101 protein-coding genes and 1 pseudogene (1 of these 102 cut by a window edge) are annotated in these 115,343 nt (G+C 51.4%); 63 read left to right on the top strand and 39 right to left on the bottom strand.

The annotated features are described in order from the left end of the window. Positions 1-44: 44 nt before the first annotated feature. A complete protein-coding gene (locus ACJJIB_RS01690; protein ID WP_444883303.1) occupies positions 45-341 on the top strand; it encodes a hypothetical protein in 297 nt (98 codons plus the stop codon). A gap of 102 nt (positions 342-443) precedes the next feature. Here ACJJIB_RS01690 and ACJJIB_RS01685 read toward each other — a convergent pair whose 3' ends face one another. Continuing rightward, a complete protein-coding gene (locus ACJJIB_RS01685; protein ID WP_444887651.1) occupies positions 444-1,331 on the bottom strand; it encodes a metal ABC transporter substrate-binding protein in 888 nt (295 codons plus the stop codon). A gap of 144 nt (positions 1,332-1,475) precedes the next feature. Here ACJJIB_RS01685 and znuC point away from each other — a divergent pair, with 144 nt between their 5' ends. The 3 genes from znuC (at position 1,476) to ACJJIB_RS01670 (ending at position 5,936) form a co-directional block, all read left to right on the top strand. Then, positions 1,476-2,261 carry a zinc ABC transporter ATP-binding protein ZnuC gene (znuC, locus tag ACJJIB_RS01680; RefSeq protein WP_444885940.1) on the top strand — a complete coding sequence of 262 codons (786 nt, stop codon included), beginning with the start codon at positions 1,476-1,478 and terminating at the stop codon, positions 2,259-2,261. Continuing rightward, entirely contained in the window at positions 2,262-3,071 is an 810-nt protein-coding gene (znuB, locus tag ACJJIB_RS01675) for a zinc ABC transporter permease subunit ZnuB (protein ID WP_444887650.1), read from the top strand. Between the two features lie 231 nt (positions 3,072-3,302). Beyond that, positions 3,303-5,936, top strand: a complete 2,634-nt coding sequence (locus ACJJIB_RS01670) for a TonB-dependent receptor (RefSeq protein WP_444887649.1) — start codon at positions 3,303-3,305, stop codon at positions 5,934-5,936. A 409-nt stretch (positions 5,937-6,345) separates the two neighbouring features. Here the strand turns inward: ACJJIB_RS01670 and ACJJIB_RS01665 are convergent, their stop codons facing one another. From ACJJIB_RS01665 to ACJJIB_RS01630, 8 genes are all read right to left on the bottom strand, one after another. Further along, a complete protein-coding gene (locus ACJJIB_RS01665) occupies positions 6,346-6,555 on the bottom strand; it encodes a hypothetical protein (protein ID WP_444887648.1) in 210 nt (69 codons plus the stop codon). Between the two features lie 98 nt (positions 6,556-6,653). Next, positions 6,654-7,850, bottom strand: coding sequence for a dipeptidase (locus ACJJIB_RS01660; RefSeq protein ID WP_444887647.1), 1,197 nt, complete (start codon positions 7,848-7,850; stop codon positions 6,654-6,656). 110 nt (positions 7,851-7,960) lie between these two features. Beyond that, positions 7,961-8,740, bottom strand: coding sequence for a CPBP family intramembrane glutamic endopeptidase (locus ACJJIB_RS01655; RefSeq protein ID WP_444887646.1), 780 nt, complete (start codon positions 8,738-8,740; stop codon positions 7,961-7,963). 67 nt (positions 8,741-8,807) lie between these two features. Further along, a complete protein-coding gene (locus ACJJIB_RS01650; protein WP_444887645.1) occupies positions 8,808-9,491 on the bottom strand; it encodes an SCO family protein in 684 nt (227 codons plus the stop codon). A gap of 3 nt (positions 9,492-9,494) precedes the next feature. Continuing rightward, complete coding sequence (gene cyoE, locus ACJJIB_RS01645) at positions 9,495-10,388, bottom strand: heme o synthase (RefSeq protein ID WP_252084009.1); 894 nt, start codon at positions 10,386-10,388, stop codon at positions 9,495-9,497. Between the two features lie 43 nt (positions 10,389-10,431). Then, the gene (locus ACJJIB_RS01640) at positions 10,432-11,538 is read right to left on the bottom strand and encodes a COX15/CtaA family protein (protein ID WP_444887644.1); all 1,107 of its coding nucleotides are present in this window, start codon (positions 11,536-11,538) and stop codon (positions 10,432-10,434) included. 11 nt (positions 11,539-11,549) lie between these two features. Further along, a complete protein-coding gene (locus tag ACJJIB_RS01635; protein ID WP_444887643.1) occupies positions 11,550-12,191 on the bottom strand; it encodes a redox-active disulfide-containing membrane protein in 642 nt (213 codons plus the stop codon). Between the two features lie 10 nt (positions 12,192-12,201). After that, the gene (locus ACJJIB_RS01630; protein ID WP_444887642.1) at positions 12,202-12,936 is read right to left on the bottom strand and encodes an SURF1 family protein; all 735 of its coding nucleotides are present in this window, start codon (positions 12,934-12,936) and stop codon (positions 12,202-12,204) included. Between the two features lie 33 nt (positions 12,937-12,969). On the opposite strand from ACJJIB_RS01630, the gene ACJJIB_RS01625 reads away from it, so the two are divergent. Then, the gene (locus ACJJIB_RS01625) at positions 12,970-13,194 is read left to right on the top strand and encodes a DUF2909 domain-containing protein (RefSeq protein WP_252086046.1); all 225 of its coding nucleotides are present in this window, start codon (positions 12,970-12,972) and stop codon (positions 13,192-13,194) included. A 53-nt stretch (positions 13,195-13,247) separates the two neighbouring features. On the opposite strand, the gene ACJJIB_RS01620 is transcribed toward ACJJIB_RS01625, so the two are convergent. From ACJJIB_RS01620 to coxB, 4 genes are read right to left on the bottom strand one after another with little or no spacing between them, the layout of a single operon-like run. Continuing rightward, entirely contained in the window at positions 13,248-14,138 is an 891-nt protein-coding gene (locus tag ACJJIB_RS01620) for a cytochrome c oxidase subunit 3 (protein WP_252084005.1), read from the bottom strand. Between the two features lie 5 nt (positions 14,139-14,143). Then, positions 14,144-14,713: a cytochrome c oxidase assembly protein gene (locus ACJJIB_RS01615; RefSeq protein WP_444883291.1), complete on the bottom strand. Its 570-nt coding sequence runs from the start codon at positions 14,711-14,713 to the stop codon at positions 14,144-14,146. 18 nt (positions 14,714-14,731) lie between these two features. Next, the gene (gene ctaD, locus ACJJIB_RS01610) at positions 14,732-16,282 is read right to left on the bottom strand and encodes a cytochrome c oxidase subunit I (RefSeq protein ID WP_252084003.1); all 1,551 of its coding nucleotides are present in this window, start codon (positions 16,280-16,282) and stop codon (positions 14,732-14,734) included. 18 nt (positions 16,283-16,300) lie between these two features. Continuing rightward, positions 16,301-17,446, bottom strand: a complete 1,146-nt coding sequence (gene coxB, locus ACJJIB_RS01605; protein ID WP_252084002.1) for a cytochrome c oxidase subunit II — start codon at positions 17,444-17,446, stop codon at positions 16,301-16,303. 739 nt (positions 17,447-18,185) lie between these two features. Between coxB and ACJJIB_RS01600 the strand changes: the two genes are divergently transcribed. Next, on the top strand, positions 18,186-19,526 hold the full coding sequence (locus ACJJIB_RS01600) for an MATE family efflux transporter (protein WP_444887641.1): 1,341 nt from the start codon (positions 18,186-18,188) through the stop codon (positions 19,524-19,526). A 281-nt stretch (positions 19,527-19,807) separates the two neighbouring features. On the opposite strand, the gene ACJJIB_RS01595 is transcribed toward ACJJIB_RS01600, so the two are convergent. Genes ACJJIB_RS01595 through ACJJIB_RS01585 form a run of 3 tightly spaced genes read right to left on the bottom strand, consistent with a single transcriptional unit; the run spans position 19,808 to position 22,997 of the window. Continuing rightward, on the bottom strand, positions 19,808-20,638 hold the full coding sequence (locus ACJJIB_RS01595) for a hypothetical protein (protein WP_444887640.1): 831 nt from the start codon (positions 20,636-20,638) through the stop codon (positions 19,808-19,810). Beyond that, on the bottom strand, positions 20,638-20,913 hold the full coding sequence (locus ACJJIB_RS01590) for a YheV family putative zinc ribbon protein (RefSeq protein ID WP_444883286.1): 276 nt from the start codon (positions 20,911-20,913) through the stop codon (positions 20,638-20,640). Before ACJJIB_RS01590 ends, ACJJIB_RS01595 begins: the two co-directional genes overlap by 1 nt. A gap of 35 nt (positions 20,914-20,948) precedes the next feature. Further along, entirely contained in the window at positions 20,949-22,997 is a 2,049-nt protein-coding gene (locus ACJJIB_RS01585; protein ID WP_444887639.1) for a M3 family metallopeptidase, read from the bottom strand. Positions 22,998-23,062: 65 nt separating this feature from the next. Between ACJJIB_RS01585 and ACJJIB_RS01580 the strand changes: the two genes are divergently transcribed. The 3 genes from ACJJIB_RS01580 to ACJJIB_RS01570 all read left to right on the top strand — a co-directional run bounded on the left by ACJJIB_RS01580 (position 23,063) and on the right by ACJJIB_RS01570 (position 25,162). Then, positions 23,063-23,617 carry a gamma carbonic anhydrase family protein gene (locus ACJJIB_RS01580; protein ID WP_444887638.1) on the top strand — a complete coding sequence of 185 codons (555 nt, stop codon included), beginning with the start codon at positions 23,063-23,065 and terminating at the stop codon, positions 23,615-23,617. A gap of 25 nt (positions 23,618-23,642) precedes the next feature. Next, positions 23,643-24,557, top strand: coding sequence for a LysR family transcriptional regulator (locus ACJJIB_RS01575; RefSeq protein ID WP_444887637.1), 915 nt, complete (start codon positions 23,643-23,645; stop codon positions 24,555-24,557). Positions 24,558-24,643: 86 nt separating this feature from the next. Then, positions 24,644-25,162 (top strand): hypothetical protein, encoded by a 519-nt coding sequence (locus tag ACJJIB_RS01570; RefSeq protein WP_252083995.1) that lies wholly within the window; start codon positions 24,644-24,646, stop codon positions 25,160-25,162. A 53-nt stretch (positions 25,163-25,215) separates the two neighbouring features. Here the strand turns inward: ACJJIB_RS01570 and ACJJIB_RS01565 are convergent, their stop codons facing one another. The 8 genes from ACJJIB_RS01565 to ACJJIB_RS01530 all read right to left on the bottom strand — a co-directional run bounded on the left by ACJJIB_RS01565 (position 25,216) and on the right by ACJJIB_RS01530 (position 32,577). Continuing rightward, positions 25,216-25,626: a hypothetical protein gene (locus ACJJIB_RS01565; RefSeq protein WP_252083994.1), complete on the bottom strand. Its 411-nt coding sequence runs from the start codon at positions 25,624-25,626 to the stop codon at positions 25,216-25,218. Positions 25,627-25,664: 38 nt separating this feature from the next. Beyond that, a complete protein-coding gene (gene aroE, locus ACJJIB_RS01560; RefSeq protein ID WP_444887636.1) occupies positions 25,665-26,486 on the bottom strand; it encodes a shikimate dehydrogenase in 822 nt (273 codons plus the stop codon). Beyond that, on the bottom strand, positions 26,483-26,935 hold the full coding sequence (locus ACJJIB_RS01555; protein ID WP_252083992.1) for a DUF6841 family protein: 453 nt from the start codon (positions 26,933-26,935) through the stop codon (positions 26,483-26,485). Before ACJJIB_RS01555 ends, aroE begins: the two co-directional genes overlap by 4 nt. A gap of 29 nt (positions 26,936-26,964) precedes the next feature. Beyond that, a complete protein-coding gene (hemF, locus tag ACJJIB_RS01550) occupies positions 26,965-27,870 on the bottom strand; it encodes an oxygen-dependent coproporphyrinogen oxidase (protein WP_444883280.1) in 906 nt (301 codons plus the stop codon). 28 nt (positions 27,871-27,898) lie between these two features. Then, positions 27,899-28,465, bottom strand: a complete 567-nt coding sequence (gene tsaC, locus ACJJIB_RS01545; RefSeq protein WP_444883279.1) for an L-threonylcarbamoyladenylate synthase type 1 TsaC — start codon at positions 28,463-28,465, stop codon at positions 27,899-27,901. A 277-nt stretch (positions 28,466-28,742) separates the two neighbouring features. Further along, on the bottom strand, positions 28,743-30,176 hold the full coding sequence (locus ACJJIB_RS01540) for a catalase (RefSeq protein WP_444887635.1): 1,434 nt from the start codon (positions 30,174-30,176) through the stop codon (positions 28,743-28,745). An 89-nt stretch (positions 30,177-30,265) separates the two neighbouring features. Further along, positions 30,266-31,411 carry a DNA-processing protein DprA gene (gene dprA, locus ACJJIB_RS01535; protein ID WP_444887634.1) on the bottom strand — a complete coding sequence of 382 codons (1,146 nt, stop codon included), beginning with the start codon at positions 31,409-31,411 and terminating at the stop codon, positions 30,266-30,268. A gap of 95 nt (positions 31,412-31,506) precedes the next feature. Then, the gene (locus tag ACJJIB_RS01530) at positions 31,507-32,577 is read right to left on the bottom strand and encodes a LysM peptidoglycan-binding domain-containing protein (RefSeq protein ID WP_444887633.1); all 1,071 of its coding nucleotides are present in this window, start codon (positions 32,575-32,577) and stop codon (positions 31,507-31,509) included. A 183-nt stretch (positions 32,578-32,760) separates the two neighbouring features. Here ACJJIB_RS01530 and def point away from each other — a divergent pair, with 183 nt between their 5' ends. From def to ACJJIB_RS01485, 9 genes are all read left to right on the top strand, one after another. Continuing rightward, positions 32,761-33,267 carry a peptide deformylase gene (def, locus tag ACJJIB_RS01525; protein ID WP_444887632.1) on the top strand — a complete coding sequence of 169 codons (507 nt, stop codon included), beginning with the start codon at positions 32,761-32,763 and terminating at the stop codon, positions 33,265-33,267. A gap of 64 nt (positions 33,268-33,331) precedes the next feature. Further along, the gene (gene fmt, locus ACJJIB_RS01520) at positions 33,332-34,285 is read left to right on the top strand and encodes a methionyl-tRNA formyltransferase (RefSeq protein WP_444887631.1); all 954 of its coding nucleotides are present in this window, start codon (positions 33,332-33,334) and stop codon (positions 34,283-34,285) included. Continuing rightward, complete coding sequence (gene rsmB / locus ACJJIB_RS01515; RefSeq protein ID WP_444887630.1) at positions 34,282-35,589, top strand: 16S rRNA (cytosine(967)-C(5))-methyltransferase RsmB; 1,308 nt, start codon at positions 34,282-34,284, stop codon at positions 35,587-35,589. Before fmt ends, rsmB begins: the two co-directional genes overlap by 4 nt. Positions 35,590-35,619: 30 nt before the next feature. Beyond that, the gene (trkA, locus tag ACJJIB_RS01510) at positions 35,620-37,005 is read left to right on the top strand and encodes a Trk system potassium transporter TrkA (RefSeq protein WP_252083983.1); all 1,386 of its coding nucleotides are present in this window, start codon (positions 35,620-35,622) and stop codon (positions 37,003-37,005) included. 89 nt (positions 37,006-37,094) lie between these two features. After that, positions 37,095-38,546, top strand: a complete 1,452-nt coding sequence (locus ACJJIB_RS01505) for a TrkH family potassium uptake protein (RefSeq protein ID WP_252083982.1) — start codon at positions 37,095-37,097, stop codon at positions 38,544-38,546. Positions 38,547-38,643: 97 nt separating this feature from the next. Continuing rightward, a complete protein-coding gene (locus ACJJIB_RS01500) occupies positions 38,644-39,678 on the top strand; it encodes an efflux RND transporter periplasmic adaptor subunit (RefSeq protein WP_444887629.1) in 1,035 nt (344 codons plus the stop codon). Positions 39,679-39,725: 47 nt separating this feature from the next. After that, entirely contained in the window at positions 39,726-40,421 is a 696-nt protein-coding gene (locus ACJJIB_RS01495; RefSeq protein ID WP_252083980.1) for an ABC transporter ATP-binding protein, read from the top strand. Further along, on the top strand, positions 40,418-41,578 hold the full coding sequence (locus ACJJIB_RS01490) for an ABC transporter permease (protein ID WP_444887628.1): 1,161 nt from the start codon (positions 40,418-40,420) through the stop codon (positions 41,576-41,578). Before ACJJIB_RS01495 ends, ACJJIB_RS01490 begins: the two co-directional genes overlap by 4 nt. Before the next feature lie 67 nt (positions 41,579-41,645). Next, positions 41,646-42,833 carry an ABC transporter permease gene (locus ACJJIB_RS01485; protein WP_444887627.1) on the top strand — a complete coding sequence of 396 codons (1,188 nt, stop codon included), beginning with the start codon at positions 41,646-41,648 and terminating at the stop codon, positions 42,831-42,833. Between the two features lie 42 nt (positions 42,834-42,875). On the opposite strand, the gene ACJJIB_RS01480 is transcribed toward ACJJIB_RS01485, so the two are convergent. Then, positions 42,876-43,763: a lysophospholipid acyltransferase family protein gene (locus ACJJIB_RS01480; protein WP_252083977.1), complete on the bottom strand. Its 888-nt coding sequence runs from the start codon at positions 43,761-43,763 to the stop codon at positions 42,876-42,878. Positions 43,764-43,920: 157 nt separating this feature from the next. Here ACJJIB_RS01480 and glyQ point away from each other — a divergent pair, with 157 nt between their 5' ends. The 4 genes from glyQ (at position 43,921) to ACJJIB_RS01460 (ending at position 50,898) form a co-directional block, all read left to right on the top strand. Continuing rightward, positions 43,921-44,877, top strand: a complete 957-nt coding sequence (gene glyQ / locus ACJJIB_RS01475; protein WP_444883267.1) for a glycine--tRNA ligase subunit alpha — start codon at positions 43,921-43,923, stop codon at positions 44,875-44,877. Continuing rightward, positions 44,877-46,958, top strand: coding sequence for a glycine--tRNA ligase subunit beta (gene glyS / locus ACJJIB_RS01470; RefSeq protein ID WP_444887626.1), 2,082 nt, complete (start codon positions 44,877-44,879; stop codon positions 46,956-46,958). The genes glyQ and glyS overlap by 1 nt, the downstream gene beginning before the upstream one ends. A 54-nt stretch (positions 46,959-47,012) precedes the next feature. After that, entirely contained in the window at positions 47,013-47,564 is a 552-nt protein-coding gene (gene gmhB / locus ACJJIB_RS01465) for a D-glycero-beta-D-manno-heptose 1,7-bisphosphate 7-phosphatase (protein ID WP_252083974.1), read from the top strand. Positions 47,565-47,916: 352 nt separating this feature from the next. Beyond that, positions 47,917-50,898 carry a S8 family serine peptidase gene (locus tag ACJJIB_RS01460; protein ID WP_444887625.1) on the top strand — a complete coding sequence of 994 codons (2,982 nt, stop codon included), beginning with the start codon at positions 47,917-47,919 and terminating at the stop codon, positions 50,896-50,898. Positions 50,899-50,974: 76 nt separating this feature from the next. Here the strand turns inward: ACJJIB_RS01460 and ACJJIB_RS01455 are convergent, their stop codons facing one another. Next, a complete protein-coding gene (locus ACJJIB_RS01455; protein ID WP_444883264.1) occupies positions 50,975-52,249 on the bottom strand; it encodes a serine hydrolase domain-containing protein in 1,275 nt (424 codons plus the stop codon). Between the two features lie 329 nt (positions 52,250-52,578). After that, positions 52,579-53,565, bottom strand: coding sequence for a GlxA family transcriptional regulator (locus ACJJIB_RS01450; protein ID WP_444883263.1), 987 nt, complete (start codon positions 53,563-53,565; stop codon positions 52,579-52,581). 378 nt (positions 53,566-53,943) lie between these two features. Here ACJJIB_RS01450 and ACJJIB_RS01445 point away from each other — a divergent pair, with 378 nt between their 5' ends. Continuing rightward, positions 53,944-55,131 (top strand): class I SAM-dependent rRNA methyltransferase, encoded by a 1,188-nt coding sequence (locus ACJJIB_RS01445; protein WP_444887624.1) that lies wholly within the window; start codon positions 53,944-53,946, stop codon positions 55,129-55,131. A gap of 79 nt (positions 55,132-55,210) precedes the next feature. Here ACJJIB_RS01445 and ACJJIB_RS01440 read toward each other — a convergent pair whose 3' ends face one another. Next, positions 55,211-57,391 carry a TonB-dependent receptor family protein gene (locus ACJJIB_RS01440; protein WP_444887623.1) on the bottom strand — a complete coding sequence of 727 codons (2,181 nt, stop codon included), beginning with the start codon at positions 57,389-57,391 and terminating at the stop codon, positions 55,211-55,213. Positions 57,392-57,620: 229 nt separating this feature from the next. Between ACJJIB_RS01440 and ACJJIB_RS01435 the strand changes: the two genes are divergently transcribed. Both ACJJIB_RS01435 and ACJJIB_RS01430 read left to right on the top strand, forming a co-directional pair. Continuing rightward, on the top strand, positions 57,621-58,064 hold the full coding sequence (locus ACJJIB_RS01435) for a GNAT family N-acetyltransferase (RefSeq protein WP_444883260.1): 444 nt from the start codon (positions 57,621-57,623) through the stop codon (positions 58,062-58,064). Positions 58,065-58,201: 137 nt separating this feature from the next. Beyond that, complete coding sequence (locus ACJJIB_RS01430; protein ID WP_444883259.1) at positions 58,202-58,882, top strand: phosphoadenosine phosphosulfate reductase domain-containing protein; 681 nt, start codon at positions 58,202-58,204, stop codon at positions 58,880-58,882. A gap of 241 nt (positions 58,883-59,123) precedes the next feature. Here ACJJIB_RS01430 and ACJJIB_RS01425 read toward each other — a convergent pair whose 3' ends face one another. Next, the gene (locus ACJJIB_RS01425) at positions 59,124-59,630 is read right to left on the bottom strand and encodes an SRPBCC family protein (protein WP_444883258.1); all 507 of its coding nucleotides are present in this window, start codon (positions 59,628-59,630) and stop codon (positions 59,124-59,126) included. A 96-nt stretch (positions 59,631-59,726) separates the two neighbouring features. On the opposite strand from ACJJIB_RS01425, the gene ACJJIB_RS01420 reads away from it, so the two are divergent. Next, positions 59,727-60,623, top strand: a complete 897-nt coding sequence (locus ACJJIB_RS01420; protein WP_444887622.1) for a LysR family transcriptional regulator — start codon at positions 59,727-59,729, stop codon at positions 60,621-60,623. 82 nt (positions 60,624-60,705) lie between these two features. Here ACJJIB_RS01420 and gyrB read toward each other — a convergent pair whose 3' ends face one another. From gyrB to dnaA, 4 genes are all read right to left on the bottom strand, one after another. Further along, entirely contained in the window at positions 60,706-63,126 is a 2,421-nt protein-coding gene (gyrB, locus tag ACJJIB_RS01415; RefSeq protein ID WP_444887621.1) for a DNA topoisomerase (ATP-hydrolyzing) subunit B, read from the bottom strand. 21 nt (positions 63,127-63,147) lie between these two features. Further along, positions 63,148-64,251, bottom strand: a complete 1,104-nt coding sequence (gene recF, locus ACJJIB_RS01410) for a DNA replication/repair protein RecF (RefSeq protein ID WP_444887620.1) — start codon at positions 64,249-64,251, stop codon at positions 63,148-63,150. A 125-nt stretch (positions 64,252-64,376) separates the two neighbouring features. Next, on the bottom strand, positions 64,377-65,483 hold the full coding sequence (dnaN, locus tag ACJJIB_RS01405) for a DNA polymerase III subunit beta (protein WP_252083962.1): 1,107 nt from the start codon (positions 65,481-65,483) through the stop codon (positions 64,377-64,379). Between the two features lie 32 nt (positions 65,484-65,515). Then, on the bottom strand, positions 65,516-67,222 hold the full coding sequence (gene dnaA / locus ACJJIB_RS01400) for a chromosomal replication initiator protein DnaA (protein ID WP_444887619.1): 1,707 nt from the start codon (positions 67,220-67,222) through the stop codon (positions 65,516-65,518). Between the two features lie 507 nt (positions 67,223-67,729). On the opposite strand from dnaA, the gene rpmH reads away from it, so the two are divergent. The 23 genes and pseudogenes from rpmH to ACJJIB_RS01285 all read left to right on the top strand — a co-directional run bounded on the left by rpmH (position 67,730) and on the right by ACJJIB_RS01285 (position 90,516). After that, on the top strand, positions 67,730-67,864 hold the full coding sequence (rpmH, locus tag ACJJIB_RS01395) for a 50S ribosomal protein L34 (protein WP_020413885.1): 135 nt from the start codon (positions 67,730-67,732) through the stop codon (positions 67,862-67,864). A gap of 27 nt (positions 67,865-67,891) precedes the next feature. Further along, positions 67,892-68,278, top strand: a complete 387-nt coding sequence (rnpA, locus tag ACJJIB_RS01390) for a ribonuclease P protein component (protein WP_020413886.1) — start codon at positions 67,892-67,894, stop codon at positions 68,276-68,278. Then, entirely contained in the window at positions 68,275-68,508 is a 234-nt protein-coding gene (gene yidD / locus ACJJIB_RS01385; protein WP_083922742.1) for a membrane protein insertion efficiency factor YidD, read from the top strand. The genes rnpA and yidD overlap by 4 nt, the downstream gene beginning before the upstream one ends. 8 nt (positions 68,509-68,516) lie before the next feature. Further along, a complete protein-coding gene (gene yidC / locus ACJJIB_RS01380; RefSeq protein ID WP_444883253.1) occupies positions 68,517-70,184 on the top strand; it encodes a membrane protein insertase YidC in 1,668 nt (555 codons plus the stop codon). 75 nt (positions 70,185-70,259) lie between these two features. Beyond that, positions 70,260-71,636: a tRNA uridine-5-carboxymethylaminomethyl(34) synthesis GTPase MnmE gene (gene mnmE, locus ACJJIB_RS01375; protein ID WP_444887618.1), complete on the top strand. Its 1,377-nt coding sequence runs from the start codon at positions 70,260-70,262 to the stop codon at positions 71,634-71,636. A gap of 892 nt (positions 71,637-72,528) precedes the next feature. Further along, on the top strand, positions 72,529-74,418 hold the full coding sequence (gene mnmG / locus ACJJIB_RS01370) for a tRNA uridine-5-carboxymethylaminomethyl(34) synthesis enzyme MnmG (protein WP_444887617.1): 1,890 nt from the start codon (positions 72,529-72,531) through the stop codon (positions 74,416-74,418). Positions 74,419-74,503: 85 nt separating this feature from the next. After that, positions 74,504-75,133, top strand: a complete 630-nt coding sequence (gene rsmG / locus ACJJIB_RS01365; protein WP_444887616.1) for a 16S rRNA (guanine(527)-N(7))-methyltransferase RsmG — start codon at positions 74,504-74,506, stop codon at positions 75,131-75,133. Positions 75,134-75,259: 126 nt separating this feature from the next. After that, positions 75,260-76,069, top strand: coding sequence for a ParA family protein (locus ACJJIB_RS01360; RefSeq protein WP_444887615.1), 810 nt, complete (start codon positions 75,260-75,262; stop codon positions 76,067-76,069). A 12-nt stretch (positions 76,070-76,081) separates the two neighbouring features. Further along, the gene (locus ACJJIB_RS01355; protein WP_444887614.1) at positions 76,082-76,984 is read left to right on the top strand and encodes a ParB/RepB/Spo0J family partition protein; all 903 of its coding nucleotides are present in this window, start codon (positions 76,082-76,084) and stop codon (positions 76,982-76,984) included. 201 nt (positions 76,985-77,185) lie between these two features. Continuing rightward, complete coding sequence (locus tag ACJJIB_RS01350; protein WP_252083953.1) at positions 77,186-77,548, top strand: ATP synthase subunit I; 363 nt, start codon at positions 77,186-77,188, stop codon at positions 77,546-77,548. A gap of 50 nt (positions 77,549-77,598) precedes the next feature. Further along, positions 77,599-78,525 carry a F0F1 ATP synthase subunit A gene (gene atpB, locus ACJJIB_RS01345; RefSeq protein ID WP_252083952.1) on the top strand — a complete coding sequence of 309 codons (927 nt, stop codon included), beginning with the start codon at positions 77,599-77,601 and terminating at the stop codon, positions 78,523-78,525. A 59-nt stretch (positions 78,526-78,584) separates the two neighbouring features. Then, positions 78,585-78,830, top strand: a complete 246-nt coding sequence (atpE, locus tag ACJJIB_RS01340; protein ID WP_020413895.1) for a F0F1 ATP synthase subunit C — start codon at positions 78,585-78,587, stop codon at positions 78,828-78,830. A gap of 52 nt (positions 78,831-78,882) precedes the next feature. Beyond that, positions 78,883-79,353, top strand: coding sequence for a F0F1 ATP synthase subunit B (locus ACJJIB_RS01335; RefSeq protein WP_252083951.1), 471 nt, complete (start codon positions 78,883-78,885; stop codon positions 79,351-79,353). Positions 79,354-79,365: 12 nt separating this feature from the next. Further along, positions 79,366-79,902 carry a F0F1 ATP synthase subunit delta gene (locus ACJJIB_RS01330; protein WP_252083950.1) on the top strand — a complete coding sequence of 179 codons (537 nt, stop codon included), beginning with the start codon at positions 79,366-79,368 and terminating at the stop codon, positions 79,900-79,902. 49 nt (positions 79,903-79,951) lie between these two features. Further along, on the top strand, positions 79,952-81,496 hold the full coding sequence (gene atpA / locus ACJJIB_RS01325) for a F0F1 ATP synthase subunit alpha (protein WP_152455988.1): 1,545 nt from the start codon (positions 79,952-79,954) through the stop codon (positions 81,494-81,496). Between the two features lie 77 nt (positions 81,497-81,573). Continuing rightward, positions 81,574-82,434, top strand: a complete 861-nt coding sequence (gene atpG / locus ACJJIB_RS01320) for a F0F1 ATP synthase subunit gamma (RefSeq protein ID WP_252083949.1) — start codon at positions 81,574-81,576, stop codon at positions 82,432-82,434. A 59-nt stretch (positions 82,435-82,493) separates the two neighbouring features. Next, the gene (atpD, locus tag ACJJIB_RS01315) at positions 82,494-83,897 is read left to right on the top strand and encodes a F0F1 ATP synthase subunit beta (protein WP_252083948.1); all 1,404 of its coding nucleotides are present in this window, start codon (positions 82,494-82,496) and stop codon (positions 83,895-83,897) included. An 18-nt stretch (positions 83,898-83,915) separates the two neighbouring features. After that, a complete protein-coding gene (locus ACJJIB_RS01310; protein WP_020413901.1) occupies positions 83,916-84,335 on the top strand; it encodes a F0F1 ATP synthase subunit epsilon in 420 nt (139 codons plus the stop codon). 167 nt (positions 84,336-84,502) lie between these two features. Then, positions 84,503-86,632, top strand: coding sequence for an NHL repeat-containing protein (locus ACJJIB_RS01305; protein ID WP_444883246.1), 2,130 nt, complete (start codon positions 84,503-84,505; stop codon positions 86,630-86,632). A gap of 597 nt (positions 86,633-87,229) precedes the next feature. Beyond that, the gene (locus ACJJIB_RS01300; RefSeq protein WP_444887613.1) at positions 87,230-88,219 is read left to right on the top strand and encodes a hypothetical protein; all 990 of its coding nucleotides are present in this window, start codon (positions 87,230-87,232) and stop codon (positions 88,217-88,219) included. A 20-nt stretch (positions 88,220-88,239) separates the two neighbouring features. Further along, the gene (locus ACJJIB_RS01295; RefSeq protein ID WP_444887612.1) at positions 88,240-88,674 is read left to right on the top strand and encodes a VOC family protein; all 435 of its coding nucleotides are present in this window, start codon (positions 88,240-88,242) and stop codon (positions 88,672-88,674) included. 151 nt (positions 88,675-88,825) lie between these two features. Further along, the gene (locus ACJJIB_RS01290; protein ID WP_444883243.1) at positions 88,826-89,458 is read left to right on the top strand and encodes a glutathione S-transferase family protein; all 633 of its coding nucleotides are present in this window, start codon (positions 88,826-88,828) and stop codon (positions 89,456-89,458) included. Positions 89,459-89,872: 414 nt separating this feature from the next. After that, positions 89,873-90,516: pseudogene (locus ACJJIB_RS01285) on the top strand (formate/nitrite transporter family protein). 119 nt (positions 90,517-90,635) lie between these two features. Here the strand turns inward: ACJJIB_RS01285 and ACJJIB_RS01280 are convergent. Next, positions 90,636-93,977 (bottom strand): amidohydrolase family protein, encoded by a 3,342-nt coding sequence (locus ACJJIB_RS01280; protein ID WP_444887611.1) that lies wholly within the window; start codon positions 93,975-93,977, stop codon positions 90,636-90,638. Between the two features lie 214 nt (positions 93,978-94,191). On the opposite strand from ACJJIB_RS01280, the gene glmU reads away from it, so the two are divergent. From glmU to ACJJIB_RS01235, 9 genes are all read left to right on the top strand, one after another. Beyond that, positions 94,192-95,553, top strand: a complete 1,362-nt coding sequence (glmU, locus tag ACJJIB_RS01275; RefSeq protein WP_444888889.1) for a bifunctional UDP-N-acetylglucosamine diphosphorylase/glucosamine-1-phosphate N-acetyltransferase GlmU — start codon at positions 94,192-94,194, stop codon at positions 95,551-95,553. Positions 95,554-95,679: 126 nt separating this feature from the next. Beyond that, on the top strand, positions 95,680-96,771 hold the full coding sequence (gene pdhA, locus ACJJIB_RS01270) for a pyruvate dehydrogenase (acetyl-transferring) E1 component subunit alpha (RefSeq protein ID WP_444883241.1): 1,092 nt from the start codon (positions 95,680-95,682) through the stop codon (positions 96,769-96,771). After that, positions 96,771-97,766, top strand: a complete 996-nt coding sequence (locus ACJJIB_RS01265) for an alpha-ketoacid dehydrogenase subunit beta (RefSeq protein ID WP_444883240.1) — start codon at positions 96,771-96,773, stop codon at positions 97,764-97,766. Before pdhA ends, ACJJIB_RS01265 begins: the two co-directional genes overlap by 1 nt. Continuing rightward, positions 97,763-99,049, top strand: a complete 1,287-nt coding sequence (locus tag ACJJIB_RS01260) for a dihydrolipoamide acetyltransferase family protein (protein ID WP_444887610.1) — start codon at positions 97,763-97,765, stop codon at positions 99,047-99,049. Before ACJJIB_RS01265 ends, ACJJIB_RS01260 begins: the two co-directional genes overlap by 4 nt. 114 nt (positions 99,050-99,163) lie before the next feature. Next, the gene (locus ACJJIB_RS01255) at positions 99,164-99,940 is read left to right on the top strand and encodes a DeoR/GlpR family DNA-binding transcription regulator (protein WP_444883238.1); all 777 of its coding nucleotides are present in this window, start codon (positions 99,164-99,166) and stop codon (positions 99,938-99,940) included. 43 nt (positions 99,941-99,983) lie between these two features. After that, positions 99,984-101,813 (top strand): glutamine--fructose-6-phosphate transaminase (isomerizing), encoded by a 1,830-nt coding sequence (gene glmS / locus ACJJIB_RS01250; protein WP_444887609.1) that lies wholly within the window; start codon positions 99,984-99,986, stop codon positions 101,811-101,813. Between the two features lie 23 nt (positions 101,814-101,836). After that, positions 101,837-102,685 carry an alpha/beta fold hydrolase gene (locus ACJJIB_RS01245; RefSeq protein ID WP_444887608.1) on the top strand — a complete coding sequence of 283 codons (849 nt, stop codon included), beginning with the start codon at positions 101,837-101,839 and terminating at the stop codon, positions 102,683-102,685. A gap of 556 nt (positions 102,686-103,241) precedes the next feature. Then, the gene (locus ACJJIB_RS01240) at positions 103,242-104,861 is read left to right on the top strand and encodes a Na+/H+ antiporter (protein ID WP_444887607.1); all 1,620 of its coding nucleotides are present in this window, start codon (positions 103,242-103,244) and stop codon (positions 104,859-104,861) included. A gap of 41 nt (positions 104,862-104,902) precedes the next feature. Further along, a complete protein-coding gene (locus ACJJIB_RS01235; protein ID WP_444887606.1) occupies positions 104,903-105,265 on the top strand; it encodes a cupin domain-containing protein in 363 nt (120 codons plus the stop codon). A 117-nt stretch (positions 105,266-105,382) separates the two neighbouring features. On the opposite strand, the gene ACJJIB_RS01230 is transcribed toward ACJJIB_RS01235, so the two are convergent. Together ACJJIB_RS01230 and ACJJIB_RS01225 are read right to left on the bottom strand one after the other, a co-directional pair. Continuing rightward, a complete protein-coding gene (locus ACJJIB_RS01230) occupies positions 105,383-107,239 on the bottom strand; it encodes a monovalent cation:proton antiporter-2 (CPA2) family protein (protein ID WP_252083933.1) in 1,857 nt (618 codons plus the stop codon). Positions 107,240-107,252: 13 nt separating this feature from the next. Further along, a complete protein-coding gene (locus ACJJIB_RS01225; protein WP_252083932.1) occupies positions 107,253-108,560 on the bottom strand; it encodes a cation:proton antiporter in 1,308 nt (435 codons plus the stop codon). Between the two features lie 442 nt (positions 108,561-109,002). Between ACJJIB_RS01225 and ACJJIB_RS01220 the strand changes: the two genes are divergently transcribed. After that, positions 109,003-109,401: a DoxX family protein gene (locus ACJJIB_RS01220; RefSeq protein WP_252083931.1), complete on the top strand. Its 399-nt coding sequence runs from the start codon at positions 109,003-109,005 to the stop codon at positions 109,399-109,401. A 65-nt stretch (positions 109,402-109,466) separates the two neighbouring features. After that, positions 109,467-110,066: a glutathione transferase GstA gene (gstA, locus tag ACJJIB_RS01215; RefSeq protein WP_444883233.1), complete on the top strand. Its 600-nt coding sequence runs from the start codon at positions 109,467-109,469 to the stop codon at positions 110,064-110,066. Between the two features lie 112 nt (positions 110,067-110,178). Here the strand turns inward: gstA and ACJJIB_RS01210 are convergent, their stop codons facing one another. Beyond that, on the bottom strand, positions 110,179-111,168 hold the full coding sequence (locus ACJJIB_RS01210; RefSeq protein WP_444887605.1) for a GlxA family transcriptional regulator: 990 nt from the start codon (positions 111,166-111,168) through the stop codon (positions 110,179-110,181). A 143-nt stretch (positions 111,169-111,311) separates the two neighbouring features. On the opposite strand from ACJJIB_RS01210, the gene ACJJIB_RS01205 reads away from it, so the two are divergent. Then, complete coding sequence (locus ACJJIB_RS01205) at positions 111,312-111,725, top strand: rhodanese-like domain-containing protein (protein WP_444887604.1); 414 nt, start codon at positions 111,312-111,314, stop codon at positions 111,723-111,725. 90 nt (positions 111,726-111,815) lie between these two features. Then, positions 111,816-112,265 carry a GNAT family N-acetyltransferase gene (locus ACJJIB_RS01200; protein ID WP_444887603.1) on the top strand — a complete coding sequence of 150 codons (450 nt, stop codon included), beginning with the start codon at positions 111,816-111,818 and terminating at the stop codon, positions 112,263-112,265. A gap of 57 nt (positions 112,266-112,322) precedes the next feature. Here the strand turns inward: ACJJIB_RS01200 and ACJJIB_RS01195 are convergent, their stop codons facing one another. Both ACJJIB_RS01195 and hexR read right to left on the bottom strand, forming a co-directional pair. Then, complete coding sequence (locus ACJJIB_RS01195; protein ID WP_252083926.1) at positions 112,323-113,582, bottom strand: multidrug effflux MFS transporter; 1,260 nt, start codon at positions 113,580-113,582, stop codon at positions 112,323-112,325. A gap of 119 nt (positions 113,583-113,701) precedes the next feature. Continuing rightward, entirely contained in the window at positions 113,702-114,556 is an 855-nt protein-coding gene (hexR, locus tag ACJJIB_RS01190; RefSeq protein WP_108735063.1) for a transcriptional regulator HexR, read from the bottom strand. Positions 114,557-114,695: 139 nt separating this feature from the next. Between hexR and uvrD the strand changes: the two genes are divergently transcribed. Next, on the top strand, positions 114,696-115,343 hold the 5' end (the start) of the coding sequence (gene uvrD / locus ACJJIB_RS01185; RefSeq protein WP_444887602.1) for a DNA helicase II. 1,557 nt of this gene lie beyond the right edge of the window; 648 of the gene's 2,205 nt are visible here — the first part of the coding sequence; the start codon lies at positions 114,696-114,698; its stop codon lies off the right edge, out of view.

Raw genomic sequence — 115,343 nt, 5'->3', positions numbered from 1 at the left:
TCCGCAAAAAAGTTACCCACAGATGTACAGGAAGGATTCTTATTATGAGAGGAGTGATGTACGCCGCACTGCTATTTGCCGCCTCATTTCTAGCAACGCCAGTAGCCGCGGTATCTGCCTGCCAAACGGAAAAGTCCCAGCAAACGGTCTCCGCTACAGCAGATTATCCACAGATACCAAGTCACGAACTGATGCTGGAAGAAGCCACCAAGGAACAGAGTGAAGCGTTATTTCAACGCCAGATGCGTCAACTGGAAAAGATGCAGCGCAAGGCCGAGAGAGATTCAGCGCGCGCAGAAAAACTTCTGCAATTCAAAAATAAATCCGGTAATGCCGGTTAAGCGGCTCTAATAAGGTATGGTTACAAGGTATGGCCCGCGTCTCTACTGTCGGGCCATCTTTTTTTTCCCAAGTCGACATCACATTGCCTGGGGCCCAGTCTACTACTCTGCTTCATCTACACCGCTGTCGGGTATCTCACTAAGACAGCTGCGCGCTTGTACCAACAGTGACTCGATCAAGTCGCGATAGCTAGCATCGGGCCCCAGCTGTTCGCCGAGGGGGTCCAGAGCGACATATTCCAGCCCCAAATGCTCTGCCACTTGCCGGTCCCTAGTATTTTCTGGGACTTCTCCAAACAGGCAACCTCGCCCCATCCCACTGAGGCCTAACATGGCGCGTGCACCGCGACCGCCACCGCTGCCATTGCTTAGAGCACGGGTATTCACCCCAGCGGAGCCAAAGAAATGTCCATAAGCATCATGGGTCACCACTATAGGTACATCGCGGTAGGCCCATAGGGCCCGGTCCAGCACTTTCTGAAGGCTGGCCATAGATTGGGAAAAGTCACGGGCGCGACTGCGATACAGCTCAGCCTGTTGCGGCTGCAATTGTGCCAGGCGCTCAGCGATCAGGGCCCCAGCCAATGCCGCATTGCGCGGGCGCAGCCACAGGTGGGGATCGGCTGCATTGGCCCCCTGATACTCATATTCAGTTGCGCCCAATAATTGCAATTGCCTTTCCTCGGGTAGCGAATTCACCTGCCCGGCCAACAGCCCCTCCATCTGCGGCCCCAGCCAAATCATCAATAAGGCGCGCTCCAGACGTGCCCGCTCCGCAACACTGGGGGCGTAATGGTGGGGATCGACCCCCTGGATTAATATTTTCACCGGCAGGTTATCACCGGCAATTTCCTGTGCGATCAGTGCCAGCGGGCGCACACTCACCACCAGCTCTGTGCGCTCAATGGGCTGAGATTTACCACAGGCCAGCAGGCTGAGGCAGAACAACATCAGGGCAGAAAAGGAGAAAACACGCGAAGAGGGAGACATCGGAGACATTTGGCGAAGAAAAACTGCGATATAATCACAACCGGCTTCACGCCGCCAGCCCAACTGGCAACAGGCTCTCTTTTTGAGTCCTCGCTTGAAAGCCACAAACATACAGTTTTTCACACCCGCCCCGGAGATTTTGTCCTGAACCCTTCCCCGCCGCTAATTACCGCCGATCGCGTCGCGCTACAACTCGCCGGCCGGCAATTACTCCGGGACATCTCCGTGGAGTTGACTCGGGGGGAGATTGTCACCCTGATCGGCCCCAATGGCGCCGGCAAGACCACCCTGCTGCGACTACTACTGGGGCTGACCAAACCCACATCTGGCACCGTCTGGCGCCAACCGGGCCTGCGAATCGGTTATATGCCCCAGCGTTTACACATAGACAACTCGATGCCCATGTCCGTGCAGCGTTTCCTACAAATAGGCCAACCGGGAATAAAGACCACTCAAGCGCAGGCCGCACTGGATAGGGTGGGTGCCGGGCAACTGTTACAAGCCAGCCTAGCAAACCTCTCTGGCGGGGAGATGCAGAGAGTACTACTCGCTCGCGCCGCCTCCCGCAAACCGCAATTACTGGTGCTGGATGAGCCCACCCAGGGCGTCGATGTTGGCGGGCAGAGTGAGTTATATCAATTGATAGCCACCCTTCGCGATGAGCTGGGCTGCGGGGTGTTGCTGGTGTCGCACGATTTACACCTGGTGATGGCCGCCACCGACAGGGTGCTGTGTCTCAATCAACACATCTGCTGTCACGGACACCCGGAACAGGTGAGCAAAGATCCCGCCTACCTGGCGCTCTTTGGCGATACCGTGGCTCCCTATACCCACCAGCATAACCATCAGCACAAACTGAGTGGCGATATTGCCGGAGAGTGCAACCACTCTGGTACAAAGTCGAACGGCAAAAATAGAGAGCAACAATAAGTGGTCGAATTCGGCGAATTACTGCACAGCCAATTTCTCTGGTACGCCCTGGGTGCCGGTCTGTTAGTCGCATTAGTTAGCGGCCCACTGGGCTGTTTTGCCGTCTGGCGGCGCATGGCTTACTTCGGTGACACACTGGCACACTCAGCCTTGCTCGGTGTCACCCTCGGCTTTGTACTACACATCATGCCCACCCTCGCCGTTGGCGCAACCTGCTGTTTGCTGGCAATTCTACTGGTGTACCTGCAGCGCAGGCAGAAGTTAGCCGTGGATACTCTATTGGGGATTCTCTCCCACTCGATGCTCGCTCTCGGAATCGTGACTGTCAGCCTGTTCGAGATTAAGGTGGACCTACTCTCCCTGTTACTCGGCGACTTACTCGCCGTAGGCAGCCAAGATCTGGTGCTGATGTCTGTTACTGCCGTGGGCATCCTCGCTCTGCTTTACTGTCTATGGGAAAAATTATTAGCCTTCACTCTGCACGAGGAGCTGGCCTCGGTGGAAGGTGTACCGGTAGAGAGAATACGTATGGCGCTAATGCTGATGCTAGCCCTGCTAATTGCCATTGCCATGAAAGTGGTTGGTGTGTTGCTGATCACCGCCTTGCTGATTATTCCCGCTGCTGCAGCACGCAGGCTCTCCCGCACTCCAGAGCAAATGGCGCTGCTGGCATCCCTGATCGGCTGCCTCGCCGTAGTGCTCGGCTTGCTCGCCTCTATTTTATGGGACACGCCAGCCGGGCCCTCTATTGTCTTGGCAGCGGCTGTGTTTTTTCTCTGTAGCCAACTACGTCCGCTTCAAAATTACTAGCGTTCCTTTTGACAGTCTTTAAGCTCTGCCACAGCTTCTAATACACTGCCTTTAGCAGCTTTGGCGTTTATCTCATCCGAAAAAAGCGACCCACTTCACCCATTTATCCACAGGGTCTTTGCCCAGCTCTGAGCTAATTGTTTCAGTTTTCCGCCATTGCTAGTGTTGCTCGACGACCAGCCAATTTGGGCCAGTCATGGACTATGACAATAAAAAAGTTGAGCAATAAACATGGAAAAATTCACTCTCCGTCGCAATGTGTTGGCCTCTGCCATTTTGGCCGCGGCCGCTTCAACAACTCCACAGGCTCTCTTCGCTGCCGAGGAAGGTGCTATTGAAGAGATCACCGTTGTCGGCTCCCGCATCAGCCGCAACTCTGAATTTGAAAATGCTACCCCGATCCAGGTAATGGACCGCGAAAGCATCGAGAGATCCGGTTATACCAATCTGCAGCAGTTGTTTGAGAAAAATCCCGCCGCCGGTAACGGCACCTTCTCCACCCGCGGCAACAACCAGGATTCCACCGCCAACGGCGCAGCTGCGGTGAGTTTGCGCGGTATGGGTGCCGATGCCACGCTGGTATTGGTTAATGGCCGCCGTGTTGCTATCAGTTCCTTTGCCGAGGGGGTAACCACCAACTTCGTGGATATCAACAGTGTTCCGTTGGCCGCTGTTGAACGTGTGGAGGTTTTGAAGGATGGTGCCTCCGCAATTTACGGCTCTGATGCGGTAGCCGGTGTGGTCAACCTGGTACTGCGCAAAGATTTCGAAGGCACTGAAGTTTCTATGGATTACGGCAGTGCGGATGGCTATGACGAGCAGTCTTTCTCGGCTGTTTGGGGCATCAATGGGGAAAACTCCAATTTCACTGTTATTTTTGATCATCATAAAAATAGCCGCCTAGCAAGCACCGAACGTAGCGGTTTAGGTACCGCCAACCAGTCCGGTAATGGAGGCCTGGACCTTCGTTCAGCTCGCGGTTTTCCGGGAAGTTTCATCCTTCCTGGCGCCACTAAAACAGTAGAAGATCCTAACTGTCCAGAAGATCGCATAAAAGAAACCCGTAATGGCAATGTATGTGCTTACGATTACGGCCCCTGGACCCTACTTACTCCCGAAGCGGAACGTACCGGGTTAATTATGCTTGGTCATAAGCAGTTAAATGAGGAGATAGAGTTTTTCAGCGAGATCGCTGTGCAACATAATACTTCTGTAGCCCAGGGTGCCCCAACACCCCTAGATGCTGATGCAGGGCTCTATGTACTGGCCGACCACCCCAACAACCCCTTTGGCGAAGATGTCGATATCGCCTTTTACCGCACTGTAGATGCTGGGGCACGTCAATGGGATATAGAAACCGATAACCTACGTGGTGTTTTCGGCTTGCGAGGTTCTATCGCCGATTGGGATTGGGAGACATCCATTCAGCGCTCACGGAGCGAATCAGAACAAACCGGGAGTAAATCCCAAGGCTGGGTACGCACCGACCTACTGCAAGAACAGATTAATGCCGGCAATTACAACCCCTTTGGCGGCGTACAAAATCCGGACTCTGTGATTGATGCCATCACCACCAATCTGGTTCGTAAAGGTAAGTCTGATCTGACAAGCTACAATTTCTCAATCAATGGCGATTTATTTGATACCTCCAATGGCACCATTGCTATGGCTGCTGGCTTGGAATATCGTGAGGAAAAGGCCTCCGATATCCCCGACGATCAATTCCAACGTGGCCTCATTTTTGGTACTGAGTCTGTATCAGCCAGCGCCAGCCGTGATATTTCCTCGGCTTATGTCGAAGTAGCCATCCCCCTTCCCGCTAGGTTCGACCTCACACTGGCAGCCCGCTACGATGATTACAGCGACTTTGGCAGCACCACTAATCCCATGGCCAAGCTATTGTGGACTGCCACTGAGCAATTATCCTTACGCGCCTCTTGGGGTACCGGTTTTCGTGCGCCATCTCTTGCGCAGATAGGTCTTGGTGACTCACAAGAATCAAAATTTTTGACAGACTATTATGGCTGTGAAGCCAATGGTATACCTAGTGAGGATTGCACTAAGCTCGATTACACAATTATCTACTCTCAAAACCCGGACTTAGAGGCAGAGGAATCAGAGTCCTTCAACATAGGTGCCGTTTACGAGCCTATTGAGAATCTGCGTCTTTCCCTGGACTACTGGAATATCACCCAGGAAGGAAAGATCGATGACATTCCATATACCGGCATCTATAGTCTTCATTGTAACGATCAAGACAGCACCGTCTGCCGACGCAATGAACCACTTGCAGGCCAATCTTTAGGACAGCTGCAATCCCTGCTTAGTAGCTACACCAATATTGGCGAACAAGACGTATCTGGTGTCGACCTTAGCGCTGTATACAGTGGGTTGGAACTAGCCGGTGGAGAGTTAAACCTACGTTTGGACTACTCCTATTTAACTGAGTTTGAGCGTGTGGAGCTCAACTTAAACGGTGATGCACTTATGACCCATGATTTAGCAGGGAAATACGAGTACCCACAGCACCGTTGGAATGCCACAGCTGATTGGAACTTTGATACCTTCGGTATAAGTGCCTTGCTCAGCTATATCGGTGAATTTGAGGATACCCCAAATATCTATGGAAACCTTGATTATGGTGATAATGCTTATCGCACAGTGGATTCATTCCTCACTTTAGGTATACAGGCTCGATATACCGGCTTTGAAAATATGGTTTTAAGTCTCGGCGCCGACAATGTCTTCGACGAAGAGCCGCCTTTCGCAATTGGTAATCAAGATGGCGATCTTTATGGCTATGTACAATCTCAGCACGACCCTCGCGGTCGTTTTATTTACGGAAAAATGACATACACCTTCTAAAATATTTATTACTTGTTAAAAAGGGAAGCCATCGGCTTCCCTTTTTATCTTATAGATTTTCCGAAATTATTTAATAGATTTATTCTTCTTCGATCGATCTCCAACTGGCTCATAACCCGCCTTATGGAATTCATAGATAGTCAGCCCTACCCCTATTAATAGACAGATAGATACGCCAATTCCTATTATCAAAATTAATGTATCAGACATAGCTTTTATCTTCTTGCCAGAAGGGCTGATACTTTAAAGTAGATGCCAAAACTTAAAATACTGGGCACCCATAAGGCAGTAAAAATACCCTGTTCCTTATAGCCGTTAAACCATAAGTACCCAGACAAAAAAAATGAGATCAGAACAGCTAATAAAATAAAGAAATCAGATGCCTTCAACATTGATTTAACCGCCAAATTTAATCATAGTCCCAAAACCCTACCGCAGCTAATAACAATCCTGATATTTTAATCATCGCGGGAATACCTATCCCTTGGACCCCAAAATATTGAATCATTGATGGAACAATATTTAGCACACCTGCCAATCCCCAAAGAAAAAATGGCATAGCAATTAAAAGACCAAACCAACCAAGAAAAAGCCGCGCTTTCCTCAGCCGATGAAACATACAAATTAATGTCTTCAAAAGACCTGTGTTCAGGTTCGACAGTAAAACTTATAAAATTGCTAAAAGCATAGCTCACCAACTTGAGGCCAATGTCTAAATCAGTGCCTTTGTGAAGTCGCATACTCTTCATTACTTTGCCAGACTCTCAGTAGATTACCCCCGAGGATCTTTTTGATGTCTTCTTCACTATAACCTCGTTCAAGTAAACCAAAGACAAGGTTTGGATATTCTGAAACGTCTTTCAGCCCAACAGGTAAACTGTCACCAACACCATCAAAATCTGAGCCTATTCCGATATGGTCAACACCAACTAAATCGCGAATATGATCAAAGTGATCAAGTACATCACTTAAATCGGCATAGACAAACATATCCTGATGTAACGTTTCCGTATATTTTTCAACTTCCGGACTATGTATATCTAAGTTATTTTCTTTAATATATTTTTCAGTCAGCCGACTAATTGAGTTATAGGAATCTCTAGATTTAGCACTAATAAATGTTGAGCCAAAATTGACCATAATCAACCCTCCCTGCTTTGCAAGCGCAGTTATCATTGCATCACTCATATTGCGCTCAAAACCTGGGGTGAAATGTCTCGCTGAGGAATGTGAGGCGATTACAGGAACTGATGAAATTTCCATTACCTGCCAAAAGGCCTCATCAGAAATATGGGACACATCAATCATAATACCTAGTGCATTCATCCCTCTCACTAGATCCTTACCAAACTCACTCAATCCTTTCCACGGCCTTGACTCATCATAGGAAGAATCCGAGATATGATTACTCTTAGAGTGGGTTAGGGTAATATAGCGAACTCCGCGGTTATAAAAATGCCTTAAATTATCTAAGCTTCCGTCGACACCTGCACCATTTTCCATGCCCAGAGGCAGTGAAATTTTACCCTGCTCAACTTGAGCTTTTAATTCTTTTAAAGATTTAGGAATCGCAAATTTTTCGGGATGCATTTCTACCAATGTCTCGACATTAGTAATCAGCTGGTCTGCATAATCCTTAGCAGTTCCATCAATTTCCTTTTCGGCAGGAATGTAGATCGACATAAAAGGAGCGTTTAAACCACCTTTGATGGCCCTATGATAATCAAAGTCTCCACCTTCTACGCTGGAACCAACATCAACATTTTCTTTCGACAACCTATATGGAACATCTATATGACCATCCACTAACATATTTTCCAGTACAAGTTTTTTCGCAAGTGAATGGTGATTTTCAACATTCCACTCATCACAAGCCGACAAGAATATCAAAATAAAAGCCAAGCATTTTTTCATAAGAATCTCCCAATCAAATTGTAAACGTGAATAAGATCTGCGATAAAAACGTGAATATTATCAGTACGCTTCAACGTATATCTTGGTTAGATTATTATCACTTTTCAGTTTTAAGCCGGAAGAGGATAAGGGAGTAATAACATATGAAATACATTGACCGCCCAGTGAGCCATCACACAAAGCCAAAAATTTCTACGTAAATACCAGAGAATTGCATAACAAAAAGAGGCTAAACCAAGTAGAATAATTGCTAAAGTATCTGCAGACCACCCAACATGAAGCATGGTAAAAATAACTGTGACTATTGGAACAGAAAGCCATCGCCACTCAGCAAGGGATTCTTCTAATCCTCTTTGTAACACCCAGCGAAAAAAGCCTTCTTCACTAATACATACGACTAAAAGATTGATAACTGCTGCTATTAATATTGTATTAGATATTTTTACCGAAGGACCATACAAAACCAACCCAATAGCGATGGGAATAGCAATAGTAATTATTAAAAAAAATAAATCGATAGGTCGTACGGTTTGTTTTTGACGAAGCATAAAAGCGAGCAAGCCAATAGCAACTAATGCTTTACCACTATTGAAACTTGCATATATCAAATTCCCTGCACTATCTGAGTAGGGAGTTAAAATTTGAATTCGCTCACTACCAGGAATGATATTAAAGCCGGCCAACAGCATAAGGGCAATACAAACAAAATATAAAGCCGCACGACTCCATCCTCGGCATATTTCAAGTGAAGTTAAAGCGATCCAGGTAAGAGGTGCAAGAAAGCCAGCCCAGCCAAAAGGAATAATACATAAGGATAATATAAGTGGTGCACTCCAAGGAACTTTAGAAACATCCGTTGTGTGAACCTTGTCAAGGCTTTTCAACTGCACTTTACTTCCTTACATATAAGCATACACAGGTCAAAGAATAATTTATGAGAATACACCAATATGTAAATTAACCATTAAAAGTGGCACGAATTGAACGGTAGGTTAATTTCATTTTTGCCGGATCCAGTGGAGCTCTAAAGAAAGCATGGTAATGTCCAAGGGGATTTATTAATACAACTTGAGAACCATGATCCATCGTATAATCATTATTTTCTAGAATAACTTTATTAAAAGGAACATTAAGTTGACTAGCAAAACGCTTTATTTCTATGAAATTACCAGTAACACCGCGAAAATCATTATTAAAATATCGAACATAATCATGTAAAATTAGTGGTTTATCTCTGGCAGGATCAACCGAAACTAAAATAACATCGGTATCTGCACGAATATCTTCATCAAGGATTTTATAGAAACTATTGAGACTCGACAGAGTTGTAGGGCAAACATCGGGACAATGGGTAAATCCAAAGAATATGAAAGTCCATTGGCCTTTCATATTTTTTGTTTCAAATGCACTGCCTGTATCAGCGATTAAATGAAAATTATCTAAAATTCTTGCTCGCTGTAATTTCACGGCACCATTTATGCGAAGCTCAGAATCACTTAATATCCTTGGTTGACTTAACTTATGAACAAAGCCAACCAAAACTGCCACAATAAACATCAGTAAAACGGTAATCGTTATACGAACACCACGCTTTTGGCGTTGCATGAATTTAGGCTCAGCCATCTTATGAATATTAGTCATTTTTTACACCGATATTAAATAGTGGTCCAACAACATAATGCAAAATAAAGCCATCAGATAAATAATAGAATACTTAAAGGTTTCAATTCCCGCATTGGGGTCTCGACCCCGTAGCATTACCAAACTCCAATATATAAACCCAAGACCTAGCACCACCGCCCCAAGAAGATATAACCAACCTAACATTGCAGTCGCAAAAGGAAGTAAGCTAACTGCAAATAAAATAAATGTATAAAGTAAAATATGCAGATTTGTGTATGGCACACCGTGAGTAACTGGAAGCATAGGAACTTTTGCTCTGGCGTAATCCTCTTTCCTATGTACTGCTAATGCCCAAAAGTGCGGAGGTGTCCAAGCAAATATGATCAGTACCAGTAACAGGGCATGTGGATGAATTTCATTAGTTACCGCTGTCCAGCCGAGTAGTGGCGGTGCTGCACCAGCGAGTCCACCAATAACAATATTCTGAGGTGTGGCATGCTTTAAAAACATAGTGTAAATAACAGCGTAACCAATCAGAGATATCAGTGTTAACCAAGCGGTTAAGACATTCACAAATACCATTAACACTGCCATACCAAGAATACCCAGCAACAGAGAAAATAGTATGGCCTTGCGTGGCTCAACTCTTCCTCTTGCGACTGGGCGATTGCTAGTACGCGCCATTTTTGTATCAATGTAACGATCAACCAGATGATTAATCGCTGCAGCACTACCAGCACAAAGGGCAATACCTAAATTACCCAATATTAAAATTTCTAACGGAACCATTCCTGGAACAGCTAACAACATACCAATCAGAGATGTAAGAATCATCAGCATGACTACTCTGGGTTTAGTCAGTTCATAATAATCACGCCAGTTAGTGAAGCTCAATTTAGCAGTTTGTATAGCCATAATATTCTTCTTCTCTAATTCTTCCTTGATAAGACATAGATCATTACAACTCGGCAGCCAATTCTGAATCTTTTATAATTCTATTTTTTTTAGAATTATTTTCTTGTACTTCAATAGAGCCAGCTGAGTAAATACGATAACAGAAAGTTAAAATACCTAATAATAGAAATGCGGCACCGGCATTATGAGCAACAGCAATTGATAGTGGTAAAAACATAATTACATTTGCGACACCCAAACTTACCTGCATCCCTATCAAAGCAATCAATATAAGGGCCCAACGATACTCACCAGCTTTCCAGGAAAAAAATGAAAGGCTAAGGACTAGTCCGGTCACGATTAAAGCGCCGATACGATGAATAAAGTGAATAGCCGTACGTGCATCACTTTCCAAAGCACCACCTAAATAATTTGGCCCAATTTGTTGGAGGATATTAAACCCTTCCTTAAAATCAGCTTTAGGAAGCCACTCTCCATGACACGTGGGGAAGTCTGGACAGGCAAGTGCAGCATAATTTGAACTCGTCCAGCCTCCCAAGGCTATCTGAACAACTACTGCTATAGCAGTCAAAACGACAAGTGGTAATAAATTATGAAGTTTACGGTAATTTTTAAATTGATCTGATAATTTGTCATATCTCATTCTTTCCACGAGTAACCACAGCATAGATAATGTTGCCATTCCGCCTAGTAAGTGCGCAGTGACAATCTGAGGCCATAACTTCAAGGTGACAGTCCACATACCGAAGGCCGCTTGCAAAGTAATCAGGGCCATCAAAAAATGTATCTGTTTAAAAGTACGTTGTTTAGGTTTACGCCAGGATATGTAAACAAGCGAAGCGACTAATAAAAGCAGGATGCCTGCAAAGTATCTATGCACCATTTCAGGCCAAGTTTTGCTAGTATCTACAGGCGTATCTGGAAATGCATAGTTAGCCGCTTGAATTTCATGATTTTTATCTGGCCAAGTAAGATGGCCGTAACAACCAGGCCAATCGGGGCAGCCCAACCCAGCATCAACAAGCCTAGTAAATGCTCCTAAAGTAACAACAATTATGGCTAAGACACATCCAGCCAATGTTAACTTCAAACGCCAACCAAATTGCTCTTTTATAGGTTGCTTTATTTTCTTTTTTTCTGACGATTCCATGTCACTCTCCATTATTTTTCATAGGAGTACTTCAACAGGCGTTTGATATCTTTCAATAGTTGATTACCACTATGTTGGTTGTCATAGATCATCATTGCGAATCCTTCCTGATCTATTAATATTGCTTTAACATCATCAATTTTTTTATGGTCGGTCAGTTCATGTAGCGTATTTACGCTATTGTCATTCAATCTGAAAATCTTTAGACGAGGATGTTCTAACTGTAGTTTTTCTTTTTTTTCTTCAGTCATGGAATGATGAGTTGCAAGAAGCCTCTCAACTCGGCTGGCTTTCTCACCCAATCGGATATGCACTTGGCGACTGGTATATAATAGTTTTTCACAGTCCTCACCACAGTCTGAAGGACTTATAATGAGATATCTCCACTTTTGGTGTTCCCCCCCAATTAACTGTGTCTCCTCTTCAAGTGAAGATATTTTTAAATCATTAAAATTAATCGGTGGTTGAAGTAACTCACCTTGATTAGTTGTTCTATCAGGTATTCCCACTCCCGTATAAAACACTATATAAGCTGCAACAATCGGTAGAAATACCGATGCTGCAATAGAAAATATCTGTATTTTTTTTGAAGAAGAATTTGTTTTTATTTCTCCATTTTCTTGCAGAGTGGAGGACCCTTCTCTTCCTTCCATTATCATACCCCTAATTATTTATTTTATTTACTTTTATAAAATTGGTAGCAGTAAAAAACCAAAGAAAAAATAAAGCTGTAGCCATAGCAAACCATTGAATCGCATAAGCGATATGTCGATCCACGCTGCTATTTACTAATTGCCAATCCGTTATGAGTGCTGATTCTGAGTCAGCACTTAACCTAACGATCCAGTTGTTATTACTGAGCGTCATATTCTGAACAATTTCTTTATTAACAATCTGTATTCTACGATTTATTATTTTTTCTTTAGCCTCTATAGATTTTAAGTTTTCAACCGGGTATAAAAACCCATTGATTTTTATCTTATTTTTAGGGTAATTAACTTCAGGCATTACATCCCGGCTAGCTGAAAATGGAATCCAGCCTCGATTTATTAGCCATCTCTGTTCACCAGATATAAAGACTTGAAGAACCTCATACCCTACCTTTCCAGTGCGAGTTCGATTATCCAATAAGAAATATTCATCAGAATAATTTCCATCTAATTTTACAGGCAGGAATCTTTTTAAATTCGTAACTAAATGTAGATTTTCTGGTTGGGATGACAATCTTGAATTGATTTCTAAATCTATGATTCTCTTATCATCAGCTCTACCGAGCTGCCAAAATCCCAACAACACAAAAACTGGAATAAACCCAAAAGAAAACAGGGTGATCGACCAGTTACGAATCAATGATACACTGGTATTATCTGAAGAAACTGATGGTATCTCTACTGTCATGTGCTACTACATAAAATAATGGAAAATAATTATATGTGGCTCAAAATCGTTATAGTCGTTCTTTTTCTCGCGATACTGGTGAGCCTATCCAGTGCTTTATTTTTTCTACTGCGAGATATGGGTGCTCCCCAGTCTAAACGTACTCTTTATGCTTTAGGTATACGGATTTCTCTTGCCGCACTTCTTTTATTAGCCATCTGGTATGGCTTCGAAAGCGGCATTTTGGCTAATACTGCCCCCTGGACAGATAAATATTAGTTTATATCGCCTCAAGTTAATTCAACCTGAGGCGAATCCTATGTACTTATAAATTATGCACCTAGCACATATACAAAAATAAATAAGCCAACCCAGACAACATCTACAAAATGCCAGTACCAGCTTGCTGCTTCAAAGCCAAAATGATCATTAGGTTTGAAATGATGTGCGATTACAGAACGTAACAACATTATGAGCAGCATTATCGTTCCCAGAGTTACATGAGCTCCATGGAAACCCGTCAACATGAAAAAAGTTGTGCCATAAATGCCTGACTCTAAAGTGAGTCCAAGATGTTGATAGGCTTCATAGTATTCTTGCGCCTGAAGATATAAAAATATGAAACCTAGTAGAACAGTTCCTCCCAACCACAGATTAAATTTCCCACGCTCACCTTTTTTAAGAAACACATGAGCGAAATGTACGGTAACGCTGGAAGATAAAAGAATTATTGTATTCCAAAGAGGTAAATGCCATGGATCAATAACATCTTTAGGTCCTATAAATTGTGCTGTATCGCCATGAGCTGCTGCATCCGGAGTCACATAGAGAGGCCAAGTATTCTCAAACCCCTCCCACAACATGTTGGATATTCCATTATCGCCTTCTCCAGCTAGCCAAGGAACAGAGAAGTTTCTTATGTAGTATAGGGCCCCAAAAAATGCAGCAAAAAACATAACCTCAGAGAAAATAAACCATCCCATTCCCCAGACATAAGATCTCTTTAACTGTTCACTGTTCAGACCAGCCATATTTTCTCTGATTACCGCTGCAAACCAGAACCATAAGACTGCTGCCAAAGCCAGCGCACCGGTAAAGAAAATATAGGAGCTACCACCATTGATCCAATTCGCAGCACCAAAGGCAATTAAAAACAAACCTATAGTGGCAAATATCGGCAGCTTGGATTGTTCTGGAACATAATAACTGCTTTCACTAGCCATGAATTTTATCCCTCTCGCTCGGGCTCGTTATTTTTTTCGATATTTTTAGAAATTCTTTCCGTAACATCGAACAGCGTGTAGGAAAGGGTTATGGTATTTACACTGTTAGGAATCTCGGGATCAACGATAAATCGCAATGGTAACTCTGCCTGTTCACCCGCTTTTAAAATTTGCTGATTGAAGCAAAAACATTCAGTTTTATGAAAGTATTCCGCGGCTTTAAAAGGAACCAAGCTGGGAATGGCCTGACCGATCATATCCCTTCCAGTAGGATTAAAAGCGATAAAAACGGTATCCATAACCTCACCTGGATGGACTTCCACCGACATTACACTGGGAGAAAACTTCCAAGGCATATTGTCGTTATTACTCGCAATAAACTGAACGGTGATAGACCTGCTGGTATCGATAGCAGCAGGGACCGCTTCGTAACGCCCGCCAGTTTTACCATTCAAACCAGTAATCTCGCAAAAAGCATCATAAAGTGGTGGCATCACGAATATGGCGAACACCAGCATGCTGGCGGCAAGCGCCAGCAATTTCGCAGAAACTTTCGTATTTTCGCTAAATTTCATCGGCACAAGAACCAGAAATTAACGAATAACCGGAGGGGTACTAAAGGTGTGATAGGGAGCCGGTGATGGCACCGTCCATTCCAACCCCTCCGGGTTATCCCATACTTTATCAGTGGCTTTTTTACCACCCATGACTGTACGTACCACATTAAAGAGGAATACCACCTGAGCCGCACCGAAAAGAAATGCCCCCATACTGGCCATCTGATTAAAGTCAGCGAATTGTAGTGCGTAGTCTGGAATTCTTCTGGGCATACCCGCCAGACCGACAAAATGCATCGGGAAAAAGGTTAAATTCAATCCGATGAAAGCTAACCAGAAATGCACTTTCCCCATAGTTTCGTTGTACATATTCCCTGTCCACTTGGGCAACCAGTAATAAACCCCTGCCGTAATGGAAAAGATAGCCCCAGGAACCAGTACGTAATGGAAATGGGCAACTACAAAGTAGGTATCATGATACTGGAAATCCGCTGGAGCAATGGCCAACATCAATCCTGAGAATCCGCCAATGGCAAACAGAATAATAAAAGCTATAGCGAACAACATGGGGGTTTCAAATGTCATGGAGCCTCTAAACATGGTAGAAACCCAATTAAAAATTTTCACACCCGTGGGTACTGAAATCAGCATAGTGGCATACATAAAGAACAGCTCGCCAGCTATAGGCATACCCACTGTAAACATATGGTGAGCCCACACAATCATGCTGAGGAATGCAATTGCAGCTGTGGCATAAACCATGGAACTATATCCAAATAGTGGTTTACGCGTAAAAGTGGGAATGATTGCCGAAATAATACCGAACGCAGGCAAGATCATGATGTATACCTCTGGGTGCCCAAAGAACCAGAAAACATGCTGGAATAGAACTGGGTCACCACCACCTGCAGCACTGAAGAAACTGGTACCAAAGTGGATATCCATCAGCATCATCGTCACTACACCAGCTAGTACTGGCATCACTGCGATTAGAAGATAAGCAGTGATCAACCAGGTCCAGACGAAAAGTGGCATTTTCATTAAAGTCATGCCTGGAGCACGCATATTCAGAATGGTCGCTATGATATTAATGGCTCCCATAATGGAAGATGCACCCAGAATATGAATGGAAAATATAAAAAACGTGACGCTCGGTGGTGCATATTCTGTCGACAAGGGGGCATAGAATGTCCAACCAAAATTAGGTGCTCCCCCCTCCATAAAGAGGGTCGATGCCAACATTGCAAAACCAAAAGGTAAAATCCAAAAGCTCCAATTATTCATCCGTGGTAATGCCATATCCGGAGCGCCGATCATCATCGGTACCATCCAATTTGCTAGCCCGACAAATGCCGGCATTACCGCCCCAAAGACCATGATTAATCCATGCATGGTCGTCATTTGATTAAAAAATTCTGGCTGTACGATTTGTAGTCCAGGCTCGAAAAGCTCAGCACGTATAATGAGTGCCATACAGCCACCCAGGAAAAACATTGCAAAACTGAACCAAAGATACAAAGTACCAATATCTTTGTGGTTTGTGGTGTATAGCCAGCGTTTCAAGCCAGTTTGAGGTCCGTGTGCCATGTTAAAATCCCCTAGCGCTTACTGCTTATTCTTAAAATTAAGGATATCAACGGGCTGAACCGTATCGCCCATTTCATTACCAAAAGCATTGCGTTGATAGGTTATCACTGCGGCTATATCCACCTCAGATAACTGTTCTCCAAATGCTTGCATGGCGGGGTTTACCTGTGATCCATCAATGACTATGTCGAGATGGGTATTCAGGGGACCTGTCGCAATTTTTGATCCGGCAATCGCTGGAAATACGCCGGGAACCCCTTTTCCATTTGGCTGATGACAGGCTGCACACATGCTGTTGTAGACTTTTTCCCCTTGTGCAAAGAGCTCATCAAAAGTAAAAGTTTTTCCCGTAAGCTCGCGCATTTTTACTGCAGAGGCTACTCGCCCATCCAGCCAAGCGTTGTACTCTTCTTGGGGAACAGCTTTTACAACAATCGGCATAAATCCATGATCTTTGCCACAGAGTTCTGCACATTGCCCGCGATAAATTCCAGGCTCTTCAATACGTGTCCAGGATTCATTAATGAAACCTGGAATAGCATCTTTTTTTACAGCTAAGTCAGGTACCCACCAAGCATGAATCACATCATTGGCAGTAATTAAGAATCGAATTTTTTTCTTAATAGGAACAACTAAGGGTTCATCAACTTCCAATAGATAGTTTGGGCTTTTTGGCTGTTCGTTATTAATTTGGCTGCGTGGAGTTGAGAGATTTGAGAAAAAAGTAACATCCGAACCAATGTAGTCGTATTTCCACTTCCACTGATACCCCGTAATCATGATATCTAGATCCGCTTTATCGGTATCATAGATCTCATAGAGGGTTTTGGTCGCAGGAATAGCCATGAGAATCAGAATGACAGTGGGAATTATTGTCCACACCAGCTCCACAGCTGTACTTTCATGAAACTGTGCAGCCTTGTATCCCTTACTCTTACGATGACGCCACATACTGTAAAACATGACACCAAACACAAGAGCACCAATGGCTACACAAATCCAGAAAATCAGCATGTGTAATTCATAGGTCGTTTGGGCAACTTCTGTCACCCCTTTGGGCATATTGACCCCCCAGCGCTCAACAGCCTGCTCTTCCGCCAGTACGGATTGGACAGATAGCGAAGCGGCCAGCAAGGCGAACAGCCGATCAAAGCCTCTCAACATCGCCTACAGATCTCCGTGGTTGCGGGTTTCCTTCGAAAACCCGAATTTTATTTTTGGCCGCCGGCCTTCACGGATAGCTGAAATAGCCCTGTCTATGTACTGTTACAGGGTTAAATCCACTCAATAATTTTGGACATACTGTAGTAACACAAGACTACATACACTGGACGAGGTGACATCCCCGCATTACTGCCGTCAGTGCAACTTGTTATTTTAGTAAAAAAATTTTTACTTCAGATGTCGTCGCCCGGAAGGTACAACCAACAACCTGTGTTTCTTTATTTGTCGCAACTACTGCAGGTACAACAGGAACATATTGTCAATGAAAAGTCAATCAGGCCTTATAGCGATAAATTATGCTCAAACCAGCTTCCTGCATAGGAAATTTCAAATAAATTTAATCATTATTTGATGATATAACTCCTATTTTGCAATAAGCTCAAGTTCTGTTGTCCCGGGACGATTAATTTGTATTAAAAAGATTATTTGCGTTGTGCATTCACACAGACTCTCCACTTCAGTACCACTTTATTGCTTGTATAAAATTGCTCTCCTTTATTGCTCCCTTCTGTCCAATCCTGCCTTCAACAATCATCAAATTGAACAATAAGGTATAATCGACAGCTTAGTAACAGATGATTTATGCGCCAAAACGATACTAATCCCTCTTAAAATACATCAGACAAAACTCCAAACTGATACGTTTTTTTCTTACAGTTATTAATCATAAGTAGCCCCTATGAAGTACCTAACAATTGATTCAAGAAGCATGAGTCGGGTTTGGAATCTTGCCTGGCCTATGATTCTTAGTAATATTTCAGTTCCTTTACTTGGGGCAGTAGATACCGCAATTCTCGGTCACCTTTCTTCGGCCGTTTACCTCTCTGGAGTAGCCATTGGCGCAAGTGTTATGACAATGCTGCTTTGGGCCTTCGGTTTTCTTCGCATGGGCACCACTGGTGTCGTTGCACGCAGTCAGGATGGTGGTGTTGAATGGTTGCTAAGAGCAATACTATTGGCAATGGCATTAGGGATACTACTTCAGATTATTACCTATCCTTTGCTAGACAATATTGTTGGTTGGATGAATGCCAGTAGTGCAGCCAGCCCGCATGCAGTGGCTTATTTACAGATTCGTCTGATAAGTGCTCCTCTTGCACTAGTTAACTTTGCCATACTGGGTTTCTTTATAGGCCGACAGGATAGCCGGGCTCCACTATATATTTTGCTAGCAGCAAATATACTCAATATTCTTTTGGATTTTCTTTTTATTCTCGGTCTTGGTTTAGGGGCAAAAGGCGCTGCGATAGCCACAGTTTGTGCTGATACTTTCGCCTTATTGATGGGATTGTTTTTACTTAAGCGTGTTAATCCTAAAATTTGGAAAGCATTAAAAAAGTGTCTTCAAACCCCTCAATTTCAGCCATGGATAGAGTGGAAGCCTTGGCTTGAGTTACTGCAAATCAATACAGATTTATTTATTCGAACCTGCCTGCTGTTATTAACATTTACATTCTTTACTGCTCAAGGGGCCGCCCAAGGAGACTCCACCCTTGCAGCCAATGCAATATTATTACAACTATTAATGATGACTTCTTACGCGCTGGATGGCTTTGCCCATGCAACTGAGGCATTAGTAGGTGAATCAATAGGAAAAAAATCAAAAAAACTATTTCAGGAAATGGTAAATGCAGCAGGCACTTGGGCTTTAGGAAGTGCACTCTTTATTACTCTATTGTTGATATTTTTTCAGCCAATAATAATAAAGTTGTTTACAGATCTCTCTAGTGTGATCCAGCAAGTAAATAACGTTTATTGGTGGCTTTGCGCTCTGCCGCTATTAGCCGTATGGAGTTACCAACTTGATGGTGTTTTTATTGGCGCCGGAAGAAGCCGACAAATGCGCAATACTATGTTTATAGCTACTATTCTAATTTTTTTCCCAAGCTGGTGGTTAACTCGAGATTGGGGAAACCATGGCATATGGTTTAGTCTTTTTTTGTGGATTGGCGCACGATCTTTAGGCCTTCTTGCTTACTTTCGATACTACACTGTAACCGACACATGGATTAAGAAATAATTTATTACTTTTATAAATTAAGTTTTAGAGGGTTTCTGGCTTGTAATAGGTTGAATTATTCTGCTGAATACAGAATAGAGTAGTATGATACTGAATTTATATCGGAGATGATGTACAACAATTGATTAGACTTAAAACCATTAGAAAATCAATGTCTAAAAATTTTTTTCAGGAATTTTGTTGATCTATGAAACTCAAGGTTTCAGGAAATAAAAATAATAATCTCAGGATGACAAATATTGAGCGGGAACAATAATGTATTAATACCCGCTCACGATTTTTTAAAATCCCAAAGCTCTTATCTGCTTACTGGCCAAAATCTGAGTGTAGTTGGAAAAGAACTCACTTTCTCCTTGTAAAATTGCTCGATTCAAAATATCAATTTTGCTTCTTAGAGAGCGATCATAAAAATAAAGACTGCCACTACGCACAGTGTAAGCTTTCGGATTTTCGGCCATCAACTTATAAAAGTTTGATAATCTTTCAAGATATACATTGGCATTATTAAGTGAAAAATTCCCTTTCTGATAATAGTCCAGAACTTCTGTGTTTATTTGTTTTTGAATAAATTCTTTTTCTTCATCAGAAAATCTATAAACTTTCATCTGAGTACTTATATCACTGCGTAAATCTTTCAGGTATCTATCCGCTGCCTGTGCTGACTCTCTCAGTGCACCAATAGTTTTCTTACGTTTTCTCAGTGACTTTCTACTTTTAAACGTAGCAGCATCTGACATTTCAAATGAAGCGAGATCGGCAAGCGGTCTGAAAATAGTAATATGTTGTAAATTGCTATTTCTTGTTAATTTATTACAGATATCGACAGCATACTCCCATTTCTTAAAGGATTTTCCCTCTAAAATCTTCTCCGGTAGCCCTTCGACACTCTCATTAAGTGATCGCTGCTGTTGCAGAACAAAGCCTGGATTCTTGTGCCAATCATTTGCCTGTAAACGAAATAGGCTGAGAAGTCCTTGGTTGACGCAACTGGCCAATAGATGTGAGGTCTGCTCCAGTTGCTGTTTCTGAATTTTTCGATAATGATTTAGGCCGTACAAGCCAGCAATAATTGCAATGGCAAGCACGGCTATAACTACAATTGCCTTTTTCACTACTTATTTTTTTTGGTAGGTTGAATAAATTTTACCGGTTCTTCACTCGCCTCTTTTCTCTGCCCAGTACTAACCCGGGTTAATAGCTCAGAAGGCGCGGACTGCAGGCGTATTTCATCTTTAAATCCACAGGAAACACACTCACGAAAATTTTTTCCATCCTCCTGGTAATTGACTATACGATCCATCTCGCTACAGCGTGGGCAAACAGCGCCAGCAATAAATCGTTTTTTGGATTTTTTGGAATGCCCACCGGAATTTTCCTGATCGACCATAGTTACTGCTCAACATGCATGACTTAACGGCCTTTTCAGGCCGGGCTGATATTTAATTCAAGCTGCTCAATACCTGAGTGACGCAATAGTGCATCAACATCGGGTTTTCTACCTCGGAATTCTACAAACAGGTCTAAAGCATCCCGGCTGCCACCCTGTTCGAGGATAGAATGCAAAAAACTCTCGCCAGTAGCACTGTCAAAAATACCCTTTTCTTCAAATAGTGAAAAGGCGTCTGCTGAGAGCACCTCTGCCCACTTATAGCTGTAATATCCTGCAGCGTAGCCACCGGCAAAAATATGGCTAAAACCATGCTGGAAGCGATTTTCCTTAGCCACGGGAACTACAGCCACCTCGGTGCGTACCTCTGACATTAGCTGCTGAATTTTCTGCGTATCCATCACTTCTTCACTGGCGTGAAGTCGAAAATCAAAAATTGCAAACTCCAGTTGTCGCACAGTGAACATAGCGGACTGGAAATTCTTTGCCGCAAGCATTTTTTCTAGTAATTCTGCAGGCAAGGGCTCTCCAGTTTGGTAATGAGAAGAGATCATGGCGATCGCCTCAGGTTGCCAACACCAATTTTCCAGGAACTGGCTAGGCATTTCTACCGCATCCCAGGCCACACCATTGATACCCGAAACCGCGGCTATAGTAATTTGCGTTAGCATGTGATGCAGGCCATGGCCAAACTCGTGAAACAAGGTAGTGACTTCGTAATGTGTTAGCAGAGAGGGCATATCTCCCGCTGCGGGGCTAAAGTTACACACCAAATAAGCGATGGGCAGCTGCAAGCCCTCTTCACCTTGGCGACGTGTGGCAACAGTATCCATCCAGGCACCCCCACGCTTTTTCTCTCGCGCGAAGGCATCCAGATAAAAACCCGCAATACGTTCACCATTGCGATAGAGCCAGAAAAACTGTACATCTTTATGCCAGGTTTCCACAGAAGTGTCTTCCTGAACAGCAACTCCAAAGAGCTTTTCCACTACGGCGAATAAACCTTCCAGAACCTTGGCATAAGGGAAGTAAGGGCGCAGCTCTTCCTGGCTAATGGCATAACGCTGCTGCTTGAGTTTTTCCGCAACCCAAGCGATATCCCAAGGTTGAAGCTCTTCTAATTTATACCCTTCGCTGGCAAATAAGCGTAATTCAGCCATTTCCCGCTCGGCTGCGGGCTTGGCTCTCTTTGCCAGGTCATTGAGAAACTCCAGTACGCCTTCGCAATCTGGCGCCATTTTACTGGCCAGAGACAACTCGGCGTAATTAGCCATGCCCAATAGCTGGGCCTGCTCTGCGCGTAGTGCCAAGATAGATTCCATCACTCCTGAGTTGTCGAACTCTCCAGCGTTGGGCCCAACCTCAGAGGCACGGCTCACAAATGCGGTATGCACCAACCGGCGCAACTCTCGGTTCTCCGCATGAGTCATTACCGCCAAATAGCTCGGACCCTCTAGGGTGATCAACCAACCACTTTTGCCTTTTGTGTTTGCCGCACTTTTCGCCGCCGCTATAGCGGTTTCCGGCAAGCCAGTTAAATCTGCCTCATCTTCCGTATGCCAGGTCCAGGCATTGGTAGCATCCAAAACATTGTTGGCGAACTGGCTGGAAAGTTCAGCCAGGCGCTTGCTATTGGCTGCAAAGCGCTCCCGAGCTTCACCCTCCAGGCCGACCCCACTCAATTCGAAATCCCGTAAACCCAACTCTACAGATTTCTTTCGCGGCTGCGGCCAGCTCACAAATTCCGGCGATGCCGCCAGCTGTTGATACACCTCGTACAATTCGCGGTTTTGCCCTTGCTCAGTCCAATAGGCAGTTACCTGGGCAAGCGCCGCTTCATAGGGCGCTCTCCATTCACCACTCAGTACACTGTTGAGATGACTGATCGGAGAGAAGGCCCGGTTGAGTTGATCCTGAACCTGTTCAAGTGACTGCAAGGTGCTCTCCCAGCCAGGGTTCTCTAAGCCTCTTTGTAACTGCCCTTGGCAGTCTCCGATGAGTTTTGCAATGGCAGGCTCAACCTGCTCGGGCTGCAGCTGGGTGAACGGTGGCAGAAGAGGGATATTCAACAGTGGATTGGACATACGGGACCCTGTGCTCGAAATAGGATACAGCTATGATAGAGGATTCATTGTACAGGAGCTTCTTTATGTCCCCACTGCGCAGCCACAACGACTCTGCGAGCGAGAAATCCCCGCAACTTGGCCATCGTGTTTTTGTTGACCCACAGTCAGCTGTGATTGGCGATGTCACTCTGGGTGATGATTGCTCCGTATGGCCAATGGCGGTGGTACGCGGGGATATGCATCGGATTCAGATAGGTGCCCGCACCAGTGTCCAAGACGGTGCAGTATTACATATCACCCATGCTGGGCCGTTTAATCCCGAGGGGTGGCCGCTGACAATCGGCGAAGACGTCACAATTGGCCACAAGGCCTGCCTGCATGGCTGTAGCATCGGCAACCGGATTTTGATCGGTATCGGCGCCATAGTACTCGATGGTGCGGTTATAGAAGACGAGGTCGTTTTAGCAGCCGGCGCGTTGGTACCACCAGGCAAAACCTTGGAGAGCGGTTATCTCTATGTGGGTTCCCCCTGCCGCAAAGCCCGCCCGTTATCCGACAAGGAAAAGGCGTTTTTTAGCTACTCTGCGCAAAATTATGTGAATCTGAAGGATCAATATCTCCGCCAGGATATTGAATAACTCATCGCCGGACGATTCGACACTCATGCTCAATCTGAATACTGATCAATTGCATACTTTTGTACGCGCCTGCGAGCTGGACTCTTTCTCCGCTGTTGCCCGCGAACAGGGGCGTGCTCAATCCTCGGTAAGTGCCTGTATTCAGAATCTTGAGCTGGACCTGGGACTCGCCCTTTTCGACCGTAGCGGAAAATTCCCACACCCCACAGCTGCGGCCATGGCCCTGTTGCCGCTTGCCCGCCAAGCGCTGGGGCAGCTGCAGCGTTTTCAGCAGGCCGCGGACTCCTACCAGCGCGGCGAGGAACCCGTGCTGCGTATCCTGTTTGAGGAGTTGGTGATGCCCGATCGCCTCAACGATGTTCTGGCAAGCTTCAGCCAGCGTTTTGCCCACACCCAGCTGCAACTGCGCAGTTCCAGTCATCATCAGGCAGTGCAAAGTATCGCCAAAGGCGAAGCCGATTTTGCGTTTGTGACAAGCGGCGGCAGCTACCCGGGCGCACTAGAGTTCAACACACTCGGACGCCAACAAATTCTCTGCCTGGCCACACCGGACCATCCACTGGCGCATCAGCAGCCTAGCTCTCTGCGTGAGGCCGCGCGCCACCGGCAAATAATCGCAGCCATGGAGGAGGGCCAACAACGCTGGCAGCTCTCGTCGCAGGTCTGGGTCTGCGATTCCCTGCTACAGGCCCTGGATCTGGCCTGCAAAGGCATAGGCTGGGTCAACGCGCCTTATGAGCTGGCTCGCCCTTTCCTGAAGAGTGGAAAACTGGTGGAGCTGAAACTCACCAGCGCACTGAGCGCCTGGAGCCTGGATGTCGACCTGTTGTGGTCGGCAAAAACAGCTCAAGGCAAAGCCGGCCTTTGGTTCGCCCGGGAAGCTCGGCGTCTATACGGTAATTATTACAGCCCACCTATCGAGAAATCCGATAGTTATTAATTTTTATCTAACAGCAATACCGATAAAACTTGGCTGCAGGGCCGAGGAGGTCCGACTTTCTATCACCGGCAATAGGAGCCATAGAGATGACAGAACAGCAGCAGCTGCAAGAAATGGATGCCTTCTCCAAGAAATATCGTTACGACATGGAGTATCTAAAAGAGTTTTTACGCTCGTCTCCAGAGGGCTTTGAAAAATTTGTACAGTTCCAGCCCCTGTCGATGCACCGGGAATTCTTACCGCTGGAGGTTTTTTGGGTGAGCAAACTGGCCGCCATGCAGGTGGCGGACTGCGGTGCCTGCCTGCAATTGAATGTGCGCATGGCGTTGGAAGCCAATGTCGCTCCGCAACTGGTAAAGGCCTGCATTCAGGGCGGCAGTAATTTACCGGAGCCTCTCAAGGATATTTTTGACTTTGCCACCGCGCTGGCCAGTTACAAAAACATTGATCCGTTGTTGGACCAGCGTATCTCTGAGCAGCTGGATAAAAAACAGCGAATCGAGCTGGGCGTCAGCGTCGCCACCGCCTCTGTATATCCCACCATCAAGAGAGCTATGGGCCACACCCAGAGCTGTAGCCTTATCGAAATTGAGTTTGAGGCCTGATCGGAGCAGCCGCCGCAGTCACTTGCGGCGGTGCCTAACTGGCCTCAGTTACTTTACTTACCTTGTAGTCGCAGCAGCGCGGATGCGGCAATACCGCCAATAGCACAGGCGAGAACGATCACTAGCGGAGTCATAGTTCCCAGCACAAAAGCGCCATAGTCATAGCCACGCTGGGGCAGGAGGTAGAACAGCAAGAAAGCGGCAGGTAGCAGTGACAATAAAGCACCGCGCAATAGCCAAGCATTGCGCCAGGGGAGCAAGAACAACAGACCGCAGAGCCCGCCCCAAACGATACGCTGGTATAGATAAGCGTTACTGAGGTGCGGTGCCAAGTCTACCCCCAACCAGCGGGTAAACCCGTAGCTGCCCATAGCCCACAGACCCAGGGCATAACAAAGGCCGCCGAAACAACCCACCGCAAAGCACATAGAGAGATTACGCAACCACTCGCGCACAGCCAGCATCCTCTTAATTTTTGTTGTTATAACTTCAGCCGAATTAATCAGACTGTTAGTGTTCGCCGCAACTGCGCCAACACCGGCTCAACACGGGGCTTCACCCCGCGCCATAAATAGAAAGCTTCCGCGGCCTGTCCCACCAGCATGCCGAGACCATCGGCTGCTTCAACCCCCAGTTCATGGGCCCAGTGTACAAAAGGCGTCGGCTTTGCACCGTAGACCATGTCATAAGCCCGACCAGTGCCTGTAAAAAGGTGTTCAGACAGGGGGGGCAACTGGTTACCCAGGCTTGCCGAACTAGCATTGATAACCAGATCAAAACCTCCACACAGCTGATCCAGTCCGCCTGCAGTCATAGCCCCATAGTGGGAAAACTCATCTGCCAGCTGACAGGCTTTAGCGGCGGTGCGGTTAGCGATATGTAGCTGTGAGGGATGCTCAGCCAGCAGCGGCAGCAGGGCTCCGCGGGCGGCGCCACCGGCCCCCAGAAGTAACACCCGCTTATCCTGAATAGTCCAACCCAGATTGTTGCGGATATCTGAAACCAAGCCGGCGCCATCGGTATTGTCGCCCAGCAGATTTCCACTCTCGCCGTATACCAGGGTGTTCACCGCACCGGCAGCGGCCGCGCGCTCGGTAAGCTCATCAGCCAACTCGCAAGCTTCAAGCTTAAATGGCACTGTCACATTGAGGCCACGCCCACCCTCGGCAAAAAAGGTTTGTACCGACTCAGTAAAACGATCGAGAGGGGCAAGTAGCTTTTCGTATACCAGGTCCTCGCCGGTCTGGGTGGCAAAGGCGGCGTGAATTTGTGGAGACAGGGAGTGGTCGACGGGATTGCCTACCACTGCATAGCGGTCACTCACGACTGGGCCCTCTTGCGCGCCCTGGCCGCCTCGCGGATCTTGGCACTTTCATCGACGAGTACTAAAGCGTCGACTTTAAGGCCCTGCTCGGTATCTGTGAGCAGGTAACGTGTGTGTGAACTGTAGAGTTCGAGGGTTTTATCGTCCTCTTCTCTGTGATGTAACAGGGTCCAGCGTACACTGGCCAAGCTGCTGTAATCATTCAATTCGATGATTTCAGTGACAGTGCCGAGTATCTGGCATACCTCCAGGCGCTTATAAGCGTTGAGCAGCTTCTCAACCTGCTGCACGAAGGCGCCGCGATCTACCGCCAGTTTGTTGCCATCTTCACGGTAATAATGCAGAGGAAAACGATAATAGTCCGCTATCTGTTCCGCATCCCCGGTCTCAAAGTGACGCCTGTAATCCAAAAATAGTGAGTTGATGGCTTCCAATCGCGTTTGTTGCACAGCGAACCTCCGTAGTGCGTGACCTGGGGTTATACCCAGTCCCTATGCGGCAGAAAATCCGTGTAGAGTTTTTCCTCCGCCGAACCTGCTTCTGGGTGCCAGTCGTATTTCCAACTCACCAGCGAGGGCAATGACATAAGGATAGATTCGGTGCGCCCACCGCTCTGCAGGCCAAACAAAGTGCCGCGATCGAATACCAGGTTAAATTCCACATAACGGCCGCGGCGGTAAAGCTGGAAATCCCGCTCGCGTTCGCCGTAAGACGTATCCTTGCGCTTTTGAATAATGGGCAGATAAGCATCCAAATAACTATCACCCACGGCGCGAGTTAGGGCAAAGGCGTTTTCAAAACCACCTTCGTTAAAATCATCGAAGAAAAGGCCGCCTACTCCGCGGGCCTCATCGCGATGCTTCAGGTAAAAATACTTGTCACACCACTGCTTGAAGCGCGGATAGATCTCTTCACCAAAGGGCGCACAGGCGCTCTTTGCAGTATTGTGCCAATGCACCACATCCTCTTCGAAACCGTAGTAAGGAGTGAGGTCATAGCCCCCACCAAACCACCAGATCGGCTCGGCGCCAGGCTTTTTGGCCACGAACAGGCGCACGTTGGCATGACTTGTGGGTACATAGGGGTTGCGCGGGTGGATCACCAAAGAAACCCCCATCGCTTCGAAAGAGCAGCCAGCCAACTCTGGGCGGCTGGCCGTGGCAGAGGGCGGCAGGCCGTCACCATAGACGTGCGAGAAATTGACCCCACCTTTCTCGATTAAATTTCCCTCTTCCAACACCCGGGTTCTACCGCCCCCGCCGCCGGGCCTCTCCCAGGCGTCTTCGTGAAACTCCAGGCCGTCCTCGCTACCCAGCGCGCTGCAGATTCGATCCTGTAGATCCAGCAGGTAGCCCTTTACTTCCTTGGTATCAATATCACTCATTGGGAAACACTAACTCGTTTTAAAGAATTCATCCGCCCGCCCGCAACTGCTCTCCGCTGAGCAGGTCGCGAATCTCACTAGGGGAATTTCGGCCCCCGGTGGAACCACCGCCGACAAAGTCGAGGGCATCACCAAAATAGCGAAGTACCTGGTACTTGTGCCGGGCAGGTTGACACCCCGCCGGATTGGCAGAAGTGGATACGATAGCACCGCCAAAAGCCCTTGTTAACGCAGCGGTAAAAGAGTGGTCGGTGTGACGCAGGGCCACTGCGGGATGGGCGCCACAGACCCAATAGGGTATGCGGTCACGATGGGGCACCAGCCAGGTCACGGGTCCGGGCCAGGTTTCCCGCATCTTTTCGCGCTGCTCAGCGCTGAGTGGGTCGAGCAGCTGACTAAAACTTTCCTCCTCACCGGAAACCAGGATCAGGCCCTTTTCCAGTGGGCGGTTCTTCAGGCGCAGCAGGCGCCTTACGGCCTGCAGATTATTTGGATCACAGGCGAGGCCCCACACGGACTCGGTGGGGTGCGCGATAACACCGCCCGCCGCAAGAGCACGGGCAGCCTTCTGTACAGCAAGCGGAGAGTACCTCATGACAGTATCGCTGCTACTTCGCTTCGCACTGCTGAATGTCTAACTTCTCCTGTACACCGAAGGCGGCTTTCATAACTGGCAGATCGGGGCCGGCCCCCATCAGGATCGCTACAAAAGGCTTGCTCATTTCAACTCTCTCAACTGTCAAAGTAGGGACAAGCGCCAAAATCTAGCGGATTGCGCAACCATGCACAAGGTGTTGCCAAACGTCTCCACAGAAGCCGTGGTTTATCGACAACCCTTCTTTAAATGATCGGTAATGAAATTTTTGTCCAGCTCACAATGCAGCTTTAACACCAGCAGCATAATCCGGATGCACCTTGTGAAACTCAGTCAATTGTCGCTGTACTATCTCATCCGGAACTCCGGCCATGGCTCTGGCAATATTGCCAAAGAGTCTCTGTTTTTCGGCGTCATCAAAAAGATTGAAAAGCGCACGCACTTGGCCGTAATCATCGTTGCCCTCACGATGATCGTAGCGATCGGCAGCACCGGAAAGCTTTAGTGGCGGCTCCTTGGCACTGGAGTCTTGCTGCGGGCCGTTGAAACTGTTGGGTTCGTAATAAGCATCGGGATTGCCTGTGCGAATCCCGCTGGTATTCATCTCGCCGTCTCGATAGTAGTTATGCACTGGGCATTGAGGTGCATTTACAGGAAGACTCTCATAGTGAGTACCCAAACGGTGGCGATGGGCATCGGCATAGGAAAACACTCGCGCCTGTAGCATTTTATCCGGGGAGAAACTAATGCCCGGTACTACGTTTGAGGGAGAGAAGGCTGCCTGTTCCAGTTCGGCAAAATAATCATCGGGGTTGCGATTCAACTCCATTTCGCCAATCTCAATCAGCGGGTAATCCCCATGTGGCCACACTTTGGTGAGATCGAAAGGGTTGTAATTTGTCTTGGCAGCATCGGCCTCGGGCATTACTTGTAGCTGTAGACTCCACTTGGGATAGTCACCCTTCTCAATCGCACCAAACAGGGCTTCCTGATAACTCTCGCGAGTGCGGCCAATTACTGACTCCGCTTCGGCATCGGTATGAAATTTGTGCCCCTGGCGGGTCTTGAAGTGGAACTTCACCCAGAAGCGCTCGCCGCCACTGTTCCACAGAGAGTAGGTGTGGGAGCCGTAACCATTCATATGCATAGGTGAAATTGGCAGGCCGCGATCTGAAAACAGGATCGTAACTTGGTGCAGACTCTCTGGAGATAGCGACCAAAAATCCCACATGGCTGTAGGGGAGCGTAAATGCGTGCGGGGATGACGTTTTTGCGTGTGGATAAAATCGGGAAACTTATAGGGATCGCGCACGAAGAAGACCGGGGTGTTATTGCCCACCAGATCCCAGTTGCCGTCTTCTGTATAAAATTTGAGGGCAAAGCCGCGCACATCGCGCTCGGCATCCGCCGCCCCCAACTCTCCGGCTACAGTGGAGAAGCGGGCTATCATTGGTGTTTCAGCACCGGGCTGCAATACCTTGGCGCAGGTGTACTTGGCAATATCTCCGCTAATCCGCAGAGTACCGTAAGCTCCCCAGCCCTTGGCATGTACCGTACGTTCGGGAATCCGCTCACGGTTTTGATGAGCGAGCTTCTCCAGCAGTTGATAATCCTGCATCAATAGGGGGCCACGTGGTCCGGCGCTAAGGCTATTTTGGTTATCCGCGATGGGTGCGCCAGCATCCGTGGTGAGCTTGGAATTATTCGCCATGACTTGCCTCCTGTGTTCGAGTCCACAGAGTATTAACGCAGCGCTTTGACTTCGCGAATCGCTCGGCGGCTGGTCCTTCAGGGGAGGATTCAGGTGGCCACGCCTTCTTTCTGGAGACAACAGGCAGCTCCCTGAGCCGTCAATTGATAACCACCGGGCAGCTGCTCCAATAGCTCTAGCAACTCCATTTGCAATAGCAGCGCCATCAGTTCACCCGCCGGCTCCCCAGTATCCACGGCCAACTGCTCGATACTGCGAGGCCCTCCCTGCAGGGCTAATAACACTGACAGCTGCTGATTATCCAGCGGGGTATTGCTTAGGGGCTCACTATCCGCGGGCTCCGCTAACAGCCCCCCCAATTGCCCAGCGATATCTGCGCTGGTCTCCACCAAAGTTGCCCCCTCGCGAATCAGGTGGTGACAACCCCTGGCCATCGGGTTGTGGATGGAGCCGGGGATAGCGAAAACCTCTCGATTTTGCTCCAACGCCAGCCGCGCAGTGATCAGCGACCCCGATCGCATCGCAGCCTCCACTAGCAGCACTCCCATAGAGAGCCCACTGATAACCCGGTTGCGACGCGGGAAGTTTTTCGCCTCAGCGCTACTGCCGAGTGGCAGTTCACTGACAATGGCGCCACCCGCGCTCAGGATTTCTTCCGCCAAGGCGCGGTTCTGACGCGGATAGACGGAGTCGACACCGCTGCCCAACACCGCAACCGTGGCTCCCTGTCCCCGCAAAGCACCCTGGTGCGCGGCCGCATCTACCCCCAGTGCTAACCCCGAGGTGATGGCAAAACCGGATCCAGCGAGCTCCATGGCAAAACTGCGGGCGTTATCCAGGCCAGAAGTCGTGGCGCGACGCGCACCGACAATGGCGATTTGGGGCAAGGTGAGAGCAGCAGCTTCGCCCCGCACATAGAGTATTGGCGGTGGTCGCGAGATCTCTGCGAGCAAATTCGGGAAACCTGCATCACCGTGGTACAGCAGCTGCACGCCGATTTTTGCACAGCGGGCGCGCTCGGCTGCCACCCACTCCAACAATTCGCTCTGCAGGCCAAGACGACAACAATCACGCCACTGGGATTGGGCCCGCGGCGGTAGTTTGCTCAACAAAGTTGGGGGGAATTGCAGTAAGGCCCGATCGGGGCTGCCAAAGTGCTCCAGCAGCTGCCAGTAGCGGGCGGGCCCCAGGCCCTCTAAACGCAGCAGGGCCATGCTGGCGGTCAACGCATCCATGCGGGCTCACCATTTCGTCTGTTTTACAGGAAGGGTTGTAGTCAGATTTGCGGCGCTCCAAACAGCAAGAGGCGCCGCTCGATTTCAATACTTATTTAGGGGTTGCGCACCGAGTCCATCACCGCCAAGGGGCGATCCGCTTCGAGAATAAGCGCCAGGCTCATCTTTTCAAAAGTGCGGAAAACCATCATCTCACCAGCGCGCTCATCGGGCAGCTTCACGCTGTCTCCGGCGATACGATCGCGCACTACAGAACCGCGCTTATAAACTGCCATCACATTGCCAGGCACTATGCCATCGCGCTCACCCAGATTGAGGATAACTACGTCGAATTTACCAATCTGAGTCACACCCTCATCGACACCAACAATCAACCCATTCACTGTCACGGCCGGGGCACTGGGGTGAAAGAGTGCATCGATAGAGCGCTCTTCCACCGGCATCAAATGATCCTCGAGACGGATCTCGCGGGCGGTGCTGGCCACGCCCAGGGTGGCGACGGAGAATCCAGGGCGGTTATCCGGGTCCAGCTGTAGCAAATCCACTTCACCTATCCCAAGAGCCTGGCGTCCCAGAGTCTCATTGCTAACAGGGTCCACATACACCGGGCCCGGGCGGTAGAGACCGTAGGAGGCCAGGGGCACTTCAAAATCACCGCGAGCATAGATGGTATCGCCGGCCCCCATCAAAATGTGGTTATCGGAGCCGGACACAATATAGGGCATACCCTCGAAGGCATTGGGCTCGACGATACGGGTGCGCGAGAGGAAGGCATTGATGGCATCGAGGGGAATCGCCGGAATCGCATCCTCCACCGCCTCACGGCGGATCTGCGGCGTTAAGCGGTTACCATTAACACCGGGGGACAATTGATAAGCCCGTGGGCCGCGCTGCAGCTGCAGTTGCGGCTGGCCATCCACATACACCAGGCGCAGGCTGTCGCCGGGGTAGATCAAGTGGGGGTTTTCAACCTGAGGGTTTACTTGCCAGATCTCCGGCCAATACCAGGGCTGTACCAGAAATTCACTGGAGATATCCCAGAGGGTATCGCCCTTTTGCACAACATAGGCATCCGGATGGCTGGGGTTCAGACGCACCTGATCCTGCGCTTGGGTGCCAAGGGCGACCGCCAACATCGAGACGGCGGCCAGGATTATTTTTTTCATGGAAGCATTCCTATGCTCTTTATCGCTATAATTCTCAGCGCCGAACCACCCTTCTACAGGAAATGTGGCCGGCCCCGGGCGCAAGGCGCCAGCGAAAATCGGGGTCCACTCGGTAAATATTGAGCGCGATCATAATGTTATCAGCGCACGTTCAACGAATACTAGAAGTTTGTCACAGGTGTTATGGCTAAACTCGAGATACTGGAATTTCCCGATCCGCGCCTGCGTGAGATCGCCAAACCCGTCGCAGAAGTTACCGACGCACACCGTCAACTGCTGGACGACATGTTCGAAACCATGTATGCCGCACCTGGCATAGGCCTCGCCGCCACCCAGGTCAATGTGCACGAGCGCGTCGTGGTGGTGGATATTTCCGAAGACAGCAGCGAGCCGTACGGATTTATCAACCCGGAGATCGAAGTACTGGACCCGGAGATCCACCAGTACGACGAGGGTTGCCTGTCGGTACCCGGTTTCTACGAGACGGTAGAACGCCCGCGCAGGGTGCGAGTCAAGGCGCTGGATCGCAACGGCGAACCTTTTGCCATAGAGGCAGAGGGGTTGCTGGCGGTGTGTATCCAGCACGAAGTTGACCACCTGGATGGCAAACTGTTCGTGGATTACATCTCCCCACTCAAGCGCAACCGCATTCGCTCCAAGCTGGAAAAGTCCCAGCGCCGACGCGCCTGATCTATAAAAACTGGCCGCCGGCAGGCCCGGCGCCATCTCCATCCCTCGATCTGAGAATCCGCCAGTGAATATCATTTTTGCCGGCACGCCGGACTTTGCCGCCGTGCATCTGCAGGCGCTGCTCGACAGCGACCACACTGTCATCGCCGTTTACACCCAACCGGACAGGCCGGCGGGGCGCGGTAAGAAACTGCTGGCCAGCCCGGTCAAGCAGCTGGCCCTCTCCCACGATATCCCCGTGTATCAACCTCAGAGCCTGCGCGACCAGGCAGCGCAGGAAGAGCTGGCGGCACTCGGCGCCGATATCATGGTGGTGGTGGCCTATGGACTGATCCTGCCGCAAGCAGTGCTGGACACCCCGCGACTGGGCTGTATCAACGTACACGCCTCCCTGCTACCGCGCTGGCGCGGCGCCGCTCCCATTCAGCGCGCCGTCGAGGCGGGAGACAGCCACAGCGGTGTGGCAATCATGCAAATGGAAGCCGGGCTTGATACGGGTCCGGTACTGGTGGAGCGCCGCTGTGACATTACTGAGAAAGATACGGGAGGCAGCCTACACGACAAGCTCGCCGAACTCGGTGGCCCGGCTCTGATTGAAGCCCTAGCGCAGCTGGCCTCAGGCGCCGCCAAGCCGGTGACTCAAGATGATGCTACAGCCAATTACGCTAATAAAATCAGCAAAGAGGAAGCGCGGATCGACTGGCAGCGCCCGGCGCAAGAATTGCAGCGCCAGATCCGCGCCTTCAATCCCTTCCCGGTGTGTTGGACTACCTATAGCGAAAGTAAAGGCGAACAACGCCTGCGTATCTACAGCGCCAGCCTGGAACGCGGCTGCCACAGCGATACGCCCGGTACCATTCTAGCCAGCGATGACGAGGGTATTCTGGTCGCCTGTGGTCGCGAAGCCCTGCGTCTGCAAGTGCTTCAGCTACCCGGTAAAAAAGCGCTGCCCGCAGCGGAAATTTTGAAAGGCTACCGGGCGCTGTTCACTCCCGGCACACAATTGGGATCACTATGAGTAGAGATGTACGCGCCGAAGCAGCCCGAGTGGTGGCCGCACTACTGGAAGCGCAAGGTTCACTGGCACGCCTGTTACCTAAAGCCGAAGACAAGGTTGAGGAGCGCGACCGCGCCCTGCTCCGCGAGCTGTGCTACGGCAGTGCTCGCACCGCCCCGCGCCTGCAACTGATCGCTACCAAGCTACTGCGCAAAACCCCCAGCGATAGCCTGGTGAGCGCACTGATCCTGCTGGGCCTGTATCAACTGGAATACACCCGCATCCCCGATCACGCTGCTATCTCTGCCACGGTCAATGCCGCCCGCAGTCTCAAGTTGGATCGCGCCACTGGCCTGATCAACGGCGTACTACGCAACGCTTTACGCGAACGCGAGCGTTTGCAGCGAAAATTGTCCGGCAACCCCCAGTTCAGCTCTATGCACCCCGCCTGGATGCAACAGGCGATCAAAGCCGCCTGGCCAGTGCAAGCGTCGGAGATTTTTCGCGCTAACAATACCAATCCCCCCATGACCTTGAGGGTCAACAGCGCGCGCATTTCCCGCGAGGATTACCTGCAGCAGCTCGACGAGACCGGTCTGTCCGCCGAGGCCTGTACCCTCTCTCCGGTTGGCATCACCCTGCTCGAAGCAGTACCTGTGGGAATTCTGCCCGGTTTTGCCGAGGGCCTGGTGAGTGTACAAGATGAATCCGCCCAGCTGGCAGCGCAACTACTGGCACCCTGTGAAGGCGAGCGGGTGCTGGATGCCTGTGCCGCGCCGGGAGGCAAAAGCTGCCATCTATTGGAGCAGCAGCCCGCTATAGAATTGAGTGCCCTCGATATCGAGGAGGAGCGACTTGATCGGGTGCAGGAAAACCTCGAACGTTGCGGCCTCTCCGCACAGTTAATTTGCGCCGATGCGGCTGCGCCGGATGCCTGGTGGGATGGACAGCAGTATGACCGTATTCTGCTCGATGCACCCTGCTCTGCCACCGGGGTGATTCGCCGTAACCCGGATATCAAACTGCTGCGCCGGGCCGAGGATATCGCCGAGCTGGCCAAGCTGCAGGCAGAAATTCTGCGCGCCACCTGGGCACTGCTCAAACCCGGTGGCAGTCTGTTATACGCCACCTGTTCAGTGTTACCAGCCGAAAATAGTGAAGTTGTCGCCGCCTTCGTTGCGGAGACCGACGATGCGAGCGACAATACCCCGCAACTGCTGCACGGTAAGTCCTGGGGTGAAAAACAAGTTGCTGGAATGCAACTGTTACCCCATAACGGTGGCAGCGACGGTTTCTACTACGCTCTGCTCAGCAAGGCCGAATAACAGCAGCGCTAGCCGCGAGTCTCATCCGATATGAAAATTGTCATTCTCGGCGCCGGCCAAGTGGGCGGCTCACTGGCGGAGGCTCTGGCTTCCGAGCGCAATGATATTGTGCTGGTGGACAGCGACGAAAAAACCCTGCGCGAGTTGCGTGATCGCATTGATATTGGCGTGGTTAACGGCCACGCCTCCCATCCCGATGTGCTGATGAATGCCGGCATTGAGGATGCCGATATTCTGGTGGCGGTCACCAATAACGATGAAACCAATATGGCAGCCTGCCAGATTGCCCATTCATTGTTCCGTGTGCCCACCAAGATCGCGCGTGTGCGAGCCTCTTCTTATCTGCAGTACCCCGAGTTATTCGACAACCAGGCGATTCCCATCGACGTTTTGATCAGCCCCGAGCAGCTGGTCTCCGAATATATCGCACGCCTGATGGAACACCCCGGCGCGCTACAGGTGCTGGATTTCGCCGGTGGTCGCGTGCAGCTGGTCACTGTATTGGCAGTTCAGGGCGGCCCTCTGGTAGGCCATCAGCTGCGCTATCTGCGCGAGCACATGCCCAAGGTGGATACTCGTGTGGCGGCCATCTACCGGCGCAACCGGCCGATCATTCCCCAGGGAGACACGGTGCTCGAGGCCGGCGACGAGGTATTTTTTATCGCCGCACGCGCCGATATCCGTGCGGTAATGAGCGAGTTGCGCCGCCTGGAACACGGTTATAAGCGCGTGGTAATTGCCGGTGGTGGCAATATTGGCCTGCGGCTCGCAACCAAATTGGAAAACCGCTACTCGGTTAAAATTATTGAGCGCAGCCATGAACGCTGCGTATTTTTATCCGAGGAGCTGTCCCACACCATTATCTTGCACGGCAGCGCCTCGGACCAAGAGCTGTTGCTGGAAGAAAATATTGAGGACACCGATGTTTTCCTCGCACTCACCAACGATGACGAAGCTAACATCATGTCATCGCTACTGGCCAAACGCCTGGGCGCGCGCAAGGTGATGACCCTGATCAACAACCGCGCCTACGTGGACCTGGTGCAAGGCGGGGAAATCGATATTGCCATTTCGCCCCAGCAAAATACTATCGGCAGCCTGCTCACCCATGTGCGCCGCGGCGATATGGTTAATGTGCACTCCCTGCGTCGCGGTGCCGCCGAGGCGATCGAAGTTGTCGCCCACGGCGACGAGCGCACCTCCAAGGTGGTGGGAAAGAAAATCGAGGATATCGATCTGCCCGAGGGCGCCTCCATCGGTGCCATAGTGCGCGAAACAGAAAATGGCAGCGAAGTGTTGATGGCGCACGACGATGTAATTGTGCAAAGCGACGATCACGTGATTGTATTCCTGGTGGATCGCCGCCAGACACGCCATGTGGAGCAGTTGTTCCAGGTTGGCTTCGGCTTTTTCTAAATCATATTTTTTATTGAATAGTCCGGCGATTACAAACACCGCCGTCCATATATATAAAGTAACAACAGATAACAGGCTGACAGGCGCCAATGCGAATTGCGGTAATTGCGCGAGTTTTCGGAATTCTCCTCACTGTGTTCAGCCTGACACTGCTGCCACCGATCGCCGTGTCCCTGTGGTATGAGGACCATACCCACAACGCCTTCGTTATTGCCTTTGTGATCACTCTGGTGACCGGCTTGTTTATGTGGCTGCCGGTACACGACCTGCGCCAGGATCTGCGCACCCGCGACGGCTTTGTGGTGACTTCGCTATTCTGGCTAATCCTCGGCAGCTTTGGCTCCCTGCCGTTTATTATCAGTCCACAGCCGGACCTGAGTATTACCGATTCGATTTTTGAATCGATTTCCGGGCTCACCACCACTGGCGCCACCGTAATTACCGGCCTGGACTCCCTGCCTCCAGCCATCCTCTACTACCGCCAGCAGCTACAGTGGTTTGGTGGTATCGGCGTAATTGTTATTGCACTGGCAATCCTGCCCATGCTCGGCATCGGTGGTATGCAGCTGTACAAGGCGGAAATACCCGGCCCAGTGAAAGATACCAAGCTGACACCGCGCATCGCCGAGACGGCACGGGCACTGATCGTAATTTATGTAATCCTGACCATTCTGTGCGGCATCGGTTACTGGTGGGCGGGCATGACCGTGTTCGATGCCGTGGGACACGCCTTCTCCACCGTGGCTAACGGCGGCTTTTCCACCCACGATGCCAGTATGGGCTTCTACGCTCACAACCGGGCCATTATGGTGATCTGCATTATTTTCATGTTCACCGCGGCGATTAACTTTGGCCTGCATTTTTACGCCTTCCGCAATAAAACCCTCAAGCACTACTGGCGCGATTCCGAATTTCGTTTCTACGTAATGCTAATTTTGGGGGCCGGCCTGTTGATCAGCTGTTATCTGTGGATTCTGAATATCTTCTCACCAGGCAACAGCCTGCTACACGGTTTCTTCCAGGTGGTTTCTATCAGTACCACTGCCGGCTTTGCCTCTGAAAACTTTTCCGCCTGGCCGGTATTCCTTCCCTACGCATTGCTTCTTCTGGGTATTCTCGGCGCCTGTGCCGGCTCTACCTCTGGTGGTATCAAAGCGGTACGCGGCATGTTGATTATGAAATCCGGTATGCGCGAATTAAATCGACTGGTGCACTCCAATGCGGTGATACCCATTAAGATCAACCGCAAGATCGTACCCGATCGGGTAACCGATGCTGTGTGGGGCTTTTTTGCCGTCTATGTGCTGTCGTTTTTTATTCTCTCGATTATTGTGATTGCCACCGGCGAAGATTTCGTCACCTCTGTGACAACGGTGGCCTCCTGCCTGAGCAATATCGGCCCGGCTCTGGGTGAGGCCGCATCTCACTACGGTTCAGTCAATGAGGTGGCCAAGTGGTTTCTGATCCTCGCCATGCTGATGGGACGCCTGGAAATTTTCACCCTGCTGGTGCTGTTAACCCCCGCCTTTTGGCGCCACTAATTTGGCGCCAACGCCGCAAGTCAGATCGAATAGCAATATTTTTTAGTTTCTGCCACAGTTGTTCTTTACAGGAAGTAATCAATAAGAACATGGCTGTATGAGCAGAAACACCAGTGAGCTGCTCGGTCAGTTGAAAATTGACCGGGATACGGCTCCCAATGATTTATCGTCATCGCCCCGAAAAACCCTACTGGCGGCTTCCTCCGGTGCAGTCGCCGGCCTGCTAGTTGGTTTTTTTGGCGCCTCCCTCTTGGCCGAAGACCCACCCGCAAGCCCTAACACAATCCCAACTCCCGCCAACACACACACTACGCCATCTGCCCCCTCCAGCGCACACCTGGAGACGGTGTTGAATGCCTCCGGATATATCACCGCCCGACGCATGGCTACGGTGTCAGCAGAGGTGATGGGACTGATCAGCAGTGTAGATGTCGAGGAGGGTATGCAGGTACAGGAAGGTCAAGTGCTAGCCCGCCTCGACGACGTCAAAGCGCGCGTCAGCCTGGCATTTGCCCGTGCGCAGATTCAGGTACTGCAAGCCCAGGAAGCCAGTATTCTCGCCAAGCTAAAAGAAGCAGAGCGTCAGTACCGGCGTTTCGCTGGCTTGCGTGAAAAAAACTACTCCAGCAAAGCACAACTCACCCAGAGTGAGGCCACTGTTGAAGGCTTGAGAGCCGATTTAAACAGCGCTCGGGCAAATATTGAGGTGGCTAAACTGGAAGCCGAGCGACAGCGGGAGCGCTTGGAGGATCACACGATACGCGCGCCCTTTGCGGGAATCGTTACACAAAAAAATGCTCAGCCCGGAGAAATTGTCGCACCCAGCTCCGCCGGAGGCGGTTTCACCCGCACCGGTATCTGTACCATTGTGGATATGAACTCCCTGGAAATTGAAGTGGATGTCAACGAGGCATTTATCGGCCGGGTCTCCACGGGTCAAAGGGTAAACGCGAATCTTGACGCCTACCCGGAGTGGGATATTCCCGCCACGGTGGTGGCAATTATTCCAACCGCCGATCGCGCCAAAGCTACGGTGCGTGTGCGTATCGGTATCGATCAAAAAGACGCCCGTATCCTACCGGATATGGGGGTGAAGGTCGGCTTCCTGGCCGGGGAGGAAGTCGCTCTTTAACGGCACAGACTACGGCTCTAATTATTCATTAAAAAAGGAAATTACAGATGTCTGAAGATGTGTTGTTTCAGTTAAAAAATGTCGGCAAGAATTTTATCAAAGGTAAAGAGAAAATCTCTATTTTTGACGATCTCAATATGAGTATTGAGCGAGGAGATTTTGTCGCCATTATGGGGCCTTCCGGCTCCGGAAAAACCACTCTGTTAAATATGCTCGGCGGTGTCGATCAACCCACCAGCGGGGAAATTTGGTTTGATGGTACCCGCATAGACTCCCTCAATGAGAGCGCCCTAACCCGTTGGCGCGCGCAGAATATTGGTTTTATTTTCCAGTTCTACAACCTGATGCCGATGCTCAATGCCCAACGCAATGTAGAACTACCGCTACTGTTAACCAAGCTCTCCAAGGCACAGCGCCGCAAAAATGTCGAAACCGCCCTCGCTTTGGTGGGCTTGAGCGATCGCGCCAAACATATGTCCAGTGAAATGTCCGGCGGCCAGCAACAGCGGGTGGCCATCGCCCGCGCAATTGTTTCAGATCCTAAACTCATTCTGTGTGACGAGCCCACCGGTGATCTCGACCGCGCCACCGCCGATGAAATCCTGGAGATGCTGCAACTACTCAACCGCGATCACGGCAAGACCATCGTCATGGTTACCCACGACCCGGCCGCAGCCAAATACGCCAAACGCACCCTGCATCTCGACAAGGGACAATTTGTGCAGAGGGAAATAGTGGCATGAACGATCTCTATTTAATTTATAAAAACATGACGAGGAAACCTCTGCGGTTATTTCTCACCTGCTTTGCAATTTTTATCGCTTTTTTAATTTTTGGCGCAGTGACCAGTTTGAAATCTGCACTCAATTCCAGTGTGGAGTTATCCGCTGATAATCGCCTGGTAGTTTTTAACCGGATCAATTTCACCCAATCGCTACCCATCTCTTATTTCCAAAAAGTCGCTGCGGTCGAGGGAGTAAAAGATGTCACCCACCTGAACTGGTTTGGCGGTTATTATCAGGAACAAAGTAGGCAAATTGTCTCGCTGGCTGTGGACCCCGAATCCTATTTACGCGTTTACGAAGAAATAGTGATTCCGGATGAGCAAAAACAGGCTTGGTTTAACAATCGTCAGGGCGCACTGATAGGTGAGAAACTCGCGCAAATATATGGCTGGAAAATTGGTGACCGGATCCCTATCTCCTCAAATATATTCACCCATAAAGATGGTGGCTATACCTGGGAGTTTGTAGTCTCAGGAATTTTTAAAGGGGATACCGAGCAGTACGATACTCGCCAAATGTTATTCCATTATAAATACTTCATGGAAACTCAGACATTTGGCATTGACTGGATAGGATGGATGGCACTCACTACTGACGATCCCTCTCTCAATGAGAAAGTAGCCAAAACCATTGATGACAGTTTTGCCAATTCGCAAAGTGAAACTGATACCAGTACGGAAAAATCCTTTAATAAAGCTTTTATCGAGCAAATTGGCAATATCGGTTTGATTATTTTCTCGGTGGTTTTCACCGCGTTTTTCACCATTCTGATTGTGGTTGGCAATACCATGGCCTTGGCGATTCGCGAGCGTACCGGCGAGATTGCTGTACTCAAAACCCTGGGCTTTTCCAGCGCACGCATTTTTCGCATGGTGCTATCGGAATCCCTGTTGGTCGCATTTATCGGCGGTCTCTCTGGACTCGCTGCGGCCTGGCTGTTAGTTGAAGGAATAAAAACCTTTCTCGCCCGTTTCCTGCCCAACTTGATTCTCGATGGCGATATCGCTTTGCAAGCGCTGTTTTTTATGCTGCTGCTGGGAATTATTACCGGCTTGCTACCGGCTTTTAACGCGCTGCGACTGAATATTGTCTCGGCATTTAATCGTCAGCCCTAAATACATCAGATCGAGTTCCTCACAACTGTAGGTGCCCGATTGATCAAGCCCAACCGGAGGAAAGCCAATGGGCTCTCTAATTGCACAAATTATTTCAGTGACCCTGATGAACCTGGGCAGCCTGCGCCGGCGCCTGTGGATGTCACTGGCGATGGTACTGGCCTCGGCGGTGGTGGTGGCAATACTGCTGGCATTTCTCGCCATGGCCAAAGGCTTCGAAGAAACTATGCGCGGCGCCGGTTCCAACCAAATCGCCATCCTGATGCGCGAGGGTTCCTCCACCGAGCTCAACTCGGTGATCCTGCAGGATCAGGTCAACCTGGTTAGTGAATCTGCAGGAGTCGCCCGGGACGCCAACGGCCCACAGGTTTCACCGGAACTCTATGTCATTGTGGATGGTATCAAAAAGTCCAGTGGTACCGAGGCCAATATCCCCCTGCGCGGACTCAACCAAACCGGTATGGCCATGCGCACCAACATGCACTTAACCGAAGGCCGTATGTTTGTTCCCGGAACCAATGAAATGATTGTCGGCGAGGGTGTCCTGCGGGAATTCAGTGGTTTCGAGATTGGCAAGGAAGTGCGCTTTGGTAAAAACCTGTGGACAGTTGTCGGAGTTTTTTCCACAGGGGGCAATATTTTTGAAAGTGAGCTGTGGGCAGATATCAAAACAATCCAGAGCCATTACAACCGCGGCAGCAGTTATCAATCCATTCGCTTGCAACTGGACAATGACGACGGCCTGGCATCGGTCAAGGAAACCATTGCGCGGGAACCGCGCCTTAATCTCGAAGCGCAGACCGAGCGAGAATACTTCGCCAGTCAGGGTAAACAACTGCAGTACATCGCCACCTTTGGCTGGATTATCAGTGCGGTGATGGCCCTCGGTGCCCTGGCTGGAGCACTCAATACCATGTACACCTCAGTGGCGGACCGTGCCAAGGAAATTGCCACCCTGCGCGCCCTCGGCTTCAGTAATTTTTCCGCTTTCTGCGGCACGATTGCTGAAGCGATGGTACTGGCGGTGGCCGGTGGACTACTGGGGTCATTGGCCGCCTACTTGTTCTTCGACGGCCTAAATACCTCAACCCTGGGCGGCAGTTTTACCCAGGTGGTGTTCAGTTTTGAGATGTCCCCAGACCTGTTCGTGCAGGGCGCCGTGTTGGCGCTGGTAATCGGCTTTGTCAGTGGTTTTTTCCCCGCCTGGCGCGCCGCGCGTATGCCGGTAATTGTGGCATTTCGCCACGCGACGTAAATTTTACCTAGACGCCGATAGACATAGGGGCCGCTCAGGCCCCTATGTCTGTTTGCGGTAAATTTTACTCTTGCCTTCCGGCTGTCTGCGAAAGCGCTTGTATTCCCACTGATACTGCTCCGGCGCCTGGGCGATGCAGGCCTCCACACCGCGGTTCATCGCCGCCAAGGATACTTTTTGCTCTTCGCTGTAAATCGCTTTTTCTGCGGGGACAAAAACCAGCTCAAAACCGCCTTCTACACGCTTGCCAAACCCAAAAACCACATGGCACTTGGTGCGCTGTATCAGATTGTGCACCAGGGTCATCGTCAGGGCCGGGCGCCCAAAAAACGGGGCAAAGTCACCGCCCATATCCGGTTCCTGGTCGGGAAGAATCAGGGCTAAATCTCCCGCTTTCAATGATTTAAGCAGCGCGCGTACACCGTGAACATTGGTGGGCACCATCTTGCCGCCAGTTACTTCGCGCCCGCTGCGAATCACCGGGTCCAGGGCTTCTATTTTAGGAGGCTGGTAAAGTACAGCACAGGGGGACAAGGTACCTACATACAGGCCGAATATTTCCCAGTTGCCAGTATGTGGCATTAAGACAATGGTGCCGCGCCCATCGGTCTCACCGGCGTTGAGTAACTGCTGATTGCGCACACGAACAATGGCATTTTCATTTTTTGCCCAGGGCGTATTCCACAGTGACGCCATCTCAAAACCCGCCATGGCCGTGTTGATCACACTCTCCCTCGCCAGCTTTTCGCGCTGTTTGGGGTCCATTGCCGGATAGCAGAGTTTGAGATTAATACGGCTCAGGCGCAGGCCTTCGGAACGAGTCCACACAACCATTTTGCCAGCAAACCAACCCAATCGCCGCGACCAGTGCAACGGCAATTTGCCGATGATTTTCAGTGCCCCTACAGCAAGGCGCCCCTTAATATCCACTCACTACTTCCTATACAAAAACCACTTTAAAGTGGTCGTGTTGCCCAAGTATGGCCATTGAAACCTCTTGACGCGGCTATAGCGCTTTAAGCGCAGCAGTCGCTGCCGCTATAATTGCGTCCCTTTGCCCACAGCAGATACTGATCCGGAGATAGCGGTGTCCAAGCAATACGATCTCAGTACCTTCCAGGGACTTATTTTTGCCCTACAGGATTATTGGGCGCGCCAAGGGTGCGTCATTCTACAGCCTCTGGATATGGAAGTGGGCGCCGGCACCTTTCATCCGGCCACTTTCCTGCGCGCCATAGGCCCGGAAAACTGGAACGCGGCTTATGTACAGCCCTGCCGCCGCCCCACCGATGGCCGCTACGGCGAGAACCCCAACCGCCTTCAGCACTACTACCAATACCAGGTAGTGATGAAGCCATCCCCGGACAATATCCAGGAATTGTACCTCGACAGCCTACGTGCCATGGGCGTAGACCCGGCTATCCACGATATCCGCTTTGTGGAAGATAACTGGGAATCCCCAACCCTGGGCGCCTGGGGCCTCGGCTGGGAAGTTTGGCTGAACGGTATGGAAGTCACCCAGTTTACCTACTTCCAGCAGGTGGGCGGCCTCGAGTGCTACCCGGTTACCGGCGAAATCACCTACGGTCTCGAGCGTATCGCCATGTACCTGCAGGGGGTCGAGTCTATCTACGATTTAGTGTGGACCCGCAACCCGGACGGCAGCCCCGTCACCTATGGCGACGTTTTCCACCAGAACGAAGTGGAAATGTCCCACTACAACTTTGAACACGCCGATGTGGAATTCCTATTCGCCACCTTCGATCACTGTGAGCGCGAGAGCACACGCCTGATTGAGCTGGGCCTGCCGCTGCCCGCTTACGAGCAAGTTATGAAGGCCTCCCACGCCTTCAACCTTCTGGATGCGCGCCACGCCATCTCAGTGACTGAGCGCCAGCGCTATATCCTGCGCGTACGCACCCTGGCCCGCGCCGTGGCACAGGCTTACTACGATGCGCGCCGCGCCTTAGGCTTCCCCATGGCAGATGAAGCACTGCGAGCAGATATTTTGGCGGAAGACATCGAGCAAGAGGAGAAGCAGTAATGGCTCAGGATTTTCTGGTAGAGCTGGGCACCGAAGAGCTGCCACCCAAAGCGTTACACAAATTGATGAGCGCTTTCGCCGATGGTATTACCCAAGGCCTCAAAGGCGCCGAGTTGTCTTTTGGCGAAGTGAAAGCCTACGCAGCACCCCGCCGCCTGGCCGTAGCGGTATTCGGTTTGGCGGATAAGCAGCAAGACAAACAAATTGAAAAGCTGGGCCCGGCCGTCAAAGCCGCCTTCGATAAAGAGGGTAAGCCCAGTAAAGCCGCTGAGGGGTTCGCCCGCAGCAACGGCGTAACTGTTGAAGAGCTGGGACGCAAAGAGACCGACAAAGGCGAGCGCCTGGCCTTTATCAGTGAACAGAAAGGCGCTGAAACTGAATCCCTGTTGGCTGGTATTGTCGAGAAAGCACTGGCTCAGCTTCCTATTCCCAAGCGCATGCGCTGGGGTGCGCGCCGCGAAGAGTTCGTGCGCCCGGTGCACTGGCTCGTCATGCTGTTTGGCAACAAGGTCGTAGATGGTGAAGTACTCGGCTTGAAAGCCGGAAAAACCAGCCGTGGTCATCGCTTCCACTGCAATCGCGAACTGGAGATCCACTCCGCCCACGACTATGCACAGGTTCTGCGCGAACCCGGCTACGTAATGGCAGATTTCGCCGAGCGCCGCGAAGCCATTCGCGCTCAAGTTATTGCCGAAGCCAATAACGTCAATGGTGAAGCGGTCATCGACGACGACCTGCTCGACGAAGTCACTGCGCTGGTGGAGTGGCCTGTCGCCCTTACCGGCCGCTTTGAAGAGCGCTTCCTGGAAGTGCCCGCTGAAGCCCTGATCTCCTCCATGAAGGAGCACCAGAAGTATTTCCATGTAGTCGATGAAGATGGCCAATTGCTGCCGTTCTTTATCACCGTGTCCAATATCGAGAGCCAGGATGCCGCCCAGGTTATCCACGGCAATGAGCGCGTAATCCGGCCGCGCCTGGCGGATGCTGCCTTCTTCTTTGAGACCGACAAGAAGACCAGCCTGGAATCACGCCGTGAGAAACTGCGCCAAATCGTATTCCAGCAGCACTTAGGTAGCGTCTACGACAAGACTGAACGGGTAGCTGCCCTAGCCCGCACCATCGCTGAGAAAACCGGAAGCAACGGCGACTGGGCCGAGCGCGCCGGCCGCCTGTGTAAATCGGACCTGGTTACCGAGATGGTGTTCGAGTTTGCCGATATGCAGGGCATCGCCGGCTACTACTACGCCGAAAACGACGGCGAGCCGTTGGATGTGGCCAAGGCCATGTACGAGCAGTATATGCCCAAGTTTGCCGGTGACGAGCTGCCCGCCAGCGACACCGGCACTGTAATTGCCCTGGCAGATCGCCTGGATACTTTGGTCGGCATCTTCGGTATCGGCCAGCCCCCCAGCGGCTCCCGCGATCCTTTCGCCCTGCGCCGCGCCAGCCTGGGCATCATCCGCATCCTCGTCGAAAAGCGCCTCGATCTGGACCTGCGCGAATTGCTGGAACTGGCCCGCGACAACTACCCGCGCACCGCCCTGGGTGAATACGACAAGGTGGTAGAGCAGACCCTGCAATACGTACTGGAGCGCTTCCGCGCCCGCTACGAGGATCAGGGCATTGCCGCCGAGGTATTTATGTCGGTTGCCGCGCGCAAGCTGTCGCGCCCGCTGGATATCGACAACCGTGTGCACGCGGTTAACGCCTTCAGCCAGCTGCCAGAATCCGGTGCTTTGGCCGCCGCGAACAAACGCGTTTCCAATATCCTTGCCAAGCTGGATGGCACAGTGCCCAGCAGTGTCGATGAAGCACTATTGCAGGAGGAAGCGGAGAAAGCCCTGTTCGCCGCAGTACAGGTTGCCCGCACAGAAGTTGAACCGCTGTATAGCGATGCGCTTTTCGCCGAAGGACTCGCCGGCCTGGCGGGCCTGCGTGAAACCGTGGACAACTTCTTCGACCATGTGATGGTAATGAGTGACGACGAGCAACTGCGCAACAACCGCTTGGCCCTACTGGCCCAGCTGCGTGCACTGTTCCTCGAAGTTGCCGACATCTCCCTGTTGGTTCCAGCCAAGTAATAGCGACTTGAAGCGGGGCTCTGCGCCCCGCCTCAACGAAACAGGCGAATCGACATGGCAATAATTCTTCTTGGCCGCGATGGGGTCATTAATCAAAACCCCAACCAGTTCGTAAAATCCGCAGACGAATGGCAGCCCCTGCCCGGCAGCATTGAAGCACTGGCTGCGCTCAGTCAGGCTGGCCACCAACTGGTGATTGCCACCAACCAGAGCGGCCTGGCCCTGGGCCAGTTTGACTTGGATGACTTGGAGGCGATACACGCCAAGATGCGTTCCCAGGTAGAGGATGCAGGCGGTGAAATTGCCGCGATTTTCTACTGCCCCCATGGGCCCGAAGACAACTGCCGTTGCCGCAAGCCCCAGGCGGGCCTGCTGGATGCCATCGAAGCGGAATTCGACACCAGCTTGCATGGCTGCTATCTGCTCGGTGATAAACTGGCCGATTTACAGCTGGCCCTGGTCAAGGGGTGTAAGCCGGTACTACTAAAAACCGGTGCAGGCGCAGAAACCCTGCAACAGCTAGTAGAGAGCCCCGATCCGCGTCTGGCGGAAACCGCTGTGTTTGCCGACTTAGCCAGTTTCAGCCTGTTTCTAGTGGGCCCCTGAGCCCACTGATCTCTCTTTTACAGCCCTCTAAATTTAATGAGCTTTTCCAATCTCGCGGAAAAGCGTCATCAGAAACCCTCTCCACTACTGCGCCACCTCGCATTTGTGACTTACGTTTTTTTCTTTCTCGCCAGTTAGCAAAAATAGTACAAAACAATGACTATGACGCCAGTTTATTGAGTCCTGCGACACATTACTTTAAAAGCGAGTCACAGGTCGGGTGGCTTTATCCCAGTGAAAGCGCGCTCTGCCAGACCAAGGATGGCTTGTTGGGTGTCAGTGACATTGGATAAACAGCGCACTTTCTCTCCCACCTCTACCCGCCTGTTAAAATAAAAAATGGGACAACTCAATGAAAAGAAAAATAATTTCCTCGCTTATTGCGGGCCTGCTGTGCTCTGGCAGTAGTTTCGCAGCCTCAGTAGCAGACACACTCACCCCCGAAATCCAAAAGAATAAAAAGGTCTATATCGTACAGCTCGATGGCGAGCCACTCTCCACCTACAGCGGCACAGTCGCGGGCCTCTCCAGCGCTAAGTCCAATATACGTCGCAAGGCTGACCCGCGCAGTAGTAGCTATCGCCACTACTCCGATTTTCTCAAAACACGTCGTCAACAGGTGCTTTCCGCGGTGCCCGGCGCACGCAAAGTGCATGAATACAAGGCGGCCTTTAACGGCTTTGCCGCAGTTATGAGTGAAAAGGATGCCGAAGCACTGCGTAGCCATAAAGATGTGAAAGGCGTCTGGGAAGATCGCCTGCTGAAAATGCATACCGATTCCACTGCAGACTTCCTCGGCCTGACAAATACACCCAGTCCCTGGCTCTGGGGAATCACCGGTGAGGATGTGGTCGTGGGTGTCATCGACTCGGGTATTCATCCAGAACACCCGAGCCTGATGGATGTTCCAACGCCACGGCAGGGCAATCGTGGCGTTAATATTTCCTATGGTCCGGTGCCTGAATCCTTTATCGGTGAGGGCTGTGAGTTTGGTAACACAGACTTTAACCCCGGTGACGCCGCCTTTACCTGCAATAACAAACTGATCAAGGCCAAGTCTTTTTCAGACGCCTTCCTCTCCAACAAGACTCTGGCGGATTACGAGTTTCTCTCTGCACGGGATGCGGACGGACACGGCACCCACACCGCCACCACTGCCGCAGGGAACTACGGTGTAGTGACCCCAGATGGGAAAACCCTGACCGGTATGGCGCCGCGTGCCCGTATCGCGGCCTATAAGGTGTGCTGGGATGCCCCAGACCCGGACGATAGCGGCTGCTCCTCGGCAGACTCCATGGCTGCTATTGACGAAGCCGTGGCCGACGGTGTGGATGTCATCAACTTCTCAGTGGGTGGCTCCAGTACCGTTTTTACCGGTGCCGATGAGATCGCCTTCCTGTTTGCCGCCGATGCGGGCGTTTTTGTTGCCACTTCTGCCGGCAATAATGGCCCAGGCCCACAAACAATGGGCACGCCTTCTGGTGTCCCCTGGATTACCGCAGTGGCGGCCGCCGAAGACGACCAGAGCTTTGGCACGGCCCTGCAGGTGGATGCCCCTGAAGCGGTTGTGGGCACCTACGATGCCCGTGAAGGCAACGGCCCGATCACTATGGAAGATGCAGGTCTACTATCGGCACCTGTTGTTGTGGGTGCCCCTCTGGAGGCCTGCTCCGCACTCACCAACTCCGAGACCATTGAAGGCAAAATCGCGCTGGTGAAGCGTGGGGGATGCTCCTTCAGTACTAAATACAACAATGCTGCAGACGCCGGCGCAGTGGCCATTGTTGTCTATAACGACGGCAGTGCTGTAGACCGTATGGATCCGATCGTGATGTCGGCACCGGATACTACGATCCCCGGTGTGATGATTCGCCATGCGGATGGCGCCATGCTGGTTGAGAATTCGGGGGTCACGGGCACCCTGGATCCTGAGCTGAAGATTTCCCGCGAAGACCGCATCGCCAGCTTCTCTTCCCGCGGCCACAACGTGGGTGCGACGGATATTATCAAGCCGGATGTGGCAGCACCGGGCGTAGGCATTCTCGCCGGTACTTCACCAGTACTGAGTGGCGGCAACCTATTCGCCGCCAAAAATGGCACCTCCATGGCCAGCCCCCATGTCGCCGGTATTATGGCCCTGTTAAAACAGGCTCATCCGGACTGGAGCCCGGCCATGGCCAAATCCGCACTGATGAGTACAGCGCGCACCGACCTGCAAAAGTCCTTCGGACCCGAAGCCGCTGATCCCTTCGATATTGGTGCAGGCGCCATAGTGCCCGCCGCGGCTTTCGACCCCGGTCTAGTCTACGATGCCGGTTTCAACGACTATCTAGCCTTCCTCTGTGGCGCAGAAAATCAGCCGCAGATTATCGAGGCCAGCACCTGTGAGGGACTGGTTTCCGCTGGCTATTCCTTGGATTCCAGTGATCTCAACCTGCCATCAATCGGCATCGGCGAATTGGTTGGCACGCAAACTATTAAGCGCCGTGTCACCAGCGTCGGCCGCGGCCAGAGATGGTATTGGGCTTCTGTAGAGGCACCCGCAGGTGTCGAGGTCAGTGTTAACCCTAGGACTCTACGCCTTAGAGAGGGAGATAGCGCCGAGTTTGAAGTTACCTTTACGGTTACCGAAGAAGCGGCCATGAACGAGTGGGTATTTGGCGAATTAAGCTGGAAATCCGTTGGTTTACGCCAGGAAGTACGCAGTCCTATCGCTGTACGCCCGGTTCCACTATCCACAACTCAGAAGATCAGTGCCGATGGCAGTGATGGTGCAGTAAACCTGCCCGTACAATTTGGTTATAACGGCAACTATCAAGTGGATATCAACGGCTTGGCGGAAGGCGTACCTTTCCCTGGTAGCGTTGAGGATGGAGAAAACCAGCTGATTTTCTTCGATATTCCGGAGGGTACAAAGCTTGCCCGCGTAGCCTTATTTGATGCGGATGTGGGCGATGGTAGTGGCAGCGACGACTTGGATTTACAAGTCTACGGCCCCGGCCCCGATTTCCCAGAGGTGGGCACCAGTGGCTCACCGACTTCCGCTGAATCTGTCGATTTGGTCAATCCCGCCGCAGGTCAGTATGCGGTATTCGTAGTGGACTACGCCTCTGCGGAGGGCCCTACGCCATTTACCCTATTTAACTTTAACCTGAGTGGAGACAACGGCAATACCCAGCTCACAGCTCCGCCGCAGGCACAAATAAATAGTAGTGGCACTATCAATCTGGAGTGGCTGGATCTCTCCCCTGGTACCCGAGCCTTGGGAATTCTCAGCCACGGTAACGGTGAGACCGTATTTGCCGAAACCGAAGTTATGGTGAATACCCAATAGAAAGCCATTCCCTCCCATGATTGACAGAGGGGGTATTTTTAGAAACCGGCTGAGCTATTGGTCTTGGCCGGTTTTTTTATTTACAACGTAATTTACCCTGTTGCCGAATAAAAGCTTCAGCAATATCCATTGAGATACGACCAAAATCCCAAAAAGCTTTTGTTTTACGATTGATATTTACTGCCACTGACAAGTTGTGATCCGGCATAATCATCAACCAGCTTTGACTGCCGCGGCTGACACCACCATGATTAGCATGACGCACTATTCCGACAGATGGAATTTCTTGTTCTCGGTACCGCCAACCCAACGCATAGTGCTGCTTATTGACCTCTCCATTAGCAAGCTTTTGTGGGGACAAAAAAACTTCCCGGGTTTCAGCAGCTAAAAAGTTGTCGTCGAGATAGTGTGCACCAAGCTTTACCAGGTCAGTGGGTGTGGAAATAAAACCACCTCCCGGGAGACGATGACTTAAATCCACCGGTCGCCATTCACGCAGGCGAAGTTCATCCCCGCTTAAACCATTACTTTTATAGAAACGGGCAATATTTCTTTCCATATTGCCATTTAATGGAGAGACCTCAGTATTTTTCATTCCGGCAGGAATAAAGACTTCGTCTTCCATCACATTCAAATAGCTTTTTTGCTCTGAACCAGCTAGAACTGCTCCCAGAAGAACAGTCCCCAAGGTGCTGTAATAAAAATTTGTGCCTGGTTGGAATAACAATTCACTATTGTCAAAAATTTCCAGGGCCTGGTACATACTGTCGTAATGAGTGTCCAGTGCCAGTGTCTTATACAAACCAAGCCAATCAGAATTCTTCTTATAATGTGGTAAACCCGACATATGAGAGGCCAACTGGCGTGGAGTTATCTCTGCCCATTCCGGGTTGGGCAATGCTTCTAGGTAGTTTGATATTGAACTGTCAAGGTCAACACTTCCCTTCTGTGCCAAGCGCGCCAGAGCTGTTCCAGTCAGAGCCTTAGAGGTACTGCCGATACGAAAACGTGTCTCAGTGGTAACAGGTATTTGCTCTTCCAAATCTGCCCATCCAGATGCGCCAGCCCAAACAAGCTTGCCACAAGTCGAGACTGCAGCAGAAATTGCAGGAGAACCAATCTTCTGGCGATGCTTTTCAATGGCTTTAAGCGACTGATCTGCTGCCGGTTGCAGCTCTTTTTGGTAAAGCTTTTGTGTCGATGGTGCCTCGGTGGCTAACGCTTGCCAACCAAATGGACTAAGTGGTAACGAATCCAAAGACCAGGCATAAAATTGATAAACCGGCCAGAGCAAATAGCCAATACAAGACAGCAGGGCAAAGATACCCAACACAAACTTTTTATTTTTCATCTGATCTATCTATTTAGCCCCTAAGCCATATCTGTGAGATCTAACGGTTAACACGTACCCAAAAATTTTGAACCTAGAATTATTACATTGCAGCTATTGGAACAAGAGACACACTTACGACGAATTCTGACATTTTAATTGGGGAGCAATCTAAGAAAGTGTTTTTCCCATACTGTAACTATTCATCCTTTTTAGTTGAAAAAGCAGTCATTCAGGAGAATTAAAAAATTATCAAAAGGCCAATAATTCATTTAATTCTCAATTGAACACAGCCGAACCCAAAAAAATATTATTTCTCGATGGATTATGAGTTTGCCTTGTAGTTTTATTTAATGAAAACGCCGACGAAACTCACTGGGAAGTATGCCTTTATGTCTTCGAAACGTGCGTCTCAATTGCTCCTGGGATTGAAAGCCACAGAGGCAGGCTATTTTTTCCTGAGACAGGTTTTGTTCAGACAATAATTGGCAGGCTTTTTCCACACGGATATTTTCGACAAAGCGCGCTGGGGTCACTCCCAGCTCCTTGAGAAAGCAGCGAGAAAAATTACGGGGACTCATAGCAGATTCCTGTGCCAATTTTTCTACTGTGAGAGACTGATTCAAATTTTGGTAAATCCACTCCACAAGCCTGGCAAAGCGATCACTCTGTTGCTGATTCATCAAGTGGCTGCTGTATTGCCGCTGGCCGCCATCTCGCTTGAGATAGAGGACCATGAGTTTGGCGATTGCCAGGGCCAAACTACGCCCGTGATCTTCCTCCACTAACGCCAGAGCGAGATCAATACCCGCGGTAATACCGGCTGAGGTATAAATATGATCATCACATACATAAATCGCATCAGGGTCTACTTCAATATCGGCAAACTGCCGTAGCTCATCCACATTTGCCCAATGGGTAGTTGCTTTATGACCAGCCAGCACCCCAGCCTTAGCCAAAATCAAAGCACCATTACAAATTGAGCCCATCCGTTTAACCACCTGTTTTTGTTCACACAGCCAGTCGAGAATATCTGTTTGGGAATAGAGGGCTTTATAACTTCCAGGCGGCCCACCACTCATCAACAGGGTGTGGATATCTTTCACCTCACGATATCCACAATCCGCATACAGCTTCACACCCGTGCCCATCTGTACCAGCCCGGATTCTTCAGCCAATAACTGGATTTTGTAAAAGTCAGAAGGGTAACGCCCCTCCTCACGGAGGAGGTGATTGGCCAGAGCAAAAACCTCCAGTGGCCCAGTCACATCCAAGCTGGAAGCGCCCGGATAGATAAACATGGCAATTTGAATAGACTGGTCCTGAGTCAATTTCATTGATAGAGTTTTCCACAACGCCAACAAGGCACAATTTTATCTTGGCGGTAAATTCTGCCGATTAATTCACACTTTACCAACCATTTCTGCTAAATACCCATCCTCCCGCAGAGGTTGTGACTATATTTATTATCGAGAATACATTATGTTTGTAAGTGCTCACATCCTAGTGAGCTACTCTTCTTACTGGATATCTGAATTCCTGTGGGTTATCCACAAAATGACCCAGTAGCTAGTTATTCACACTTTTACTCGTACTTTGCTCTTTGATCACTGCACATCGATCCTGTTTATCCACAAAGACTCGAAATCCTTGACCTATCCCCCGAGCCAAGCACAATTGCCTCCGCGAATCACCCCAGCTTACGGAGACCCCAATTGGCGGAATTAATATTGAATCGCGGCGCAGAGCGCCGTTTAAAGCGCGGCCACCTGTGGATATACAGTAATGAGGTGGACACCAAGCGCTCCCCGCTGAAAGGCTTGGAAGCGGGGAGCCAGTGCCAGGTTCTGGATAGTCAGGGTAAACTTCTGGGCACAGCCTGGGTCAACCCCAGCCAATTAATCTGCGCCCGCCTATTGAGCCGCAAGGACAATTTTTCCGAAGACGACATTGGTGAGCGCTTGCAAACCGCATTGCTACAGCGGCAACGCTACTTCGACCACCCTAGCTACCGTATGGTTTACGGAGATTCCGATGCCCTACCGGGGCTAGTCGTTGATCGCTTTAACGATCATCTAGTCGTACAAGTCAGCAACTGGGGCATGGATCGCTACCAACAGGTGGTTGTGGATAAGTTAATCGAGCTGACTCAACCTACAGGAATTTTACTGCGCAATGATCACCAGGGCCGTGCAGTTGAGAATATGCCCCTCATTAACCAGATTGCTTACGGAGAAGTGCCAGAACTAGTGCCCTTTGAGGAAAATGGCGTTCCGCTTTTGGCGCCAGTTCACCAGGGGCAAAAAACCGGTTGGTTCTACGATCACCGCGAAAACCGCCGCCTGTTAAACCGCTGGGTCCGGGGAAAGCGTGTGTTGGACCTTTTCTCCTATGCGGGCGGCTGGGGAATCCAGGCTCTGGCCAACGACGCCAGTCATGCGGTTTGTGTAGATGCCTCGCAGCAGGCCCTGGACTGGTGTCAATTGAATGCACAGCATAACGGCTTTGCCGACAGACTGGATACCGTGCAAGGTAAGGCGCTAGAGGTTCTGAAGGCCATGGTGGCCGAGGGCGAGAAGTTTGATGTCATAGTGCTCGACCCCCCCGCGTTTATTAAAAGACGCAAAGATCACAAGGCCGGCCTTGCCGCTTACCGCCACATAAACGAACTGGCTATGCGTTTATTGTCGGAGGACGGCTTGTTAGTAAGTGCTTCCTGTTCTATGCATCTTCAATCGGAGGAACTGCTCGATTGTGTACGCGGTGCGGCGCACCGATTGGGCCGTAGGGCTTCAATACTCGCCAGCGGTGGCCAGGGCGCAGACCATCCAATACATCCGGCAATTCCTGAGACCAACTACCTCAAGGCCCACTTTGCCCACCTGGGCGGTAGCCGCTGGTAGCGTGCATCTATTCGCTGTAAAAGAAACCCCGGCTTACGCCGGGGTTTCTAATTGACCGCTGCTCTGTCACGCTGTGGGATTAGAAAACGTATTTCATACCCAGTGTGGCGGTGCGCGGCCGGTTGGCGCGGGCACCATCGGGACTGCGGCTGATAATCACCTGCTCATCAAACAGGTTATCCACTTTCAGGTAACCGGTCAGGTCTCCGCTGAAATCGTAGTGCGCAGCGGCATCCACAACCCACAGAGACTCTGTGTAATCGAATTTATCGGTATTCCCCCGGTTACAACCGGTATTCACACACATTTCGTCCTGGTAAGCCGCGGTCAGGTTTAAACGCCAGGCTGCACCGCTATCGAGGCCGGCGGATACGGCAAAAACATTTTCCGGCAGATATTCGAGATTATCGCCGGCAAGCAGGTCATTGCCGTCACTATCTTCACTGATTTCTGCATCAGTAAAGGTATAGGTTGCCCGAACCGGTAGTATCCAACCATTTGTGAGCACCCACTCACTTCCAAACGTAGCTTCCAGCCCTTTGATTTCTGCTTCACCCAACTGGTAGGTTCCACTCTCAGCACCATTGGGGCATTTCACCGCCACCGAGCAGTTTTGCACAGCATTTTCATAGTCACTATAGAAGGCGATCAATTCGGCATTCAGGCTGCCGTTATCGAAGCGAGCACCCCATTCATAGTTTGTGGATAACTCCGGCCCCTGGCCATCGGCTGCACCTGCACCGGGAGGGGCAAAACCACGGTGTACACCTGCCAGCAGGCTCCACTGTTCGCTAGCCTGGTAAACAAGCCCCAAACCTGGCAGCCATTCATCCACCTGATTGGAGCGGTAACTGCCCTTCTCGGTACGCTCGGCGTCGTTATAACGCTGCTGTTCGGTCTCTATATCCTCGTAGCGAAGAACAGCGGTGAGAGTCAGTTTGTCGTTCAGCTGGATATCGTCGTAGATAAAGAACGAAGTTGCATCCGCTTCTTCGACTCGGTTATTACTGCTTTCTTTGACGGTATCGGGAATATCTGTGCTCAGATACACCAATTTGCCATCCACCTGTTCATAGTTTTCCACAGGCTGGAATCTATCCACTTCGTCCTGATGCTGGCGTACTCCAAAGGTCAACTCATGACTAACGGAAGCGGTGTTAAAGTGCCAATCAGCACTAATCTGCAGGCCCTTGGCCTCGTACTCACGGTTGTTGTGCTTAACACCAAAAGTGTAATCCTCAGTGCCATCCAATACCGCTTGGGGGTCTATGACTCCATCAACACTGCCGCCGGTATTAACAGCATCTATCAAGTCCCCCTCACTGACCTTAAACCAGTCGCGCTTAAACTTGTTGTAGTAAGCCTGGGTATGCAGGGTAAAGTTGTTACTCAACTCGATACTGTGGTTCAGCTGGATAGTGCTGTGGCGATTCTGCATTTCATCCAGGGCACTGATGCCGTAGCGGCGGTTCGGATCTCTCTTAAAGTCAGCATCCGTCAGGCCCAGATAACTCATGCCTGACTCCTCTTCTGAGTACTGCAGCTTGATATCCAACTGCTGGCGATAGGTCGCATCCGCATCGGAATTAAGGCGACCTTTCAGCAGGTAGTCTTCTTTAGCGATATCCGCGCTGCCAGCGCGATCAATTTCGCGAAAACCGTCGGCATATTGTTGCTGGGTCTCCAGCAGCCAGCCGGTAGTTTCTGTACTGCTGCCGTAGTGAGCGTGCAGGCGAGTCTCACCGTATTCACCGGCCTCCAGCTGCACCATCCCCTGGCTGGAAGTGGGAATGGGGGTACTCAACATATTTACCGCACCACCCACGGTGAATGGGCCGTATTGCAACGCAGCGGGGCCCTTCACTACTTCAATGGCATCCATGCGGCCGGCACTCGGGAAATAATACGCTTCCGGTGCCGAGTAGGGTGCTGGAGCCACCAGGACTCCATCTTCCATCAGGGAAATTTTGGCGGAGCGCCCACCCTGGGCACCGCGAATTCCAATATTCGGGCGCAGGCCGTAGCCATCCTCTTCAAGGATGTAGACCCCCGGAACCGAGCGCATCATACGGTTGATATCCACAAACTCGAATTTTGCCAGCTCTTCGGCATCAACCAGGTGCGCGGAGCCCGGCAGCTTGGAGACAGAATCGGAGTTACCAATAACGGATACGCTCTCTAAACGTTCCTCAGCGAGGCTGGGAGCTGCGGCAGCAACCGCCAGGGCAATAGCCATTGGCGACAGGAAAAATCTCTTCATGAACCCTCCAATGAATCTAAGTAATTTGTAATTGTTTTTGTTAATAAGAATGATTGTATTTTACCACTTAGAAGGGTGGGATATGACAGAACATTTTTTTGTTTTTTGGCGCCTTTACGAGGAAAAAACCTCTTTGTTTTTAGTTTCTATCCTAATAACTGGATGTTTCCTAGGATCTACTCTTTGAGCTGACTAGCATTGGGCCCATGTATCCACTTTGGGAATGCCCATGATACGAATGGCAGAACTCAAAGAGTTGGATAGGCTGGAACAGCTCTGGCTACACGCTGTAACAAATTCACACCCTTCGCTGCCCCGTCAGTTCTGGCTGCAGCGCCGTAGTGAATTTCGTAGAGACTGCCGCCGATCCAACCAATGCTTGGTCTTTACCGGACGCCACAGCGCCGTTGCAGAGGCTTTTATTACCCTGGTGGACAGGGATAACATCGCCCACCTCTGTGTTAGCCCACTGTTCACCGGCTGTGGTATTGGCGCCACCTTACTTCAGGCTGTCGCCGGGGGATGTAAACAACTCCAGGCTCAAGTATTTCGTGAAAACCTGCGCACGCGTTATTTCCTGCAAAAACATGGGTTTGTAGAAACACAGCGTGGATACAATGCCGAATATGGCCAGCATCAGATTTTTATGTCCTGTGGAGGTCTTAGCCCCTGAATTCATAACCTAAAATCCGAGGTTCAACCCATTACTTATAACCGAAGCTTATTGATTCACTCCTTTTTATTGTTTCTACGCGACAAGCTATCCGGGTAGCATGACTTCCATTCTAGTTTTCCAATGCGCTGATTTTTATGGGACACAACGCTTCCAGTAATGCCCTGCAGTCTTCGAGAGGCCGCTTCTTTCATCACAATGCCAACCTGGCAGTATTGAATCAGACTTTTGCTGAGGCTAAACCCAGCGAAATCATGCAATTCACCATGGAAAAGGCCCAGAACCCGGTAGTCTTTACTAACTTCCGCCCCCTTGCTGTGGCCTTTCTGCATCTTGTGAGCAGAGCCAAGCCGGATATTCCGGTGATCTGGGTGGATCACGGTTACAACACTCCTGAGACCTATCGCCATATTGAAAATGTGGTAAAACAGCTGGGCCTCAATCTGCGTACCTACTCTCCAAAGATGTCCGCGGCCCACTACAACGCTGTATACGGTGGTATTCCAGCCCTGGATACTCCCGAGCACGACTTCTTTTCGCGTACGGTCAAGCTCGAGCCGTTTAACCGCGCCATGCAGGAATTGAAACCGGATGTGTGGTTAAACGGCATTCGTCACGATCAGAATGCACACCGTAAAAACCTGGATGTTTTTACCCAGGGGAATCACGGCACCATTCGCGTAGCGCCAATGTTTCATTTGAAAGAGATTGATGTAGAAGAGTACGTTTACGAAAACGAACTGCCGGACAATGATGTGTATTTCGATCCGACCAAGGGTGAAGAACATCGCGAGTGCGGGTTATTACTGGAGAAATAAATTCATAGATCGGCGGGGGAATTTTTTCTCCGCCTTTTTTCTAAAAACTTTCTTTTTCCCTTAGTTTTTCTTCCGCGATCAAATAGTTCTTATTTATGCAGATCTAGTAATTCATAATTTTGGCTTTTGTCAGATTTCTCTGCAAAAAATATTTTTTTCTTTGCTTTTTTCCCATTCCCTTCTGCTTGCTGATAGCAGAAACAGAAGGGCTTATAAAACTATATTCTTAATATTCAGCCAACTAAGCAGCGGCCTCACCGGTAAGATGCCGGCCTTTTTCCAAATGATTTTTTAGGTCCTCCAACATTTTACCAAACTGTGTGCCCGTCATTTTTTTCACTACCGGGCTCAGTACGCCACCAATGGCACCCAGCTCCATGTTCGCAGTGAAGCTCACCCTTGTCCCATTTTCGGATAAAGCCTCTAATTTAAACTGCGATAAACTTTTCTTCACCGGAAATCCTGGCGGTGTGTTCTTGGTTTCTACAGACACATCCAGCTCATGCTTTTTATCATCAAATCTTGTGATGGTTTCATCGGCGACAAGACCATTGGGGCCTTTATTTGTCATTACACAGACACGCCCTTTTACACTGGCATTGCCAACCGGTGTACCCTCTTTGGCAAAGGAATGCGGTATCAGCGTCATCCATTGGTAAGCGGTATCAAAATCCACAGCAAGCACTTTCCAGACCTCCTCAATCGGGCGGTCTATGGCAACTTCTCTCTTAACTTGAACGATTTTCATTGGATTCTCCCAGGATGTTCGGTGCAATAAATATTGACGGGAGACAGATTAGCTGGACACTATTTGCAACGGAATATAACAAAATAGGACACTGTGTTGCATAAAGGATCCATTGAATGGACTGATATTCAGTTCTTTATTGCGGTTGCCAGGAGTCATAGTGCCCGCAGCGTTGCTGAAGACCTTGGAGTAAGCCACTCCACTGTATCCCGCCGTATTGACGCTCTTGAAGAGAGGCTTCAAGCCAGACTGTTTTACCGTAACTCCAAAGGTTATCAACTAACCGAAGATGGAGAAGCCATGCTCGGTTATGCCAAATCCGCAGAGCAGTACCTCGACGCGGCACAGAAGCACTTGCAGGGTGGTAGCCATCGGCTCTCTGGTGAAATACGCGTTACCATGCCTGATGTCGTGGCCTCCCATCTTGTGATTCCGCACCTCAATGAGTTCACCAACGCCTACCCACAGATAAACGTACAGCTCCTAGTTACCAGCCAGGTGCTCAGCCTCGAGAAACACGAGGCGGATGTGGCTTTGAGAATCCTGCCCAAAGATGCAGAGGTACCCGAAAGGTTTATTGCCCGTAAGCTTACCAACCTACCTAGCTGCTGTTACGGCTCGCCAGCCTATATTGCGGAATCACTACCAGAGCACGGCCGCTGGCTCGGCTGGAGCAGTGAGGATGGCAGGGTGAACTGGGCCCAAAACACCCCTTATCCAGATTTGCCCTATCAACATCAGATCAGCCATGGCCTGATACAGCTAGAAGCCGTCAGAAGTGGACTGGGCTTAGCCAGGCTTCCCTGCTTTCTCGCCGATGGGGTTAATGGTGTTATTCGCTTACCCGGCGCGGAGCCCTCCAGCCTGCACGATCTGTGGCTGGTCTCTACACCGGAACACCGCAATGTGCTGCGCTTTAAAGTCTTTCGAGAGTTTGTTGTGAGTCTATTCAGGCGCCTTGAGGATAAGTTGGAAGGCAAGCTGGCGGGGTGATTTCGATCGATATTTGCCTGGAGCGGTATAAAACCGCCCCAGGCAATCCATCTATTTTTAAGCGCAAGAGCGTCTGGAAGACTTAAACATCCAGGTTTTCCACTGCCAGGGCATTGGTCTCGATAAAGTCGCGACGTGGCTCTACCTGATCCCCCATCAGGGTGGTAAAGATCTGGTCAGCCGCAATGGCATCCTCCACAGTGACCTGCAGCATACGACGGCTCTCTGGGTCCATGGTGGTTTCCCAAAGCTGCTCCGGGTTCATCTCACCTAGCCCCTTATAGCGCTGGATACCGTAGCCTCTGCGGCTCTCGCCCATCAGCCAGTCCATCACTTCAGGGAAGCTGCCAACAGGGTGCTGCTTCTCGCCGCGTTGGATAAAGGCACCCTCTTCCAATAGACCCACCATTTTCTCACCCAGAGCGCAGATAGACGCATACTCGGCGGAATCAAAGAACTCGTGGTTAATCAGGTAGTCACTGCCGACACCGTGGGCCACGATATGGATATGGGGCAGGAATAGGCCGCGCTCGGTGTTCTCCTGAACCGTCACTTCGTGACGACGGGTTCCACCGCTCTCTTCGTCACCGAGTTTCTCCTGTAGCTTCTCACTCCAAGCCGCGACTTTCTCCTGGGACTGCAGGTCTTCCTGAGACAAGCTGGGCAGGTAGATCATGCTGCGCAGCACCTCTTCTGGATACAGGCGGGACAGACGATCAATAGTAGCCAGCACACTGCGATACTCGCCCACCAGGCTTTCCAGGGAAGCGCCAGATAGTCCAGGTGCATCCGGGTTCACAAATAATGTGGCGCCTTCCAGGGCGGCGTTGGTGAGGAACTGAGTCAGAGCACCCTCATCTTTTAGGTACTGCTCCTGCTTACCCTTGGATATCTTATACAGTGGCGGCTGCGCGATGTAGATATGGCCCCGCTCGATCAGCTCCGGCATCTGACGGAAGAAGAAGGTGAGCAACAGGGTGCGGATATGGGCTCCATCCACATCGGCATCGGTCATGATGATGATGCTGTGGTAACGCAGCTTGTCCGGGTTGAACTCGCTCTTACCGATGCCACAGCCCAGTGCGGTGATCAGGGTGCCCACTTCGGCACTGGAGAGCATCTTGTCGAAGCGCGCTTTTTCCACATTGAGGATTTTGCCCTTCAGCGGCAGGATCGCCTGGGTACGACGATCGCGGCCCTGCTTGGCAGAACCACCGGCAGAGTCACCCTCCACCAGGTAGATTTCCGACAGGGCTGGGTCTTTCTGCTGGCAGTCCGCTAGTTTGCCGGGCAGTCCAGCGATATCCAGGGCACCCTTGCGACGGGTCATCTCTCGCGCCTTGCGCGCCGCCTCACGGGCTTTCGCCGCATCGATCATCTTGGTAACGACGGACTTGGCTTCCTGGGGATTCTCCAACAGGTAGTCGTTGAAGTGGTGCCCCATCTCCTGCTCAACAGCGGGCTTCACCTCAGAGGAAACCAGCTTGTCTTTGGTCTGCGAGGAGAATTTCGGGTCCGGTACCTTCACAGAGATAATCGCGGTAAGGCCTTCACGGGCATCGTCACCGGTGGTGTTGACCTTATCTTTTTTGCCCAGGCCCTCGCGCTCAATATAGGTGTTCAAACCGCGAGTCAGTGCCGCGCGGAAGCCTGCCAGGTGGGTGCCACCATCGCGCTGGGGGATATTGTTGGTGTAGCAGAAAATGCTTTCCTGGAAACTGTCATTCCACTGTAGCGCCACTTCTACGGCGATGCCGTCATCGCGCTGGCTCTGGAAGTGTAACACCTTGTTGATGGGAGTTTTGTTTTGGTTAAGAAACTCCACGAAGGCACTCAAGCCACCTTCGTATTCGTAGACCTCCTCTTTGCCACTACGCTCGTCCTTCAAGACAATACGTACACCGGAATTGAGGAAGGACAGCTCGCGCAAGCGCTTGGCCAGTACATCGAAATGGAATTCGATATTGCTGAAGGTATCTGCAGAGGGCTTGAAGTGCACGGTGGTGCCGGTGGTATCGCTATCTCCCACCACCTCCAGTGGAGCCTGGGGCACACCGTGATGATAGGTTTGTTCATGGATCTTACCCCCACGGCGAATAGTCAGCTTCAACTCTTTTGACAGCGCATTTACTACTGACACACCCACGCCATGCAGACCACCGGATACCTTATAGGTATTGTCATCGAACTTACCACCGGCGTGCAGCACGGTCATAATTACTTCTGCAGCAGAAACCCCCTCTTCTGGGTGGATTTCTGTTGGAATACCACGGCCGTTATCTGAGACGGAAATCGATTCATCCGGATGGATGGTTACGCGAATCTCATCGCAATGGCCTGCTAGTGCTTCATCGATGGAGTTGTCGACCACCTCGAACACCATGTGGTGCAGGCCGGTGCCATCGTCGGTATCACCGATATACATTCCGGGGCGCTTGCGCACCGCATCCAGGCCTTTGAGTACCTTGATACTGCTCGAGTCATAGCTTTGCTGCTCTGACATTTATTCGCTCCATTCAACTTATTATGCAGCCGATGCATCGGCGCTGATATTCCCATGTTCCACGTGGAACACTTTTGGGCAATTCCAAGGGGCTTCCAATTGTCGCCAGGGGCGGCTTGTAGTGCCCTCATCTATTCCGGTTACCAGTACCTGGCTGGCACAACGACCAACCCACTGGGCAAAAACATGCTGATTGTGATCATCCAGCTCTGCTGGAAGGTCGTCCACAAGAAATACCGGTTTCTCTCGGTGACGGCAAACCAACTGCGCCATAGCCGTGCGTACGGCGCATACCAGCATCTTCTGCTGGCCACGGGATAAAACATTATGTGCAGGCTCACCTGCAACGGTAAAACGGAGATCTGCTCTGTGAGGCCCAGTGCGGGTATGTCCCTGACTGAGATCACTATCCCGAGACTCTCTAAGCGCCTCGGCCAGTTCAACCTCTTTTCGCCAACCGCGTCGATAACTCATATCTACCCGATTTAGCAGGCTGGGAGGTAACTCTTCCAGTAGCGTTGTTACGGCCGCACGCAATTGCTCGAATTGGCTGCGACGCAGGGTATCCACCTGTTCGCCACTTTGGGACAACTGATGCTCCCAAATCCCGATCGCGTCCGGATCGATTTTACCACGTCGCAACAAGGCATTTCGCTGCTTCAGTGCGATTTGATAGTTTTTCCATTGCTGAGCAAAGAGATGTTCCACGTGGAACACTGTCCAATCCAGAAGTCGCCTGCGCACTCCAGGGCCACCATCCAGGGCGGAGAAACTATCGCTGTTAATCAGTTGTAAGGGGAGACAGTTAGCAAGCTGTGAACTGGACTCAGCCGCCGCCTGGTTAACACGCACACGGCCTCCGCCATCAGCTAGGCGCTCGACCCCAAGATTGAAGCCCGTATCCAGCTGGGTAAAAACCGTGAGCCCTGAATGATCATGGCGGATAACCGATTTGTGCTGGCGAGACCGAAAAGAGCGGCCTGTAGCCAACATATGAACAGCTTCAAGAATGGAAGTCTTGCCACTGCCATTGACGCCACAGAACAGGTTAACCCCAGTGTCCAAAAGCAGATCGGCGTGAGAGATATTTCGAAAATTAGAAATCAGAAGGCGGGTCAGCGCCATAGACCCCTCGCCCCGCTGGCTGGGAAAATTTCAGCGGCAATATTCAGAAAAAATAAAGGGACCGCCTGTTGATAATACAGTGCGGTCCCTTCTCGATTGTGAGCCAAATGCTTACTAACCAGGGCTTACAGACGCATCGGCATAATCACGTAGAGGGCATCTCCGTCCTCAGGTTGCTGCAGTAAAGCACTGCTGTTGGCATCCGCCAGACTAATGCGAATCTGGTCGCTGTGAATAGCACCAGTAACATCGAGCAAATAGGAAACGTTAAAGCCTATTTCCATGGGCTCCCCCACGTAATCCACCATCATTTGCTCTTCGGCCTCCTCCTGTTCGGGGTTATTGGCCACAATCTGCAGCAAACCCTCGGAGACCTGCAAACGTACCCCACGATATTTTTCATTGGAAAGAATCGCTGCTCGGGAGAAAGCCTGACGCAGGCCCTGACGGTCGGCATAGACCACGTTGCCGGCACCACGTGGCAGAACGCGCTCATAATCCGGGAACTTGCCATCCACCAGCTTAGAGGTAAAGGTGAACTGGCCACTCATCACACGGATATGGTTGTTGCCCAATACTACCTGCGCCTGCACGTCGCTATCTTCCAGCAAACGCCCCAATTCCAACACGCCCTTGCGCGGTACAATCGCCTGAATGGGTGCCGATACATTCAAGCCCGGAGCATCGCGGTCGCACAAAGCCAGGCGGTGACCATCAGTGGCGACTGCGCGCAGCTGCTGTGGGCGGCATTCCAGCAGCAGGCCATTCAGGTAGTAGCGCACGTCCTGCTGGGCCATGGCAAAGCTGGTTGCCTCAATCAGACGGCGAATCTCGCGTTGAGAAATATCGAATCGAGTCTGGGCACTGGCTTCCTCCTGATTGGGGAAGTCCGCTGCGGGTAAAGTGGATAACTGAAAACGGCTGCGGCCACTGCGCAATACCAGGCGCTCGCCATCGCGCTCAAATTTTAATTCAGCGCCATCCGGTAATGAGCGACAGATATCCAGCAGCTTGCGTGCTGGAACAGTTACTTCACCTTCCATTTCCACGCCATCCACCGGCAAGCGGCCGACAATTTCCACTTCGAGATCAGTACCAGTCAGGGACAACTCCTGACCTTGTAATTGCATCAATACATTGGCCAGGACCGGCAGGGTCTGGCGTTTCTCAACGACACCGGCTACCAGTTGTAGGGGCTTCAGCAGGGCGTCCCGGCTCACATTGAATTTCATCGGTAGTTTCGCCTTGTTTGTCAGTTATTCGATTAAGTGGTCAACGACCGTGTCAGTAACTTTACGTCCTCGCGGATATCCGCATCAGACTCCTGCAATTCGCGAATTTTGCGGCAGGCATGCAAGACCGTAGTGTGGTCACGCCCGCCAAAGGCATCGCCAATCTCTGGCAAACTGTGGTTGGTCAACTCTTTAGCCAGAGACATAGCCACCTGACGCGGACGCGCGACAGAGCGGCTGCGGCGCTTGGACAACAGGTCAGCCACCTTGATCTTGTAGTATTCGGCCACCACGCGTTGAATATTGTCCACACTCACCAAACGATCCTGCAAGGCGAGTAGATCCTTGAGGGCCTCGCGCACCAATACATCGTCAATGGCACGGCCGGTAAATTGGGAGTTGGCTATCACACGGCGCAGGGCGCCTTCTAGCTCCCGTACATTGGAGCGGATACGCTGCGCGATAAAGAAAGCGGAATCGTGGGGTAACTCTACACCGAACTGCTCCGCTTTCTTCATTAATATGGCTACCCGCGTCTCCAGTTCAGGCGGTTCCACAGCCACGGTCAGGCCCCAACCAAAGCGGGACTTGAGACGTTCTTCAAGGCCGTCGATCTCCTTGGGATAGCGGTCGCAGGTGAGGATAATCTGTTGGCCACCCTCGAGAAGCGCATTAAAGGTATGGAAAAACTCCTCCTGAGAGCGCTCCTTACCAGCAAAGAACTGAATATCGTCAATCAGCAGCGCATCCACAGAGCGGTAATAGCGCTTGAAATCGCTGATGGCGTTGAGCTGTAGAGCCTTCACCATATCCGCGACAAAACGTTCAGAGTGCAGGTAGACCACTTTGGCATTGGGATTGCGCTCTAACAACGCATTGCCCACTGCATGCATAAGGTGCGTTTTACCCAGGCCCACACCACCATAAATAAAGAGCGGGTTATAGGCTCCACCAGGGTTGTCGGAGATTTGCTGCGCAGCAGCCAAGCCCAATTGGTTGGATTTGCCTTCAACAAAAGATTTAAAAGTGAAGTTTCGATTGAGGGAGCTGCCGTGCTTAATGGCACCCTCAACCTCAACCTGCCGCGCGGGTTGTTCCGGGATAGAACGCACCATGTCGTTCATTACCGCAGGACGAATATCGGATACCGCCTGCTCCCCCTTGCTGACCTGTCTGGAGTTGGTCTCCTCTTCCAGTATTGAATGAGGATTTACACCAGGGCCACCACCAAAGCCGCCACCATTCAGCGGCTGATTGGAAACAGGAGCCTGTGGCTCCGCATGGCTCATAAACCCCTGAGAGACAGAGGGAGAAACCACACCAGGAGTTGTGGAAAAATCCACCGAACCCGGTGAAACAGAAGGTGCTGGAGAAGTTGTAGGTGCTATCGGCGGCGGCATAGCACTGGCAACCGGAGCCGTAGGGGGCACGGGAGCCGGTACAGGAGCCGCTTCCATTGCTGCGCGACTACGCTGAAAACGCGCGGGGCGACGAGCGGTGATCTCCAGCCCTACTTGAAGTGGCTGTCCAGGAGAGAACTGGTGGACCAGCTCGCGGATACGATGAAGGAATTTACCGCCAACCCAGTCCAGTACAAAGCGATTTGGTGCAACCAGTCGCAACTCGCCCTCTGCACACGCGGGATTGACGCGCAGCGGTCTGATCCAGGTATTGAACTGCTGAGATGGCAGCTCATCCTGCAAACAGCTCGCGCACTGCTTCCAAACGGATTCAGTCAAGAAACCCCCCAAAACCCCAAAATGGTAAGACCACGGAGACAACGGCATGAAAGGACTGGAGTGCCCTAGCCGTCAAATAAGATCGGCGCAGTATACCTTTCCATCGATGGGTTATCCACAAGAAAGCGTGGCGCTGTTGAAAAAATTGCGCAAAAATGTCCATGCAATCAGGTATTTGCGTAACAATTAGACAATTGAAGCCTACGCCTTTTGAACTTTATCCACAGTCGCCTGTGTATATCTTGGGGTCAATCGGTGGGCATCACGAAATACATCAGGTAGCTCAAGGGCTTGTCTGGTAGCCGTTATTTGGCATCAGTGATTTAGTGGTAAACAAGCCGAATATCTCCCGTCTGTGCGTTGCTTTCACTGTTGCCTTTCTATACAATCCGCGGCCTTCGCAGCGCGTAGCTCCGTCTGCGCCGGCTCTGTGCCGGACCGGAGCCCAGGCCGCGGCCGGGGATGGTCCCGAGAAATCTTGAACACAAAGTCTCAGGTAGCAAGACTATGAAACGCACATTTCAACCCAGCAACTTGAAGCGCAAACGCACTCACGGTTTCCGCGCTCGTATGGCAACCAAAAACGGCCGTAAAATCCTGGCCCGCCGCCGCGCTAAAGGCCGCAAAGTACTGTCTGCATAATATCTCTTCTTTTTAGAGATTCTCCCTATGCAGCAGGTGCGCAGCAGCTTTGGATTTGCCAAGACTCTGCGCCTGCTTAATGCGGCGCAGTATCGCAAGGTTTTCAATGAAAACGTTGTGCGCGCCGCGCATCCCCACCTCCTGATCCTCGCATGCCCCAGTGATTCTGAGCATCCGCGCCTCGGCTTGGTAATTGCCAAGAAGCATGTGCGCAACGCCTCTGACCGCAATCGAATCAAGCGAATTACCCGAGAAACCTTCCGCTTGCAGCAACACCAGTTGCCGCCGCTGGATGCTGTAGTATTGGCTCGCCCGGGGGTTGCAGATCTGGATAAGGCCGCACTGGCGAAGACACTAAACAAGCTCTGGCGCAAGCTGGCCAAGCGCGCGCAACAGCCACAATCGAAGTCATGAAGTGGCTACTGATCAAGCTGATACACGTCTACCGCTATCTGGCCAGCCCATGGGTAGGTAACCAGTGCCGCTTTTACCCAACCTGCTCGCGATACTCCGAAGAGGCGATTGAAACTCACGGAGCCTTAAAGGGGGGTTATTTAACTGCGCGCCGCCTTATAAAATGCCACCCCTGGCACCCTGGTGGACTGGACCCGGTTCCCCCCACCAAACACAAGAACACGCTCTAGGTATTAAGATGGATTGGCAACGCTATACGCTGCTAGGTGGAATTCTCGCGGTTCTCCTCGCACTTATCTTCCAGTGGAATGCATTTCAAGAGCAGCACACTCCTGAACTCGACCGCGAAACCATAGTTCACAACGATATACAGAGCGGCAGCCAAATCCCGGCGCAGACCAGCGAAAACGGCAATGGCGATGTCCCCCAACTGGAGTCCCAAGCGCCAGCAGAGACAGGCACCGATAGCGGCCAACGCACGCTCATCAATGTCACCACCGACGTCTTTGATCTGCTCATTGATCCTCGTGGCGGTGATATCGTAAAAGTGGCCCTGCGACAGTTCCAGGAAAAGCTGGATACGCCTGACCAGCCCTTAATCCTGTTAAACCAGACCCGCTATCACACCTATATCGCCCAGAGTGGTCTGATCGGTAACAACGGCACCGATAGCGCCGCTGGCCGCCCCCTGTTTAAGGTTGAAAAGACCAACTACGCCATGGTCGAAGGGCAGGATCAGCTGATTGTGGACCTGACCCTGCAGCAAGAAGGTGCAAATATCACCAAACGCTACACCTTCAAGCGTGGTGACTACCTCGTTCAGGTGGCCTACCTGGTGGATAACACCAGCTCCAAGCCCTGGTCCGCCGCCATGTTTGGCCAGATCAAGCGCGATGCCAGTGAGCCGGTTACCGATACCGGTTTTGGTATGTCACCCTTCCTCGGTGCCGCTCTTCACACCAACGAAGAAAATTACTTCAAGCAGGATTTTGAGGAAATCGCCGAGAAACCCACCCGCACCACAGTGGAAGGCGGCTGGGTAGCCATGGTGCAGCACTATTTCCTTAGCGCCTGGATTCCCCCACAGGATGAACGCAACACTTTTGAGCTGCGCGAATTGTCCAACGGACTATTCCGTATGGGCTTCACCGCCCAGCCGGTACAAATCCCCGCCGCGACTCAGGGCGAGCTGAGCGCTTCCTTCTATGCCGGCCCCAAGGATGTCTACCGCCTGGAGGAGATCTCGCCCTATCTTGACCTGACCGTGGATTACGGCTGGCTGTGGTGGATTGCCAAGCCGCTGTTCCGCGTACTGCACTTTATCCAGGAGCATATTGTCAGCAACTGGGGCTGGGCGATTATCTTGCTCACCGTCTTTATCAAGACACTGCTGCTGCCGCTGTCCGCCGCAGGCACCAAGTCTATGGCGCGCATGCGCAAGTTTGCTCCACAGATGAAAAAACTGCAGGAGCAGTACAAGGACAATCGTCAGAAGTTGGCGGAAGAGACCATGAAGCTCTACCGCCGCGAGAAGATCAATCCCATGGGGGGCTGCCTGCCGATCCTACTGCAGATGCCGGTGTTTATCGCCCTCTACTGGATGCTCACCGAAACCGTAGAGCTGCGCCACGCGCCCTGGATCTTCTGGATTCACGACCTGTCGGCAAAGGACCCTTATTTCATCCTGCCAGTACTGATGGGCCTGTCCATGTGGTTTATGCAGAAGCTAAACCCGGCCCCCACCGACCCGACCCAGGCCCGTATCATGCAGTTGATGCCGGTGATGATGACGGTGTTCTTCCTGTGGTTCCCGGCTGGCCTGGTCCTGTACTGGATCGCAAACAACCTGATCACCATCGGTCAAACCTGGTATATCAACAAGCAGGTGGATGCCGGAAAATACTGATCAAGTATCCACAGATCACAAACAACAAGGGCCGCAACTGCGGCCCTTTTCCGTTATGTCGAGTACACTCAGCCGATGACACAACAAAGCCTTAATCGTGACACCATCGCCGCCGTCGCCACCGCACCAGGGCGCGGTGGTATCGGTGTAATCCGCCTCTCTGGCCCCAAAGCCCTGTCCATTGCCCAGCAAATCTGCGGGGATAAACCGCTCAAAGCGCGCTATGCCCATTACCGAAATTTTTTCCACAGTGAGCAACTGATCGACCAGGGACTCGCCCTATTCTTCCCAGGCCCCAACTCATTTACCGGAGAAGACGTGGTGGAACTGCAGGGCCACGGTGGCCCGGTCATTCTCGATCAACTGCTGAAGGCAACGATCGAACTGGGAGCCCGCCAGGCACGTCCCGGGGAGTTTTCTGAACGCGCCTTCCTCAACGACAAAATGGATCTCACCCAAGCCGAAGCGATCGCCGATCTGATTGATGCCGGTAGTGCCCAAGCGGCACGCAACGCCATGCGTTCACTACAGGGCGCATTTTCCGACAAGATCGAAGACCTTGTGGAAAGCCTTACCCACCTGCGTATCTATGTGGAAGCCGCCATCGATTTTCCCGAAGAGGAGATCGACTTTCTCGCCGATGGCAAGGTGGCTGCGGATATCCAGGCCCTACTGGCACAAATGGCTGGTGTGGAAGCTCAGGCGCGCCAGGGCGCCATTATGCGCGAGGGTATGCGGGTGGCCATTGCCGGGCGCCCCAATGCCGGCAAGTCGAGTCTGCTCAATGCCCTCGCGGGTCGCAATACCGCCATCGTCACCGATATCGCCGGCACCACCCGCGATATCTTGCGGGAAGATATCCACATTGACGGCATGCCCCTGCAGTTCGCCGATACCGCCGGCCTGCGGGATGCGCCAGATAAAGTAGAGCGAATAGGCATCGAGCGCGCCTGGGAGGAGATTCACCAGGCGGATCGCGTGCTCCTGGTAATGGATGCAGAGCAACTTCACTCACTGGACCCGGCAGAGGCCTGGCCGGAATTTACCAACCAGCTTCAGGACTTAGACAAGCTCACACTGGTACTGAACAAAATTGATCTCAGCGATTACAGTGCCGGCCTCCAAGCTCACACTGAAGGAGTGCCGGTTATAGCCATCAGCGCCAAGACCGGTGCGGGCCTCGAAGCACTGAAGGAGCATTTGAAACAGTCTATCGGCTTCAGTGGTGCTGCCGAAGGCACTTTTAGTGCGCGTAGACGCCATTTAGAGGCTCTTGAGCGCGCCCGCGCCTTTATTGAGCAAGGTTCCCAGCAGCTCCACAGCCATGGTGCCGGTGAATTACTCGCGGAAGACTTGCGTCAGGCCCAGCAGGCGTTGGGGGAAATCACTGGTGCAATGAGTGCGGACGAGCTGCTCGGGAAAATTTTCGGCAGCTTTTGTATCGGAAAATAAGAAGGTGAGGAGTTCCACGCACTTATCCAATTGGGGGCGCTAGCTAATAGCGTCCTCTTCTCTTCCCTATAGTACCTCCCCACTCTCCTTCTTCTTATTTTCCTTCTGGCACAAGTTCCACACCTCTTGCTCACAGGAAGAGCCCAGATCTATCCTAGGTTGTTAAAAAAGTTCTATTTAATCCCCAGCTTTCCCGCATATTTTCCACGAAATAGGTGAGAAATAAGCTTGAGATAGCTGTTTAAATGGCTCTTAGGGGAAAGAAGTTATACATGTCCACGGGGATTTCCCGTGGATAAGCTTATTGGCAGTTATCTCACCATTAACCCACACCCATTCAATGGGTATATGCACAGATTTATACATTGCCTTCGACTACTCACAGGTATCCCCCAGAAAGTCTGGGTAAAGCACCACAGACACTAGTCAAAAAAAACTGACTGTGGGCAAAAGAGGGGATAAGCACCTGCAAAATAGAATAATCGTATGATGATAACTTCCTAATAAGAGTAGATAGGGCAAAGTTGTCCCAAGTTTTCACAGCCTCATACCCCGGTTACCCCTGTGTCCACCAAGGGTTTGTCGGCAGGGTTTTCATCTTTATAACTTATTGTTTTTAAAGGTTTTTTTTTGCTTATACCGAGTTGCGGCAGGTCTAATAAAAACAATAAATATAAAAAAATACTCTTTAAGATATACATATATTCATTAGTAAGAGTATTTAAGAAAGCAAGACAGAGTTTTGAAATTCATCCGATCAGAAGTTGATATTCAAGAAGGAGACAGAAAGACAAAGGCAGAGCTTTTCTAAACGGCTTGAATAAAGCCAATTGCTGAGGACACTTACTGACTATAAAATGTGCGCCCCAAGTTGTAACCAGTAGCAGCCATTATGGAATTCCCTAAGACCTATGATGTGATCGTGATCGGCGGAGGCCATGCAGGTACCGAAGCCTCACTGGCAGCGGCACGTATGGGCGCTTCCACTCTGCTACTGACTCACAATATCGAGACCCTCGGGCAAATGTCCTGCAACCCGGCCATTGGCGGTATTGGCAAGAGTCATCTCGTGAAGGAGGTCGATGCCCTCGGTGGCGCTATGGCAACGGCAACAGACCTGGGCGGAATTCAGTTCCGGGTCCTCAATGCCCGCAAAGGTCCCGCAGTAAGAGCAACGCGTGCCCAGGCCGATAGAGCCCTGTATCGCGCCGCTATCCGTTCGATCCTGGAAGCACAGGAAAGCCTGGAGATCTTCCAACAAGCGGCAGATGACCTGATTGTCGAAGGTGAACGCGTTGTGGGCGTTGTCACCAACGCAGGAGTGCGCTTTCGAGCCAAGACAGTGGTACTGACCGCCGGGACTTTCCTCGGTGGGCGTATCCACATCGGCTTGGATAACCATGCCGGCGGCCGCGCTGGAGATCCGCCCTCGATCGCCCTGGCGGATCGTTTGCGCGAACTGCCTTTCCGCGTCGATCGCCTCAAAACCGGCACCCCTCCCCGTATTGATGCCCGCTCAGTAGATTTCAGTGAGTTGGAGGAGCAGTGGGGAGATAGCCCCACACCGGTGATGTCCTATTTGGGCAGCCGCGATCAGCACCCGCGCCAGGTCTGCTGCTGGATTACCCACACCAATGCCCGCACCCATGAAATTATCCAGGGCGGGCTCGATCGCTCGCCCATGTACTCCGGCGTGATAGAGGGGATTGGTCCGCGCTACTGTCCCTCCATCGAGGACAAGGTGCACCGCTTTGCGGACAAAGATAGCCACCAGGTGTTTATCGAGCCGGAAGGGTTGACCACCAACGAGCTGTACCCCAATGGTATTTCCACCAGTCTGCCCTTCGACGTACAGATTAAGCTGGTGCATTCCATCAAGGGCTTTGAAAATGCGCATATCACCCGCCCGGGCTATGCGATTGAGTACGATTTCTTCGACCCGCGCGACCTTTTGCCGTCCCTGCAAACCAAATTTATCCAGGGGCTCTATTTTGCCGGCCAGATCAATGGCACCACCGGCTACGAAGAAGCGGCCGCCCAGGGACTCCTGGCTGGCGCCAACGCCGCCCTGCAGGCCCAAGAGCGCGAAGCCTGGTCCCCGCGTCGGGATGAAGCCTACCTGGGCGTGCTTGTGGATGATTTGATTACCAGTGGCACCAAAGAGCCCTACCGCATGTTTACCAGCCGTGCGGAATATCGCTTGCTGCTCCGTGAGGACAATGCTGACCTGCGCCTGACCGAAAAAGGTCGCGAATTGGGCCTGGTCGACGATACCCGCTGGGCAGCGTTCAGTGAAAAGCGCGAGGCGATCGCTCAGGAAACCCAGCGACTGCAAGAGACCTGGGTGCACCCAAAGACACCCCAGGCCGCCTCCGTAGAAACCAAACTGCCGCAGCCATTGGCGCGGGAATATAGCCTGATGGACCTGCTGCGCCGTCCGGAACTGGGCTATCAGGATGTGGCGGGCCTCAAAGGGGAAGCGGTAACCGACGAGCAGGTTGCCGAACAGGTGGAAATCTCGGCCAAATACGCCGGCTATATCGATCGCCAGCGCGAGGAAATTGAGCGCTTGCAGGCCTACGAAGATACCCCTATCCCGGCGGACTTCGACTACAGCGATATTTCCGGTCTGTCCAATGAGGTCAAGCAAAAGCTGGGAGAGACCCGCCCAGATACCCTGGCGCGGGCCTCGCGGATACCGGGCGTGACGCCCGCATCCATATCCCTGCTGCTGATCCAGTTGAAAAAGCGCGGGCTGCTGAAGCGCAAAAAAGCGGTATAAATCGGTTTTCCACAGGGTATCCCGCGAGGCCCTGCGGGGTTTGAGTTTCGCGGGACTACTGGGGGATAGACCCATTTCTCACTCAATGGAACAGTTTCGTCCGCGCCTGTTAGAGGCGGCGGCACAGATGTCGGTGGCACTCAGTGACCGGCAGCAGGATCAGCTACTGGAATACCTGGCGCTTTTTGCCCGCTGGAACAGTGCCTACAACCTGTCCGCCATACGCGACCCGGAGCAGATGCTGGAGCGCCATATTATCGACAGCCTCAGTGTGGTAAATCTCTGTGGCGAAGGCTCTTTGATCGATGTGGGTAGCGGTGGCGGCCTGCCAGGGATTCCTCTGGCAATTGTGCATCCGGAGCGCGCCATCACCCTGCTCGACAGCAATGGCAAGAAGACCCGCTTCCTGTTCCAAGTGGCCAGCACCCTGCCCCTGCCCAATATCACGGTAGTCAATGAGCGGGTAGAAGCCTTTGTGCCAGAACAGCCTTTTGCCGGTGTGGTGTCCCGCGCCTTCGCTTCCATCGAGGATATGGTCAATGGCAGTGAGCATATGTTGGCACCCAAGGGTTGTTTTTATGCCATGAAAGGCAAGCTGCCTGAGGATGAGTTGAGCGCTCTGCCAAAAGGCATTAAGGTCGAACAGGTGCACCGTTTGTCGGTGCCCGGCTGCGACGGTGAGCGACATATGATTCAGCTCTGTCGCACAGAATAAGATGATAGTTTGGTGGGCCTGTCGCCCGCCCAATCCTGCTCCCCTTTCGTGGGACACAATAGCCGCTGCCCGAAGCTGAGTCAGCGTTGGGGCAAACGCACCCGGAAACAACAAAGGACAAGAATCTTGAGCAAGATATTTGCTGTGGCCAACCAGAAAGGCGGGGTTGGTAAGACCACTACCTGCGTCAACCTGGCCGCATCTTTGGTTGCCAACAAGCGGCGCGTATTGCTGATCGACCTGGACCCCCAGGGCAATGCCACCATGGGTAGTGGTGTGGATAAAAGCGACCTGGAGGTGTCCGGTTACGATGTGCTGGCCGCTGAATTACCCGTAGAGCAAGCCATTGTATCCACAGAAAGCGGTTTTGATTTGATCCCTGGCAACGGTGACTTGTCTGCGGCAGAGGTGGAGTTGCTGAATTTGGAGGGGCGCGAATCTCGTCTGAGCCGCGCTCTGGCAACGGTGAGCAATCGTTACGATTACGTGATTATCGACTGCCCGCCGTCGCTAAATATGCTGACGGTAAACGCACTCTGTGCAGCTCACGGCGTGTTGATTCCCATGCAGTGCGAATATTATGCCCTGGAGGGACTGTCAGCCTTGGTGGATACGATCACCCAGATCCAGCAGACCGCTAATCCGGATCTGAAAATCGAAGGCATCTTGCGTACCATGTACGATCCGCGCAACAGTCTTACCAGCGAAGTGTCGGCGCAGTTGCAGGAGTATTTTGGCGATAGCCTGTATCGAACTTGTATTCCGCGCAATGTGCGCTTGGCGGAAGCGCCCAGTTTTGGCAAACCGGCGTTGGATTACGATCGCCACTCCAAGGGCGCTATCGCCTACCTGGCATTGGCTTGTGAAATCAATCGCCGCCATCCCGCCAATCAATCTACTAAAAAGAAAAACCGCCCTATGGCGGAAGCGGTATAAGGGGTAATAACTATGGCCGCCAAACGCAAAGGACTGGGCCGGGGTTTATCCCACCTGATCAGCAATAAAAACAGCACCGCGATCGCCGAGGCTACCGGTGAAGCTGAAACCGAAACTGCCGTGGTCGACGGTGAGTTGAAAGAATTGCCGATCGAGTTTTTGCAGCGCGGTCGCTACCAGCCGCGCCGGGATTTTCCACAGGAGTCCCTGCAGGAACTGGCGGACTCGATTCGCGCCCAGGGTATTATGCAGCCGATCGTCGTACGTGGTATCGGCGAGCAAAGCTACGAGATTATTGCCGGTGAGCGGCGTTGGCGTGCCGCCCAACTGGCGGGATTGGAGAAAGTGCCGGCGCTGGTGCGCAGCGTTTCCGATGAAGCCGCCATCGCCATGGCATTGATCGAGAATATCCAGCGTGAAGATCTGAATCCGGTCGAAGAGGCTGTGGCCCTTAAGCGACTGCAGGATGAATTCAAGCTGACTCAGCAGGAAGTGGCCGATGCGGTGGGTAAATCCCGAACTGCCGTGACCAACTTACTGCGCTTATTGAGCCTCAGTGAAGAGGTGCGCACTTTCCTTGAGCGCGGTGACCTGGAGCTGGGCCACGCCAAGGCGCTGCTCGGTCTCTCCGGTGCCACCCAGCGTTCCGCCGCACGTCAGGTTGTCGAGCGCAGCCTCACCGTGCGCCAGACGGAAGCGCTGGTGCGTCGCCTGCAACAGCCGGCCACGCCGAAGCAGGAAAAGCCCAAGCCCGACCCCAATATCCGCCGCCTTACCGAGCGTCTGGCGGAAAAGGTCGGAGTGCCCGTTTCTATCGATCACAACGAAAAGGGCAATGGTCGCCTGGTGCTGAAATTTACCACCCTGGAAGAGCTGGACGGAATCCTTGCCCACCTCGGTTACGCCGAGGATTAAAGCCGTGGCGAAATGCGCGTCCTAGTGGCGCGCGCAATAACTGTTGGCAATTACTCACTGCGCCGAGTAATTCCGCGCAAAACCTCCCGAAAATCAAATAAGTTGGCGACATTTGCCGGTTGAATCGGCGATGCTGTTGCAGCATAATTCGCACGCCCAAATTTTGGGCGGACAGCGCACAGAAGTCGGCTTATCCCGTCTATGAGAAAACCCCCGGTATTACGAATTGCCGCGGTACAGCTTCTGCTGATATCGGTGGCCAGTGCGGTACTGCACTTGAGTGGCAAACCGGTGACGGCGCTTTCCGTATTTATCGGCGGTGCCCTATGTGCACTGCCCGGAGCATATTTCGGCAGGCGCGCCTTTCGCGATAGCGGTGCGCGCGCGGCCCATCGCGTGGTAGGCAATTTCTACCGCGCGGAAACCGGCAAATTTATATTGACCATGGCGGGTTTTGCGGCAGTTTTTGCCACCGTCAAGCCGCTGAATGCGGCAGCGCTTTTTATCAGCTACGTCCTCTGTGTGATCGTGCAGTGGATTATGGTGGCGCGCATGGTCCGCTAGCCGGTGGATAAGAAAAAAAGAATTCTTACTTTTACGATTGTTGAGGAACTATGGCGGGCGAAGCTCTAACTGCGACGGGGTATATCCAACACCACCTGCAAAATATGACTTACGGCAAGCTGCCGGCCGGGTACACCCGCGCCGATGGTTCTGTGCTTAGTGAGTCCACCTGGACTATGGCGCATTCCTCTCAGGAAGCCGCGGATATGGGCTTTTGGGCCCTACATGTGGACACCCTGGGTTGGTCTATCGGCCTCGGCCTGATTTTCTGTTTCCTGTTTGCCCGCGCTGCCAAAAAGGCCAGTGTGGACAAGCCCACCGGTTTCCAGAGTTTTGTGGAGCTGGTCACCGAGTTTATCGACAAGCTGGTTAAGGAAACCTTCCCCCACCGCAACACCATGGTTGCCCCGATGGCGCTGACCATTTTTGTGTGGGTATTCCTGATGAACCTGATGGACCTGGTGCCGGTGGACTGGTTGCCAATGGCTGCCGCCAAGATTTCCGGTAACGATCACCTCTTCTTTAAAGTGGTTCCGACTACCGACCCGAACGCCACTCTGGGTATGGCCCTGGCGGTGTTTGCGCTGATGATTTTCTTCAGTATTCGCGAAAAAGGGGCCATCGGCTTCCTGAAAGAGCTGACTCTGCACCCTTTCCATACCGGCAAGCTGTTCTTTGACATCCTGCTGATTCCGGTCAACTTCCTGCTGGAAGCAGTTTCCCTGATCGCCAAGCCGATCTCCCTGGGCCTGCGTCTGTTCGGAAACCTCTACGCCGGTGAAATGATCTTTATCCTGATCGCGATTGTCTTTGGCGTTGGCGTTCTCGGCTTTATTGGTGCGGGTCTCCTGCACATGGGCTGGGCGATCTTCCACGTACTAGTAATCGTGCTGCAGGCGTTCGTATTTATGGTATTGAGCACCGTGTACATGGCGATGGCACACCATCGCGACGATGAGCACGAGCACGATCAATAAGTTTTTAACCCTTTTTTCGACCTTTACAACAACTCTTTAACTTTGATTTGGAGAACACAATGGAAGCATTAGGTCTGGTTTACATCGCAAGTGCACTGCTGATCGGTCTGGGCGCCCTGGGCACCGCTATCGGTTTCGGTACTCTGGGTGGCAAGCTGCTGGAAGGTTCCGCTCGTCAGCCTGAACAGGCTCCGGCTCTGCAGGGCAAAATGTTCCTGATGGCTGGTCTGCTTGACGCGGTTCCAATGATCGGTGTTGGTATCGCTATGTACCTGATCTTCGCCGTAGCTCCTGGTCTGGTTTAATTACGCCGTTCCAATTGCCCTTAACCCTATTTAAAGAGCAAGAGGTGTCGGTGTGAATATCAACCTGACTCTAATCGGCCAGTCGATTACTTTCCTGTTTTTCGTCTGGTTTTGCTGGAAGTTTGTTTGGCCGCCGCTTTTGGGCGTGATGAAAGAGCGTGAGCAGAAGATCGCAGATGGTCTCGCTGACGCCGAGCACGCGCAGAAAGATCTGGAACTGGCCAAGCGCAAAGCTGCCGAGCAGCTGAAAGAAGCCAAAGATCAGGCGAGCGAGATTATCGATGGCGCCAACAAGCGCGCTAATCAGATTATCGATGAAGCAAAGCAGGCTGCGCATGCCGAGGGCGATCGCCTGAAAGCTGCGGCTAAAGCTGAGATCGACCAGGAAGTGAATCGCGCTAAAGAGCAACTGCGCAGCCGTGTGGCAGACCTGTCTGTCCTGGGTGCGGAGAAGATTCTCGCGGTCAATATCGACGCTAAGGCGCACGACGACCTGATCGACAAACTGGCAGCCGAGCTGTAAGCGAGGAACCCCATGGCGGAACTCAGCACACTGGCCCGGCCCTACGCTAAAGCTGCATTTGCCTATGCGCAGCAAGCCTCCCACTTAGGTGGTTGGAGCGCTGCGCTGGAAACTGCGGCGGCGGTCAGCCAGAACGAAAAAGTGCGTGAGCTGCTGGATAACCCACAGCTCACCAGTGAAGAGCGCGCAGATAAATTCCTGTCGATCTGTTCAGACGAGCTCGGCGAGCACGGAAAAAATTTCATCCGGTTGCTGGCGGAAAACCACCGCCTGCAGCTGCTGCCGGAAATTTCCGAGCTGTTCGAAGAGCTGAAAGCGCAGGCGGAAGCCACCCTCGAGGTGGAAGTTGTTTCCGCGCACGCCCTGAGCGATGCACAGGCGCAAGCACTGGGCCAAAAGCTCAGGGCGAAGTTTGAACGCGAAATACATCTGCACAGCTCGGTGGACGAGAGCCTGCTGGGCGGCGCGATCATCCGCGCCGGTGATACAGTCATCGACGGTTCCGTACGCGGCCGTCTGGCCAAGCTCGCCGAGGCGATGAACTCCTAAATTACTCTCCCCGTCGGCGTCAGCCGGCGGGGGACTTGAGGAACAGAGCATGCAGCAACTGAATCCCTCTGAGATCAGTGAAATCATCAAGAGCCGCATCGAAAATCTCGATGTGAGCACTGAAGCCCAAAATGAGGGCACCATTGTTTCCGTATCCGACGGCATCATCCGCATCCACGGCCTGGCCGACGTGATGTACGGTGAGATGATCGAGTTCGAAGGCGGCGTTTACGGTATGGCGCTGAACCTGGAGCGCGACTCCGTTGGTGCTGTAATCCTGGGTGACTACAAATCTCTGGCCGAAGGTCAGAAGTGTCGTTGTACCGGCCGTATCCTGGAAACCCCGGTTGGTCCGGAACTGCTCGGCCGCGTTGTAGACGCACTGGGTAACCCGATCGACGGCAAGGGCCCACTGAACAACAAGCTGACCGACGCGGTAGAAAAAGTAGCGCCTGGCGTTATCGCCCGTCAGTCCGTTGATCAGCCTGTACAAACCGGCTTGAAAGCGGTTGATACCATGATTCCGATTGGCCGTGGCCAGCGTGAGCTGATCATCGGTGACCGTCAGATCGGTAAGACTGCTGTGGCGATCGACGCCATCATCAACCAGAAAGGCACCGGCGTTAAGTGTATCTACGTTGCCGTGGGCCAGAAGCAGTCCTCTATTGCCAACGTAGTGCGCAAGCTCGAAGAGCACGGCGCTATGGACCACACCATCGTAGTGGCCGCTGGCGCCGCCGATCCGGCAGCGATGCAGTTCCTGGCTCCTTACGTCGGCTGTACCATGGGTGAGTACTTCCGCGACCGTGGTGAAGATGCCCTGATCGTATACGATGACCTGACCAAGCAGGCTTGGGCCTACCGTCAGATCTCCCTGCTGCTGAAGCGTCCGCCTGGACGTGAAGCCTACCCCGGTGACGTTTTCTACTTGCACTCCCGTCTGCTGGAGCGCGCCGCGCGTGTAAATGCCGACTACGTAGAGAAATTCACCAATGGTGAAGTGAAAGGCAAGACCGGCTCTCTGACCGCCCTGCCGATCATCGAAACCCAGGCCGGTGACGTATCCGCGTTCGTACCGACCAACGTGATTTCCATTACCGACGGCCAGATCTTCCTCGAGACCGATCTGTTCAACTCCGGTATCCGCCCTGCGATCAACCCGGGTATCTCCGTATCCCGTGTAGGTGGTGCAGCGCAGACCAAGGTGATCAAGAAACTGTCCGGTGGTATCCGTACCGCTCTGGCTCAGTACCGCGAATTGGCGGCATTCTCCCAGTTTGCCTCTGATCTGGACGAAGCTACCAAAGCCCAGCTGGATCACGGTGAGCGTGTAACCGAGCTGATGAAGCAGAAACAGTACTCTCCGCTGTCTATCGCGGACATGGCTGTTTCCGTTTACGCCGCCGACAAGGGTTACCTGAAAGAAGTAGAAGTTGCCAAGGTTCTCGATTTCGAAGCCGCCCTGCTCGCTTACATGAACAGCGAACACGCAGAGCTGATGGAGAAAGTGAACGCGACTGGTAACTACAACGACGAAATCGACGCAGCTTTCAAAGCCGCTATCGAGAAGTTCGTCGCTACTAGCAGCTGGTAAGAACTCCCTGGAGAGCGCGAAAGAGCGGCACTGCCGCTCTTTCGGAATCTAACTTCCAGCGAACAAGGTAAATCACTATGGCAGGCGGAAAAGAAGTACGCACAAAAATTGCCAGCATCAAGAGCACGCAGAAGATTACTGCCGCAATGGAAATGGTTGCAGCCAGTAAGATGCGTAGAGCTCAGGATCGCATGGCACTGGGGCGTCCCTACGCCCAGCGCATACGCGCAGTGATCGGCCACGTCGCCAACGCTTCGGCCGAGTACCAGCATATTTACCTGCAGGAGCGCGAGGCCAAGCGGGTCGGTTTTATCCTGGTATCCACTGACCGCGGACTCTGTGGTGGCCTGAACATCAACATGTTCAAGGCGGCTATTCGCGAGATGCAGGCGTGGTCCGAAAAAGGCGTTGACGTAGAAGTCTGCGCGGTAGGTAACAAGGCGGCCAGTTTCTTTAACGCCATCGGCAGCAAGGTTGTCGCAGCAGTTCGCGACCTGGGCGATGCGCCCCAGGCCAACAAGCTGATTGGCTCAGTTAAGGTAATGCTGGACCGTTACGCAGAAGGCGATATCGATCGCCTGTTCCTGGTATCCAACGAGTTTATCAACACCATGTCACAGAAGCCGCGGGTTGAGCAATTGCTGCCGCTGCCGAAAGACGAAGATGAAAAACTCATGCACGAGTGGGACTACCTCTACGAGCCGGATCCGGTTGAATTGCTGGATGGATTGCTGGCTCGCTATATCGAGTCTCAGGTATACCAGGCAGTAGTTGAAAACAAAGCCTGTGAGCAGGCAGCGCGTATGATCGCGATGAAGAGCGCCACCGATAACGCCGGTGAGCTGATCGATCAGTTGCAGCTTGTCTACAACAAGGCGCGCCAGGCGGCCATTACCCAGGAACTGTCCGAAATTGTCGGCGGTGCGGCGGCGGTTTAATCCGCTGCCCCTAGCAGTAATGGTCAGCCTAGAAAGAATTTAAAGCTGAGGATCCGGAAATGAGTAACGGGCAAATTGTGCAAGTGATCGGAGCGGTCATCGACGTGGAATTCCCACGCGATTCTGTTCCGAATGTATACGACGCACTGGTGGTTGAGGACAAGAACCTCACCATGGAAGTGCAGCAGCAGTTGGGTGACGGCGTGGTACGCGCTATTGCCATGGGTTCATCCGAAGGTATCAGCCGCGGTCTGCCCGTGCGCAATACCGGCGCTCCGGTTTCTGTACCGGTAGGCCTGGAAACCCTCGGTCGCATCATGGACGTGCTCGGCAACCCGATTGACGAGTGTGGCCCTATCGGTGAGAAAGAGCGCTCTTCTATCCACCGCGCTGCACCAACCTACGAAGAGCAGTCCAGCTCTACCGAACTGCTGGAAACCGGCATCAAGGTAATCGACCTGGTTTGCCCGTTCGCCAAGGGTGGTAAGGTTGGTCTGTTCGGTGGTGCCGGTGTAGGTAAAACCGTAAACATGATGGAACTGATCAACAATATCGCTACCGAGCACTCCGGTCTGTCCGTGTTCGCAGGTGTTGGTGAGCGTACCCGTGAAGGTAACGACTTCTATTACGAGATGGCTGAATCCGGCGTTGTTGACCTGGAAAATAAAGCCAACTCTAAAGTGGCGATGGTTTACGGCCAGATGAATGAGCCGCCCGGCAACCGTCTGCGTGTTGCCCTGACCGGCCTGACCATGGCGGAAAAATTCCGTGATGAAGGCAAAGACGTACTGTTGTTCGTCGACAACATCTACCGTTACACCCTGGCCGGTACCGAAGTATCTGCACTGCTGGGCCGTATGCCTTCTGCGGTAGGTTACCAGCCGACCCTGGCGGAAGAGATGGGCGTTTTGCAGGAGCGTATTACCTCCACCAAGACTGGCTCTATCACCTCTATCCAGGCGGTATACGTACCGGCGGATGACTTGACTGACCCGTCTCCGGCGACCACCTTCGCGCACTTGGACTCCACCGTAGTACTGAGCCGTGACATCGCCGCTAAAGGTATCTACCCGGCTGTTGACCCGTTGGACTCCACCTCTCGTCAGCTGGACCCGCAGGTAATCGGTCAGGAGCACTACGAAGTGGCTCGTGGCGTACAGTCCGTACTGCAGCGCTACAAAGAGCTGAAGGACATCATCGCGATCTTGGGGATGGACGAACTGTCTGAAGAAGACAAGCAGATCGTAGCCCGCGCCCGTAAGATCGAGCGTTTTCTGTCTCAGCCTTTCCACGTTGCGGAAATCTTCACTGGTGCACCAGGTAAATATGTTTCCCTGAAAGAAACCATCCGTGGCTTCCAGGGCATCCTGAACGGTGAGTATGACCACATGCCTGAACAGGCCTTCTACATGGTGGGAACCATCGACGAAGCTGTGGAAAAAGCCAACAAGACCAAAGGCTAAGCCAGAGAGGCATATACTATGGCCATGACAGTACATTGTGACATTGTCAGCGCCGAGCAGTCTCTCTTCTCCGGACTGGTGCAGATGGTGATTGTGAGTGGTATCGAAGGTGAGCTGGGTCTCTCCTACGGCCATGCGCAACTGCTTACCGCCCTGAAGCCCGGTCCGGTACGCATCATCAAGCCCGGTGGTGAAGAGGAAGTACTGTTCGTCAGCGGTGGCTACGCCGAAGTGCAGCCGAACATGGTTACCATCCTCGCGGATGTAGCCGAGCGTGAAATTGATGAGGAAGCTGCGCAGAAGGCCCGCGAAGAAGCGGAACACGCCCTGCACAAAGCGCCCTCTGAAGTTGATTATGCGCGTATCTCAGCCCAACTGGCCGAAGCCGAGGCGCGTCTGCGCACTCTACAGGCAATCCGCAAGGCGGCCGGCAAGTAAGCAGCGCTTGCATTCGTGTAAAGCGCCTACTTCAAGGCGATAAAAAAGCAGCTTCGGCTGCTTTTTTTGTATTCTTGGTTCTCACTTTACCTTCCCCCTGTTTTTGAAAGTCACTCCCTACTCTATGTGCCCATAGGGGTAGATCTAAGTTGTACGAGGTATCTACATTGAAGCCCACCTTTAAAAAACTCTTCACAATATCAACTTTAATTTACCTACTGGCCGGATGTGGTGGCGGCTCATCCGGCGGAGGCGATGATAATCGTGAACAGAAAACAGATAATGAAAACCCAAGCGCCAGTATCCTGTTTCCATCTGCCAACGGATTGTGGAGTGATCGGGAAACATTGATCGTCCGCGGGAGTGCGACAGACAATGTTGGGGTGGAAAATGTGCTGGTAAACGGGATAGAAGCAGATTCCGATGATGGCTTTAAAACTTGGCAAGTAGAAATACCGTTGACTGCAGGTGAAACCACGGGCATCAATGTAGAGGTCACTGATGTTAATGGAAATAGAACCCTGGAAGCTGCTTTTTTAACTGTAAACGCCTATGACAATTTTGACAGTTATAGGTTTTGCAGCCCTTTGGCATATGATGACGATAGAAATGTAGCCTATACGTTTAACCCTGTTAGGGAAATTAGTCTGGAAAAGATGCAAGAGAGATTTATCTCCTCAAGTCTTACTGATGTCGTCGGTGCGAAATACGATGCGATTACAGGAAATTTTTTAGTTATTGAAAAAGACAGGTTGTTGTTGGTTGATAGGGATTTTAATGTAGTAAATAGCATTTCAGAAACTGATGATGAATCACTATCTTTTGGCAAGAGGCCCCAGATTTCAATTGATGATAGTAGTGGAGATATTTATGTTCAAAATTATTGGCCGAGCTCCTTAATAAAAGTTGATCCTGCCACAGGTGAGAGAGAAAAAATATCAGAGTTTCAGTATGTAGATGGAAGTTCCGTAGGCTACCTAAACCAGGGACTTGAAATTAAAGGTGGCAGATTTTTTGTACTCGAAGAGAAGGCATTACTGGAATTAAATCCATTTACATGGGCGGCAAGTGAAATTTCAGGGAAAAATATAGGTGCAGGAGAGTCTTTTTACAGTATAAAAGGTCTATCTGTCGATTTAGAGAATAACAAAGCCTACGTGGGCGACCACCATAGTAGATTGTTTGAAATTGATTTAACAACAGGTGATCGAGAGGTAATTTCTTCTGAACTGGATGCCGGTGAAGAAAATCTCAATTTCGACTCAGCTAGAAATGGCTTTTTGGATGTAGGGCCTTTTATTCTAATTAATTCCTGCCTGACTGGGCATACTTTCTCAATCAATAAGGAAAGTGGAGAGAGGAGTCGCTTATCCAGAAAAATTAGAGGGGATGGGCCCTTAATTTCTGCAAGTGAAGCACCTATCTTTGACCAAGATAATAATCGTATTATCGTTCTGAATGATAGTTATGGTAACTCTGATTTATTTTCTGATTTCGATAAGATTCAGCAAGTTATTTCTGTAGATCTACAAACTGGGCACAGATCCATTCTATCAGGACCAAACTATGGCGAAGGTATCATTAAAGGCTATTTTAATAATCTGGCTGTAGACGATAGAAATGGAAATATTTACGCAATGGAATCTGTATCCAATAGTATCGTCAAAATAGACCCTAATAACGGGAATCGAACCATAATTTCAGGAGTGGAAATAGGAGTTGGTGAAAACCTTATGGGGTCGAGAGCTCTAGCTGTAGATTCGACACAAAATCGAATATTAACTATATCTGGATCTTCATTGATTGCTGTTGATATAGAGACAGGAAATCGAAGTGTAATAACAGATTTTACGTATATGGATATGTGGCATCCACAATATATATCCTTGAACTCGAATTCTTCGCACGTCTACATTTCGGATGTTCATGGAACTATCAACAAAATTGACCTGAATAGTCAGGAAATAACCACAGTATCAGGTAAGGATATTGGCAGTGGACCAAGTATGAATGAACTTGGCTTTATGGTGTTTGATGAGTTAAATAATCAAATAATTATTGAGGATTATAACCATACTGAAGGAGATGAATTTCCAATTGATATTGAGCTTCTGGCTGTAGATCTGGAAACTGGAGATAGAACTTTGTTGCTGAATCTTCAGGAGAAGAATAATGAGGATATGCTGATTTCACCTGTGATTGATACTAAAGAGAATAAAGTATATCTGGCTATGCCTAATAGAAGTATCGCTGTTTTTGATATGCAAACAAAGCAGTATTTAACTGTAACACAATAGTTTTTAATTGTTCTGACGCCAGTAATATTTTTTCTGGCGCTTATGAGCCTCCTAGCTTAGTTTTCAAGGAGGCCAGGTATATATTGTTGAATTGAAATGCTGCTGACAGATTTTCGTAGAGAGAGAATCTATTTATACAGACATACTAATGTCTTTATTAGTGATTTAATCGATTTTCTCACAAAATTTCGCTCCAATGTTGTATGCCAAAAATCTAGTTGTTTCAGGTTAATAAATAGGTTTATTAATTTTTTATGAGATTTTGATTTTATTTAAAGGTTATTTTTTTTAGAAAAATTTATGTCAACTGTCTATGCTTTTAGGTGAAAGTACGACCTCTGTGCACATTTAATCATACCCTTCTTGCTTTCACATTTCTCTATATTGATTTATTGTATACGTGGTACCTTTCCAAAGGTGGTTGATGTTAGTAGATAATTAAAGTATACATTCTGTCTTTATTTGAGTTCATTTCGTAAACCTGTGTAAATAAGTGCCTTGCGTACAAAATCATAATATCTTGCTATCATATTCTCTATACTGGTTGTTGGCTGCTTAAGCTAAGTTTATGTTTTAAATTTAAAGTGGCGCTGATTTATGGTTTTCAGTAAGTTGTATCAGGCCTCATTTCGAAAAGTTTCGATTTTTCTGACATTTTTTTTGTTGTTCTTAGGTGTAAATAGCCACTCTCAATTCTATGACGCCCCCACTCCCGCCGAATATCTCAGTAACACCAAGCCTTTTTATATTCCCGGTAATATTTTTGTCACAGGAATTACTCCTAAGAAAAATAGGGTGCCAAGCCACCTAAAAGAATTTGGGTTTTATCACTCCGGTTGGGATGAAGATGATATCCCTGAAGTCGCAAGATTCTCTACTTTCGTTGATATTTGGTACTTCGATAAAGACCTAATGGCAGTTGCCAGGAAGCATGGGCTAAAGATCTGGGTGGCTTTGGCCCCTATTTTTTTTAAGGATTTTGGAAAAAATAAGCAGGAGAATTATCTGGATAGATGGGAAAAAGCCAGGCAAGAGTTGCTGCCTTTTAAAGATATTATTTACGCTTTTGATCCTCTAGATGAACCCTTCCAAAGATCTCTGTTACCGGATAAAGATTTGAAAAATTACCTTGAGGAGATTGGAGAATTGATACGGAGAGATTTTCCTAAGGCAAAACTTGCTATTACATTTACACACAATACTGTGAGTCAGGCTAGATTTCAGCTAATCGTACCAGAGAACTACAATTTATTCGGAGTTGATCACTATGTTGGAGTGAAATTCCAGGACGAAATTGTTGAAAAATTGATGCATAAAACTCAGCATATGGATGCTAAATATTATTTAATTCCGAGAGGGTTTAAGACCACTAATCGAGATTATGGGATTTTATCAGAGGAACAACTTATTTCTCGAGCTCGACAAGCTTATAACTTTGCTATTTCAAATTCCAAGGTGGAAGTGATGTTTCCTTTTCACTGGAAAGGCTTTACCGAGCATTCAAAAGAATATTTTGGAGCCGAGAGTATGCCCAACTTACTCCAACAGTACGAGAGAATTGGTAGAGCAATTTCCAGGAATCGATAGGGAGTTTGGAGGATTAGTCGATGATAAAGAATCCTGATCACGTAACCATCGCTGTCACCAATTTGGAAAAAAGCCAAAAATTCTTTGAATTATTAGATTTTGAATTGGAGATTACTGATGTTATTTCAGGAGAGAAAATCTCTAAATACCTGGAGGTCCCCAATGTTCAGGCAGACCATTTAACAATGGTTTTGAAGAATGCTGAGCCTAGATTTGAAATTCAGTTGTTACACTTCCGTTCGCCAAAGATATTTTCTGATTCCAATATATTAAATCTGGCAAGACCTGGCTATAACCATCTTTGCTTGAGGGTTGATGATATCGAGTTGTCTGTGGATTACTTGAAGAAAAATGGGGTTCATATTCGTGGTCAGGTTATAGAGTATTTGAGCAGAAAGCTGGTATACATTGAGGGTCCTGAATACATCACGATAGAGTTGGCTGAATGGCTGTGATGAAAAAATAAGCCTTATAACCTTTTTACAAGATTAATTTTTTACAAGTTTATTCTAATCCCACAGCAAGAACTTCCCTACTGGCGTAAAAATCTCTCGAAAAATAATAGTATTAAAATAAACTATTCTCTCCGTTTTCAGGGAGAGAATCATGTCAGATCATTTGATTTTATATACTAACCCCCAGTCCCGCGGATGCATAGTACGCTGGATGCTAGAAGAATTGGGCTTATCTTATCGTACAGAGGTACTTGAGTACGGTGAACCTATGAAGACCACCGAATATCTTGCTATCAATCCAATGGGTAAGGTACCTACTCTGGTTCATGGTGGGAGAATTATTACAGAAGCTTCAGCTATATGTGTTTACTTGGCGGAAGTGTTCCCTGAGTCAGAATTGGCGCCAATGAATGACGATGAGAGAGCGAGCTTTTATCGCTGGATGTTTTTTGCGGCTGGCCCTATGGAATCTGCCATTGTGAATAAATATATCTTTGGGGAAGAGGCAGGTGCAGACAAGCAGCTGATGCTCGGTTACGGTTCCTATCAGTTGGCATTAGACACACTTTCTAAGGTGATTAAGTCCGGCCCCTATATTCTCGGTGAGCGTTTTACTGCAGCGGATGTTTATATAGGTGCCCAGTTAGAATGGGGGCTGCAGTTTGGCACTATAGAGAAGCGAATAGAGTTTCAGGAGTATGTTGAGCGCTTATCGAAACGTGAAGCTTTCCAGAGAGCGCACGCATTGGATAAAGCTCTAATAGAAGAGGTTAATGAAGTTTAGTTATCACTTTTTGAGATTACTATGTAAAGCCTCGCTATGCGAGGCTTTTTAATGGATGAGTGTTAAAGTCTGGAGACAAGTATTGGGTGTATTTGAACTTCACCGGTAATTATGTAGAGTGAATAATTACCCCATATTTTTTATGATCTTTTTAATTTAATGGCGAGGCTATTTAGGGCCTTGTTTAAGTCCAAAGCAGCTATCCTGAATGCTGTGTCGCATCTTCCCATGATGTAATTTTTTCATCTCCCATTCTGATTTTCTATGAGTATCAATAGCGATAGACCCAAGAGTGAGCGGGTGGTTTTGTGTGAACAGATGGATGCCAGCCTGCATGAATATGAACTTGAGAGTCGCTCTCTGTTATAGTCATCTATTGCTGCGGGATTGGAAATTGGTTTTAGTTTTTTCTTGATGATGGCGCTGTTTAGCAGTTTTCATGAAGAGCTGGATAAATCGGCGTTACACCTTGTGTTGTCGATGAGTTACCCGGTTGGCTTTATTTTGGTTATTATAGGACGCACGGATCTTTTTACCGAACATACGACATTGGCAATTTACCAGTTGCTGATAGAAGGCAACGTTTGCGTGATCTGGGTCGTATGTGGGGATTCATTTATCTCGGCAATATGATTGGCACTTTTTTATTTGCGTTGATACTGGTGGGTTATTTCTCAGTCAGTCAAAACATTGTCTCAGCAGGTTTTGATTACTATGGTCAAAAGCTGATTAGTGCGAATAATAGTGCGTTACGTCTTGGTGCAATTTTGGCTGGGTGGCTAATGGGGTTACTCGGTTGGCTAGTTTCATCCAGTACTGACACCATTAGTCGAATAATGGTTATTGCAATAGTGACCTTTGTAATCGGTCTGGGCAGTCTGCCGCATTGCGTAGCAGGGGCCGTAGCAATATTTAGTGCCTGGATAGGTGGTGATGGTTCGATAGGTTTGATGGAAGTACTGCGCTTTCAAATCTTAGCCACGTTGGGTAATACCTTTGGTGGGGCCGTATTTGTGGGTCTTTTGAAATATGGTTATATCACCAATAATTTTTCCTAGCCGAAAACTTTCTTTAGTAGGGTTATAAGAGATAGGTAATTGGGCGCTTTGATAGTTCTCCGCGCCCTAGAAGTTGTATCCGGCGGAAGCCACCGGATACAAAACTAAGACTCTGGGAATTAATGTACCCAGTGGTGGCGTTCCATTTTCTCTTGTACCGCCTCTGCCGTAGGAGCGGGCATAGCGCTGATAGGCAGGCGTTCGTGGAAGAATGCCAAGCGTTCGCCAGCACCGACTTCGTTCATGGTTTCTGCCTCGAACACACGGCCATTAATTACCGTGTAGGTAATGTTCTCTGACAGGCGTAGGTTATCCAAGGGGTTGCCGTCAACCACGATCAGGTCAGCCAGCTTACCAGCCTCAATGCTGCCGATATCACCGTCCATACCCAAGTAGCGGGCACCATCGATGGTACCGGCGCGGAAGGCTTCCCAGGGGGTAAAGCCGCCCTGCTCCATCATCCACATCTCCCAGTGCGCTCCAAGTCCTTCGCGCTGGCCGTGGGCGCCGATATGTACGGTGACACCTTCGTCGCGCAGCTGCTTGGCCTGACGGGCCACATTAAAGTGGTTGTAGTGGGCATCCGGCGCAGTGGGGCGACGGATAGAGCGGGGGTTAACGATAAAATCGGGGGTAAAGCGGGTCAGGCGCTCGTTCTTCCATACTTCGGTGCGGTCATACCAGTACTCCTCACCCCAGAGGCCGCCGTAGGCCACAACGAAGGTTGGTGTATAACCCACTTGGGTTTGGCTCCACAGTTGCTCCACATCGCCGTAGACATTGGCGATCGGCAGTGAGTGCTCGATACCGGTGTGCCCGTCCACAATCATGTTCATATTGTGCTGGTACTTACCGCCGCCCTCGGGCACTACCATAATGCCGGCTTCGCGGGCTGCCTGCAGCACTTGCTGGCGCTGGTCGCGGCGGGGCTGGTTGTAGCTCTTCACCGAGATGGCGCCCATTTCCTTGAGACGGTTGACGTGGAACTGAGCGTCCTCCAGGGAATTGATCTTGGCTTTGTAGCCTGGACCTTTGGCCCCATAGAGGATGGTGCCAGTAGAGAAAATACGCGGTCCGGTAATCAGACCGGCCTTTTGCATTTCTGCGGCGGAGAATATCTCGCTGCTGTCATTGGAGGGGTCGTGAATCGTGGTCACGCCAAATGCCAGACTGGAGAACAGGTTCCAGTTTTGCTGCGGGATAATTTCTTCGCGACCCTGAGCGCCGTGGGCATGAGCGTCAATCAGCCCTGGCAATACAGTTTTGCCGGTGATATCGATGCGCTTCGCCTCGGCGGGAATTTCAACTTCTGCAGCTGGGCCCACCGCGACAATGCGGTTGCCTCGGAATAGAACCACGCCATCCTCGATAATTTCGCGGGTGTTCTCCGCATCGCGCATAGTGACGACTTTGCCACCGGTGAGGGCAACGAGGCCAGCGCGATTGTCGAAGGACTGCACAAAGCTTAGGTCGATGCCTTCAGAAACTGGCTCTGGTAGTTCCTCTGGGGCACCGGCGACAAATTCGAAGGCGTCTTTTAGTTCGCGCTCGAACAGCTTGGGCCCGTGTGCCCAGCCTAGGGTGTCACTATCGGCGGACCAGTGCAGGTTTTCACCGGCGCGCTTTGATACCTGGGTGACTTTGACCGCTTTGTTATTAGGGCCGATCACCTCGGACTTGCCGGTGTGCATAAAGGGCGCGACGAAAGCTTTGAAGTCCTGGGTGAAGGCGACCCACTTGCCGTCCGGGGACAGACGGAAGGAGGTAATCTCGGCACCGTGCAGGTGCTCACGCTCATCTTTGCCTTCCAGGTTGGTGCTCTTCAATACGCGCTTGCCGCCGCCGGCGTGTTGGTACTCGGAGAAATAGATACGGTCCTCGCTAGTGCCGAAGTGCGGCTCATAGCCGGACTTCACGACCCGGCGTTGCCAGTCGCCGTCGACGTCTGCCAGGTAGATACCCGGTTCTAAAGAGTACTCGGGGCTGAGCAGGTAACCGCCGGTAAAGCGGCGGTAGGCCACGGTGTCACCACTGGGGGAGAAGCTCGGCTCTACGTAGAGGCCGGGCTGTTTGGTGATGTTTTTGCCGCGACCGCTGCGGGAGGATACTACACGCACATGACCGAGTTTTTGGTCGTCCCAGGTGACATAGGTGATCTCGCGACCATCGCGGGACCAGCTGGGATAGAATTCAAAGTGGTCTTCCTGGCGGGTCAGCCGGCGGCGCTCACCACTGGCGATATCCTGAATATAAATCTTGCCCAATGCCTGGAAAGCGACCTGCTTGCCGTTGGGGGATTTTTGCGCCCAGCGAATCATCTTCACATCGAAGGTGTCCGGGGCTACTTCCACGGGGAAGCGCACCGCATCCGCGACCTGTTTCTCGACCTTCACATGAGCCGCAATCGGCGCAACGCTGTCGCCGTTGATGGAGATACGTAGGAATTTACCGCCAGTCCAAACGACCAATGACTCACCATCGGGCATCCAGTCGTATTGAACGTAGTTACCATGAGGACCGAAAATTTCCTGTAGGTCTCGCTCAAGGCCGGCGTAAACAGGGGTTTCCAGCCCAGTATCCAAATCTTTCAGGAACAGGGAGGTCTGATTGTCCTGGCGGCGAATAAAGGCCAGTTTACTGCCATCCGGAGAGGGCACTGGCGCCACCGCGCCACCGGGACCAGAGATAAAGGTTTCCTCTTCACCGTCCTGTAGGTCGTAGCGCTTGATGGCAAATATTTCTTTGGTCGAGTTCTTGTTGTACTCCCATACGGTACCGGGTGTGGTATCGATGGAGTAATAGACGTAGCGTCCATCTGGAGAGAAGGCCGGATCGGCAATATTCTTCTGGGCGATATCGCCACCGATACGCTCTTTCAATTGGCGACCTTCACCCCCACCGTAGTGGTACATCCAGATTTCACCGGCGGGAATACTGCGGCCGGACATAAAACCTTTACGTGCTACCAGGTACTGGCCATCGGGGCTCCAGTTGGGCGAGTGCAGCAGGTTTTCCTTCTCTGTCGTGAGCTGGCGAAGGTTGTCGCCATTGCGATCCATCAACCAAATGTTGTCGGCGCCATCGCGGTCGCTGATAAATACAATGGTTTTGCCATCCGGGCTGAAGCGCGGCTGCATATTCCAGGCGATTTCATTGGTCAGGGCTACTGCCTCGCCGCCTGCTACCGGCACTGTGTAGATATCGCCGAGCATATCGAACAGGATGGTTTTGCCATCTGGGCTGATATCCAGGTTGCTCCAGGTGGTCTCGCGGGTGTCCAACTGGATCGGTTCAAATTCGTAGGGCGGCTTGTTGATATCCCAGGATTGGGCTTCCGCCTTATCTCCTTCTTGTTCTTCAGCGCCTTCAGCTTCTGCTACGGCCCCCAGAGGCAGGGACAGCATAAGCGCTGCCAGAGCCAACAAATGGCGCCGTGGTTTTTTTTGCTCGATTGTATTCATGGACAATTTCCCTCCACCGCATTGTCTGCGTTGGCTCTGACTGTACTGTTGTAATGGGCAACGTATTGATCTTCAGGAGGCTAAATTACCGGGATCGCCGTCCGGCGGCAATCGCAATGCGCTAAGCGCCAAGCTGCCGGGTTGGGTTGAGTTAGTGAGGGCTAGTGGCCACAATGTTGCCAAATTTAAGGAATTAGTGAGATTTCAAACCATTATGACTATCGACGTAGTGATTTTGGCTGCGGGCAAAGGTTCCCGTATGCGATCGGACCTGCCCAAAGTGCTGCACCCGATTGGCGGAATTCCCATGTTGGGGCATGTCATTGAGACGGCGCGACAGTTGCAGGGGGTTGAAATTACCGTGGTTGTCGGACACGGCGCAGACCAGGTACGTCAGCGATTTGCCGATAGTGGTGTGAAGTTTGTTGAGCAGACGGAGCAGCTGGGCACCGGCCACGCTGTGGCACAGGCTATCCCTCAGTTCCGCGAGGGTGCCACCGTGTTGGTACTTTATGGTGATGTGCCACTGGTCAGGGCGGGAACTCTACAGTCCCTGTTGTCGGCTGCGGATCATGGCCCAGCCCTGCTTTCGGTAGAAATGGCCAATCCGGCCGGTTATGGGCGCATAGTGCGCGATACGTCGGGTCGGGTGCGGGCGATTGTAGAAGAGAAAGATGCAGATGCCGATACACTGGCTATTAGTGAGGTGAACACCGGTATTCTGGCGGCGCCGGCAGATCTGTTGGCTCGTTGGTTACCTGAGTTGTCTTGTGAGAATGCCCAGGGCGAGTATTACCTGACCGATGTCATCGCACGTTCTGTGAGTGAGGAGATCGCGGTGACGGGCGAGCGTGCCAGTGACACGCTGGAAGTCGCCGGTGTCAACAGCCGCGCCCAGCAGGCTCAGATGGAGCGAGCCTTACAGCATACCCGCGCAGTGGCACTGATGAATGCCGGTGTCACTTTGCTCGATCCAGCCCGGATCGACATCCGTGGCAGCCTCGAATGCGATACTGATGTATCCATTGATATCAACTGTATCTTCGAAGGTGATGTCTCACTGGGCAAGGGAGTACAGATTGGCCCCAATTGCCTGCTAAAAGATTGCCGCCTGGCGGATGGTACCTGTGTAGAGGCCAATTCTGTCATTGAAGGTGCTCATGTGGGTGAAGCTTGTACCATTGGTCCTTTTGCTCGCCTGCGCCCTGGCACCGAGCTGGCTGATGGAGCCAAGGTGGGTAACTTTGTAGAGACCAAAAAGGCCAAAGTGGGAGTCGGCAGCAAGATTAATCACCTCTCCTATGTGGGGGATTCAGTCGTGGGTGAGTCTGTGAATATCGGTGCCGGCACCATCACCTGTAATTACGATGGTGTGAATAAGTCCCTCACTGAAATTGGTGACGGCGCCTTTATTGGTTCCAATACCGCTCTGGTTGCTCCGGTGAAAGTTGGCAGTGGTGCCACCATAGGAGCGGGCTCCACCATTACCCGGGAGGTGGGTAGTGAAGAGCTGGCCGTGGCGCGGGGCAAGCAACGCAATATCACCGGTTGGGAACGTCCCATTAAACGAAATTAGTTTTTACCCTTCCTAAAAGGGGAAACCCGCTGGAAAATCGAATTCCGGCGGGATTTCACTCCTCCCACCCGGTGGGATACCTCCTTTCCATTAAACTTGCGCTTCGGGAACAAAAGGAATGGCCCGATGCACAAGCCTAGAATGCAGCTGCTCGCCAGCTTTGATATCGCCTCTCTACAGTACCTGGATGAGTCAGGACAAACTACTCAGGCGCTACCCGATTTCGCTACCCCGGATACTCTGGTTGCCCTATACCGGCAGATGACCCTGGCGCGTATGGTCGATGATCGCGCGGTGAAGATGCAGCGCACCGGTCAACTCGGTACCTACCCGTCCAGCCTTGGGCAGGAAGCGATCGGTGTGGGTGTCGGTGCCGCCATGGCAAAAGAAGACGTCTACTGCCCCAATTACCGGGAAACCGGTGCCCTTTTGGAGCGCGGTGTGCGTATAGAAGAAATCTACGCTATTTGGGGAGGAGATGAACGCGGCCAGAACTATCGCCACGTATGCGAGGATCTACCGCTAAGCGTACCTATTGCCACGCAAATGTTGCATGGGGCCGGCGTTGCCTTTGCGCTCAAATATAAACACGAGCAGCTGGGGGAGCCTATACGTGCGGCGGTTACCAGTGGCGGTGACGGCGCCACTTCCAAGGGAGATTTCTATGAGGCGATCAACCTAGCGGGGGATTGGAAGTTGCCGCTGGTGGTGGTGATCAATAACAACCAGTGGGCCATCTCCCTACCCCGTTCTGGGCAGACTGCTTGTAAGACCCTCGCACAGAAGGCAATCGCCGCCGGAATCCCCAGTTTACAGGTTGATGGCAACGACGTGATCGCTGTGTATCAGGCCGTGTTAGAGGCGCTGCAACTGGCCCATGAAGGTGGCGGGCCTTCATTGATTGAGGCGGTGACTTATCGTCTGTGCGATCACACCACTGCGGATGATGCCAGCCGCTACCAACCACAAGAGGGCGTCAAAGAAGCTTGGGGTAGGGAGCCGCTCAGGCGGCTGAGAATCTATTTGGAAAGCCTGGGTATCTGGGGAGATGCACAGGAAGAGGAATTACAGCGGGAGTTGAAGGAGATACTGGAGGAGGCAGTGCGGGTGTATCGGCAAACTCCTCGAGATAAGTCTACGGCTATTTTCGATCACCTCTATGGAACCTTGCCCGAGGCCTTTATCGAGCAATACCAACAATTGCAGGGGGACAGCTGATGGCGCAAATTACCCTGGTAGAAGCGATTACCCAGGCGCTCGCTTTCGAAATGCAGAGAGACCCCAAGGTGGTTGTTTTCGGTGAGGATGTGGGACTGAACGGCGGCGTTTTTCGTGCTACCGATGGCCTGCAGGCGCGTTTTGGCCATGAACGGGTACTGGATACTCCGCTGGCGGAAAATATGATTGCCGGGATTGCGATTGGTATGGCGGTGCAGGGCCTGCGACCGGTGGCGGAATTTCAGTTTATGGGGTTTATCTATCCCGGTCTCGATCAGATCCTCAGCCACGCCGCGCGCTATCGCAATCGCACTCGCGGCCGTCTCTCCTGCCCGATTGTCTACCGGGCCCCCTATGGAGGCGGAATCCATGCACCAGAGCATCATTCGGAGAGTACTGAGGCCCTGTTCGCCCATATTCCCGGATTGCGCTTAGTGGTGCCCTCTTCTCCGGCGCGGGCCTATGGATTGTTACTGGCGGCGATCCGCGATCCAGACCCGGTTGTCTTTCTCGAACCCAAGAGGATCTATCGTGCGGTGCGCCAGGAAGTCGTCGACAATGGTGAGGCTCTGCCGCTGGACCGTGCCTTTGTCTTGCGAGAGGGCAGTGATATCACCTTGATCGCCTGGGGAGCTTCGCTGAAGGAGACTCTGCAGGTTGCCGAGCAGCTCTCCACTGAAGGCATCGAAGCGGAGGTGATCGATCTCGCCACTCTAAAACCCCTGGATATTCACACCATTATTGATTCTTTGGAGAAAACCCACCGCTGTGTCTTGATACATGAAGCCGCGCGTTTTTGTGGTCTGGGTGCGGAGGTGGCTTCACAGATCAATGAATATGCCTTTGACCTATTGCATGCACCGGTACAAAGAGTAACGGGGTTCGATACGGTGATGCCCTATTACCAGCTTGAAGATGTCTACCTACCCGGTGTGCCGCGAATTATGACGGCGGTGCGCGAAGTGCTCGAATACGCAAATGGAGGGGTGGCATGAAAATTTTTACCCTGCCCGACCTCGGTGAGGGGTTGCCGGATGCAGTAGTGCGGGAATGGCATGTGCACGAAGGAGATGAAATTGCCGCCCACGAAAGCCTGGTAACTGTTGAGACCGCCAAAGCTCTGGTAGAAGTTCCAGCTCCTTGGGGAGGCAGAATAGAAAAGCTGTTTGCAGAGCCGGATCAAACCGTCAATGTGGGTGAGCCCTTAGTGGGCTTTGTCGCTGAAGGCAGTAACCAAGAGACATCGCAATCAGCAGTGCCTGCTGAAGCTTCTTCTCCCAAAGAGTCTGTCTTTCAGGAAGAACCTGAAATGGAAGAACCTGAAAAGGAAAAAGTGTGCGGGGCATCGGCACCTAGTCGGTCGCGGGCCGACAGTGGAACGGTGGTTGGGAAGCTCGAACAGAGTGAAGATGTCCTCGGCGCCGAGCAGGGCCTTACTGAGGGGCCTAAACGGCTGGCAACACCCTCGGTTCGTGCCCTAGCTCGGCGCCTGGGGGTGAATTTGGAAAAGCTCTCCACGGACGGGGGACTGATCACAGCTGCACAGGTGCGCTCTGCCGCGGGGGCAAAATTTAGTGCCGCGGAAATAGCTACCGATCAAGCTGAGCAAAATACAAGGAAGCCTTTGCCTGAGAGGGATTTGGTAAAAGCTCAAGAGCCTGGGGAAATTATGTCCCCGGCGCGGCGTGCCATGGGCCTGTCCATGAGTCGCGCTAGGGACCAGGTAGCGCAGATTACTCTGTGTGATGATGCGGATATCTCCAGCTGGTGGGGCAGCGAACCGGCATTATTGAGACTGATTCGCGCTGTGCAGTCTGCCTGTGCTGCGGAGCCTACCCTCAATGCGTATTTCCAAGATGATCAGCTGTCTCCTCAACAGCCCGTCAATATCGGATTGGCGGTAGATTCCCCGCGAGGCCTATATGTCCCTGTGCTCAAAGATGTAGCCACGCGATCAGATGACTCACTGATGGCCCAGGTGGCCGACTTCAAGCATCAGGCCAGGGAGACCGGAATCGCCCAGAGCGATTTGCAGGGCGCAACGATTCTCTTGTCCAACTTTGGTGCTATTGCCGGGCGCTATGCGACACCCGTTGTGTTGCCCCCTACGGTGGCCATTGTCGGTGCGGGCAGGGTTTGCCAAGGAGTTGTCGTCATAGACCGTTGGCCGGCTATGCGGCCACTGTTGCCGCTCTCTATTAGTGCTGATCATCGAGCGGTGACCGGTGGTGAACTGGCGCGCTTTCTCCAGGCGATGCTAGCCGCGCTTTCCACCTGAGTAGCGGCATCATTTCTGCTGTTTCCCTGTTGGGCCTCTGCCTTTTTGAAATTCCTGTGGGAATTTATCTTTCATTTTGCTATCTTTAAGTTTCGAAATGAAAGTTAGCAAGTTATGTCGAAACGCAATACCCAACAACGTCGCCATGGGATTATGAGTCTTTTGAATGAAACTGGAGAGGCCAGTGTCGAAGATTTAGCAAGGCGTTTCGAAACTTCAGAAGTTACGATTCGAAAGGATCTTACTGCGATGGAAAACCACGGCTTGCTGCTGCGTCGCCGTGGTGGTGCCATACCGGTACCGCGGGAATTGGTTGTAGAGGAAGGGCCATCGGAAGTGAAGCGCGCCATTGGCCGCACTGCGGCGGCCCTGATTCCCGACCACCATCGCATCGTGATTGATTACGGCCGCACGACTGCGGCGATGATCCCCGAGCTGGAATCAAAGCGCGGTCTGGTGGTTATGACCAACTCGCTGCATGTGGCCAATGCCCTGCGGGAACTGGAAAACGAGCCAACCCTGTTAATGACAGGCGGCACCTGGGACCCCCACTTCGAGGCTTTTCAAGGCAAGGTGGCGGAACAGGTTTTGCGCGATTACGACTTTGACAGAGCGTTTATTGGTGCGGATGGCATAGATCTGGAGCGAGGCACTTGTACTTTTAACGAGCAAATAGGCCTATCCAGGGTGATGGCGCAAGTTGCTCGGGAAGTAGTGGTATTGGCGGAGTCCAGCAAGGTTGGCAGGCGTATTCCCAACCTGGAGCTATCCTGGTCAAAAGTCGATGTACTGGTGACAGACTCTGGTCTGGAAGAGAGTGCGCGCGAGCAATTGCAAGATTTGGGGGTGCGGGTGATTTGCGCATCGCCAAAGTCAGTTGCAGGCGACTAACGAAAGAACAAACAAAAATTTTAGGATTTGAGAGGAGATCGGTATGTGTGGGATTGTTGGGGCACTGGCCCAGCGCAATGTAACGGGTATTCTTCTCGAGGGCCTGCGCCGCTTGGAGTACCGCGGTTACGATTCTGCGGGCGTCTGCCTTCGCGATAATGAAGGCCAGCTACAGTTGCGCAAGAGTTTGGGTAAGGTTGTAGACCTGGAGGCCAAGCTGCAGGTCGATCCCACTGAGGGCCATCAAGGCATTGCCCACACACGCTGGGCTACCCATGGAGTGCCTTCCGATGAAAACGCCCATCCCCATATGTCTGAACATATCACCCTGGTGCACAACGGGATTATTGAGAATCACCAGGCTCTGCGCGAGGAGCTACAGGCCAAGGGCTATGAATTCGCCTCCGATACCGATACTGAAGTGGTGGTTCACCTGATTCACTCCCTGAGCACAGAGGGCCTGGGCGTGGTGGATGCGGTTAGCAAGGCGACCAAGATGCTGGAGGGTGCCTACGCCCTCGCCGTGATCAGCAGAGAGGAGCCAGAGGTCCTGGCTTGTGCACGCTACGGTAGCCCCTTGGTCTTGGGCGTTGGCATTGAGGAGAACTTTATCGCCTCAGACCCGATGGCACTGCGCCAGGTAACCGATCGTTTTATCTTCCTCGAAGAAGGGGATGTGGCGGAAGTGCGCCGCAGTGGGATTTCCATTCGCAATAAGCAAGGTGAAGAAGTGAGCCATCCGGTGCATAAGCTGGATAGGGGCCACGACGTTGCCGACAAGGGGCGCTATCGCCACTATATGCAGAAGGAAATCTTCGAACAGCCGGAGGTTGTGGCGGCGACTTTGGCCGGACGCATTGGAGAACATTCGGTATTGTCCCAGGCGCTGGGTAGCCGCGCCCAGGAAATCCTGCCAAAGGTAGAGCAGGTACAGATCGTCGCCTGTGGTACCAGCTACCACGCGGGAATGGTGGCGCGCTATTGGCTGGAGGACTGGGCGGGAGTGCCTTGCTCCGTGGAGGTGGCCAGTGAGATCCGCTACCGCAAGACTGTTGTTCGTCCGGGTACTTTGTTCGTGACTATTTCTCAGTCCGGCGAAACTGCGGATACCCTGGCGGCTCTGCGTCAGGCCAAAAAACTTGGCTACCTGGGTTTTATGACGATTTGCAATGTGCCCAACAGTTCTCTGGTGCGTGAGTCTGAACTTTCGCTGATGACGGAAGCGGGCCCGGAAATTGGTGTGGCCTCTACCAAAGCCTTCACCACCCAATTGGTGGCCCTGCAGTTATTCAGTATTGCGTTGGCCAAGGCCAACGGCCTCCCCAGTGAGCGTGAGGCGGAACTAGTTAGTGCGCTACATCAGCTGCCGAAGCTGATGGAAGAGTTCACCGGCCTCGATGCACTAGTTCAACATACCAGTGAGGCTTTTGCGGAGAAGAATCATGCGTTGTTCCTCGGCCGTGGTGTCGAGTTTCCTATCGCCCTTGAAGGCGCATTAAAGCTTAAGGAAATCTCTTATATCCACGCAGAAGCCTATCCGGCAGGTGAGCTCAAGCACGGCCCGCTGGCACTGGTAGATGCGGATATGCCAGTAATTGTTGTGGCCCCCAATGACGAGCTGTTGGAAAAGCTTAAGTCCAACTTGCAGGAAGTGCGTGCGCGCGGTGGACAGCTGTTTGTCTTTGCCAGCCCCAAGGCCGGCTTCACCAGCGAGCAAGGGGTTACCGTAGTGGAAGTGCCGGACTCCCCAGAAAGTTTGGCACCTATCCTCTATACCGTGCCCCTGCAGTTGCTCAGCTATCATGTGGCGTTGCTGAAAGGCACCGATGTAGATCAGCCTAGGAACCTGGCTAAGTCGGTGACGGTAGAGTAATTCCCCAAGGCCATGGATGGCTTATGAACAAATCCGCGCAGGGCTTGAGCTTTACCACGTCGGATGGGGTAAAGCTCAGCTATCTGTGTGCCGGGACTGGTCCGACCCTACTGATACTGCACGGTTGGTCTCAAGGGGCGGCCCTGTTCAAGCATCAACTTGCCGGTTTATGTGATCGCTACCGAGTCATTGCTCTCGATATGCGTGGCCACGGTCAGTCAGAAAAACCCTTGTATGGCTACCGTATTGCCCGCTTGGCGAAGGACTTACAGGAGTTGATCACAGCCCTGGACCCGGCCCCTCTCTATCTACTTGGCCACTCGGCCGGTGCTTCAGTGATCTGGAATTACCTGGAGATGTTTGGCGATACGCGAGTTTCCAAACTGATTTTTATTGATGAACCCGCTGCCTTACTTGCCCAGCCTTATTGGTCTGAACAAGAGCGTTTGCAGGCCGGTGCAATCCTCACTGCCGAACAGCTCTTCCAGTTTACCGGCCAACTGCGTAGCTCCCAGGGCGAGCAGGCAACCCGTGACATTTTGATGTCAATGGTGACTCCGGCAATGACACAGGATCAAAGGGAAGAGCTGGTTGGGGTCAATTTGCAGTTCCCGCGCGCTCTGGCGGCGCGCCTGTTTATTGACAATGTTACTCGCGATTGGCGCGATTTTATCCCCAGAATTGGAAAACCCACTTTGATCGCCTTCGGCCGTGCCAGCCCTCACCCAGTAGAATGCCAGCAATGGATTCATCAACAAATTAAAAGTTCTCGGTTGGAGATTATCGAGGCTGAAGATGGAGGCAGTCACTTCCTATTTCTTGAAGCGCCACAGAGGTTTAATCGGTTGCTGCGTGATTTTCTCGCCAGCTAGTCGGGTTTAAATAGAGGCCTGTTAATATTTTTCTGGCTGGATTGATTATTATCCGCTGGATTTCCACAGGTACTCTGTTACCTGGTCTATGTTCTTTTCCGGTGGGTAAGATAGGGAGTGTTATTAACAGGTTGGAGTTTTAAAATTTACCCTACGGCAGCAGGTGGCTTTTGATGTGGATAAGTATTTTTTAAAAAATCCAACTTTCCCAAAATTATGCACAAGGAACTCTAATTTATGAGAAAGACCTTAGGCTATTAATAATCTTTCCCTATTTTTAATGAACTCTCTCTAGAGAGTATCTCTCTACCGATGCCAGAGGTGCCTGTTCGAAATTAATTGTTAGGTTTACAGCGTTTCGGTTAACTCTTTTCCCTCTTGTGGGGATCTTTGTTTCTTAAAGCGTCTATGATCTTGCTTAGGCGCTAAAGCCCACACTTTGAATGACTTTGTGAAGCCTCGGTAATCCTCTTTCCTATACTGGCGGAATGGCTGACCTGTTAAGTCGGGTTGAAAATTGCAGTGCCGCAGTCTTTCAAAGGAATATGAGTGGGCGATGCACTATCTCGTTGTTGCTCTGCTGTTATTGCTGGTAGTGGCGCTCAGCCTGATTGTCGCTAGAGTTTTGCCTTTTCCTGTTCCCTTGCCTCTTATTCAAATTTTAGGCGGTGTTCTTCTCGGCGCCGTGTTCGGCATAAAAATACCATTAGACCCAGAAATATTTTTTCTGCTTTTTATTCCACCTTTGCTTTTTTTGGCTGGCTGGCGCATTCCCAAGGGTGCTCTTTTCAGAGATTTAGGTTCGATAATTACCTTGGCTGTAGGGCTGGTAATATTTACCGTATTTGGCATGGGGTTTTTTATCGCTTGGTTGTTGCCGATTATGCCGATCGCCATGGCATTTGCACTAGCGGCAATACTTGCCCCCACGGATCCTGTGGCCGTATCGGTTGTGCAGGGCACCAATAATATTCCCCCAAGGCTTGAGCATATTCTTGCTGGAGAATCATTATTTAATGATGCCTCTGGGCTCGATATCTTTCGTATTGCTTTGGCTGCGGCGATGACTGGCAGTTTTTCTTTTCCACAGGCTGTAACCGGTTTTTTTTGGGTTGCCATAGGAGGGGTTGCCATTGGTGCGGGGGTGGCATTTATCTGTGGGTATCTGTTGCGCTGGTTGGTGTACCTTCGTGGTGAGGATACGGCGATCCAGATATTGGTAAGCTTATTGGTCCCTTTTGCCGCCTACCAAGCCGGTCAAAGTGTGGGTGTGTCGGGAATTCTTGCTGCTGCAAGTGCGGGAATCGCCACTCATTACACCAGCCTGCATGGTTCAGAAAAATCCGCTACACGGATGGACCGTAGAGCAGTTTGGAATACCGTACAAACTGTGCTCGATGGCATTATCTTCGTGCTGCTGGGAGAACAGCTGGTGCGCCTGATCGATCTAGATTCGAGTTGGGCTCAGGATATTGGATTAGGTTGGATTGTATTGTATGTCCTGGCAATTTCTTTTGTTCTTTTGATGCTGCGTTTTATTTGGGTTTGGGTATCGCTTTATCTCTCGCGCTTTCGCCGCAACCTTCCCTCTCTCTCTACTCAATTTGCTCTGGTCAGTGTGTTGAGCGTGGCTGGTGTGCGTGGGGCTATCACTCTTGCTGGTGCATTTTCAATGCCTCTGTTAATGCCTGATGGCAAACCATTGCCTGGCCGTGAAGCATCTATAGCGATAGCTATGGGGGTAATTCTGATTTCATTATTGGTTGCCAGTATTTTCCTACCATTTCTTCTTAGGCGCTTACCGGATACGCCCAGTCTTGCGGCGATTGGCGATGAAAAGGGAGCAAGGGTTTCTGCCGCTAAGGCCGCTGAACATCGTCTGATCAGTTTGCGTAAAGAAATAGATGTACACTGGAAAAATAAAGAGATTGCCTACGAGGCGATCGATCACCTGTTGGAGATATACCGTCGGCGCATAAACATCGGTGATGATGAAGCGGGCGAGACGGTATGGTTGAGGGCACGGGTGGAACGCCGTTTTCGTCTGGCGGCATTGGCCGCAGAGCGACAGCGTCTTTTGGAACTCCGTGTGAGCCGGGAGATTGATGATGAGTTGCACAGAAAATTAGTGCTCGAAGTTGATCTGATAGAGGCCAGTATTTTGTCTAAGGAATAGAGGTTTTCCCGGATCAATATTCGCAATAGGTTGGGAAAGGTATGAAGTATATAGAGCTGTTAAGTGTTGATGGCGTATCTATCTTTAAAGAGCGGAAAATAATCCAGAAGAACCATCAGCCACTTGGGGATTATTCTGATCCCTATCAGGTGCGGCAGATATATTTTCGCGAGTTCGATGAGCATCAGATTTTTGATTGGCACTGCGCGCCACGAGAGCAGTTTATTTTTTATCTGGAAGGTGAGGTGAAAATAACGACCAGCTCTGGTGAGCAGCATATTTTTAGGGCTGGCGATATTTTATTCGCCAAGGATTTGTGTGGAAAAGGACATGTGAGTGAAACTCTGATACCAGGTCGGGCTGTGATTGCTGTGCTCGATCACAGCTCCACAGTTGGCCATTAAATCGCACTCAACCATATTGCGCTCAAAAGTTTGCGCCGTCAGCCAATACTCTAATCTGGGTAAAAGCTATCTTGGCGCTATGCTCCTAAGTCTTTGATCGGCACAGGCAGTGGCCATTTAAGATCTTTCGGTCTCCACTTTCGCCTCTTCCCAGTAATGGTCCAGATGCAGGTCCCTATCGCGGCGGTCTTCTTGTAGAGCCTGCAAGAGTTGTTCACGATAGATACGGCTTTGCGCGATGTGCTGTGCCTCATCGCGCCAGTAGGGAAACAGTGCCTCCAGCATACGCTGGTCGTGCTGTTTAAATTTGCGTGCAGCGCGGCGCGCTTGCAAGGGGCTGAGTCCCAGCAGCTCCAGGGCCTTCTCACCAATTGCCAAGGCGGGATCGACGGTCTCGCGAAAAATATATTTTACCCCGGCTTCCATCAGCGCATATTGGTGCATACGGCTGCGTGCCCGCGCGAGAATCTTTAAGTGCGGAAAGTGTTTTTGCAGCTGCGCGATGATCTCCAAAGACGCGGCCTGATCACTCAAGGTGAGTATCACCAGGCGTGCCTGGGCGGCGCCGGCGGCGCGCAGTAGGTCTTCCCGCGTGGCATCACCGTAATAGGCCTCAATACCATAGCGACGAACCAAATCCAGCTGTTCGGCGTTGCGCTCCAGTAGGGTGGTGCTAAAACCACAGGCATTGAGCAGGCGTCCGGCAATCTGGCCGAAACGGCCGTAACCGATGATGATGACCGGTGAATTGGAATCCATCGGTGGTTCGTGTTCGACTGCCTGTGGGGCTTCCGGGCCGATAAGAAAACGCGGCTGAATAAACCTTTCAAATACCAGTAACAGAATCGGTGTGAGCGCCATAGTCAGGGCGATCAGTGCTACCAACAAGCTGCTGGCTTCGGCGTCGAGTACTTGGATTTGAGTGGAAAAGGACACCAAAACGAAGCCAAATTCTCCCGCCTGGGCCAGGGATAGTGCGAATAACCAATCTTCGCCCTTGGACATGCGCAGAAACCTTGCCAATAGGAACAGAACGCCAAATTTCACCACTACCAGGGCTACTACCAGACCAAACAACAGCAGTGGGTTTTGCGCGATCTGCGCAAAGTTCAGGCTGGCGCCTACGGCGATAAAGAAAAGTCCCAGTAACAATCCTTTGAACGGCTCAATATCTGCCTCCAGTTCGTGGCGAAACTCACTCTCCGCTAACAGTACTCCGGCGAGGAAAGTACCCAAAGCCGGTGAGAGGTCGAGCCAGCTCATTACCGCCGCTGCCGCGAAGACAATCAGCAGGGCGGTAACGGTAAACATTTCGCGTACTTGGCTGCCAGCTACCAGGCGTAACAGTGGTCCCAGCAGATAGCGGCCGGTGATAGCGAAGGCGGCGATGGTGGCAATAACCGCAGCGGCATATCCCCATCCCTCCAAGCCGCTGGCGTGGGATTCGGCGGTAGTACCCGCGAGCAATGGCAGCAGGGCGAGAATGGGGATTACAGCGATATCCTGGAGTAACAGCACCGCAAAGGCACTGCGCCCGCCTTGAGTTTTGAGAAGCCCTTTTTCATTGAGGGACTGTAGGACGATAGCGGTGGAGGACAGGGCCAGGATCAAACCGATCGCTACGCCGGTGCGCCAGCTCATATCGAATAACCACAGCGCTATTGCCGCCACTGCAGCAGCGGTCAGGAGTAGTTGCGCGCTGCCGGTGCCGAGGATGGCGCCGCGCATTTGCCACAACTTTTTAGGTTGCATCTCCAGGCCGATCAAAAACAGCATCAACGCTACGCCGAATTCGGCCACATGCATTTCATCGCTGGCATCCCCCACCAGGCCCAGTGCGCTGGGTCCAATGGCCACCCCGGCCAGTAGGTATCCGAGTACGGAACCCAGGCCCAGGCGTGTGGCGATAGGCACAGCGATAACCGCGGCCCCCATAAAGATGACGGCTTCAACAAGGAAGTTAGAGTGTTCCATTGATCGATTATCGCTAGTTAGCAGTGTGTTGCTGATCGCTGGCGGGCGCGCTTTCCGGTTCGGCAAATTCGCGACTGCGGCGTATTAATGGCGCTATGGTAGAGCCCTGCACCACAATAGAAAAGAGCACTACGCCATAGGTCATAACCACCCATAGGTAGCGCAGGTCCTGCCCCTGAACAAAAGCGCTGCCAGAGGGGATGGACATAGCCAGGGCCAGGGCCAGGCCGCCTTTGAGACCACCCCAGATCAATATCCGGTTGGTGTAAGGGTGGTAGCTGCGGCGCCTTTTCAGGTACAGGAAGGGCACCCCCACTGCCAGGACTCGTGCCATTAGTACGATGACAATTCCCGCCACCATAAGCAGGTAGTCCGCCGGGCGCAGATCGATAGTAATCAGGAACAGGCCCACCAACAGAAACAGCAGTCCGTTGAGGAAATCCTCGGTGATATTCCAGAAGTTATCCAGTTCGTGCTGGCTCACCCTGGAAAAGCCGCGCTCGCGGGTGAAGTTGCCGATAATAATTCCGCTCACTACCATCGCCAGGGCACCGGAGACACCGAGGATATTGGCCAATGAGAATCCGGCAGTTGGAATGACCAGGGTGAGCAACAGCTCCAGGCTGTGGTCGTCGGTGCAGCAGATCAGCCAGTGGAACAGCCCACCGATAATCAGGCCGAGCAGAATCCCCCCAATCGCTTCCAGAACGAATAGCTCTGCCACTGCCGGTACAGTTGGTTGCCCCCCTTCGAAAGCCACCGCGTAAATTACTGCAAATACCACAATACCGAAGCCATCGTTGAACAGGGACTCCCCTTCCACCTGAATGGATACCTGCTCCGGTGCCTTGAGGTTTTTCATAATGGCCAATACGGCGATGGGGTCGGTGGGGGAGATCAAGGCACCAAATAATAGACAGTAAATGAAGGCTACCGGCATATTGATCAACATTAGGAACCAATACAGCAGGCCGCCCACCGCAAAGGTGGAAATCAAAGTACCAACAATCGCCAGCAAGCCAATTTCCAGTTTTTGATTGCGCAATTCCAACAGGTCGATATGCAAACTGCCGGCGAAGAGCAGGAAGCCCAGCATTCCCTTGAGTAGAATGTCTTCCAGGTTAAGCAACGGCAGCAGTTGGTCGGCCCAGGTGCGCAACTCCACTATCCCCAATTTGCCCAGGCCGGTGACAATGAGCGACAAGGCCAGGGCCCCAGTGGTGATGGCAATTGTGGTTTGCGCACGCAGCACATACTGATTTAGGAAACCGAGAAAGACCGACACCGCGGCAAGAAAACAAAAGGTGTAATAGACTTCCATGCCGTGCGTGGACTCCAGGGATAAGAATTGTGGGGCCTTGCCAACCCCTTAAAAGCGATGCTTCTACGGGCGAAATTATCAGTTGCTGAGCGTGCCGTTAGTGTAGTCGCGCAGGGGCCCGCTCGAGTTTCCCTGACAGGGCTCTGGGCACAGGGGTGTCAGGTATGGATACCGCCGGCTGCGCCCTGGTTGGGGGCGCGCAATTGTAACGGCTCCTCAGTGCGGCACAACCGCATTTTCTATTTATATCCACAACAACTTTTCCGCGCCTGCCGAAACTGTCATTCGTTAATTTCCGCTTCGTCAGACTCTCAATTGCGGTGCAAGTTTCTCTACGTGGAATACATTGCTGTCGGCATCGCCCCCATTTCGATATGGCTTCCCAACTACACTGGAGGCATCAGGTAGAACCCAATGTAACAGTTAAAGAAGAGAGAAGGCCGTGGCACATCATCCCCTGTTATGTGATACCTCTAAACTTGTCGGGCGGGTATTAATGTCCCTGCTGTTTATCTTTGCCGGCTGGAATAAGATCGGCGGCTACAAAATGACGGAAGCCTTTATGGTTTCCATGGGAATCCCCGCCCTGTTACTCCCCTTGGTGATTATCGTAGAACTGGTCGGTGGCCTGGCGATATTGCTCGGATTCTTTACCCGCTTTTCCGCAGTGATTCTTTTTCTCTTCTGCCTGGCTAGTGCCTGGATGGTGCATTACTCACCAGGCGATCCCGCAGAGATGACCAGCTTTATGAAGAACATCACCATTGCTGGAGGCTACCTGATTCTCGCCTGCGCGGGTGCTGGGCGCTTCAGCCTTGATCACTGGATTCGCAAAAAATAGCGCCTTGTGAAGCCAGTAGGCGCCTATATTGCCCGATGCCGCACAGTCCACTCAGGAGGGTCACCGTGAAACTCTTTTATGCGCCAGGAGCCTGTTCTCTATCCCCACATATTGTCGCCCTGGAGGCGGGTATTGATCTCGAACTCTGCAAGGTGGATCTAAAGACGCATACCCTGGAAAACGGCGACGACTTTTATAGAGTTAACCCGAAGGGCTATGTACCAGTACTGCAGCTAGAGGGGGGCGAGTTACTCACAGAGGGCGTCGCTATTATGCAGTTTCTCGCCGAGCAAAAGCCCGATGCCGGTTTGGCGCCACCGTTGGGCACTTTGGACCATTACCGCTTGTTGGAGTGGTTGAATTTTATCAGTGCGGAGGTTCATAAATCTTTCTTGCCCCTGTTTTGGAAAGGCACTGAGGAAGAAAAGAAAAAAGCTCGGGAAAGGATTCTACGTCGCATAGACTATATTGAAGAGCAGCTACAGAACGACTACCTGCTGGGGAATTCTCTATCTGTCGTGGATGCGTATCTCTACCTGATAAACCGCTGGCTCAAGGTTCAGGATTTTGATATGACACGGTGGCCCAGGTTACAGGCTTTTCAGGAGCGTATGGCAGCGCGCCCGGCAGTTCAGCAGGCCTTGCAAGAGGAAAATCTCAGTTAGATTGGGGGCCCAAGAGTATATTGCCGCCAAATAAACAGTGCATCAGCTCCGCTAGCGTTGGTCGAAGTTGTGGCTGTACTCACTGAAAGCATCTTATCCCGTTCAGGTTTATTTACTTCCTACACATATCTTCAGCCTTATCTGGACAGGCAAATTGTCGTTGGTACTGACCCGGAGAGATACCGAAAGCTTTACGGAAATGATGGCGAAGAGTTGCACTGCTCTCAAAACCAGAAACTTGTGCTGCATGATCAATGGTCTCACTGCCTGACTCCAGTGCTTTCTGCGCTACACGAAGCCGTTGTTGCGTTAACCATTCTTTAGGGGCCAGCCCCATGGATTGGCGAAATTTTCTATCGAAACTGCGACGAGAGAGATGCGCTTGCTTCGCCAAGTCGCCCACCATGATGGGTTTATCCAGGTTGGCAAGGGCCCAATCCAGGGCGCCCGCGAAATGATCGGGCCGCTTGGGAACTGGGGTCTCTACAAACTGGGCCTGTCCTCCCTGCCGATGAGGAGCCATCACCAGGCGCTTGGCTACAGAATTAGCCAATTCATAACCATGGCTACGCCGTAAATACTCTATTCCCAAATCTATTGCTGCTGAGCTTCCTGCAGAACAGGCCAATTTGTCCTGCCAGACATAAAGTACATCCCCTACATACTCTACTTTGGGGAATCGCTTTTTAAAGGTATTCGCATAGCGCCAATGAGTGGTGGCTTGCCTTCCATCCAGCAAACCAATTTCGGCAGGTAAAAATGCGCCAGAACAAAAAGTCAGAATTTGCCGGCGTTCCGCCGCAAAGGCTTCCACAGCAGCGTATACAGATTGTAGGGAGCAGTCCTTGGTTTGTGGTGTAGTCGGCCAGCTGGGTACGACTAACAAATCGTAATCCATCAGGCTGCTCACTTGTCTGCACTGTAGGGATACCCCCCCAAGCCCCAGCTGTGCCTTGGCAGTGAAGGAAACAACCTCTCCCTCATAGAGCGTATCGGTACAGGAGCGGGGTAAACAGAACAGTTCGGTCGCGCAGCCAAGTTCAAATAAGGCAACCTGGTGATGAACCAGAATCGCTACGCGCTTTGCTTTTCCCTTATCCATCATGCCCTCCCTTGATTTCTCACTTCGATACCCAGATTGGCTCAAATTTAACGCTATATGGCTTTTAAGCCAATCGTTAAATAAATAGCCAGAGAACAGAATACATACATGACAAAGAGTGAGTGTTAACTAAGGAGATAATTATGAGTTCTGCTGTAAGTCGTATTGCCCCAGCTAGCAGCCAAAAAGCCCTGCAACATTTCCAAGAACTGATGGCCTTTGAGACGGACTGCTGGGATGTTCATCATGCCCTAACCAATGGGCGCCAGGACTTTGTCCTGTTGGATGTTCGTGGTGAAGAAGCCTTTCGTCAGGGGCACATTTTGGGCGCTGAGTCCTTACCTTATCAGCACATCAATAAAGAGCTTGTATCTCGCTATCTAGATTCCACTTTGTTCGTCGTTTACTGCGCCGGGCCCCATTGCAATGCAACGGAGAAGGCTGCTGTCCGGTTGGCAAAATTGGGGCTTCCAGTGAAAAAAATGATTGGTGGTATAACCGGATGGATAGATGAAGGATTCAAACTGGTGGGAGAAAAGGAAACTATCAGCGCCTAAGGTCAAAGTGAGATTTTATCTCTCAAGACCGGAAATAAAGAGGGTGAAGATTGCACCCTCTACCAATCCATCAAATTTGGCAACAAATAAATGCTTATACGTAACGCAAAGCCTAGTGATATTCGTCAATTATTGGAGATGATGCGTGGGCTAGCTAAATTCGAAGGCTACTTAGATAAGTTCAAGGTTACTGAGGAAGAATTAAATAATCGACTATTTAAGCGGGCAGACTTCCAATGTTTAGTGGCCGAAGACAGTGGTGTAGCTATTGGCTACCTGGTTTTTTATGCCCTTCCCTTTACCTACGATTTAACTCCCTGGCTGTGGATTAAAGAACTTTACGTAGTTGGCAACAAAGAATATCGCCGTAAAGGGGTAGGAAGGGCATTGATGGGATATTTAATAAAAGAGGCCTATGAGCGGGGTAGTGCCAAAATAAAGTGGGAAGTTCTTTCTACTAATGTAGATGCACAAGCTTTTTATCAACAACTAGGTGGAGCTCCGGAACAGAAGTGGCAAATATGGTCCCTGAGTACTTAGCCAATATGGCCGGGCCGAAATACCCTCTTTTCAATAGATGAACACAAAACTGACTCTTCAACGCGGGGTAAAGCGCCTGGTGATTGGTATATCCGAGTCGATGGGTTTGCGTGCCTGGGCGATTACCAGAGTGGAGAACAGGGCCACTACTGCACACCCAAACATGGACGCGGCAATAGGAACCAGGGTACCTGTGTGCAGGCTGCTGACCAATCCGCCCAGCACGCCGCCGGTGATAAAAATTGTGGCGCCATACAGGGCGTTAGCGCTGCCGCTGATTTTGGGAAAAAACTCCAGATAACAGGCGGCGGCATTGGGCCCGGTAATACCGATACAGCTCATTACCAATACCAGCGGTACCATCCACAGAGTCAGTTCTTTAATACCGGTCAAAGTGCCGAGTAATAGCAAACCACAGCCGAGCATCTGCAGAGTGACGCCAGCCAATAAAATATTGCGCGGCTGGAACAGGTTGAGCAGGCGGATATTGACCTGCACCATACAGATCAGCCCCAGAATACAGGCGCCAAAGAACAGCGGGAAGCGGCTCGGACTGACACTGAAGTAGTCCATAAAGACAAAGGGTGCGGTGGTGATATAGATAAACATCGAACCACTGACACAGGCCTGGGCGCCGAGAAAACCGAGGGCGCGGCGGTTGCGTAGCACTTGTCCATAAGTGGAAATCAGTGAAGCTAATGGCATCAACTGGCGCCGCGCGCGGGTAAAACGCGATACAGTTTCTGGTAACAGTAAGCGCACTAATAGCAGCATGGCAGCGGCGTACAGTAGCAGGAATACAAAAATACTCTGCCAGCCACCCACTGCTAGCAGTAGAGAGCCGATTACTGGAGCGATCAGGGGGGCGATCAGCATGATGGTACTGATCATAGAAATAATTTTGGCGGCTTCACGCCCACTGTGCAGATCGCGCACTATGGCGGCGCAAATCACTGTAGCAAAACCGCCCCCCACGGCCTGGAAAAAGCGCAGGATAATCAGTTGATCGACATGGTCGGCAAACAGGATCAGCAGTGAACTGACGATATAAATGCACAGGCCGATAGTGCCGACCAGTCGCCTGCCCCAACGATCGGAGAGGGGGCCGCCGAAGAGCTGGCCTAGGGCAAAACCCAGTAAAAAGCTGGAGACCGAATACTGCACCCGCTCCACTTCGGTATCGAGCGCACCGGCCATGGCCGGGATAGCCGGCAAGTAACTGTCGATGGAAAATGGCGTCAGGGAGACCAGCGCCGCCAGCCATACCACCAACCAGCGCGGTGCTTTTTGCTCAGCGGATAATGCGGTGGATGTCATGGAATTGCTCTGGAACGGCTAGGGGCACTTGTTGGCAGTGGCAGTAGATTGCCGGATACAGCAGGCATGGTAGAGGGGCTGCGACACATTATCCAGTGCCGCATTCTTGCAAATTTCCCTCAGTGTTTGTCTTCCCGCAATGTGTACAGGCCCTGCTTCAGCTTTAGTAGGTGCTCTTGCAACTGGGGGCCTTTGCGCTGGGCAACGCCGATGGCGAGCACATCGATCACCACCAGGTGGGCGATGCGTGAGGACAGTGGTGTATAGATCTCAATATCTTCTTCCACATCCACTTCTAGCGGGATACTGGCCTGCTGTGCCACCGGCGAACCGCTGGGTGCCAGGCCAACCACCAGAGCGCCCTGCTCCTTTGCCATGCTCATGGAGCGCAGTAGTGCCTTGGTGCGGCCACTCTGGGAGATAGCCACGACTACATCGCCCGGCTGCATAGACATGGCTGACATATTCTGGATGTGGTGGTCCGAGTGGGCGGCGGTGGCCAATTGCAGGCGGAAGAACTTGTGCTGGGCATCGGCGGCGACAGCACCAGAGGCGCCAAAGCCGAAGAATTCCACCCGCTTGGAGGCGGCCATCGCAGTGACAGCGGCCTCAAGGGCGCGGTCGTCAATTCTATCGCGCACTTTTAGCAGAGTATCTACTGTTGAGTCGAACACCTTGCGTTTGTACTCGGCAATGGTGTCGGTCTCGGTCACCGCGATTTGGCCGAAACTGGGGCTGGAAGCCAGCTGTTGCGCCAGGTTCAACTTGAACTCCTGGAAACCGGAACAGCCCACGGCGCGACAAAAGCGCACCACGGTCGGCTCGCTCACCTGGGCCTCGGTGGCCAGGTCGACGATGCGCATATGAATAATTTCATCGGGATTGGCGAGAATATACTCCGCCACCTTGCGCTCAGATTTGCGCATGGATGACAGTTGCTCACTGATTCGTTGCGTTACTTCCGCCGGTTTCACAGGACTTCCTTCTCTATGCCAGTTGGCGCAGTTTAGCCGCTGCGCCCCCGGCTGGCGAGGGGCTTTGCATTGTCAGCCGGGGTAAAATCCTGTTTATTTACACAGGTCTTATGCAGCAGCTCTGGTACAATCTTCGCCCATGGACGTATCTCAGATTTTAGACCCCCTCAACGACGCCCAGCGCGAAGCGGTAGCTGCCGTGCCCGGCAATCAATTGGTTCTGGCCGGTGCCGGCTCGGGCAAGACCCGGGTGCTGGTGCACCGCATCGCCTGGCTGATGCAGGTGGAGGGCGCCTCGCCCTACTCCATTATGGCGGTGACCTTTACCAACAAGGCGGCCCGCGAGATGCGCGCTCGTATCGAAGAGCTGCTGGGGGTGAATACCTTTGGCATGTGGGTGGGCACTTTCCACGGCCTGGCTCACCGCCTGCTCAAAGCCCACTGGCAAGAAGCCAAGTTGCCGCAGAACTTCCAGATTCTGGATTCCGACGACCAGCTGCGCCTGATCAAGCGGGTACAGGCAGATCTGGGGCTGGACGATAAAAAGTGGCCGCCGCGGGAAACCCAGTGGTGGATTGGCGCGCAGAAAGATGAAGGCCTGCGCCCGCAATATATCAATGCCGGCGCCGATCCCTGGTTGCAGACCATGGTGCGCATCTACTTCGCCTATGAAGAGGCCTGTCAGCGCGGTGGGCTGGTAGATTTTGGCGAGTTGCTGCTGCGCGCCCACGAACTTTGGCTGAATAACGACAGTATTCTGGCCCACTACCGCCGGCGTTTCCCCCAT

The sequence above is a fragment of the Microbulbifer mixtoriginis (SeqCode) genome (genome assembly GCF_052467705.1).
The sequence above is the reverse complement of the archived record's forward strand: the minus strand, read 5'-3'. Positions and strand labels throughout refer to the sequence as shown.

Coding starts and splice junctions, on each gene's coding strand:
- ACJJIB_RS01690 (WP_444883303.1), top strand. CDS start 45: ATGAGAGGAGTGATGTACGCCGCACTGCTATTTGCCGCCTCATTTCTA.
- ACJJIB_RS01685 (WP_444887651.1), bottom strand. CDS start 1,331: ATGTCTCCCTCTTCGCGTGTTTTCTCCTTTTCTGCCCTGATGTTGTTC.
- ACJJIB_RS01670 (WP_444887649.1), top strand. CDS start 3,303: ATGGAAAAATTCACTCTCCGTCGCAATGTGTTGGCCTCTGCCATTTTG.
- ACJJIB_RS01665 (WP_444887648.1), bottom strand. CDS start 6,555: ATGTTTCATCGGCTGAGGAAAGCGCGGCTTTTTCTTGGTTGGTTTGGT.
- ACJJIB_RS01660 (WP_444887647.1), bottom strand. CDS start 7,850: ATGAAAAAATGCTTGGCTTTTATTTTGATATTCTTGTCGGCTTGTGAT.
- ACJJIB_RS01650 (WP_444887645.1), bottom strand. CDS start 9,491: ATGACTAATATTCATAAGATGGCTGAGCCTAAATTCATGCAACGCCAA.
- cyoE (WP_252084009.1), bottom strand. CDS start 10,388: ATGGCTATACAAACTGCTAAATTGAGCTTCACTAACTGGCGTGATTAT.
- ACJJIB_RS01640 (WP_444887644.1), bottom strand. CDS start 11,538: ATGGAATCGTCAGAAAAAAAGAAAATAAAGCAACCTATAAAAGAGCAA.
- ACJJIB_RS01635 (WP_444887643.1), bottom strand. CDS start 12,191: ATGGAAGGAAGAGAAGGGTCCTCCACTCTGCAAGAAAATGGAGAAATA.
- ACJJIB_RS01630 (WP_444887642.1), bottom strand. CDS start 12,936: ATGACAGTAGAGATACCATCAGTTTCTTCAGATAATACCAGTGTATCA.
- ACJJIB_RS01625 (WP_252086046.1), top strand. CDS start 12,970: ATGTGGCTCAAAATCGTTATAGTCGTTCTTTTTCTCGCGATACTGGTG.
- ACJJIB_RS01620 (WP_252084005.1), bottom strand. CDS start 14,138: ATGGCTAGTGAAAGCAGTTATTATGTTCCAGAACAATCCAAGCTGCCG.
- ACJJIB_RS01615 (WP_444883291.1), bottom strand. CDS start 14,713: ATGAAATTTAGCGAAAATACGAAAGTTTCTGCGAAATTGCTGGCGCTT.
- ctaD (WP_252084003.1), bottom strand. CDS start 16,282: ATGGCACACGGACCTCAAACTGGCTTGAAACGCTGGCTATACACCACA.
- coxB (WP_252084002.1), bottom strand. CDS start 17,446: ATGTTGAGAGGCTTTGATCGGCTGTTCGCCTTGCTGGCCGCTTCGCTA.
- ACJJIB_RS01600 (WP_444887641.1), top strand. CDS start 18,186: ATGAAGTACCTAACAATTGATTCAAGAAGCATGAGTCGGGTTTGGAAT.
- ACJJIB_RS01590 (WP_444883286.1), bottom strand. CDS start 20,913: ATGGTCGATCAGGAAAATTCCGGTGGGCATTCCAAAAAATCCAAAAAA.
- ACJJIB_RS01585 (WP_444887639.1), bottom strand. CDS start 22,997: ATGTCCAATCCACTGTTGAATATCCCTCTTCTGCCACCGTTCACCCAG.
- ACJJIB_RS01580 (WP_444887638.1), top strand. CDS start 23,063: ATGTCCCCACTGCGCAGCCACAACGACTCTGCGAGCGAGAAATCCCCG.
- ACJJIB_RS01575 (WP_444887637.1), top strand. CDS start 23,643: ATGCTCAATCTGAATACTGATCAATTGCATACTTTTGTACGCGCCTGC.
- ACJJIB_RS01570 (WP_252083995.1), top strand. CDS start 24,644: ATGACAGAACAGCAGCAGCTGCAAGAAATGGATGCCTTCTCCAAGAAA.
- ACJJIB_RS01565 (WP_252083994.1), bottom strand. CDS start 25,626: ATGCTGGCTGTGCGCGAGTGGTTGCGTAATCTCTCTATGTGCTTTGCG.
- hemF (WP_444883280.1), bottom strand. CDS start 27,870: ATGAGTGATATTGATACCAAGGAAGTAAAGGGCTACCTGCTGGATCTA.
- tsaC (WP_444883279.1), bottom strand. CDS start 28,465: ATGAGGTACTCTCCGCTTGCTGTACAGAAGGCTGCCCGTGCTCTTGCG.
- ACJJIB_RS01540 (WP_444887635.1), bottom strand. CDS start 30,176: ATGGCGAATAATTCCAAGCTCACCACGGATGCTGGCGCACCCATCGCG.
- dprA (WP_444887634.1), bottom strand. CDS start 31,411: ATGGATGCGTTGACCGCCAGCATGGCCCTGCTGCGTTTAGAGGGCCTG.
- ACJJIB_RS01530 (WP_444887633.1), bottom strand. CDS start 32,577: ATGAAAAAAATAATCCTGGCCGCCGTCTCGATGTTGGCGGTCGCCCTT.
- def (WP_444887632.1), top strand. CDS start 32,761: ATGGCTAAACTCGAGATACTGGAATTTCCCGATCCGCGCCTGCGTGAG.
- rsmB (WP_444887630.1), top strand. CDS start 34,282: ATGAGTAGAGATGTACGCGCCGAAGCAGCCCGAGTGGTGGCCGCACTA.
- trkA (WP_252083983.1), top strand. CDS start 35,620: ATGAAAATTGTCATTCTCGGCGCCGGCCAAGTGGGCGGCTCACTGGCG.
- ACJJIB_RS01505 (WP_252083982.1), top strand. CDS start 37,095: ATGCGAATTGCGGTAATTGCGCGAGTTTTCGGAATTCTCCTCACTGTG.
- ACJJIB_RS01500 (WP_444887629.1), top strand. CDS start 38,644: ATGAGCAGAAACACCAGTGAGCTGCTCGGTCAGTTGAAAATTGACCGG.
- ACJJIB_RS01495 (WP_252083980.1), top strand. CDS start 39,726: ATGTCTGAAGATGTGTTGTTTCAGTTAAAAAATGTCGGCAAGAATTTT.
- ACJJIB_RS01490 (WP_444887628.1), top strand. CDS start 40,418: ATGAACGATCTCTATTTAATTTATAAAAACATGACGAGGAAACCTCTG.
- ACJJIB_RS01485 (WP_444887627.1), top strand. CDS start 41,646: ATGGGCTCTCTAATTGCACAAATTATTTCAGTGACCCTGATGAACCTG.
- glyS (WP_444887626.1), top strand. CDS start 44,877: ATGGCTCAGGATTTTCTGGTAGAGCTGGGCACCGAAGAGCTGCCACCC.
- gmhB (WP_252083974.1), top strand. CDS start 47,013: ATGGCAATAATTCTTCTTGGCCGCGATGGGGTCATTAATCAAAACCCC.
- ACJJIB_RS01460 (WP_444887625.1), top strand. CDS start 47,917: ATGAAAAGAAAAATAATTTCCTCGCTTATTGCGGGCCTGCTGTGCTCT.
- ACJJIB_RS01455 (WP_444883264.1), bottom strand. CDS start 52,249: ATGAAAAATAAAAAGTTTGTGTTGGGTATCTTTGCCCTGCTGTCTTGT.
- ACJJIB_RS01450 (WP_444883263.1), bottom strand. CDS start 53,565: ATGAAATTGACTCAGGACCAGTCTATTCAAATTGCCATGTTTATCTAT.
- ACJJIB_RS01440 (WP_444887623.1), bottom strand. CDS start 57,391: ATGAAGAGATTTTTCCTGTCGCCAATGGCTATTGCCCTGGCGGTTGCT.
- ACJJIB_RS01435 (WP_444883260.1), top strand. CDS start 57,621: ATGATACGAATGGCAGAACTCAAAGAGTTGGATAGGCTGGAACAGCTC.
- ACJJIB_RS01430 (WP_444883259.1), top strand. CDS start 58,202: ATGGGACACAACGCTTCCAGTAATGCCCTGCAGTCTTCGAGAGGCCGC.
- ACJJIB_RS01425 (WP_444883258.1), bottom strand. CDS start 59,630: ATGAAAATCGTTCAAGTTAAGAGAGAAGTTGCCATAGACCGCCCGATT.
- gyrB (WP_444887621.1), bottom strand. CDS start 63,126: ATGTCAGAGCAGCAAAGCTATGACTCGAGCAGTATCAAGGTACTCAAA.
- recF (WP_444887620.1), bottom strand. CDS start 64,251: ATGGCGCTGACCCGCCTTCTGATTTCTAATTTTCGAAATATCTCTCAC.
- dnaN (WP_252083962.1), bottom strand. CDS start 65,483: ATGAAATTCAATGTGAGCCGGGACGCCCTGCTGAAGCCCCTACAACTG.
- rpmH (WP_020413885.1), top strand. CDS start 67,730: ATGAAACGCACATTTCAACCCAGCAACTTGAAGCGCAAACGCACTCAC.
- rnpA (WP_020413886.1), top strand. CDS start 67,892: ATGCAGCAGGTGCGCAGCAGCTTTGGATTTGCCAAGACTCTGCGCCTG.
- yidD (WP_083922742.1), top strand. CDS start 68,275: ATGAAGTGGCTACTGATCAAGCTGATACACGTCTACCGCTATCTGGCC.
- yidC (WP_444883253.1), top strand. CDS start 68,517: ATGGATTGGCAACGCTATACGCTGCTAGGTGGAATTCTCGCGGTTCTC.
- mnmE (WP_444887618.1), top strand. CDS start 70,260: ATGACACAACAAAGCCTTAATCGTGACACCATCGCCGCCGTCGCCACC.
- mnmG (WP_444887617.1), top strand. CDS start 72,529: ATGGAATTCCCTAAGACCTATGATGTGATCGTGATCGGCGGAGGCCAT.
- rsmG (WP_444887616.1), top strand. CDS start 74,504: ATGGAACAGTTTCGTCCGCGCCTGTTAGAGGCGGCGGCACAGATGTCG.
- ACJJIB_RS01355 (WP_444887614.1), top strand. CDS start 76,082: ATGGCCGCCAAACGCAAAGGACTGGGCCGGGGTTTATCCCACCTGATC.
- ACJJIB_RS01350 (WP_252083953.1), top strand. CDS start 77,186: ATGAGAAAACCCCCGGTATTACGAATTGCCGCGGTACAGCTTCTGCTG.
- atpB (WP_252083952.1), top strand. CDS start 77,599: ATGGCGGGCGAAGCTCTAACTGCGACGGGGTATATCCAACACCACCTG.
- atpE (WP_020413895.1), top strand. CDS start 78,585: ATGGAAGCATTAGGTCTGGTTTACATCGCAAGTGCACTGCTGATCGGT.
- ACJJIB_RS01330 (WP_252083950.1), top strand. CDS start 79,366: ATGGCGGAACTCAGCACACTGGCCCGGCCCTACGCTAAAGCTGCATTT.
- atpA (WP_152455988.1), top strand. CDS start 79,952: ATGCAGCAACTGAATCCCTCTGAGATCAGTGAAATCATCAAGAGCCGC.
- atpG (WP_252083949.1), top strand. CDS start 81,574: ATGGCAGGCGGAAAAGAAGTACGCACAAAAATTGCCAGCATCAAGAGC.
- atpD (WP_252083948.1), top strand. CDS start 82,494: ATGAGTAACGGGCAAATTGTGCAAGTGATCGGAGCGGTCATCGACGTG.
- ACJJIB_RS01310 (WP_020413901.1), top strand. CDS start 83,916: ATGGCCATGACAGTACATTGTGACATTGTCAGCGCCGAGCAGTCTCTC.
- ACJJIB_RS01300 (WP_444887613.1), top strand. CDS start 87,230: ATGGTTTTCAGTAAGTTGTATCAGGCCTCATTTCGAAAAGTTTCGATT.
- ACJJIB_RS01295 (WP_444887612.1), top strand. CDS start 88,240: ATGATAAAGAATCCTGATCACGTAACCATCGCTGTCACCAATTTGGAA.
- ACJJIB_RS01290 (WP_444883243.1), top strand. CDS start 88,826: ATGTCAGATCATTTGATTTTATATACTAACCCCCAGTCCCGCGGATGC.
- ACJJIB_RS01280 (WP_444887611.1), bottom strand. CDS start 93,977: ATGAATACAATCGAGCAAAAAAAACCACGGCGCCATTTGTTGGCTCTG.
- glmU (WP_444888889.1), top strand. CDS start 94,192: ATGACTATCGACGTAGTGATTTTGGCTGCGGGCAAAGGTTCCCGTATG.
- pdhA (WP_444883241.1), top strand. CDS start 95,680: ATGCACAAGCCTAGAATGCAGCTGCTCGCCAGCTTTGATATCGCCTCT.
- ACJJIB_RS01265 (WP_444883240.1), top strand. CDS start 96,771: ATGGCGCAAATTACCCTGGTAGAAGCGATTACCCAGGCGCTCGCTTTC.
- ACJJIB_RS01260 (WP_444887610.1), top strand. CDS start 97,763: ATGAAAATTTTTACCCTGCCCGACCTCGGTGAGGGGTTGCCGGATGCA.
- ACJJIB_RS01255 (WP_444883238.1), top strand. CDS start 99,164: ATGTCGAAACGCAATACCCAACAACGTCGCCATGGGATTATGAGTCTT.
- glmS (WP_444887609.1), top strand. CDS start 99,984: ATGTGTGGGATTGTTGGGGCACTGGCCCAGCGCAATGTAACGGGTATT.
- ACJJIB_RS01245 (WP_444887608.1), top strand. CDS start 101,837: ATGAACAAATCCGCGCAGGGCTTGAGCTTTACCACGTCGGATGGGGTA.
- ACJJIB_RS01240 (WP_444887607.1), top strand. CDS start 103,242: ATGCACTATCTCGTTGTTGCTCTGCTGTTATTGCTGGTAGTGGCGCTC.
- ACJJIB_RS01235 (WP_444887606.1), top strand. CDS start 104,903: ATGAAGTATATAGAGCTGTTAAGTGTTGATGGCGTATCTATCTTTAAA.
- ACJJIB_RS01230 (WP_252083933.1), bottom strand. CDS start 107,239: ATGGAACACTCTAACTTCCTTGTTGAAGCCGTCATCTTTATGGGGGCC.
- ACJJIB_RS01225 (WP_252083932.1), bottom strand. CDS start 108,560: ATGGAAGTCTATTACACCTTTTGTTTTCTTGCCGCGGTGTCGGTCTTT.
- ACJJIB_RS01210 (WP_444887605.1), bottom strand. CDS start 111,168: ATGGATAAGGGAAAAGCAAAGCGCGTAGCGATTCTGGTTCATCACCAG.
- ACJJIB_RS01205 (WP_444887604.1), top strand. CDS start 111,312: ATGAGTTCTGCTGTAAGTCGTATTGCCCCAGCTAGCAGCCAAAAAGCC.
- ACJJIB_RS01200 (WP_444887603.1), top strand. CDS start 111,816: ATGCTTATACGTAACGCAAAGCCTAGTGATATTCGTCAATTATTGGAG.
- ACJJIB_RS01195 (WP_252083926.1), bottom strand. CDS start 113,582: ATGACATCCACCGCATTATCCGCTGAGCAAAAAGCACCGCGCTGGTTG.